Origin of the sequence: Isoptericola maris (genome assembly GCF_048065335.1) — a bacterium.
GTDB lineage: Bacteria > Actinomycetota > Actinomycetes > Actinomycetales > Cellulomonadaceae > Isoptericola > Isoptericola rhizosphaerae.
The window spans coordinates 1-111,023 of record NZ_JBLUNY010000008.1; the positions used below are offsets into that span (position 1 = coordinate 1).

The following is a 111,023-nucleotide window of genomic DNA, read 5'->3' on the forward strand; positions in this document are numbered from 1 at the left end:
GCGCATGGCGGCGAAGGCGCGTCGGGCCTGGGCGGCGACGTCGGCCGGGGTGATGCACTCGCGGCCGGAGACCTGCTCGGGTGCGGTGTAGGTGCCGTCGTCCTGGAGGCGTTCGACCCACAGCTCGGCGAGCTCGTACTCGTCGTCGTTGCAGGGGGCGCTCTCGATGTCTGCTTCTCGTGAGCCGTCGGGGCAGGTGTCCAGGGTGGTGATCAGCTCGATGCCGTCCGCGGTGGTGGCGATGTTGCAGGTCTGGGTGTCGGTGCGGAAGTACCGGTCGCGGGGGCCGTCGTCCTCGGAGGCAGCGGGATTCGCGCCCTCGCCGACCGCGTCAACCCCGGCTGTATTCCGTTCGTCGTCCATGGTGCCCTCAATCTCTGCGCCCATCGCAAGATTGGTGAACAAGATCGTGGCGGCGATCACAGAGGTGGCAGCGTTCACTGCTCCTCCGGGGACTCGGGCATGGCGAAAAGGTCGACGACCTTCCACTCGTCACCGCGGTGCACGACTTCGAGGCGCCGTTCGGCGACAACTTCATCGGACACGTAAGTCTCCTTGCCGGAGGGGTCGGTGACCCGAGTCGGCTCCACGGTGACCTCGATGTCGATAGGCCAGATCCCAGTCGGCCGATCCTGTTCGTAGGTGTGCAGTATTTGGACTGCATTCTCGCCGCCCGACCAGTTTTGACCTTCGTCTGCGATGGTGCGGGCCTGTTCGAGCCTTTCTGCGCAGAACGTGCACTTCTTGTGGGACATCGCCTCCCACTCGGCGGTGTCACCCGTCTTCATCATGTAGTCGTCCAGGCTGAGGAAGTACTTCGCGGCGGCTTCGGCACCCTGGTACCCCTCGTCGTCCATCGCGGCCGGCCGCTCGGGCGCGATCACGACCGGCGTCGGTGACGCGGCGGGGGAGGACTCGGTCGCGGAGGGTGCCGGGCTCGAGGGGGCCTGCGCCGTCGACCCGGGGTCCGTGGGAGTCGGGTCGGGTGTGGTGCATCCGGCGAGCAGCAGCGCGACCAGCGCGGCCGCGCCGAAGGTGGTGGCGGTACGGGGCATCAGGGATTCCTTCACCAGGGGCGTCGACGGCGACATCGGAGTCACGGTAGCGAAACCGCAGGTCCCCGGCACGACCCTGTGGACAACGTCTCGCGCAGTGGAACGCGCGGCGCTACGTCGCGCCGTCGGGCACGGCGTCAGCGAGCGGCCCGCCAGGGGTTGACGCCACCCCAGGTCCTGTGGTTCATTAGTTGAGTAACGAACCACAGGACCATAGGACCGGGAGGAGGGCCGCATGTTCGACGGGCCCGAGCCGATCTACCTCCAGATCGCGCAGATGATCCGGTCACAGGTCCTCGCCGGGGAACTCGTGGAAGAGGAGCAGGTCATGTCCACCACACAGTTCGCGACGACGTTCCGGATCAACCCCGCCACGGCGGCCAAGGCGTTCACCGGACTCGTCGAGGAGGGCGTGCTCTACAAGCGCCGCGGGCTGGGCATGTTCGTCGCGCCCGGCGCCCGCGAGCGCCTCCTCGAGCAGCACCGCCAGGCGTACTACGACGACGTCCTCGCCCCCGCGCTCGCCCAGGCGGCCGTGCTCGGCATCTCGGCCGAGGAGATCGTCGCGTACATCCACGGCACCGCCCACCAGACCCCTCAGGAGGAGTCATGACCCCCGAGCCCTTCGGCGCCCGGCTGGACGACGTCGTCGTCCGGTTCGGCAAGCAGCGGCGGATGACGATCGACGGCAGGACCTTCAAGGACGAGGCGACCGTCGCGCTCGACGGCGTGGACCTCACGATCCGACCCGGCGTGATCACCGGGGTCCTCGGGCGCAACGGCGCAGGCAAGTCCACGCTGCTCACCCTGCTCGCAGCCTTCAACCGGCCGACGTCGGGCACCGTGCGCCTCGGGCCCGACGGCGACGCCCCGTGGGAGGACCCGTGGGAGAACGCGTGGGTCACCTCCAACGTCCAGCTGGTGCGCGAGTCGGGGGACCTCCAGGACGACGAGAAGCTGTCCGAGTCCCTCAGGTACTACGCCGACCTGCGTCCGTTCTGGGACGCGGAGCTCGCGGGGCGGCTGCTCGACATGTTCGAGGTGAACCCCCGCAAGAAGCCCAACGCCCTGTCGCGCGGCAAGCGGTCCGCCGTGGGCGCCACCATCGGCCTGGCGTCCCGCGCGCCGCTGACGATCTTCGACGAGGTCTACCTCGGCATGGACGCCCCGACCCGGTACGCGTTCTACGACGAGATCCTCGCCGACTACGCCGAGCATCCCCGCACCATCCTGCTCTCCAGCCATCTGGTCGAGGAGGTCGAGCGGCTCTTCGAGGACGTGATCGTCCTCGACCGCGGCGGCGTGCTCCTCGCCGAGACCGCCGAGGAGATGGGCCGGCGCGGCTTCAGCCTCACCGGGCCGACGTCCGCGGTCGAGCGGCTCGCCGGCGACCGCCGCGTGCTGCACCGTCAGCAGCTCGGCGGCACGCTGCAGGTCACTCTCGAGGGCACGCCCGACGACGTCGAGGCCACCGCCGCGCGAGCCGCCGGCGTCGAGCTGGGCTCGCTGCCGCTGCAGGACCTCTTCGTGCGCCTCACCGAGCCGAGCCGGACAGGGGCGGGCCGATGAGCGTCACCACGACAGCACCTGCGTCGCGGGCGGAGCTGGTGGCCCGGGTGCAGCGGCGGGCGACCCGCCGTGCGGCCCGGTCGATGCTGGTCCCGTCGCTCGTCGTCGGGCTGAGCTTCTGGGCCTTCGTCACGGTGGCGGCGGCCGCCGTCCCCGTGGTCGTCGACCGGTTCGGGGGCCACATGGACGTCGGTGTGCTGGTCGCCGCCGAGTACAGCGCGCGGTGGTTCGCGTTCACGCTGGGAGTCATCACCTGCTCGATCATCCTGGCCACCCACCTGGCCGCCGGAGGTACTCGCCGTGCGCTGCGCGACGCCGCCCTGATCACCGCGGGTGTCACCGGCCCGGCCTACGGCGTGCTCCACGCGATCGCGCTGCTGGTCGAGCGAGGGACGTTCCGCGCCGTCGGCTGGACCTGGCCGCGTCCCGAGGGCGGCCTCGTCACCGGCGATGCCGGCATCTGGCCGACGGCCGGCGCCGAGGCCCTGGTCGTCGTGGTCTACGTGCTCGTCGGGTGCGCCGTCGCCGTCGGCTACCTGGTCGACGGCGTCGGTCGCGGGACCCTGCACCTCGTCCCCGCGCTGGCGCTGCTCGGTCTCGCGGAGCTGTCCACCCGCAGCGGGTGGGCCGTCGACCTGCTCGGCGGGTTCCTGCCCGCTGAGGGCCCGGGCACCATCGCCGTCGGGATGGCCGGAGCCGCCGTCGCCATCGTGCTCTCCGCGGCGTGGCTGCACCTGCGCCTGCGTACCCTGCGACTCCGGCCGACGAGGTGAGCACCATGACACACGACAGATCTCCCCACCGCCGGGCGGTCACCGCGGCACGGCGGCGGCTGGAGAGCTACCTGCTCAAGGCCGCGGTCTGGTTCTGGGTCGGCTGGGGCCTGCTCGTCATCGCCACCCCGCTGGTCGTGGACCGCTGGGGCGGCGTGGCCGACGGGCTGACGTACGACGCCGCGGGGAGCCCCGCTCGCTGGCCGGCGTTCGCCGTCGGCATCATCGTCGCCGCCGCCCTCCTGGGCACCCACGTGGCCGCCGGGGGGACCCGCCGGTCCCTCGTCGAGGGCGTCGCTCGCGGCGCCGTCGTCGGCGGGCTCGTGTTCGGCGTCCTGACGGTGGTGTTGGGCATCGCCGAGGAGCAGGTGTTCGAAGGGCTCGACCGGCCTTACCAGGGTGCCGGCGGGGCCTTCGCGCTCGACACCGTGACCGGCGTCGCTGCGACCGTCGTCGCCCAGACGTTCGTCATCGCCACCTACGTGCTCGTCGGTGTCGCCGTCCACGGCGGCTACCGGCGCTGGGGAGCCTGGCGCGGGACCCTCGCCGTCGTCCCGCTGCTGCTCCCCGCCGTGCTCGTCGACCTTGCGAGCCGCACCGGCATCTTCGCGATCCCCCTGCGCGACGAGCCCGTCGACTCGGTGCTCGGCGCGGCAGTGAGCCTCGTCGGCGCGCTCCTCGCCGCGCTCCTGGCCGCCGTCGTCGCGCACCACGTGCTCCGTGCCGTGCGACCACGCCTCACCTGACCCGCCAGTCCGTATCCCACCCGAGAAGGAGGCCAGAGATGGCCAAGCCCATCGTGGAGGTGTCGCACCTCCGCAAGACCTATGGCGACAAGGTCGCCGTCGACGACGTGTCGTTCGCCGTCCAGCCCGGGGAGATCTTCGGGATCCTCGGCCCCAACGGGGCCGGCAAGACCACGACCGTGGAGACTCTCGCCGGACTGCGCACCGCCGACGGAGGCACCGTCCGCGTGCGCGGCATCGACACCCAGCGCCACCCCGGCGCAGTCCGGGACATCCTGGGCGTGCAGCTCCAGGAGGCGGCGCTGCACGACAAGATCACCGTGCGGGAGGCGCTCAACCTGTTCGCCGGGTTCTACGCGAACCCTGCGGACCCGGAAGAGCTCCTGGCGATGCTCGACCTCACCCCGCACGCCGACCGCCGGTTCGCCAAGCTGTCCGGCGGGCAGAAGCAGCGCCTGTCGATCGCGCTCGCCCTGATCGGCAACCCCGAGATCGCCATCCTCGACGAGCTCACCACCGGGCTCGACCCGCAGGCCCGGCGCAACACCTGGGAGCTCGTGGAGCGCGTGCGGGCCACGGGCGTCACCATCCTCCTGGTCACGCACTTCATGGAGGAGGCCGAGCGGCTCTGCGACCGGCTCGTCATCATCGACGCCGGGAACGTCGTCGCCGAGGGCACGCCCCAGGGGCTCATCGACGCCCTCGACGACGACAGCACCGTGGTGCTGCGGTTCGCCCCCGACGACGCCGGCCGGGCACGCGACGTGCTCGAGCAGCTCGCCGACAACGACCCCGAGGTCGCGCGGGTCGACCTCGCCGAGACCTCGCCGGGCGAGGTCGTCGTCACCGGGACCCGCCGGGTCCTGTTCGCCCTCGTGCCGGCCCTCGCCGGTGCGGACCTCGTGCCCGACGACGTCCGCACCGTCGCCAGGTCGCTCGAGGACGTGTTCCTCGCCCACACCGGGCGCGCCTACAGCACGGGGACCGGCGACGCCGACGCGCCCACCGACACCACTCTCGTCCTCGAAGGAGGCCGGTCATGACCGCCACCGCTACCGCCACCCCCACGCGGGTGCGCCCGTCCGGCACCGGCTGGCGCGGGTTCGGCCGCCTGCTGCGCACCGAGACCGCCGTCTGGCTGCGCGACTCGTCGTCCGTGTTCTTCGGGGTGCTCTTCCCCACCGTGCTCCTCGTCGGCGTCGGGTTCGGTATCCCGGGGATGCGCGAGCCGATCACCGACGCCCCGCAGGACTCGCTCTGGTACGGCGTGACGCCCATCGCGACATACCTGCCCACCGTCCTCGCCATGGCGATCGGCACGCTCGCGATCCTGTCGCTGCCGGTCACGTTCGCGACCTTCCGTGACAAGGGCGTGCTACGGCGAATGTCGACGACGCCGATGCGGCCGCAGGCGATCATCGTGGCGCACCTGGCCATCAGCGTCGCCACCACGTTCATCGGGGTGGCGCTGGCCCTCGGCGTGGCGCAGGCGCTGTTCGGCATCGTCCAGCCCACCCAGCTCGGCGTCGTCCTCGGCGCGTTCGTGCTGGGGATGCTCTCGCTGTTCTCGCTGGGCATGCTCCTGTCCGCGGTGGTGAACAAGCCCTCGACGGCGAACGCCGTCGCCTCCCTCGTCTACTTCCCGCTGCTGTTCCTGGCGGGGCTGTGGACGCCAGGCCCGATCATGCCCGACATCGTGCGGCAGATCGGCCAGTTCACCCCGATGGGTGCGGCCGCGCAGGCCATGGACACCGGCTGGTTCGGCGAGGGGTTCCCGCTGCTGCAGTACGTCGTGATGCTGGCGTACACGGCGGTCCTGCTGCCGCTCGCGATCCGCCTGTTCCGCTGGACCTGACGCCGGTCGAGCCGGTCGAGCCTGTCGAGATCCCGACCGGGTCCCGGCAGGCTCGACCTGCATGCCGGTAGGGTGCGGCGGCATGCGCAAGGTGGCTGAGCTGGCAGGCCGGTGGTTCGCGGTGATCGTGGTGCTCGGAGGAGTGGCCGGGCTGCTGGCCCCGACGACGCTCGCCCCCATCGCCGGCCACATCCCCCTGCTCCTCGGGATCATCATGTTCGGCATGGGGCTGACGCTGCGCGGCGCGGACTTCGGGCTCGTGGCCCGGCGGCCGTGGTCGGTGCTGGTCGGCGTCGTCGCGCAGTTCACGGTCATGCCGCTGGTGGCCTGGGCGATCGGCACCGCGTTCGGCCTGCAGGACGCCGCGATGGTCGGCATGATCCTGGTCGGTGCGGCCCCGGGCGGCACGGCGTCCAACGTCATCGTGTACCTCGCCCGGGGCGACACCGCCCTGTCGGTGACGCTCACCGCGGTGTCGACCCTGCTGTCCCCGCTGCTCACGCCGGTGCTCGTGCTGTGGCTCGCGGGGTCCCAGCTCGACGTCACCTACGGCTCCCTCATGACCTCGATCGTGCAGATCGTGCTGTTCCCCGTCCTCGCGGGCCTGCTCGTCCGCACCTTCGCCGGCGGCCTGGTGGAGCGGTACCTGCTGCCCTACCTGCCGCTGGTGTCAGTGACCGGGATCGTCGTCGTGGTGGCCGGCATCGTCGCGGCGAACGCCGACGCCGTGCTGGCCACGGGAGCGCTGCTGGCGCTCGCCGTCGTCGTCCACAACGCCGTGGGGATCGCGCTGGGCTACGGCGCCGCGCGCGCCGCCCGGCTCGACGAGAGCGCCCGGCGTGCGGTGAGCATCGAGGTCGGGATGCAGAACTCGGGTCTCTCCGCGGCGCTGGCGACGGCGCACTTCTCGCCGGCGGCGGCCCTGCCTGCCGCGCTGTTCTCCGTGTGGCACAACGTCTCCGGGGCGGTCCTCGCGTCGTTCTGGGCCCGGCGCCCGGTCGACGGCGGCGAGCGGCCCCCGGAAGGCGCGCATAGCCTGCGGCCATGAAGCCGTTCCTGCTCCTGGGCACGCGTGCCGAGGACGCCGCCGCCGACAGCGAGTACGAGGCGTTCTGCCGGTACGGCGGCCTCCCCGCGGAGCAGGTCCACCGGGTCCGCCTGGAGGCCGGCCCGATGCCCGCGATCGACCTCGACGCGTACTCGGGCATCCTCGTGGGCGGCGGCCCGTTCAACTCCTCCGACCCGGACGCGCAGAAGTCCGCGGTGCAGCTCCGTGTCGAGCGGGAGTTCGTCACCCTGCTCGACGAGGTCGTGGAGCGGGACTTCCCGTTCCTCGGTGCCTGCTACGGCGTCGGCACCCTCGGCACGTACGCCGGGGGCGTCGTCGACCGGCGCTACGGCGAGGCCGTCGGCCTGACGACGGTCGAGCTGACCCAGGAGGGCCTCGCGGACCCGCTGCTGGCCGGGCTGCCGCCCGCGTTCACGGCGTTCGTCGGGCACAAGGAGGGCATGCGAGCCCTACCCCCCCGGCGCCGTGCGGCTCGCGTTCTCGCCCCGCGTGCCGGTCCAGATGTTCCGGCTGCGGTCCCACCTGTACGCGACGCAGTTCCACCCCGAGCTCGACCTCGCGGGCCTCACCCAGCGCGTGGAGGTCTACCGCGACTACGGGTACTTCGCGGCCTCCGAGGCCGACGACGTCGTCACCCGGGCCGCCGCACGCCCGGTGACCTGGCCGATGCGCATCCTGCGCAACTTCGTCGAGCTCTACGGACGCTGACGGCCGGGCCCCTCGGGGTGGGTCACCGCGCGAAGACGGTGCCCGCGCCGGGGTCGGCCCGGTACCGCTCGGCCGCCGCGAGCCGACGGCGCGACGAGGGGGCGACGTCGTCGGGCAGGGCGTCCGGGGCGAACCACGCCACCGCGACGGACTCGTCGTCGGCGACGTGCGCGGCGGCGGCGGACGCCGCCGAGACGGGGCGCGCGAGGAAGCACAGGTCGAGGTACGAGCTGCGGTCGCCGTTCGGGTAGACGACCTCGGGCGTCGTGGAGACCGCCGCCAGGGCCTGCACCTCCACCTCGACGCCGGTCTCCTCGAGGACCTCGCGCACGAGCCCGCGCGCGGGCTCCTCGCCGGGCTCCAGGATCCCGCTGACCAGCGCCCACAGCCCGTTGTCCGCGCGCTGTCCCAGCAGCAGGCGCCCGGCGTCGTCGTGCACGACGGCGGTCACCCCGGGGAGCCACAGCGGTGCGGTCCCGACCTGGGCGCGGACGGCGGCGACGAACTCGGGGATCGGCATGCGCCGACCGTACCGGTGACCGGATGGTGGACACCGCTGGACGGTCCGCGCGGCCGCGCGTACTGTCAGGGCCGTGAACATCCGTTGGTATTGGCGCTTTACGCCGGCTCCGCTGGGAGCTCGGCGGGCTCGCGCCTGACCGACACCTTCCACCGGAGCCAGCACAGGGCCTGGGACGCGACGCGCGTCCGGGCCCTTTGTCGTCGGGGCTTCCGGTCGGGATCGGACCGCCTCCGGCGACGCCGCCGGACCGCCGCACCCGCCGACCACCGCCACGACCAGGAGCCCCGATGAGTCCCACGACCGTGCCCGACGCGCACACCGCCACCCGCCCGCGCGATACTGACCTGATGGCCGAGACCTCTGACCTGCGCGTCCGTGCGCTCGATCCCCTGCCCGCCCCGCGGACGATGCGCGCGAACCTGCCGCTGGGGACCACTCGCAGCGACCTCGTGACGACGTCGCGCCGTGAGGTCCGTGACGTGCTGCGCGGCGAGGACGACCGTCTCGTCGTGATCGTCGGGCCCTGCTCGGTGCACGACCCGGCCGCCGCGCTCGACTACGCGCGCCGTCTCGCGCCGCTCGCCCGGGAGCTGTCGGACGACCTCGTCGTCGTCATGCGTGTCTACTTCGAGAAGCCGCGCACCACGGTCGGGTGGAAGGGCCTCATCAACGACCCGCACCTGGACGGCACGCACGACGTGCACCACGGCCTGCGCCTGGCCCGCGAGGTGCTGCTCGGCGTGCTGGATGCCGGGGTGCCGGCCGCGTGCGAGTTCCTCGAGCCGACGTCCCCGCAGTACATCGCCGACGCCGTGACGTGGGGCGCGATCGGGGCGCGCAACGCGGAGTCGCAGGTGCACCGCCAGCTCGCGTCGGGGCTGTCGATGCCGGTCGGGTTCAAGAACGCCACGGACGGCGACGTCCAGATCGCGGTGGACGGCTGCATCACCGCCGCGAACGAGCACACGTTCTTCGGGGCGGACGCCGAGGGCCGTGCGGCCGCCGTCGAGACCGCCGGCAACCCGGACTGCCACGTCATCCTGCGGGGCGGGCGCGGTGGCCCGAACTACGGGTCCGACGACGTCGCGGCGGCGCTGGGCGTGGCCCGCACCTCCGGTCTGGGCGGAGCGGTCGAGGCGGGCGTGATCGTGGACGCCTCGCACGGCAACTCCGGCAAGGACCACGTGCGCCAGGCCGAGGTGGTGCGGGAGCTCGCCGAGCGTCTCGCCGGCGGTGAGCAGGGGATCTCGGGACTCATGCTGGAGAGCTTCATCGAGGCGGGCGCGCAGAAGCCCGGACCGCTGGACTCGCTCGTGTACGGCAAGTCCGTCACGGACAAGTGCATGGACTGGGGCACGACGGCGGAGCTCCTGGAGGTCCTGGCGGCTGCGGTGCGCTCGCGGCGGGACGCCTGACCGGCCGCTGCGTGTCGCGAGCGTCTCTGTCCGGCCCGTATCGGGTGTGCCTCAGAGATCGAGGTACCGGTCGTACATGACGCTGAACCGCACGTCGGTGGGGCCCACCTCCGAGACCTCGAGCCAGCATCCGCCGGACCCGCAGGCCTTGTCGATCGCGGTCACCAGCGCGTCGTCCGGCAGGTCGGCGAGGGCCGAGACCGGCGGCTCCGGGGGGGGGCTGTCGAGCTCCAGCCAGACGACCGGGGCGGCCCGGGGTGCCCGGTCCGCTCAGACGAACGTCTCCAGCGTGTTCCGGTCGACGGGACCGTCAGCGCGGATCAGCCCCTCGACGTCGTCCATGCGGTCCCAGACGTTGATGCCCATCCCCGCCTGCACGCGGCCGCCGTCCACCCAGAACGCGACGCATTCCCGGTTCTCCGGAGACCCGCTGAGCACCACCTCACCATCGGTGACGCCCTTGACCTCCATGCCGAGGTCGAACTGGTCGGTGAAGAAGTACGGCAGCACGTCGTAGGCGTCGCCAGCACCGAGCATCGAGCGGGCGGCGTGCTTGCCCGTCTCGTCGGCGAACGCCCAGTGCTCGACGCGCAGCGGCCGGCCGTAGCGGGGAGACGGCACGGAGGCGATGTCGCCGGCCGCCCAGACGCCGGGCGCGGACGTCCGGAGGCTGCCGTCCACGGCGATCCCTCCGCCGTCGGCCGCTGCCCGGAGCTCGATGCCCGCGGCCCTGGCCAGGTCGCACTGCGGCGTGACGCCGACGCCGACGACGACGGTGCTCGCCTCGAGCGTGGAGCCGTCGTCGAGCTCCACGCCGGTCACCCGGCCGGAGCCGGTCAGGGCGGTCACGGAGGTCTCGCGGAGCAGCCGGACGCCGTTCTCCTGGTGGAGGGTCGCGAAGATCTCGCCCACCCGCGCGCCGAGGCCGTGCAACGGGTGCGGCGACCGGCCGACCACGGTCACGTCGCGGCCGAGCTGCCGGGCCGACGCCGCCACCTCCATCCCGATCCAGCCGTCGCCGACGACGACGACCGGGCCGTCACCGCTCAGCGCTTCCCGCAGGCGGTCGGCGTCGACGACGGTGCGCAGGTGGTGCACGCCGGTGAGGTCGGTGCCGGGGACCTCGAGGCGGCGCACCCGCGAGCCCGTGGCGAGCAGCAGGCGCGAGTACCGCAGCGACCCGCCGGGCGCCGTCTCGACGCTGCTGCTGCCCACGTCGAGCCCGACTGCGGACGTGGACGTCCGCAGGTCGACGCCGTGGTCGGCGTACCAGTCGGCGTCGAGGGGGAACAGGGCCTCCGAGCCGGCCTCGCCGCGCAGGTAGTCCTTGGACAGCGGCGGGCGCTCATACGGCGGGACGGCCTCGCCCGTGAGCACCACGAGGTCTCCGTCGTACCCCTCCTCGCGCAGCGTCTGGGTGGCGCGGGCGGCGGCGAACCCGCCCCCGACGACGACGATCGGCTCCATCGGTCCTCCTTGGTGGTCCTGGGTGAGCTGCCTCACAGACTGTCACGACTCGGGGTGCTGCGTGGTCGTCAGGGTGTCAGCAGCAGGACGGACCAGGAGGATGAACAGCATGAGGATCGCCGTCGCGGGTGGGACCGGAGTCGTCGGGCGTCACGTGGTGGACGCGCTGGAGCGCGGTGGGCACCAGGCCGTGGTGCTGGCGCGCAGCCGGGGCGTCGACGTGGCGACCGGGGACGGGCTGGACGCCGCGCTCGAGGGTGCGGACGCCGTCGTCGACACGCTCAACGTCACGAGCCTGAAGGAGAAGGTGGCCACGGACTTCTTCACCACCACCTCGCGCAACCTGCTGTCCGCCGGGGCGAGGGCCGGCGTCGGGCACCACGTGCTGCTCTCGATCGTGGGCGTCGATCGGGCCGCGGGGTACGGGTACTACCGCGCCAAGGCGGCGCAGGAGGAGGTGGTGCGCGGCGGGAGCGTGCCCTGGACGGTGGTGCGGGCGACTCAGTTCCACGAGTTCCCCGGGCAGGTGCTCGGGCAGGTCCCGGGTCCGGTCGGGATCATGCCGCGGATGCGGTGCCGGCCGGTCGCCGCGGCCGAGGTGGGTGCGTACCTGGCAGAGGTCGCCGCCGGCCCGGCCCAGGGGCGCGCGCCGGAGATCGCTGGGCCGCGGGAGGAGCAGATGGTGGACATGGCGCGGCGGCTGCTCCGTGCGCAGGGCCGACGGCGGTGGGTGCTGCCGGTCGACTTCCCCGGCACCGGTGCCGACTTCCGGGGCGGGGCGCTGCTGCCCGACGGCGAGGGGCCGCGCGGAACGGTGACGTTCGACGAGTGGCTGGGCGGCTCGCGGGACTGACTCCGGCGACCGGTCGACGGCGGCGCGGTGACCGTCGTCGACCGGTCAGACGGTCTCGGCGAACCTTTCGAGCTTGTCCGGATTCACCTGGGCGAACACCCGCCGGATGCCGTCCCGGCCCACGTCGAGCGCCACGAGCGCCGCGGACGACCCGTCCTGCAGGAGCAGCGCCGGCAACCCGTTCGCCTCGACGATGCGCACCTCGGCGCCAGACCAGTACTTGTGCCAGATCTTGTCGAAGAACGACGCCACCCGTGCCGGGCCGACCAGCTCGACGCGGGCGGCGTGCACGCGGTCGCCGCCGTCCGTGCGCGCAACCACACCTTCGGCGAGGAACTGCTCGAAGCGGCCCAGATCGCCGTCGCGCGCCGCCGCGACGAACTCGGCGAGCAGACGGCGGTGCTCGGCCGGGTCGACCGTGACCGCGTCGCGGGTGCCGAGGCGCTCGCGGGACCGGCGGGCGAGCTGGCGCGTGTTCGCCTCGCTCAGGTCCAAGATCTCCGCGACGCTGCGATAGGGATAGGCGAAGGCCTCGCGCAGCACGTAGACGGCGCGCTCCACCGGAGTGAGTCGCTCGAGCAGGACGAGCACCGCCGTCTCGAGCGCCTCGGCACGTTCGGCGCCGAGGGCCGGGTCGGCGGTCGTGTCGACGGGCTCCGGCAGCCACTGCCCCACATACGTCTCGCGCCGGGCGTACGCCGACGTCGTCGCATTGATCGCGAGGCGCGTCACGATGGTGGTGAGGAACGCGGCCGGGTTCTCGACGCGGGTCCGGTCGGTGCCCTGCCACCGGATCCACGCCTCCTGCAGCACGTCCTCCGCCTCGGCGACGCTGCCCAGCATGCGGTAGGCGATGCCGAAGAGCTGCGGGCGGGCGGTGACGAACGCGTCGACCGCCGGGGCGTCCGCGAGGTCGTCGGGACGGTCGGGGACCTCGGGCGCGGAGGGACGCGATGTCATGCGGTCACGCTACGCCAGGCGGCGCCGCGGCCTGGTCCGATCGAGCAGCAGGTCTAGAGACGTGGGTCGACCGGCTCGGACTCCAGCGCCAGCACGGCGAACGCCATCTGGTGCACGGACCACAAGGGCTCGTTCCTCACGAACCGGTCGAGGGCTTCGAGCCCCAGACCGTGCTCGCGCAGCGCGAGGACGCGCTTCTTGTCGAGGCGCCGATCGCGCAGCACCTCCAGGGAGTCGGTGTAGTCGGGGCCGTAGACGATGCGCAGGTACTCACGGCCGCGGACCTTGAGCCCGGGCTGGATCCTGCGTCCGGGCGCCACCGGCTTGACGATCATGCCTTCCCCACCGGCTGCGGTGAGGCCGAGCCACCATCGGGTGGCGTCGGCCCTGTCCTGCTCCGACGCCAGGTCGACGAACCGGTGCCGGGTGTGGGTGATGAGCGGGTCGGTGAGCTGGCCGATCTTCTCCAGGTGCCAGCGGTGGGACTCGGTGGTGGCGAGCTGGCGTCCTTCCGCGGCGAGGATCTGGAACGGCGCGAGCGTGACGCCGTCGAGCCCGGCTGTCGGGTGGACGTAGGCCGCGAAGGCCTCGCGGTAGGCCTCGGCGTTCGCGGTGCGTCGTGCGACGCGCTCGGCCAGCGGCCCGACGTCGAGCCCCCGCGCGGCAGCGACGTCCAGGACGGCGGTCGCTGCCGGCAAGGCCGCGTGGGCGGCCGCACCGACCGACGCGTACTGCTCCTTGATCAGCCCGAGTGCCTTGGCCGACCACGGCAGCAGCTCGCAGTCGAGGGCGAGCCAGTCGGTGTCGAGGTCGTCGAACAGCGGTCCGACGGCGGTACGCAGCCGGGCGACGAGGTCGCCGCCGAGCGGTTCGGGGAAGAACGCCCGGCCGGTGCGGGTGTAGACGACGCCGGTGGAGCCGTCGGCGATGCCGAACCGCTTGGCGGCCGCGTCGGCGTCCTTCGCGACGACGGCGATGGCGCGCGAGCCCATGTGCTTCTCCTCGCACACGACCTCGGTGACACCCTGCTTGGCGTACGCGGCGAACGCCTGATCGGGGTGCTCGAGGAACCCGTCGAGGCTCGACGTCGGTGCCGGCGACATGGTGGGCGGCAGGTAGACGAGCCAGCGCGGATCGACGGCGAACCGGCTCATGACCTCGAGCGCGGCCGCGGCGTTCTCCTCAGGGATCTTGACCTTGCCAGCGTGCTCGGTGAACAGCCAGCGGGTGCCGGTGACGTCGTCGATGCTCAGGGCGGTGGGCTCGCGGTCGGGGACCGGAGCGGCGAGCGGTCGCACCGGTTCGTAGTACTCGCGCAGCGCAGGAACCTGGATGATCTCCTTCTCCGGGTAGCGCAGCGCGGTGAGCCGGCCCCCGAACACGACGCCGGTGTCCAGGCAGATGGTGTGGTTGACCCACTCCGGCTCCAGGACCGGGGTGTGGCCGTAGACGACCATCGCCTTGCCCCGGTACTCCCGCGCCCAGGGGTAGCGCACGGGCAGGCCGTACTCGTCGGTCTCGCCGGTGGTGTCGCCGTACAGCGCGAACGAGCGGACGCGGCCGGACGTTCGACCGTGGAAGGCCTCCTTGAGTCCCGCGTGCGCGACGACCAGGCGGCCGCCGTCGAGCACGAAGTGGCTGATCAAGCCGTCCATGAACGCCAGAGCAGACGCGGTGAAGTCCTCGCCCTCGGCCTTGAGCTGGGCCAGGGACTCGCCGAGGCCGTGAGTGACCTGGACCTTGGCACCCTTGAGCGCACGCACGAGCTTGGCCTCGTGGTTGCCGGCCACGCTCAGCGCGGTCCCCGCGGCGACCATGCCCATGACCAGGCGCAGCACACCCGGGGTGTCGGGGCCGCGGTCGACCAGGTCGCCGACGAACACGGCGGTGCGGCCCTCGGGGTGCGACGCCCCGACGGCGCGACCGTCGGCGTCTGACGCAATCACGTAGCCGAGCTTGCCCAGCAGGGTGCGCAGCTCGTCGGCGCAGCCGTGCACGTCACCGATGATGTCGAACGGACCGTGCAGCTCGGTGCGGTCGTTCCACGGCTTCTCGCGGCCGATCTCGACGGTGTCGACCTCGGTCTCAGTCAGCACGTGGACACGGCGGAACCCCTCCTTGCGGATACCCCGCAGAGACCGCTTGAGGTCGCGGTGCTGGCGGGTGATGACGTGCGGGCCGAAGTCACGATCGGGTCGGGACGCGTTGCGCTCGACGGCGACGGACGCGGGCACGTCCAGCACGACGGCGTCGACGAGCACGTCGTGGTCCTTCGCGAGCCTGACCAGCGACGCGCGAGAGCCGCGCTGCACGTTGGTCGCGTCGACGACGGTGAGAAGTCCGCGGCGCAGGCGGGTGCCGACGATGTAGTGCAGGACGTCGAACGCGTCCGGGGTGGCGGCCTGGTCGTTCTCGTCGTCGGACACCAGAGCACGGCAGAAGTCCGAGGAGATCACCTGGCTGGGCTTGAAGTGCCGCGCGCCGAACGTCGACTTGCCGCTGCCGGACACGCCGACGAGCAGCACCAGGCCCGTCGAGGGCACGGAGATCTGGCGGGTGGTCGTCTCAGCCACGGAGGAACACCGCCATCTGGGTGCTGGTGCCGCGCTCGGGGTCGACGTCGCCGACGCCACGCAGCTCGACCGAGTAGTCGTACGCGGCGGCGACCCCCGCCGCCCAGTCCTGCAACTCGGCACGGGTCCACTCGAAGCGGTGGTCCGGGTGGCGCATGCCGGTCAGTCCCTCGTAGTTCGGGTTGTACTCGGAGTTCGGCGTCGTCACCAGGACGGCACCGGGGCGCGCTGCACCGAAGACGACACGTTCCAGCGCGGCGAGGCGTGGCGGGTCGACGTGCTCGACGACCTCCATCAGTACCGCAGCGTCGAACCCGGAGAACCGGGAGTCCTCGTAGGTCAGCGCGCCCTGGAACAGCTCGAGGCGCTCGGACTGCCGTTCGCTCATCCGGTCGACACGCAGGCGACGAGCCGCGATCTGCAGCGAACGAGCCGACACGTCCGCCCCGGCGATGCGCGTGAACGACGGCTCGCGCACAAGCTTGTCGAGGAACGCCCCAGGCCCGCAGCCCAGGTCGATCACCGTCCGCACCTGCAGCTCCGAGAGTGCCGCGAGCACGGCCTCGTGGCGCTGGGTGTTGAGCGAGGCGCGCTTCTCGGGCGGTTGCGTGACCTCCTCGTCCGCCGCGGGCTCGAGGTCCTCGACGACGTCGTCACCCAGCTCGGCCAGGCGCTCGAGCGCTCGGCCGGCCAGCGACGACCGGTGACCCAGGTAGCGGCGCGTGATGAGCTCGCGGTCCGGGTGCGTGGCAAGCCAGCCCTCCCCGGAGCGCAGCAGCTTGTCCACCTCGTCGTCGCTCTGCCAATAGTGCTTCGCCTCGTCCATCGCGGGCAGCAGCACGTGAAGCTGGTTCAAGGCGTCGGCGAGGCGGAGAGTGCCCGTCAACGTCAGGCGCACGTACCTCGACTCGCCCCACTCTGGGAACCGTCCGTCCAGCGGGATCGGTTCGGCATCGACGATCCAGCCGAGCGGTCCGAAGATCCGGCGAGCGATGTCAGGGCCGCCCCTGCAGGGCAGGACCGGGATGGTGATCTCCAGCGGGATCGCAGCGTCCGCGACGGCCTGCCGGGAGTCGCCGCGTCCGCTGCGTGCGGTGCTGAACACGTTCGCGACCGCCACACCGAGCATCGACGACGCCGCGTACGACCGGTCGTTCACGTACTGCGCGAGCGAGAAGTCCGGACTGCGCTTGCCTGCCGAACGCGCGAGCCGCACCGGGTCGATCTCGAGCAGCACCGCGACAGTGCAGCGCTCGTCGTTCGCCTCGGGGTAGAAGACGGTGGCCTTGCCGAACGACTGCTTGAACTCCTGGACACGATCGGGGTGCTTGAACAGCAGATACCCCAGGTCCGAGGCGGGTCGGTGAGTCGTCGACAACGTCAGAAGCACGACGCGATTCTGCCCTACGCAGGCAGGGGACCACCGCAGTCACCCCTTTGGTCAGGCGGCGGCGATCCGGCGACGTGGGCCAGGGGTGCGAGCCATCCCTCTGGCGGCGTGGGGATGGCGATCGTGGGACGGTCGGCCACGCACTCGCTCCAGAGCGGTGGTGAGCGCGTTCAGCCCGGCCGTGCGGCCACGGGGATCGAGAGAGCTGGCGAGGTCCAATGCGACGAGCGCCGTGCCTCCGACTGGTCGGGGTGACAGGATGTGAACCTGCGACCTCTCCGTCCCGAATCAACTCGGACGTGCTCGGACGCCGTCGGTACGGCGAGATTCTGCACGTGAGGGTCCGCTGGCATCCGCCGTCGGTCAGTGCGGTGAGCCCTCAGTTGCGCCCCCAGCGGGTCACCGGCCGGTCGACTCCTGGTCCTGGTCAGACCCGCAAGCAACGGGCCCTGCCACTCAGTCTGACGCGGGACATCCTCGGCGAGGTAGATCTGCACCCGCTTCGTTTGGCTGCGTAGAACTCCTCGTCGAAGGCGGACGTCGTCGTAGGCAACCGGCCGGGGGGGGGGGGGGTAGAACGCGACGTGTCCGGCGTGCTCGGTGGCCAGGGTGGCGCGCCCTCTCGTCCAGCACGACGCGCAGGAGGACGTTCACATCCAGGATGATGCTGCTGTCGATCTGCACTACCGCCTCGTCTCGCGGCGAGCGGCCTTGGGGTCTTCCATCAGGTCCTCAACGTCCAGACCGTGTTCGTCGATCAACGCCGCCAGCTTGGTCACCGCGCACTGGAGCGCGGCGACGTCAGCTGACAGGTCAGCTTTCGCCGGGATGAAGAGCCCCACCGTGCGCCCGTGCCGTTTCACGGCGACGGGGGGGGCGAAGTGAGGATGAGCCTCTGGCGGTCAAACCCGTACCGCCAGTGGTACGGTATTGGCAGTGGAGGTGGGCTGTGGGGTATCGGCATGACCTGTGGGAGATCGCCGCGAGCAATCACGGCGTCGTCACCGTCGCCGAGGCAGAAGACGCTGGCGTGCCCGCGGTGGAGGTGCGCAAGTTGGCAGTGCGAGGCGTGCTGCGCTCCTACGGTCAGGGCGTCTACACCCACCTGGACGTTCCGACGGCCCGCCGCACCGAGCCGGCAGTCGCTGTCGCCCTCGCCGGGCCGGGCGCGTTCCTACAGCGCGAGTCGGTCCTCGACTTGCTGGAGGTCGGTCAGTTCAACCCCCGGCAGGTGCGCGTGGGAACTCGGCGTCGCGTGCGCCGGACCCTTCCGGACTGGATGGTGCTGGAACGCCGCGCCGACATCACCGACGAAGACCTGACCGACGTCGACGGCGTGCCCACGACCACGATCCCCAGGGCGCTGGCGGACCTGCAGGCACGGATCGCCCCCGACCGCTGGGACGCGCTGGTCACCACCCTCGTGGGGCGCGAGCTCGTGCGCCCCGACGAGATCCCGGACCTGAAGGAGGGCTCCCGTGCCTGACGTGACGCCGCCGTTGAACCGCTGACATGAGCGTACGCCCAGGTCAGCGGCCCTTTTCGGCTGGTCGGGGTGACAGGATTTGAACCTGCGACCTCTTCGTCCCGAAGCGATTGTGACGTGCCGGAACAGGGTCTGAACGGCGGGTTCGCGCTCGTGGGCGTTCGTCGGTGTCCGCGGGGTGTCGCATCAGTAGTGCAGCAGTGGGTTCAGGCAGGCTTCGGGACTACGGGGTCCAGATGCGGTCGATCGCCATGACATGGAGGCGGTCGTCGTACGTGTAGCTCCGCGGACCCGTGTAGAGCACGACGCCAGCGACGAACGTCGCCCCGAGGGTGTCGCGGAGCTTGCGGAGGCCGGCGAAGTCGTCGCGGGAGGTGCGGGCCGCGGCCTTGATCTCGAAGCCGATGATGCCTCCGTCGTCGGACTCGAGAACGAGGTCGACTTCCTCGTCGTCGCGGGTGCGCCAATGCCCGTGGTCGACGATGTCGTCAGTCCAACTGGCTTCCTTGAGGATCTCCCCGACGGCGAAGGTCTCCAGCGCATGGCCGAACTCGGTGAGCGCGGCTGGCTCGCGACGGGCGAGCTTCTCTGGCGTCAGGCGCAGCAGACGAGAGGAGACGCCGGTGTCGAGCATGTGGACCTTGGGGCGGGCATTGGTTCGCTTGGTCAGGGTGCGATCCCACGCGGGCAGGATGCGCAGCAGGAAGACGGCCTCGAGCAGGCGGAGGTAATCCCGCGCGGTCTTGCCGTCGATGCCCGTCGCGTGGGCCATCCGGGCGGTGTTGAGAACCTGAGCGGTCTGGCCGGCTGCCCGTTCAAGGATGAGCGGAAGGGTGTGGGCTTGGCGAACCTTCGACAGCTCCTGAGCGTCACGCTCGAGGGTGAGGCGCACATAATCGTCGATCCAGCGCCCACGGGCGCGGTCGGTCGCGGCGGCACGAGCCATGGGGAAGCCGCCGCGCGCGACCATGGCTGCGTAGTCATCGCGTGTCGTGGTGGATGTGGGCCGTGCAGCGGCCGCGACGACGGCGTCTGGATCGGTCAGGAGTCGAGGCAGCAAGTCCGCGCGGACGTCACGGAGTTCGGACTGGGCGAGCGGCAGGACGGGAAGCCGCTGGAGGCGTCCGGTAAGGGCCTGCGCTGCCCGTGGCAGCGCCTCGTGGCGCGCCGAGCCGGTGAGGATGAACTGACCTGGGCGCCCGGTGGTGTTGAGTCTCGCCTTGATCGCGTCGAGGACGACCGCTGCGTGCTGGTACTCGTCGATAAGGACCACCTGGTCGCCGTCGATCATCGTGGCTGGGTCGCGCGCGACGGCCGTCCGGGTGTCGAGGTCGTCGAGATCCAGGATCCGGCCCCCGACGCGTTCGGCCAGCTGCCTCAGCAGGGTTGACTTCCCGACGGCGCGGGGGCCTTCCAGAAGGAGGACAGGGCTCTCGGCGTGGCGCTGGAGAGCCACGTCAAGAATCCGTCTGGGTACCAGGTGGCCGGTCGAGTCGCTCACCAGGCAAGACTAGCCGAGATCCAGAACCACCGGGCCATAAACTCCAGAACTGCCGGATGCTCAGTTCCAGAATCGCCGGACCGTGGACTCCAGAACCGTCACGCAGTCGAACGGTCAGGGTATAGCTGGTGAGACGGATGCGAGGGCGGGGCTGACGCACGTGGAGGTGCTGGATGCAGTCGATGCGCACCCTGGGCCTCACGAGAGACATGCTGTGACCGCGCACCGCCGAGCTCGACTCCGACACCAACGCGGACGACTACGCCCGAAGCGCCGACGTCTACGTGTCCTCGGACAGTGCCGACTGGACGAAGGTCGCCGCCATCGTGGGCGACGCCCAGCCGACCCGGGAGGCGTCGTTCCTCGCGCAGACCGCTCGCCACGTCAAGGCGGTCAACACCGGCAGCGCCGACGGCTGGTGGTCCATCACGGAGTTCACCGCCTACGCGAAGCGAGTCGCGCTGAGCTCCGAGCCCGGGTCGGCCTGTCTGACCCGGGCTCTGGCCTGAGAACCGGGCGCACCGGCCGACCACCCGGCCCCACCCCGAAACGACGAAAGGCCGGACCTACGAAATCGTAGGTCCGGCCTTTCGTCGATGTCCTGAGACATCACATGGTCGGGGTGACAGGATTTGAACCTGCGACCTCTTCGTCCCGAATCAAGTCTGACATGCTCTAACGTCGTCGGAACGGCGGGATTGCGCCCGTGGTCGTTCACGGGCGTCCGCTGGCAGAGGGCGGCTTCGTGAAGCAGTTAATGAAGCAGGGCCGACTCTTGTCGTTCATGACGTGGTGGTCTGCTCGATCTCGTCCAACCAGGCATTGATCGTGGCTACGGCATCCTCGAGGGGGACGTCGACGCCGGCTGATGTTGCGGCCGTGGCGTAGTCCGTGGCCCAGTGCGGGAATGCCGTCAGTGTGGCCGGCCAGGTGCGGGGCACAAGGTCGAGCTGTGCGGCGTCGGCGGCTCGCGCGGCGAAGACGTCATGGACAGCAGCCCGAACGTCAGCGAGCCTGGGGATACCGCTGGTTTCGGTGAGCGACTTGAGCAGGAGTAGGTCGGTGACGTCGCGGGCGCGGTCGTTAACTGCGACTGGCGGGTCGTGCGGGTCGGTAGCGGCGTGGATCTTCTGGGCGATCTGGTAGTTCAGTGCCAGGCTCGCCAGCAGTTCCGGGGATGGCAGGCCGAATCCCCTCAGCGTCGGGGCGGTGACGAACTCTGGGGTGGCGCCGGCGCTGCCTTCGTCGGGGCTGATCTCGACCTGGATGCGTCGCCATGTCGCGCCGCGGAGTTCGACGAACACGGTGAATCGGCGTGGCTTGATGACCCGGGTCGGCGTAGCGATGACCTCGATCTCGGATCGGCGCATCGTCAGTGGGCCCCACGGCAGGCGGAGGGCCTCGTCGAGTTGGGCCAGGAACGTGTCGATGTCTCCGCGGACCAGTCCGTCGAGGTCGCGCGTGGTGCGTGCGGCCAGCCCGAGACGATGCTGGAGCAGCGTCCCGCCCTTGAGCAGAAACCTGCTGTTGCCGTCTTCGTCAGCCGCGCGCTGCAGCGCCGCGGTCACGACGGTCGAAGCGACGAGCCAACCGAGCCGCCCACCCTCACTGGACGCGCCGATCTGCCGTTCCGCCTGGGCGATCCAGGTGTCCAGGACGCGGGCCGACGTCGGATCCTTCGCCTTCGGTCGCAGTTCATTCAGACCCGCAGTGAGGTCGACGGGGTCAGTGGACATGGCGGGCCTCCAGCCGGTCGGTCAGCGCGGCTCGTTCGGCATGCAGAAGGTCCCCGGTCGCGGAGGCCTGCTCGATGGCTTGCCGGATCAGGTAGGTCGGCACACCTGAGGTGATGCACTGGCTGATGGCCACGGCGATGGTGACGATCGGGATCTGGTGCCACCATGTCATCTGATCGGGTGTCAGGTCCTCGCGGTGCAGAACGTAGCCTTCCCCGCCAGCACGCTGGATCCTTCGACGTCGGGCGACTGTCACGTGGATAGCGGTCGGGTTGATGTCGCTGAGCTCACGGACTGCGAGTGCGGTCTCATGACTCAGGCAGGCTTCGGGAACTCCGGTCCACAACACGGCGAGCATGAACGGCTCGTCCTGAGTGACCGGGACCTGCGAGACGCGGTACACGCCGTGCGCGACCCGTTCGAGTCGATCCCGGCGGACCATCATGGCCAAGGACGCGTCCGACACTCCTGACTCCAGAGCCTGCGCCGTCGTGACGAACCCGTGCTGATCGAGCGCCACCTCACGCAGTCGCTCGAGGTCTGTACGCGGCTCGCTCACGCAGAGACCTTAACAAGAAGTGAGGATATTTGCATCGAAGGTCCGGTGGTGTCGCGCCGGAGACACTGTGGCGGCCTACCGGCCCGACGGAGTTGGCACTGGTCGAGGCCAGCGGCTGGCGGCGCTGGCGTCCGCGACTTCCGAGCCAGCCGATCCTCTACCCATCGGGTAGACGCGTCTTGGGCGGGGTTCGCAAGGAACGTCCTCGAAGGGGCGCGCGACGTCTGCTGGCTTCCGCCGCGGACACCGTGAAGGCGGGTACAGAAACGCTGCCCAGTCCCCGCGAGAGCTGGTGCTCAATGAAGCAGTTGATGAAGCACCCTCGTCCGTGAGCCGTCCTCGGGGGCGGCAAGATCCTCTGGCTCGGCCGTTTCCGTTGGTTGCGGGCTTGAGGGCAGGCAGGGTGACCGAGGTCAGGAACGTGCGACCTCTTCGTTGTATCCGTAGACCAGCGACGACGCAGGTCCATGCACGACGAAAGGCCCTCCGAACTCAGCGTTTCCGCTGGTCAGAGGGCCTTTCGGCTGGTCGGGGTGACAGGATTTGAACCTGCGACCTCTTCGTCCCGAACGAAGCGCGCTACCAAGCTGCGCCACACCCCGAAGGACTGCATCCGCTCTAGAGCCGACCCGGAGGAAGGCCCCCGTGTGCGGAAGCCTGCTCAGAATAGCCGACGATCGCCCGGGAACGAAAACCGGATCTGCTACCGCGCGGTGAACGTGATCAAGGTCGCCTCCGGCCGGCACGCGAACCGCACCGGCGCGTACGGCGAGGTGCCTGCTCCGGCGGAGACGTGCAGCCAGGTGGAGTCCTTGCCGTCGGGCGTGTCCGGGCGGGCGCCGGGCCAGCCGTGCAGCCCCTTGGCGCGCCGTCGGTCGATGTCGCAGTTGGTCACGAGCGCCCCGTAGAACGGTACGCAGAGCTGGCCGCCGTGCGTGTGCCCCGCGATGATCGCGTCCGCGCCGTCCGCGTGCATCTGGTCGAGTACGCGGGTGTACGGCGCGTGCGTGACGCCGAGCCGGAGCAGCGCGCCGTCGTCGGGCTCCGGCGTCGGGTCCGGGAAGTCGTCAAGGCCCAGGTGCGGGTCGTCGACCCCTGCGAACGCGATGCGTCGTCCGTCGACGACGACGGCGTCGCGCCGGTTCGTCAGGTCGGCCCACCCGGCGCCGGACAGGGCCGCGGCGAGCTCCGCGGCTGGCAGGTTCGGCGGGTTGAGGGTGCGGGGGCCGGAACGTGTCCACAGGTAGCGGGCAGGGTTCTTCGGCTGGGGTGCGTAGTAGTCGTTGGAACCCATGACGAAGGCACCGGGGACCCGCTCGAGCAGTGGTTCCAGGGCGTAGAGCAGCGGGCCCAGAGCCTCGCGGTGCGCCAGGTTGTCGCCGGTGTCGATCACCAGGTCCGGCTCCAGGGCTGCCAGGGACCGCACCCAGGCGATCTTGCGGTGCTGGGTCGGGGTCAGGTGCAGGTCGGAGACGTGCAGCACCCGCAGGTCGCGCTCACCGGGTGGCAGCACCGGGACGGTCACGTGGCGGACGGTGAAGAGCTTGGTCTCCAGGTGCGCGTACGCGAGCCCCGCTGCCGTGACCGCGGCGACGCCGCCGATCACCCCGCGGGCGCTCAGTCGTCGCCCCCGCCGTTGCCGCCGCCAGGTCCTCGGCCGTTGCCGGGGCCCCGGCCGGTGCCGGGGCCCCCGCCGTTCCCGGGTCCGTCGTCGTCGCCACCGTCATCGTCCCCACCGTCGTCGTCACCGTCGTCGCTCGACGGCGGGGGAGCCGTCACGGGCGGCGAGCCGATGAGGCTCTGGTCGGGGGCGCCGAAGTCCTTGACGGGCATGCCCTCGACGGCCACGTCCATGTATTCCTTCCACGCGGGCGCGGCGACACGGGAACCGTACATCGGCATGTGGGTGACGCCGTTGACGGTGATCGGCACGGTCGCGTGGTTCTCGTGCGGGTTGTCCACCGACCCGACCCAGACGGTCGAGGCGAGCTGTGGTGTGAACCCGCTGAACCAGGTCTGGGCGGCCAGCTGGGAGGTACCCGTCTTGCCGGCGACCGGACGGCCGTCGGCAAGACCGCCGAGAGCGCGTGCGGTACCGGTGCCGCTGAACACCTTCTCCATGGCGTAGACGACGGTGTTCGCAATGTTGCTGGGCAGGGCGTTCTTGTCGCACTGAGCCTTAGGGACCTCGTAGCCCTTGCCGTCAGGCCCGGTGACCTCCGTGATCGCGACCGGGGTGCAGTAGGTGCCGCCGGAGGCGAGCGTCGCGTACGTCGAGGCCATGTTCAGCGGCGAGGACTCCTGGGTGCCGAGCACCATGGGAGCAGCGATGTCGATGTCCGTCTTCTCGACCGTACCGGTGTTGAGAGGCCCGTGGTTGGTCTTGCTCGTGGGGCGGAAGCCCATCTTCCAGGCGGTGTCTCGCAGGTCGCAGAGGTTGAGTCGAGCACCCATCGAGGCGTAGGCCGTGTTGACCGACTCGTAGGTGGCCCGCAGCACCGAGATGTTTCCCGCCGTGTTGCCCTCGGCGTTCGCCGGGTCCCACGTGTCTCCGCCCAGGCTGCCGACGCACGGCGAGTTGAAGTTACCCACCACGTACGTGTTGTGGTTCGCACTGACCGTGTCGTTGAGGGTGTGACCGCTGCGCAACCACTCCGCCAGCACCACCGGCTTGAAGTTCGAGCCGGGCTGGAAGCCTCCGGACGCCCCGTGGATGTAGTCGGCGTTGTAGTTGACCGTCGTGTCCCGCGAGGCCTTCCCGGCGGCCTTCGTCCCGGAGTAAGGCACGTTCTGCGCCATCGCCTTGATCTCGCCGGTGCCGGGCTCGACGGAGACGACCGACGCCTCGAGGCCGCTCGCGTCGTCCGGCGGGATGTTGTTCTTGATCGTCTTGTGCGCCTGGCGCTGCATCTTCATGTCGAGCGTGGTGTGGATCTCGAGTCCCCCGCGGTAGAGGAGCTGGTTGCGGTCGGCGCGGGTCTCGCCGTACGTCGGGTCGAGGAGGATCTCCTTGATGACGTAGTCGCAGAAGAACGCCGAACCCTTTGCCGACTGGCAGCCGGCCGACACCGGCTTCACGTCCAGGGTGTCCTCGAGCGGCGTGTCCTGGGCTTCCTCGCGCTCGTCGGTGGTGATGTACCCGAGCTTCCACATGTTCTGCAGCACGAGGTTGCGGCGCTCCTCCGCCTGCTCCGGGTGCTGGGTCGGGTCGAACTGGCTCGGCGCCTTGGTCACACCGGCGATCGTGGCCGCCTCGACCGGCGTCAGGTCGCTGGCCGACTTGTCGAAGTAGAAGCGAGCGGCGGTCTCGACGCCGTAGATCTGGTTCTTGCCGTACTGCGCCACGTTGAGGTAGCCCTGGAGGATCTCCTCCTTGGGCATCTTCTTCTCGAGCGCGATGGCCATCTTCGCCTCGCGCAGCTTGCGGTTGAGCGAGTCCTCGTGGGCGTCGATCACCGCGAACGGGTCGTCAGCCTGCAGCGCCGCCTCGATCAGCATGTTCTTGACGTACTGCTGCGTGATCGTGGAAGCACCCTGGGTGGCCTGGCCGCTGAGGTTGTTCACCGCGGCCCGCGTGATGCCCTTCGGGTCCACGCCGTGGTGCTCGTAGAAGCGCTCGTCCTCGATGGCGATGGCCGCGTGCTGCATGTGCTCGGAGATCTCGTCGAGCGGCACCACGATGCGGTTCTGATAGTAGAACGTCGCGAGCAGCTTGCCGTTGCTCGCGTAGATGCGGGACTGCTGGGACAGCGGCTGCGGCTCGAGCTCGGCCGGCACGTCGTCGTACATCTCGATGGTGCTGTCGGCCGCGGCGTTGGCCCCGGCGACCGCCGGGATGACGAACCCGGCGGCGAGCACGCCACCGGCGCCGGCAGCCAGCAGGAAGGCGAGCAGGAGCGCGACCATCTGGGTCGCGGGGATCGTGCGCGTCACGCTGCGCGGCTCAGAGTTCGCCATGTTCAAAGCCTAGAGGGTCGCACCAACCGGGCCAGCCGATCCGGGCGGCGCGCGTGTGCAGGTCCTGTGGAGCGCTGGTCGAGGCGTTCGAGCATCGTGTCCGAGGCGTCGGATTCACCCGCTCGGGCTACCATCGCCGCATGGCTACCACGTGGGAATACGCGACCATCCCCCTCCTCATCCACAACACCAAGGCGATCCTGGACCAGTGGGGTGCGGACGGCTGGGAGCTCGTGCAGGTCGTGCCCGGCCCCGACGGCACCGGGCTGGTCGCCTACCTCAAGCGACCCTCCGGCGAATGAGCGCGGGCATGAGCGTCGAGACCCGCCTCACCGAGCTCGGCATCACCCTGCCCGACGTCGCGGCACCGGTCGCGGCATACCAGCCGGCGATCCGCTCGGGCAGCTACGTCTACACGGCCGGCCAGCTCCCGTTCGTGAACGGCGAGCTGCCCGCCACGGGCAAGGTCGGCGAGGGTGACGGCCTGGTCGACCCGGCCACGGCCACGGACCTGGCGCGCACCTGCGCGCTGAACGCTCTCGCCGCGGTGCGTTCCGTCGTCGGCTCCCTCGACGACGTCCGCATCGTCAAGGTCACCGGCTTCGTCGCCAGCGACCCGTCGTTCACCGGGCAGCCGGGCGTCCTCAACGGTGCCAGCGAGGTGCTGGGGGAGATCTTCGGCGACGCCGGCACGCACGCGCGCTCCGCCGTCGGCGTCGCGGTCCTCCCGCTCGACGCCCCCGTCGAGGTCGAGCTGATCGCCGAGCTCACCCGGTAGCACGGCTCGGTTCCGCGCTGGGGACGACGACCCTCCGCACAGTCGCGTTCACGGGCGCGGGGCGCCCTCCACTTCGGGATTGACGACCGTGCGGAGGGTCGCCGTCCCCAGCGCTCCGTCGTCCGCTCCAGCCGAGCACAGCGCGACAGAGGCGGTGTGAAGAGCAGGAGACGAGGCCCTCCCGGGTCCGGTCGTCTCTGCCCCGAAGTGGAGGGCGCGCAGCGCCCGTGAACGCGACCGGACCCGGGAGGGCCTCGCCTCCTGCGTGAGCAAGCCGGACGAGGCTCAGCGAGCCCTTCGCTCCAGGCGGTCCAGGTCGAGGAGGACGACGGCGCGGCCCTCGCGGCGGACCCAGCCGCGGGTCGCGAAGTCGGCCAGCGCCTTGTTGACCGTCTCGCGGGAGGCGCCCACGAGCTGGGCGAGCTCCTCCTGGGTGAGGTCGTGGGCCACGCGGACGCCCTCGTCGTTGGGCTCGCCGAACCGGTTGGACAGGTCGAGCAGCGCCTTGGCGACACGGCCGGGGACGTCGGAGAAGACGAGGTCCGCGAGGGTCTCGTTGGTGCGGCGCAGTCGGCGGGCCAGGGCGCCGAGCAGCGTCGTGGCGACGTTCGGGTGCGCGGCGATCCACTGGACGAGCGCCTGGTGGCGCAGCTCGTAGCACAGGGCGTCCGAGACCGACGAGGCCGTGGCGGTGCGGGGGCCCGGGTCGAAGAGGGACAGCTCACCGAACATCTCACCGGGGCCGAGGATCGAGAGCAGGTTCTCGCGGCCGTCGCTGGAGCGGCGCCCGAGCTTGATCTTGCCCTGCGCGATCACGTAAAGGCGATCGCCCGGCTCTCCCTCGCGGAACAGCACGTCCCCGCGGGTCAGCTCGACGGGGATCATGGACTCGAAGAGCGCCTTCGACTCTTCGCTGTCCATGTCCGCGAAGAGGGGGGCGGAGAGCACGACGGTGTCGTCCACAGGAATCCTCACGTTCTCAGATGCCGTCCGCACGGGACGGTGCTGTCTCGAAATGTGTTCCAGGTCTCAGTGTGCCTCACGCAGGGGCCTCCTGCCTGGAACGTCGGTCTCGGGTGGCTCCCGGCGAAACGAACGGGCGACCGCCGCGGTTCCTGACAGGAGCACGGACGTTGTCGGAGGTGGCCGATACGCTGCCGAGGTGACCGCCGAGAAGCCACAGCAGCCTACCCCGACGGGGGAGTCGCCCCTGGCACTGGTCCGCCGTGCGCGCCGCATCGACCGGGTGCTGGCCGCGACGTACCCGGACGCGCGTGCCGAGCTCGACTTCACCACGCCCCTTGAGCTGCTGATCGCCACGGTGCTCTCCGCGCAGACGACGGACGTGCGGGTCAACGCGACGACGCCGGTCCTGTTCGCCCGCTATCCCGACGCGGCCGCGCTCGCTGGTGCGGATCCCGCGGAGATGGAGGAGATCCTGCGCCCGCTGGGCTTCTACCGGGCGAAGACCCGCGCGGTGATGGGTCTCGGCCGCGCTCTGGTGGAGCGGTACGACGGCGAGGTCCCGCCTCGCCTGAAGGACCTCGTCACGCTGCCCGGCGTCGGGCGCAAGACGGCGAACGTGGTGCTGGGCAACGCGTTCGGCGTCCCGGGGATCACCGTCGACACGCACTTCGGGCGGCTGGCGCGGCGGCTGGGCTTCACGACGGAGGAGGACCCGGTCAAGGTGGAGCACGCCGTCGGAGCCATCTTCCCGAAGAGGGACTGGACGATGCTCAGCCACCACCTCGTGTGGCACGGGCGGCGGGTGTGCCACGCCCGTCGTCCGGCGTGCGGAGCGTGCCCGGTGGCGCGGTGGTGCCCGTCGTTCGGCGCGGGGGAGACCGACCCGGTGGCGGCGGCGAAGCTCGTCCGCACGGGCGGCCGGGCCTGAGCGCAACTACCTCGGCGGATGCCGTACTACCTCGCGGCGAAGGCGTGGGGGAGCCAGTCGGCCAGCAGGGCGTTGACCTCGTCGGGCGCCTCCTCGGCGAGGTAGTGCCCGGCTCCGTCGACCACCTCGAAGCGGAAGTCGCGGGCGAATGCCGCACCGTCGACGTCGGCCGTCCCGGTCCGGAGGAACCCGTCGGCGGTGCCGTGCACCTGTAGCACGGGCACGTCGATCGGTCGGCGCAGCGCGGCGAGGAACCGCCGCCCGCTGGGTCGCACGGCGTACCGCGTCAGCCAGCGCAGCGACTCGACCGAGCTGTGCGCGGCGAACGGGATGCGGATGACCTCGCGGTACCGGTCCACGACGTCGGCGGGCAGCGGCCGGGCGGCTCCCGCGGTGAGCACGCGGGCCACCTCGTCACCCCGGGTCAGCCGCCGCTCGGCGACGGACGGCACCTGGTAGAGCGCGAGCGTGCGGCGTGCGGCGGGCGTGAGCAGGCGCCGTCCGGGCACGTGCAGGCGCAGCGGGTGCGGTGCGGCCAGGGCCACCACGCCGGCGGTGACGGCGGGCTGGAGCGCCGCCATCGCCCACGCCAGGGCGCCGCCGGTGCCCGAGCCGACGACGACGGCACGGTCGTGCCCGAGGGAGCGCACCACCCCGGCGACGTCGCGGGTCCGGGTGGGGATGTCGTGACCGGAGGGCGGCTTGTCGGAGGCCCCGACCCCGCGCAGGTCGATCGCGGCGACGCGGACGCCGTCGTCGGACAACGAGGCGAGCTGGTGGCGCCAGGCCCACCACATCTCCGGGAACCCGTGCAGGAACAGCACGAGCGGGGCGCGGTCGCCGTTGCCGCGGGCGGGGCCGGCGGTGGCGACGTGGAACCGGGAGCCGTTGGCGGGGACGAACTCGTGCCGCCACGGGCCGTCCACGAGGGCAGAGGTGTAGTCGGTGTCGGGCATGGCGGTCACGCGCCGAACCTACCTGCTCAGCCGCCCGAGGACACTCGCGAGGAGCCCCTGGCGCCCGAGCCGGGGCCGTCGCCCTCGTCGTCGCGCGGCTCCTTCGGCGGGTCGAACCGGTAGCCGACGTTGCGCACGGTGCCGATGAGCTGCTCGTGCTCGGGACCGAGCTTGGCGCGCAGGCGCCGCACGTGGACGTCCACCGTGCGGGTGCCGCCGTAGTAGTCGTAGCCCCACACCTCCTGCAGGAGCTGGGCGCGGGTGAAGACCCGGCCGGGGTGCTGCACGAGGTACTTGAGGAGCTCGAACTCCTTGTAGGTGAGATCGATGGGGCGCCCGCGGAGCCGGGCGGTGTAGCCACCGGCGTCGATCGCCAGCTCGCCCGCGGAGATCTCCTGGGGCGAGTCGTCCGTCGGGCCGTGCGCGGACTTCTCGACGACGAGCCGCAGGCGGGCCTCGACCTCGGCGGGGGAGGCGTTCTCGAGCAGCAGGTCGTCCGCGCCCCACTCGTGGTTGACGACCGTCAGCCCGCCCTCGGTGAGGACGAGCACCAGCGGGACGGTGAGCCCGGTGGCGTGGAGCAGCCGGCAGGTGGTGCGTGCGGCGACCAGGTCGCGGCGGGCATCGAGGAGGACGACGTCCGAGTCCGGGGCGTCCACCAGCGCGGACGGCTCCATCGGCAGCACCCGGATCTTGTGCGAGAGAAGACCGAGTGCGGGCAGTACCTCGACCGACCCGCCTGTCGCGGGTGTCAGGATCAACAGCTCGGCCACGCGCACCTCCTCCCGCCACCGGTGGTGGTAAAGGTACCGTGCCCCGCGCCGGAGATCACAACGGGTCGGCATGCGAGACTCTTCGTCGTGACCGTGACCACCCGTGCCGTGACGACCGCCGCGCTCGCCGCGCTCGTCGCCGCGGCGGCGTATCTGGGGCCGCTGTGGACGACGGCCGCGGCGGCCGGTCTCGTCGCCCTCGTGGCGATCGGCTGGGCCGCGCTGCTGCGGCTCCCGGCGGACGGCGCGACCGTGCTCGTGGTGCTGCTGGCCGGGCTCGGTGGCGTGGCGATGGCCTGGGCGACCGAGGACGAGCCCGTGCTGCGCAACGTGCCCCTCGTCATCGCGATGGCGCTCGTGCTGGCCTTCGTGGCACAGATGCTCCGGCGCGGCGGCCGGCCCCGGCTCGTGGAGTCGGTGAGCGGCATGACGGCGGGGATCGTCGTCGCGGTCTCCGCCTCCGGATGGGTCGCCACGGGCCGGTCGGACGCCGGTGCGGCGCTCGTGCTGACCAGCGCCGTCGCGCTCGCCGTCGCCGCCGCCGTCTCGGCGCTGCCGATCGCCGGCGGGTGGACCGGTTCGCTGCTCTCGGTGGCGTTCGGTGCCGTGGCGGGCGCGGGCACCGCTTCGGTGGTCCCGGAGGTCGAGCCGATCGCCGGCATGATCACGGGGATCGTGGCGGGGCTGGTCGCCGCAGCCCTGCGGTTCCTCTTCGAGCGCCAGCCGGCGCTGGCGCGACGCCGGGCGGGCTTGACCGCCGCGGCGGTCCCGGTCGTGGTGACCGGGGTCCTCGTGTTCGTGGTGGGCCGCGTCGTCATCTGACGATGCGCCACCGCGCACCGCCGCGAGGGCTCATTCCTCGATGCGGACGGCCTCGCCCGCGAGCTCGATCCGGACGGTCTTGGCGACCAGCACGCCACCGGCCTCCAGCGCGACGTTCCACAGCAGCCCGAACTTCTCCCGCTCGAAGTCCGCGGTGGCGCTGAACCCGAAGATGTGGCGGCCGGTGGGGTCGGTGCCGACGCCACCGAACTCCGCGTCGAGCGCGATCGGGTGCGTGATCCCTCGGATCGTCAGGTGGCCGTGGAGCACGAACTTGGTGCGCGCGCCGGCCGTCGCCCGCTGGGTGTCGACGTCGCGGCCGGGCATGCGGCCCTTGAGCGCCGCCCACGAGAAGATCGGGTCGGGGGCGGGGCTCCACTCGACGCCGGTGGACCGGAACTCGATCGTCGGGAAGACCTCGACGCCTAGGAAGTCCGCGCTCCTCAGGTGCGCGTCACGGTCGGAGTTGGCCGTGTCGATCGACGCGGCGTCGATCGACGCCGCCACGGTCGAGGCGAGCGGGTCGTCGGCGACGTGGATGACGGCGGAGCCGGTGCCGAACTGACCCCGGACCGGGCTCACCATCATGTGCATCGCCAGGAAGCCGATGCGTTGGTGCGCGACGTCGAGCTCATACGTCCCGGCTGCGGGGACGACGAGGTCGTTCCAGGTCCGGGTGGGGGCGTCGGTCATCGCGGGTCCTCCTGGGTGCCCGCGGGAGATGCCGGGACACCCGTCTCGTAGGTCGGGCTGGCGGCGGTGCCGTGTGGTGGGGGCGCGTACGCTACGGCGCATCGCAGGCTCCACGGTAGCGCGGATCATCCATGCAAACGGATATGTTCTCGCCGGGGTGGAGCAGGAGGAGGTCCCGATGGCCGTGCAGTGGCCCGCGCTCGTCGCGCTCGTCGTGCTGACCGCCGTCGTCGGCCTCGGCTGGCGCGGACGCCAGGGTCGCCTCCGACGGCCCGACGGCGGCACGAGCCGGCGTGGTGCGGCTCCGGCGCGCTGGACCGCCGAGGTGGAAGCGCTCGGCGCCGCACCCGGTGCGCGGGCGACGTTCCTGCAGCTCTCCGCCCCGGTGTGCGCCCCGTGCCGGGCCACCGCACGGGTGCTCGGGGCGCTCGCGGCACAGGAGCCCGGCGTCGCGCACGTGGAGGTCGACGTCGAGACCCGTCTCGACCTCGCGGAACGGGCACGAGTGCTGCGCACCCCGACCGTGCTCGTGCTCGACGCCGCCGGGGCCGAGGTCGCTCGCGCCTCGGGCGCCATGACCCCCGCCCAGGCTCGTGCCGCGCTCGACGCCGTCACCCCGATCGACCAGCCTTCCGGGAGGAACGCATGACCCGCAGCCACCGCACCGACCTCGAGGCCCCGCACGGGACGACGGCGGAGCCCGCCGGGATCGATCCCCGCGGCCCGCGTGTCGGCGCGGGCATCACGGCGGCCATGCTCGCCGTCGTCGTGCTCCTGGGGCCCACCACCCCGGCACTGGTGCTGCTCGCGGTCGTCGCGCTCAGCTTCCTGCCCGGAGCGGTCTGGGGACCGCACGCGACGTGGCAGGGCTGGCTCTTCCGCGTGCTCGTGCGGCCGCGTCTCGGCAGCCCGGAGCACCTGGAGGACCCGCGCCCGCCGCGGTTCGCCCAGCTCGTGGGCCTCGTCGTCACCGGCGCGGGGGTCGTCCTCGGGCTGGTCGGGGTCATGGCGGCCGTGCCGTGGGCGGCCGGGGTCGCCTTCCTCGCGGCGGCGCTCAACGCCACCGTGGGGCTCTGCCTCGGCTGCGAGCTCTACGTGATCGGCCGGCGGCTGCGGCGCGCCCGCGCCTGACGCTGCCCGCCCGTGCCGGGCGCGCGGCTCAGTAGACGAGCGCCTGCGCGCCGGGCCGCAGCGTCTCCTCGACGAACACGGGTGCGCCCGCGATCCGCACGCCGTCCAGCACGTCGTCCGGCCCGATCTCGCGCCGGGCCGCGCACTGCGTGCACAGGGTGACGGTGCCGGCCGCCAGGACCGCCGCGAGCAGGTCGGCGGCCGGCGCCGCATGCTCCAGCTCGAGCTCGTCCGCCCGGCCGGGCAGCGCCAGCCACGCGGACTCGCCCGTCAGCCACAGGGAGACGTCCACACCCGCTGCCACGGCCGCGGCGGCGACGGTCAGGGCCTGGTTGGTGGCCTCCGCCCGCTCGGTGCCGGCCGTGGTCTTGACGACGAGGGAACGCTGCGATGTGGTCTCGGTCATAGCTCCGACCCTAGCCGCGCCGCCGCGGTTAGGATCGAGGCATGTCGGTCGAAGCACTCGAGATCTTTTTCACCAGCCTGCTGGTCGTCACCGTCGTCGCGGTCACCTGGTTCGCGGGCTACGTCGTCTACAAGCTGTTCCAGGGTCAGCGCTGATGCCTTTCGCCTTCCCCGAGGGTCTCGCGCCCGAGGTGTACCCGCTCGCCTGGCTGGTCGGCCGGTGGACGGGTGCAGGCGTCATCAAGTACGAGGGCATCGCCGAGACACCGTTCCGTCAGGAGCTGGTCTTCGACCACGACGGCGGGCCGTACCTGCGCTTCACCTCGACGCTGCGCGTCCGTTCGGCCGCGGCGGCCGACGGCGAGACGACCGGCGACGCCGACGGCACCGAGGGCGAGGACGCCTTCGACACGGTGTGGTCGACCGAGACCGGCTACTGGCGCATCTCGTCGGACCGTCCGGACGACCTGCCCGACGGCAAGCACGCGCTCGAGGTGCTGGTGACCGACGCGTCGGGCCGGCTCTCGCTGTTCCTGGGGCTCGTGGGTGACGGTCGGGTCGACCTCGCGACCGACTTCGTCGCACGGACCTCCACCGCGGCCGAGGTGACGGCCGCCAAGCGGCTCTACGGCAACGTCGAGGGCCGCCTGCTGTGGCTGGAGGAGCTCGCTGCGTTCGGCCACCCGATGGGTTCGTACGCCTCCGGCGAGCTCGACCGCGTCGACGGCCTCTCATGACCTACCGCAGCCCGATCCTGGACCGTCCCGGCGCCGTCTCGGCGACCGGGCCCGACGAGGGCATCGCCTGGCACTACGGCGAGCCCGTCGCCGAGCAGCGCGCGCTCGCCCGCGGCGGCGCCGTCGTCGACCAGTCCCACCTCGGCGTCGTGCGCCTGACGGGCCCCGACCGCCTGAGCTGGCTGCACTCCATCACCTCGCAGGACGTGGAGCACCTCGCGCCGCGCACCTCCACCGAGCTGTTCGTGCTCTCCCCGCAGGGCCGGATCGAGCACGCGCTCGGCGTCGTCGACGACGGCACGTCCACCTGGCTGATCACCGAGCGCGACCACGTGGAGCCGCTCGTCGCCTGGCTGACCCGCATGCGGTTCATGATGCAGGTCGAGATCGACGACGTGACGGACTCCTTCGCGGCGATCGGCGAGCCGGTCGCGGCGGAGGGCGTCGAGGGCGAGCCGGTGACGTGGTGGGACACCTGGCCGCGGGTCGCCGTCGGCGGCACCCGGTACGGCCCGCCGGAGGAGGAGCACCCCGGCGCCGACCGCGCGTGGCGGCTCGTGCTCGTGCCGCGCGAGACGCTCCCCGACGCCGTCGCCGAGCGGGAGGCCGCCGGATGGCGTCTCGCCGGCACCTGGGCGACCGAGGCCCTGCGGGTCGAGGCGTGGCGGCCGCGCCTGGCCCGTGAGGTGGACGACCGCTCCGTGCCCCACGAGCTCGACTGGCTGCGCACCGCCGTCCACCTGCACAAGGGCTGCTACCGCGGCCAGGAGACGGTCGCGCGGGTGCACAACCTGGGCCGGCCCCCGCGGCGCATCGTCATGCTCCACCTCGACGGGTCGCAGCACGTGGTGCCCGAGGGCGGCGCGGAGGTCCGGCGTGACAGCGCGGACGGCAAGGCGGTCGGCACGGTGACGTCGGTCGCGCGCCACCACGAGCTGGGCCCGGTCGCCCTCGCCGTGGTCAAGCGGAACCTGCCGGACGACGCACCGCTCGTCGTCGTGGGCACCGTCGGTACCGGTACGGACGCCCAGGAGCTGGTCGTCGACGCCACCCAGGAGACGATCGTGCCCGGCGAGGGCGTGTCCGCCGACCGGCCCGAGGGCCGCGGCGAGACGTTGCGCGGGCTGACCCCGCGCGGTGGCGACGGGGCCCAGAGCCTGCTGTGATCGTGCGGTGAGAGCGCCGGACCCGCGGGAGGCGGGCTCAGCCGCGGGTGCCGCGGTGCGCAAGCTCCTCCGGCGGATCCGTATCCGGCAGGGTCTCGCACGGGTGCGGTCGGGGTTCTGGCCGATCGTCCAGGCGTCGCTGGCGGCCGGTGCCGCCTACCTGCTGGCCCAGCTCGTCCTCGGCCACGACCAGCCGTTCTTCGCCGCCGTCGCGGCCTGGGTGTGCCTCGGCTTCTCGTTCGAGCGGGAGCTGCGCCGCGTCGCCGACGTCGCCGTGGGGGTCGCCGTCGGCGTCGGGATCGGCGAGGTCATCGTGGGCCTCATCGGTGCGGGCTGGTGGCAGCTCACCGTCGTGCTCCTCGTCTCGGCGGTGCTCGCCCGGTTCATCGACCGCGGGCCGATGCTGGTGACGCAAGCCGGGGTGCAGGCCATCGTCGTCGTCGGCCTGCCGGCCGCCGTCGCGGCGGAGGGTGCGTTCGGCCGATGGGCCGACGCGGCGGTCGGCGGCGTCGTGGCCCTGGCCGTCACGCTGCTGCTGCCGAGCGACCCCTTGCGGCGGCTGCGCTCCCTGGCCTACGAGGCGACGACAGAGCTGGCCGAGACGCTGGAGGCGGTCGGGCGGGGGCTGCGGCAGCACGACATGGACGAGCTGGGCGCGGCGCTGGTGCGCGGCCGGGCGTCGGAGTCGGTGCTGGCCGACTGGCGGGACACGGCTCGCAAGGCGGAGGACATCGCGCGGGTCGGCGTCAACCGGGCGCAACGGGGCGACATCCACGAGATCGTCGGGCAGGCGGTGCTGGTGGACCGGGCCATGCGCAGCGTCCGGCTGCTCGCCCGGCGCGCCCCGACCGTCGTCGGGCCGGACGGCACGTGGCCGGACGTCGGTCCGCTCGCGGACGAGGTGGAACGGTTCGCCGGCGGGACGCGGCTGCTGGCGTCCGCCGTCGGGGGCGGCGGCACGGTCGAGGACGCCCGGCGGCTGCTGGTGGACGTCGCGGCGGCGGTCGACCCGCACGTGGTCGGCCGTAGCGACCTGCGCGTCGCGTCGCTGGTCGTGCTGCTGCGTTCACCGGTGGTGGACGCCCTCGAGGCGAGCGGTCTGGACCCCCGGGCGGCACGCGAGCACCTGCCCGAGCTCTGACTCCCGCGATCCTGCCGCCCCGACGCGGCGTCAGAGGAACCCGTTGGCATCCAGTAGTTGATCAGATACAGTACCTGTCGTGATGCAGCCCGATCAGAGCCCTCCGGCGGAGGACGCCTTCTCCGCCGACCTGCTGCGCGGTCACACCGACACGATCGTGCTCGCGACGCTGCGCCGCGGGGACCGCTACGGCTTCGAGATCTACAAGGCGATCCGTGACGCCACCGGCGGAGCGCACGAGATCAAGGAGGCGACGCTCTACGCGACCTACCGCCGTCTGACCCGGGACGGCCTGGTCGAGGCCTACTGGGGCGACGAGTCCCAGGGCGGGCGTCGCAAGTACTACCGGATCACCGACGCCGGCCGCGCCGTCTTCCGTCGCAACGTCGCCGCGTGGCGCGCGACCCGCGACGTCGTCGACACCCTGCTGACAGACAAGGAACCTCGCTCATGACCACGGTCCACCGCCTCCTCGACGACGCATTCGCCGGCGTCGAGCCGACCGCAGAGGTCCAGGACCTCAAGGAGGAGATCCGGGCGAACCTCACCTCCCGGGCCGCCGAGCTCGAGGCCACGGGCGCCGCCCCCGCCGACGCGGCACGCCAGGCCGTCGACGAGCTCGGCGACGTGCGTGCTGTCATCGCCGAGGCGGCGGACCCGGCCCGGTCGCCCGCCGCGTCGTCCCCCACCTCGTCGTCCGCCGCGTACGCGTCGACGGCGCAGGCGATGCTCGCGAACAAGGTGCGGCCGCGGCCTGCCTTCGTCGTCAGCCTCGTGTTCGCGGGAGCCAGCACCGCGGCGCTCCTCGCCCTGACCCTCCTCGGCCTGAGCGGGAACCTCACCGCCCCCGTGGGCGCGCTCGTCGGATGGGTGCTGGGCGCCGCGCTCGGGGCGGGCTGGATCGTGGGCAGCTCCGTGGCGCAGGAGACCACCACCAACCACCCGGTCCCGGGCCGCCGGGCCGCGGGATACGGGCTGGCCGCCGGGCTCGTCGTCAGCGGGCTGGGGCTCGTCGGCATCGTCGTCACCGACGGGCCGCTGTGGCTGACCGCGCTCGCCGCGCCCCTGCTCGTGAGCGGGGCCGCGCTGTTCGCCGGGCTCGGTGCCACGCAGACCAACCGCAAGAAGGCATGGTTCCGCGAGGTCACGGCCGAGCACGGCACGGTCGGCGACCGGTTCGACCGCGACCCCGAGGCCGCGGCGCGGTTCGGCATCCTCACGGCGGTGATCTGGGTGACGGCGTTCGTCGTCTTCGTCGTCGTCGGCCTGGCCGGCGGCTGGGCGTGGTCCTGGCTGGCGTTCGTGGTCGGCTGGATCGCGTTCATGCTCCTGCTGGCCAAGATGCTCTTCGGCGGTCCCGCGCGGTGAGAGCCCTGTTCGGCTCCCGCTCGTGGGTGTACCGTCGCTGGTCATGGAGGTATCCGTCAGCGCGTTGCGCGCCGAGCTGAAGTCATGGATCGAGAGGGCTCGCGACGGCGAGGACGTGGTCGTCACCGACCGTGGGGTCCCGGTCGCCCGGCTCACTGGCGTGGGCAGCGCCGACCTGGTGAGCGAGCTCGTCCGTGACGGTCTGCTCACCCCGGCCCAGGCCGAGCGCCCCACCCACACCGTGCCGCCCACGGCGCAGGCCCTGGGCGCGGCCAACGGTGCCTCCCGCTCCGGTCTGTCCGGCCTCGTCCGGCGCATCCGCCGCTGAGTGAGCCGCTGAGAGGATCCGCCCCCGATGGCACTCGTCTACTTCGACGCCAGCGCGCTGGTGAAGCTGTGCGTCCCCGAGCACGGCTCCGACCTGGCGAGCGCGCTGTGGAACCGGGCCGACGTCGTCGTCACGTCCCGGCTGGCCGACACGGAGCTGCGGGCGACCCTCGCCGCGGGGGAGCGCGCCGGCGTGCTCGACCCGGGCTCCCGCCGTCGTGCGCTCGACCGCTGGACCGCGCTCTGGCCCGCCCTGCACCTCGTGGAGCTCACCGCGCGCGTCGCCGGCACCGCGGCCGAGCTCGCCGCGGGGCCGCACCCGCTGCGCGGCGGGGACGCCGTGCACGTGGCCAGCGCCCTCGCCGTCGCGCACGACGACACCCTCGTCGCGGCGTGGGACGAGCACGTCGCCACGGCGGCGCGGGACCGACGGCTCCGCGTCCTCCCGTAGCCTGGTCGCGTGATCGCGAACCTCCAGTTCTACGTGCTCGCCGCCCTGGCGGTCGTCGTCTTCGTCGTCCAGGTGTGGGCGCTCATCGATGCGTTGCGCCGGCCCGCGCACGGGTTCGTCGCCGAGGGCAAGCTCAAGAAGCCGATCTGGCTGCTCATCCTGGGCGTCGCCGTCGTGCTCGGGTTCCTGGGTCTCCCGTCGGGCGGCAGCGCGGGCAACGCGGTGGGCTTCCTCAACATCATCGCGGTGGTGGCCTCCATCGTGTACCTCGTCGACGTGCGCCCGAAGCTCCGGGCGTACGGCCCGGGCAAGGGCCGCTCGCAGGGTTCGAGCAGCTGGTGACCGCGGGGATCGACCGGGGCGCCGTCCCGCTCGCGGAGGTCGTGCGCGGCGACCTCGTCGAGTCGGTCCACCTGGGCCACCTCGTCGTCCTGGACCCGCACGGTGACGTGGTCCTCGCCGCCGGGGAGCCGACAGCGCAGATCTGGCCACGCTCGTCGCTCAAGCCGCTGCAGGCGGTCGCGATGGTCCGGGCAGGGCTCGACCTGCCGCCGGAGCTCCTGGCGCTCGCGGCCGCGAGCCACAGCGGGGAGCCGGTGCACCGGGACGGCGTGCAGGCGATCCTCGCGGGTGCCGGGCTCAGCGCCGACGCGCTGCGGAACACCCCGGGCCTGCCCATGTACCCGCCGGCGGCCGCGGACTGGCTGCGCGCGGGCCGGGACGCGGAGCAGATCACGCAGAACTGCTCCGGCAAGCACGCGGCCATGCTCGCCACGTGCGTCGCCGCCGGCTGGGACACCGGCGACTACCTCGCGGTCGACCATCCGCTGCAGCGGGCGGTGCGGGCCACCGTCACCGAGCTGACCGGCACCGAGCCCGAGCACGTGACGACGGACGGCTGCGGTGCGCCGCTGTTCGCGACGACGTTGAGAGGGCTGGCCCGCTCGTTCGGCACGCTCGCCGGCGCGGCCGGGCGGCACGGCCCGGCCGGGCAGGAGGCCGCCGCCGACGGCCCGCTGGAGCCGACGGCGCGGGTGGCGCAGGCCATGTCCACGCACCCCGAGATGGTGGCGGGCACCGGGCGGGAGGACACCCTGGCGATGCGGGCGGTGCCGGGCGTGGTGGCGAAGATCGGTGCCGACGGCGTGTGCGCGGCCGGCCTCCCGGACGGTTCCTCGCTGGCGTTCAAGGTGCTCGACGGTGCCGACCGGCCCCGGCCCGCGCTGCTCGCCGCGGCACTGCGCCTCGCGGGCGCCCTGGACGTGCGGGGCGCCGATCCTGCGGCCCTGGTGGCCGTCGGCCACGTCGCCGTGCTCGGCGGTGGCCGGCCCGTGGGCGAGGTCCGCACGGTGCTCGACGGGCCGCCCGGCGCGCGCTCCGCCGTCGGCCCGGGAGTGCGGTCGTGAGGGCGGTGCTCCAGCGGGCGACCCGCGCGAGCGTGACGGTCGACGGCGAGGTGGTGGGCGCGTTCGACCGGCCCGGGCTGGTGGCGCTGGTCGGTGTCACTCACGACGACGGACCGGCGGACGCCGCGACGATCGCGCGCAAGATCGCCGACCTGCGTCTCCTGCGGGGCGAGCGGTCGGTGGTCGACGAGGGCGCCCCGGTGCTGGTGGTCAGCCAGTTCACGCTGTACGGCGACGCGCGCAAGGGGCGCCGGCCGACCTGGCAGGCCGCGGCGCCGGGGCCGGTGGCGGAGCCGCTGGTCGATGCCGTGGTGGCCGACCTGCGCGCGCGGGGCCTCGAGGTCTCGACCGGGGTGTTCGGCGCCGACATGGCGGTAGAACTGGTGAACGACGGTCCGATCACTATGATGTTGGAGACCTAACAAACTTCTGACCTGCGCCGACCCGGCAAAGGTCGACCCCGGAGGTTGACGATGGCGTCGAACCCGCCGGTCGACGCGCTCGCACTGCTCGGCCACGAGACCCGGCGTGCTGTCGCGCCCCACGTCGCGGCGCGGCTGGTCCGGGGGACGGCCGGCGACGCCGCGGCGCTCGCCCAGCTCGCGGCCGTCCTGCGGCCCGAGCACCTGGCCGGCACGGCCCTCCTGCCCGACCCGCTCCCGGCCGTCCCGGCGGTCCGTGCGAGCCGGGGCCCTACGCAGGGCGGCGCGGCGGACCGTCGGGTGCTGCTGTGCGCGGCCGTGGCCGTCACCGACCGCGCCGACATCCTGCTGCGGGCCACCGGTGACGCGACGGAGGCGCTCGTGGCCGGACCGGTGGTCGAGGACGTCGAGCTCACGGACGGACGCTTCCGGATCACCGACCCCCGGATGCGGTGCGTGGTGCACGACGACGCCGACCTCGCGCAGCGCACCGCCGCCCACACCGCGTTGGCGCGCGCGGCCCGGGACTGCGGCGAGCCGGGCATCGCCCTCTGGCACACGGCACTCAGCACCCTCGCCGGCGACGAGCTGCTCGCCGACGGCCTCGTCGAGCTCGCGGAGCTGCTCGCGTCGCACGGGGACACCGAGGCCGCCCACGAGGTGGCGAGGGAGGCCGCGAGCCACGGCACGGGGGACCGGCGCGCCCGGGCCTTCCTGGTGGCCGGCCGCTCCGCGTTGTGGAGCGGGCACCTCGTCGACGCGCAGGACTGGCTGCGGCGGGCGGACAGCAGCGGCGTCCCCACGGTCGAGCGGGACGCCGCACGCTGTGCCGCGGCGGTGCGGGCGCTGCTCACCGGGGAGACCGCCGAGCGGTCCGATGCCGACGCCACGCCCGGCGCCCGGCTGGCCCGGACGGTCGAACCGCTGGTCGGCACGGCCGGCACCCGTGCCGACCGGGCTGCCGTGGCTGCCGTGGCCGCTTGCCTGGGCATGCTCGAGAACGATCCCGCCCAGGCAGAGGCGCTGCTCGTCCGTACCGTCGCCGGTGTCGTGCCGGCCCGGCGTCGGCCCGGGCCCTGGCCGTCGGCGTCCGGCGCGCTCGCCCCGCTGGCGGAGGCCGCCGTCCGGGCGGCTCAGGCGTTGCTGCTGCTGCGCGCCGGCCAGACGGGGGCCGCCGCCACCGTGCTCGACGAGGCCGTCGACCGGCTCCCGATGGCGCACGTCGGCGGCGGGCTCGCCGGCGAGGTGTCCCGGCGGCTCGACGCGGCGTGCCCCGGTCGCCCGACGGCGGTGACCGTAGCGCTCGAGCGGGTGGGGCCGCCGCGCACGGCACCCGCTGTCGCCGCGGCGGCCGGGCGGTGGACGCGGCCCGCGGACCGCGGTTGCTCGCTGCTCGCCGCCGTGGGCAGCCGAGGCTGCGCGGGCGGGTCCGACGACGAGCCCGACGGTGCGCTGCCGCTCGCCTGGTCGGTGGTGCTGACGGCGCGGGAGACGGAGGTCGCCCGGCTGGTCACGGCCGGGATGACGAACCGCGAGGTGGCCAACGCCCTGTGCGTCTCCGTGCGCACGGTCGAGGTGCACCTGGGCCGCGTCTTCCGCAAGCTCGACGTGCGGTCACGGTCGGAGCTCGTGGTCCTGGCGCTGCGGCCGGTCCGGTGACCGTCCGTGTGGGGCGCGGGCGTGCACGCCGATCAGGGAAATCACGTAGCGGGACCGGTGCGCGCCGGTCGGTCGTGTGGTTTTCCCGGATGACCTGATAGGAAGCCTTCCTTACTTTTGAGGCGCACGGTTCGTACGCCCGGCCCGACGACGATGTCGGGCTCCAGAGAGAGGAAGAACCATGTCGAGACCAGCAGGAGGGGCACGCCGGGTCGTGGCTGCCGTGGCCGGTGCCGCCGTCGCGCTCACCGGTGCCCTCGGCGCCGTGGCGGCCACGAGCGCGAGCGCCGGGGAGCCGTCCAGCGGGGACAGCGCGATCAACGGGTTCCGCAACGTCGGCTACTTCACGCAGTGGGGCGTCTACGGGCGGGACTTCCAGGTCGCCGACCTCGTGACCTCCGGTGCCGCCGAGAACCTCACCCACATCAACTACTCCTTCGGCAACATCCACCACGAGAGCCTCGAGTGCTTCGTGGCGAACAAGGCGCAGGGCACCGGACCGAACGGGTCGGACGGCGCGGGCGACGCGTGGGCGGACTTCGGGATGGGCTACACCGCGGCGAGCTCCGTCGCAGGCGTCGCCGACACCTGGGACCAGCCGCTGGCCGGGTCGTTCAACCAGCTCAAGCAGCTCAAGGAGCTCCACCCCGACCTCAAGGTCATGCTGTCCATCGGCGGCTGGACCTGGTCGAAGAACTTCTCGCGCGCCGCGGCCACCCCGGCGTCCCGGGAGAGCTTCGTGTCATCCTGCATCGACCTCTACATCAAGGGCGACCTGCCCGTGATCGACGGTCGCGGTGGTCCCGGGGCCGCCGCCGGCGTGTTCGACGGCATCGACATCGACTGGGAGTGGCCCGGCACGCACAGCGGTCTGGAGGGCAACCACGTCGACGAGGAGAACGACGCCGAGAACTTCCGCCTGCTGCTGGCCGAGTTCCGTGAGCAGCTGGACGCCTACGGCGCGCAGACCGGTGAGGACTACCTCCTCAGCGCGTTCCTCCCGGCCAACCCGGACGACATCGCCGCCGGCGGCTGGAACGACCCAAGGATCTTCGACTCGCTCGACTTCGGCAACGTCCAGGGGTACGACCTGCACGGCGCCTGGGATGCGGACCTGACCGGTCACCAGATCAACCTCTACGACGACCCGGCGGACACCCGCGAGCCGAGCCGACAGTTCTCGGTGGACACCGCCGTCCAGGAGTACGTCTCGGCCGGCGTGGACCCGGCCCAGCTCGGCCTTGGCATGGCCATGTACGGCCGTGGGTGGCAGGGCGCGACGTCGGCGGACGCCTGGGGACCGGCGACCGGCGCCGCTGCGGGCACGTGGGAGGCCGGCATCGAGGACTACGACGTGCTGCGCGACGTCGGCACGGAGCACTACGACGCCACCCTCGGCGCCGCCTGGCGCTACGACGGCAACCAGTGGTGGTCGCTGGACACGCCGGCCACCGTGGCACAGAAGTCCGCGTACGTCCGCGACCGGGGCCTCGGCGGCGCCATGTGGTGGGACCTCTCCGGCGACGAGGACGCCGAGCTGCTCGACGCCGTCGCCGCCGGACTGTTCAGCGGCCCGGCCGGGCCGGTCGACCCCGGCACGCCCGACCCGGACCCGACGCCCGACCCGGACCCGACGCCCGACCCGACGCCAGACCCCGACCCGGACTGCGGTGACGGGTGGAGCAGCGGCGCGGTGTACACCGCCGGCGACCTCGTCTCCTGGGACGGGCACACCTGGCGGGCCAAGTGGTGGACGACGGGCGAGGAGCCCGGAACCACCGGGCAGTGGGGAGTGTGGGAAGACTTCGGTACCTGCTGAGGCCCGCCCGGTCCGGGGAGGCGGCGTCACTCTCGCGGTCGGCTGCCGGTCACTCGGTCCCGACCGACCCGCGGCGTCGGCGGACCACCACGACGATCACGGCGCCGGCGGCAAGGAGCCCGGCAGCGACGGCCAGCAGTCCGAGGACCTCGCCGCCCGTCTGCGGCAGGAACGGGATCGTCGACGCGCCCGGTCCCGGCGGGCCCGCCACGGTGTCGCCCGGGGGCGGCACCTCCTCGTCGATGCAGCCGTCGGTGTCCTGCGGGAAGGTCACGGGGATCGTCACCTCGGGGTTGACGGTGAACGTGACGTCGACGGTGCCGACCGCCCAGCCGAAGTCCCGGGTGTTCTGCCACATGTTGTTGACGAGCTCCCAGCCGTCGTCTGCAGAGAGCTCGACGAACCGTTCCGGGTAGGCGCCCGGCCAGAGCACCCTGCCCTCGAGCGGCTGGTCGGCCTGGACGAAGTTCTCGCCGTCCGGGTTGTGCCACGTCAGCGTCACCGTCGTGCTCGGGTCGCCGGTGAGAGACACCCGGTAGTCGAGGTACGTCACGCCCTCCACGCACAGGGGGGTGAGAGTGTCGACCTCCATCGCCGGCTCCTCGACCCCGGGCGGGTTCGTGGCGCAGTCCGGGGACGACGGCGGGTAGCCGACCGTCCGCGTCGCGGACGGGTTGACCTCGAAGACGACCTCCACGGACGGGCGCACCCAGTCCCACTCGTCGCCCACGACCCACTCGCCGTCAACGAGGCTCCACCCCGGCCAGTCCACCGGGTTGCCCGCGCCGTCGACCTCGGCGCCCGGCCAGAGGACCCGGCCGGACATCGGCTGGTCGGCCAGGACGTAGTCGTCGCCGGTGGGGTTCACGAAGGTGATCGTCACCGCGTCGGGCGCGGGCTCCACACCCTCCGTCACGGCGTCGTACTGCAGGTAGGGCACGTCGCCGTCGCAGATCGGGTCGAGGATCTCGAGCTCGAGGTTCTCCTCGGGCTCCTCGGTGTATCCCGTGACGCTCGGTGACGGGCTCGGGCCGTCGTCCGTGTCGGCCACCGCGAGCGTCCCGCCGCCGAGCACGACGACGGTGCTGAGGCCCAGCGCCGTGAGAGCGCGTCGCCGCGCGCGTGGTGCCGATGTCATCGGTCCGTCCCCTTTGGTGTGCCGTGCGCTGGTGTCGCTGTGGCCTTTCACGCTAGCGACGGCGGGGCGGCGCGGGTATGTCTGGTACGGGTGAAAGCGGCTGGACCGCCGTTTTCACCCGCAGAACGGGACGTCGAGCTCGCGGAGCCCTGACGTGCTCACCGTGGGCGTGGACCACACCTCGAGGCGGCCCGGGACGCCGGCCCCCTCACCGCGGGCCGCTGCCGCGGAGGCAGGAACGGCGATCTCGATCGTCGTCGTCCTCCCCGGGCGCAGCGTCACCGCGATGGTGGTGTGCTGCCGGCCGTGCACGGCCAGGCTCGACCCGCCGATCGGGGCGCCGTCCTGGGTCAGTGCCGGTGCCCCGCCGCCGTGCACCCCGGCGGCCGTGAGGTTGACCACGATGTCCCCCCGGCGCGGGTCGTCCTCGGGGCCAGCCACGTAGAACGGCAGCTCACGGGCTCGCTCGCGGTCGAGCCGGTTGGTGAGCGTGACCGCCACGGTGTCCAGGCGGCCGTCACCGGTGCACACCGACGCCGCCAGCGCGAGCTCGACGTCCAGGTAGGCGGACATCTTCCCGGCCTTCGTGTCCTCGAGGAACACTCCGACGGAGTCCGCGGCGCGCTCCGCGCCGAAGGTCCCGGCGACCAACGTGCCCGTCAGCAGCTCCTGCTCGTCGGGCGACGCCGACCAGATGAGGAACCGGTGCTGCGCTGCCGCCTGCTCGAACGCCGGCAGGACGGCGGTGGTGTCCACCTCGTCGGTGGCCAGGGTGCTGAAGGTCGCGGCGGCGACCGCCGCGAAGAACTGGTCGGCGACGTCGGGCCGCAGCGAGTCGTAGACCCGGCGCAGCAGCAGGTCGACGACGTTGTCCGCGTGGACCTCGATGCTGTCGCTGCCCACGGCCGCGGCCACCTCCTCGGGGAGCGGCACCTGCACGGGTCCGGTCGCCTCGAGCAGGAAGGACAGCGCGACCGGGTCGGTGGCGATCACGCCGTCGACCTGCTCGCCCTGCGACCGTGCCCACATCTCCGCGGCGACGGCGCCCGTGGTCGGGAACTCCGGGGTGGCCGTGACGTCCTGCACGAACCGTCCGAGACGCGCGGAGTAGGCCGACTCCTCCTCCGGGTCGAGGGGGACGACGCTCTCCTCGAACGGCCCGACGTCGCTGCTGGCGGCCTGCTTCTCGATCGTCACCCGGCCGTCCTCGACGGCCATCAGGGTGAGGGCGCCCGGGATGCCGCCGGCGGCCCGCAGCTCGCCGTTGTTCATGCCCAGCAGCAGGTACTGCCGTGGCCCGTCAGCGCCCAGCATCGGTGGCAGGAGCGACGTGGCGCGCTCCGCGGTCCTCGTGATGCCGGCCAGCTCGTCGAGCCGGGCGTCGAGCGTCACGAGCGGTTCCACGAGCTCGGAGCGGATGCGGGTGGGATCCACCTGGTCCAGCTCGCCCCGCGCCTCGTCGAGGGTCACCCGCGCGGCAGCGACCTGCCCGGCCACCTCGGACAGCGGGACGAGGTCGACGCCGCCGTCGTCGGTGCGGTCGGTCGCCGTCGCCGCGTCACCGGCCGCGGCGAGGGCGGGCAGCACGTCCTCGGCGAGGTCGTGGAGCGCGGAGGCGACGCGCTGGACGGCGTCCACGGAGTCCCCGATCACGGGCAGGTACGCCGCGAGGTCCCACAGCACGCCGTCGGTCGCGTCGCGTGCCGTCGCGGTCTGCTCCTGCAGGGCGACGAGACCGGGGGCGTCCGTGAGCGACTGCCCGGACCCGTCGAACAGTCCCCCGCGCAAGGTCTGCTCGACGGCGGGGACCTGCGCGGCGGCGTCTTGGAGCGCGTCACGGGCCGTCAGCGCGTCGCGGATCATCAGGGCCGCGGCGACCAGAGTGGCGATCACGAGCACGACCATCGTCAGCAGCACCCAGCGCAGGACGCGGCGCCGCGGCCGCACCCTTCGCAGGTCCGCTGCACCGCCGGTCTCGACGGTCATACCGGCAGGGTACGTGGCCGACTGACCGCGAGGTCAGCGCGTCGCAGGGTGAAACCGGTCCTGACGTGGTGCAAGGCTGGGGGTCCTCGCGACACAGAGCAGGCAACCGGCAGGCAGACCGTCGCAGCGCCGCGACCACCGACCGCAGGAGGCACCGTGACCCCCGACGTGGCGATCGAGCACGACGACGCCTGGTTCGACGCGCTGTTCGCCGCGCACTCGCGAGCCGTCCACCGATACTTCCTGCGCCGCCTCCCGGCGGGGGACGGCTCACGGGACGACGCCGAGGACCTCGCCGCCGACGTGCTCGCCACGGCTTGGCGACGCCGCACCGACGTGCCGCGCGGGGCGGAGCTGCCCTGGCTCTACCGGACCGCCGGACACGTGCTCGCCAACCATCGGCGCAAGCATCGCGCGCTGCCGGTGGCCGCCGTGCCGGACGAGCCGGACGACGTCGACCCGGCGGTGCTCGCCGTCGCCGACGACCGTGTACGCCGCGCGTTGGCCGGGCTCTCACCCCGCGACCGGCGCATCCTGCTCCTCGTCGCGTGGGACGGCCTCGGCGGCGACGACCTCGCCGAGGTGCTCGGTGTGGGTCGCGGCGGCGCGGACGCCGCTCTCTCCCGCGCCCGCTCGCGCCTGCGCGACGCCTGGGCGCAGGCCGACGACGAGGCGGCCGACGGGACGCAAGGAACCAGCACGTGAGGACACAGGCAGGGTGTCAGAGCGAGCGCGTCCCGAGGAGGCCGTGATGAACACCGAGGACGAAGCCTTCGAGCGGCTCGCCGCGGCGGACCCGGCAGCCGGTACGGAGCCGCGGCCGGGCGCGCTCCGGGCCAAGGTCGACGCGCTGGCGGACGGCCCGACGCACGCTCCGCCGTCGGGCAGCGACGAGGTCGCCGCGCGGCGGGCTCGCCGCACGCCCTGGCTGGTGGCTGCCGGGGTGGCCGGTGCGGTGGCGCTGGGTGGCGGCGGGTACGCGCTCGGCGTGGCCGGGTCCGACGGCGCGGTGCCCGCGGCCAGCGGCGAGGTGGCCGGCGAGGCGCTGCCGCCGATCACGCTCGGTGGTGGCCGCGACGGGGCGGAGCCCGCCGAGAACGGCGCCGCGGCCGGGGCGGCGGACGAGCAGGCGACGGCCGGCGACTCGGCCGCGTCCTCCAGCCGCGACGTGTCCCTGCCCGGCTGGCACGACGGCCGGGCCGTGTTCAGCGCGAGCGGGCTCTCCGACGAGGCGGGCACCGCGACCGCCTACTCCTACGACGCCCGCGAGGTCGCCACCGAGGCCGGTGCCGCCCGCCTGGCCGAGACGCTCGACGTCTCGGGCGAGCCGCGCTGGGAGTGGGGTGCCTGGAACGTGGGGCCGCGCGACGGCGGAGGACCGGGCATCTGGCTCTCCGTGGACGGCACCGCCTACTTCAGCTACAACGACCCGGCCGCCGACCCGTGGCGGTGCGACGGTCCGGTCGAGACGCTGGAGCGCGAGGACACCGGGGACGAGGCGGACGTCATCGAGCCCGCCCCCTGCGAGCAGCCGGGCGACCCGGAGCTCTCGCCGCAGGACGCGATCGACGAGGTGCGCGACCTCATGGAGCAGGTCGGGGTCGACCCGTCCGGCTTCGAGTTCGAGGTGCCCGACGACGGCGGCGAGGGGGCGCGGTGGGTGAGCGCCCAGCAGGTGGTCGAGGGGCAGGAGACCGGGGCGTCCTGGAGCGCGACCGTCGGCGACCAGGGCATCGCGTGGCTCGACGGGTTCCTCGCCGCGACGGTGCCCCTCGGCGACTACCCGGTGGTGAGCCCGGCGGAGGCCGTGGAGCGGCTGGGCGACCCGCGCTTCGGTGGGTCCTCCTGGCCCGTGGTGTACGCGGCCGAGTCGCAGGAGCTGCTCGAGATGCGGGTCGAGGAGGAGACGGAGCCGACGCCGCCGCCCGCACCGCCGTCGTCGGGCAGCGACGTGCCGTGGCCCGTGTCCGAGGTGACCATCACCGAGGCTCGGCTGGGTCTCACCCAGCACCACGACGCCGGCGGGTCCGTCCTGCTGCTGCCCGCCTACGAGCTGAGCGACGCCGCGGGGAACACCTGGTCGGTGCTCGCGGTGGCCGACGAGGCGCTCGACACCACCTCTCCATGAGGGGCGTACCGGGGTACGGTCGGGGTGTCCCTGCAGCAGCTCCGAAGGAGATCGCCATGCCCACTCGTACCGCACGCACCGCCTGGAACGGCACCCTGCAGGAAGGGTCGGGCCAGCTGGAGCTCTCGAGCTCCGGCGCCGGGACGTTCTCGGTCTCGTTCCCGAAGCGTGCCGCCGACGACGCGGACGGCACCACCAGCCCCGAGGAGATGATCGCGGCCGCGCACTCCTCGTGCTTCTCGATGGCCCTCGCCGGCGAGCTCGGCAACGTCGGAGCCTCGCCCGAGCAGGTGGAGGTCACCGCCGACGTCACGCTGTCGCCGGACCCGGCGGGCGGCTTCCGCATCTCCGCGATCGCGCTGTCCGTGCGAGGCTACGCCGCCGGCACCGACGAGGCCGGCTTCCGCCAGGCCGCCGAGGCCGCGAAGACCGCTTGCCCGGTGTCCAAGGCGCTCGCGGGCGTCGATGAGATCACCCTCGACGTCACGTACGAGGGCTGAGCCGGAGCGAGCTTTCTCTGCTCCTACTTCGTGAGCGGCGGGGTGCTGGCGTGAGCGCCGTCCAGCACCCCGCCGAGCACCTCGAGCAGCACCTCTTGCTGCGTGCGGGTCGGCCGCCAGCGCAGCACGTCCCGGGCGCGCGAGGCGTCCATGACGATGTTCGCCGCCGCCATGTCGAGCCACCCCGCGTCGATCGGGACGACGCGCGCGCGGGACGCCAGGTCCAGGCCGCGCCGCAGGAGGCCGACCGGTAGCTCCACGAGCCGCCCGTCGGCGAGCAGGTCGGCGAGGTCCTGGCCGGTGAGGCCGCCGTCGGGAGCGAGGTTGAACGCCCCGGGATGGCGGCCGACGACGGCGGCGCGCACGGCGCTCGCGGTGTCGTCCGGGTGCAGCACCTGCAGGCGGACGCCGCGGGGGAACGGGACGAGCGGGAACAGCGGGGGGTCGACGGGCTCCGGGCGCTCGTCGGCGTGCCAGCCGCGGATCAGCCCGCCGAGAGCCTGGCCGACCGGCCCGGCCGCGACCTTGAGCCCGATCCGGCCCAGCGGACCCAGGAAGTAGCGCCCGATCTCGGCCCCGGCCTCGCGCTGCAGCATGATCGCCGGACGCATCCGTGTCACGGTGAGCCACGGTTCGGCAGCCTCGACGCCGTCCAGCATCGTCTCGACCTCGGCCTTGTCGAGCGCGTACGCCGAGCCGGGCACGCCGCGGGTCGGCCAGCTCTCGTCGATCGCGTGGCCGTCGGCCGGGCCGGGCGAGTACACCCCGGACGCCGACATGAAGATCAGGTGCGGCACCCGGTTGCGCACCACGGCGTCGACGACGGCGCGGGTCCCGTCCACGTTGACGTGGTGCAGCACGTCGGGCCTGCGTGCCGGCTGGATCGCCCACACCAGGTGGATGACGACGTCCGCCCCGGCGAGCGCCGTGTCCAGCGGTTCGGCGACCGTGGCGTCGTCGGCGAGGTCGACGCGCGCCCATTCGGCGGCGTCGTGCGGCGGGCCGACGGTGCTGCTGCCGTCCGCTCGGGGGACGCGGCGCGCGACCCCCACGACGGAGGTCACCACCGGTTCGGCGACCAGGGCGCGCAGGATCGCTGTCCCGACGTTTCCGGTGGCTCCCACGACGACGACTCGCATGGCTCGACGCTATCGGCGCAGAGCGGTGGGCGCGCGATGGCGGCAGGCGGCCGAGGTCCGGCAGCACGACGGCGAGGTGGCCCGCGCCGCGGACGATCCGGTCGCTCACGGGCAGCGGTGGCACAATCGCCATCGTGTCTGCCCAGTCGACGACCACAGCTTCCGGCCACCACCCAGCACCCGACGACGCGCCCTCCCAGGACGCGCAGGCAGCGGCGCTCGCCGCGCAGCGGGAGGCCGAGCGCGAGGCCCAGGCTGCAGCGGCCGAGGCGCGCGAGGCGGTCGCGACGGCGCTGCGCACGGTGATGGCCGGCACCGTCGACACCACGACCCGTCGCCGCGCCGAGTACTCCACGGACGCCTCGAACTACCGGGTGGTGCCTGACGTCGTCGCGTTCCCGGCCTCGACGGACGACGTCGTCGCGGCGCTCGAGGTGCTCCGCGAGCTGGGCGTCCCGGTCACCGCACGCGGGGCCGGCACGTCGGTGGCAGGCAACTCCGTGGGCCCCGGGGTGGTCCTCGACCTCTCGCAGCACCTGCACGCCATCAGCACGGTCGACCCGGAGGCGCGTACCGCCGTCGTCGAACCCGGTGTGGTGATGTCGTCGTTGCAGCGCGCCGCGGTGCCGCACGGGTTGCGGTTCGGGCCGGACCCGTCCACGCAGAACCGCGCCACGCTCGGCGGGATGATCGGCAACAACGCCTGCGGCCCGCACGCGGTGGCCTACGGCCGCACGGCGGACAACGTGGTGTCGCTCGACGTCGTGGACGGACGCGGACGGCGCTTCACCGCGGGGCAGGGCGACCCGACCTTCGCCGACGTGCCAGGGCTGGCGGAGCTCGTCCGGGAGAACCTGGCGCTCATCCGGACCGAGTTCGGTCGGTTCGGCCGGCAGGTGTCCGGCTACTCGCTGGAGCACCTGCTGCCGGAGAACGGCTCGAACCTGGCGCGGATGCTCGTCGGCACCGAGGGCACGCTGGTCACGGTGCTCGGCGCCACGCTCGACCTGGTCCCGACGCCGAGCGCCCCCACGCTGGTGGTGCTCGGCTATCCCGACATGCCCGCGGCCGCCGACGACGTCCCGGTCCTGCTGCGGCACCACCCGCTCGCCGTCGAAGGGCTCGACGCCCGCCTCGTCGACGTCGTGAAGCGCGCCAACGGGCCGGACTCGGTGCCCGACCTCCCGGACGGCGCCGGCTGGCTGATGATCGAGGTCGGCGGCGACTCACCGGCAGCGGCCCGCGCCGTCGCCGACCAGATCGTCGCGGCGTCGTCGGCCATCGGGTCGGCGGTCTACCCTGCCGGTCCGGACGCGACCAAGATGTGGCAGATCCGGGCCGACGGCGCGGGGCTCGCCGGGCGCACGCCCGCGGGGGAGCAGGCCTGGCCCGGCTGGGAGGACTCGGCGGTCCCGCCGGAGAAGCTGGGCGACTACCTGCGCGACCTGGACGCCCTCATGGCGCGCTACGGCGTCGACGGCCTGCCGTACGGGCACTTCGGCGACGGCTGCATGCACCTGCGCATCGACATCCCGCTCGAGACCTCGGGCTCCGTGCTGCGCACCTTCCTGACCGAGGCCGCGGAGCTCGTGGCGAAGTACGGCGGGTCGCTGTCGGGCGAGCACGGCGACGGCAGGGCACGCTCCGAGTTGTTGCCCCTCATGTACTCGCCCGAGGCGATCGCGCTGCTCGAGCAGGTCAAGGCGTTGTTCGACCCCGAGGACGTGCTGAACCCGGGCGTGGTCGTCCGGCCGGCCGCCGTGGACACGGACCTGCGCCGGCCCGCCGCCCAGATGGTGCCGTCGACGGCGCCGATCGGCGAGCGCGGGCTGCTGGGCTCCGGCACGCTGCGCGGGCCGGCGAAGAAGACGGGGTACGCCGGGTTCAGCTTCGCGCACGACCACCACGACCTGACGACGGCGGTGCACCGGTGCGTCGGTGTCGGCAAGTGCCGCGCGGACACCAGCGCCGCCGGTGGGTTCATGTGCCCGTCCTACCTGGCGACGAAGGACGAGAAGGACGTGACCCGGGGTCGCGCCCGCGTGCTCCAGGAGGCGGTCAACGGGTCGCTGGTGGGCGGCCTCACGGCACCGGAGGTGCACGAGTCGCTCGACCTGTGCCTGAGCTGCAAGGCGTGCTCCTCCGACTGCCCGGCCGGCGTCGACATGGCGCAGTACAAGTCCGAGGTGCTGCACCGCACGTACCGCGGCAAGCTCCGCCCGATGGACCACTACGCGCTCGGGTGGCTGCCGCGGTGGGCGCGGCTCGCGGGCATCGCCCCCCGAGCGATCAACAGGGTCATGTCGGTGGGGTGGATCCGCAAGGCCGTGCTGTGGGCCGGGGGCATGGACACCCGTCGCGAGGTGCCGCACTTCGCCGAGATGCCGTTCCGCACGTGGTGGCGGCGCGGGTACGCCACCCACGGCGTGCCCGGCCTGGCGCACCGCGAGCTGCCGGGCCGGCCCGTCGAGTCCCAGCGACCCCGGGTCGTGCTGTGGACCGACTCGTTCAGCGACTCGCTGTCGCCGTCGGTGCCCCAGGCCGCGGTGAAGGTGCTCGACGCGGCGGGCTACGACGTCGTCGTCCCCGACGAGCAGGCCTGCTGCGGGCTGACGTGGATCTCCACCGGCCAGCTCGACGGTGCCCGCCGCCGGCTGAGCGACCTGCTGAAGGTGCTCGGCCCTTACGCCGTCAACGGGATCCCGATCCTCGGTCTGGAGCCGTCCTGCACGGCGGTGCTGCGCTCCGACCTGCTGGACCTGTTCCCGGACGACCCGCGCGCCGCGGCCGTCGCCGGAGCGACCAAGACGCTCGCCGAGCTGCTCACCGACCCGGAGACGGCGCCTGCCGAGGACTCGGGCTGGGAGCTGCCGGACCTGAGCGACGTCACCGCCGTCGTGCAGCCGCACTGCCACCAGCACTCCGTGATGGGGTTCGGTGCCGACCGGTCGCTGCTGGCCGACGCGGGGGCGACCGTCACCGAGCTCGCCGGGTGCTGCGGGCTCGCCGGGAACTTCGGCATGCAGAAGGGCCACTACGACGTGTCGGTCGCCGTGGCCGAGAACGCCCTGCTCCCGGCGTTGCGGGAGCAGGGCGAGGGCGACGAGTTCATCGCCGACGGGTTCTCGTGCCGGACGCAGGCAGTCCAGCTCGAGGGTGTGGAGGGCAAGGCGCTGGTGGAGGTCCTCGCCGAGCGCCTCCCTCGCGGCTAGGCACGCCGCAGCACCGCTCGTGCCGGGAGGGTGACCGCCAGCAGGGCGAGGCCGACGGCGCCCGCCACGAACGCACCGTAGACCAGCGGTGGCACGGAGGGCGCCGAGCCGGTCATGCCCTGCATCATCGGGAAGAGCGTGGCGGCGGCGATCGCGGACCCGAGGACGACGCCGATGCCCGAGACGAGCAGCCCCTCCCAGCGGAGCATCCGCAGCACCTGGAGCCGGGTGGCGCCCACGAGGCGGAGCGAGCCCAGCTCGCGCCGGCGGTCGAGGACCATCATCACCAGGGTGTTGACGGCGGCGACGGCCGCGAACCCGCCGAGGACGGCGGCCATGGTGGCGTTCATCCAGGCGCCCAGCCCGGCCTCCGAGCTCTGCGCGGTGGCGTAGCCGGAGACGTCGGTGACGTCACCCAGACCGGAGAGCGCCGCCGCGGAGCCGCCGCTGACGAGCAGGGTGCTGTCGAACCCGGAGGTGACGTGCCCGGCGAGGTCGGCCCGGTCCATGGTGACGGTCCCGAGCCCGAGCCCCCGCTCGTACACGGCGACGATCTCGGGGCTCGCCTCGGTGCCGTCGGGCAGGTACATCGCCAGCTCGTCACCGACCCCGACCTCCGCCGACGCGGCGAGCGTCTGGTCGACGGCGATCCGGCCGGCGCCGAGCCGGCCGAGGTCGCCGTCCCGCACGCCCAGGTCCACCACCTGGGCGAGCGCGGCGCCGGAGCCGGTGACCCCCTGGGTGGCCGCGCCCTGCAGCGAGGAGAACTCGCCGGAGCCGACCGGCACGAGCACCTGCGTGCTCAGCACGCCGACGGCGGCGTCCACGCCCGGTGTCGCGGCCGCGCGGCCCACGGCGTCCGCCGGCAGGCCGGCGGGGTCGGTGATCACGTGCTCCGCGGTGATGCCCGCCTGGAGCTGCTCGTCGGCGGCGTGGTTCTCGCTGGAGTGCATGAACACGAGCGTGGAGGCGAACGCCATGGCGAGGACGATCGGGGTGGTGGCCGACGCGAGGCGCCGGGCGTTGGTGCGGGAGTTGGCGGCCGCGAGCGACGCCGAGGCGCCGGCGCCGCGCAGGGGGATGCCGAAGAGGCCGGCGCACACCCGGGCGACGATCGGGCCGAGCAGCCCGACGGCCAGCATGAAGAGCATGACGACGCCGAGCGCGGCACCGGCGGAGTCGTCGCCGGTGGCGCTGGCGGAGACCCCCGTCAGGGAGAAGCCGCCGACGAGCGCGGCCACACCCAGGACGGTGCGGATCTTGCCCGGGCGGAGTCGTTCGACCGCCGCCTCGGACAACGCCTGCCCCGGCTTGATCCTCGCGGGGCGGCGCCCAGCGATCCAGCCGGAACCGAGCGCGGTGAGGAGCCCGACGACGACCGCCGCCAGGAGCGGGTAGGCGGAGACCTGCAGCTGGACGCCCTCGGGGATCGCGCCGCGATCCTGCAGCTGGCTGAACCACCAGGACGCGAGGCCGATGCCGGGCAGGCAGCCGAGGACGCCGGCGAGCGGGGCCACGAGCGCGGCCTCGGCGGCGACGGCGCGGCGGATCTGGCGCGGGGTCGCTCCGACGGCGCGCAGCAGGGCGAACTCGCGGGCACGCTGGGACACGGACAGGGCCACGGTCCCGGCCGCGGTGAAGACCGCGACGATGGCGGCGATCCCGCCGAAGGACCCACCGATGCCGAAGAGGGTCTGCCGGGCGCTGGCGAGGCCGTGCTCCTCGACGGCGCCACGGTCGTCGCCGGTCAGCACCTGGGCCGCGGAGCCGGCCGGGTCGGCTGCCAGCGCGCCGGCCACGGCGGTGGCGAGCGCCTCCGTCCCGGTTCCGGGCTCGGCGAGGACGGCGACGGCGTCGACCGTGCCGGCGTGGCCCGCGAGCGCGGGTGCCTCGGTGTCGGCGAACCAGGCGAGGTCGCCGGTACCCGCGGCCTCCTCGGCCGCCCCTGCTGCCCCCTCCGCCGGGCCGGGCTCGGCCACGCCCGCGACGCGGAAGTCTCGCTGGCCGTCGGCCGTCTGCACGGCGACGGTGCCGCCGACGGCGGTCCCTGCGGAGCCTGCGGCGTCGGCGGAGAGCACGACCTCGCCCGGGCCGGGCGCATGCCCGGAGACGAGCTCCGTGCCGGTGAAGGCGTGCGAGCCCCAGCCGTGCGCGGTGAGCGGGGCGTCCTCGGCACGCACCGGGAAGGTGACGTCGGGGACCGCGGTGGCCACGCCCGGAGCCCGGGAGACCTGCGCCGCCAGGCCGGCGTCGATGCGGGCGGTGTCCGGCAGCGGGACCGCCTCTTCCTCGCGGTCCTCGCCGCTGCCGGTGACGACGTACTCGTTCTGGTCCGCTGCCGCGACGACGGGCGCGTGGGCGTACCGTTCGGGTGCCACGGACGCCGACATGCTCGTCATGAGGAGGGTCCCGCACGCCGCGACGATCAGGGCGGACATGAGGATCGCCACGAACGTGCCCACGAACGACGCGGGCTTGGCGCGGACGGCCGCGCGGGCCAGGCCGGTGGTGCGCATCAGGCCGCCGCCCCCGCTATCGTGCCCGTGGTGGGCCGCACCGTGCCGGCGCCGGCGGCGACGGCCGTGAGGGTCGTCATGCGCGTCGCGATCTGCTCGGCGGACGCGCCCTCCAGGTGGCCGGCGAACGTGCCGTCGGCGAGGAAGAGCACGCGGTCGGCCCAGGCCGCCGCGGCGGGGTCGTGCGTGACCATGACGACAGTGGCGCCCAGGGCGTCGACGGCGTGTCGCAGCAGGCCGAGGACGTCGGCCGCGGTGCGGGTGTCGAGCGCACCGGTCGGCTCGTCGGCGAAGATCACGTCGGGCTCGTTGACCAGGGCGCGGGCGACGGCGACGCGCTGCTGCTGGCCGCCGGAGAGCTCGCCGGGGCGGCGCCGGCCCTTGTCGGCGAGCCCGACCTGGGCGAGCACCTCGGCCGCCCGACGGCGGGCCCTCCCGTGGGTAGGCCGCCCGTCGAGGCGCTGGGGCAGCAGGACGTTCTGCTCCACCGTCAGCGACGTCAGCAGGTTGAACGACTGGAAGACGAAGCCCACGCGGCGGCGGCGTAGCTCGGTGAGCTCGTCCTCGCTCATGCCGGTGATCTCGGTGCCGGCCAGATGGACGGAACCTGACGTGGGCCGGTCGAGACCGGCGGCGCTCTGCAGGAACGTCGACTTGCCGGAACCGGACGGGCCCATGATCGCGGTGAAGGTCCCCTGCGCCAGGACGGCGTCGACACCCGCGAGGGCGTGCACGGCGTTGCCGCCGCACCCGTACTGACGCCGGACGCCGCGCAGCTCGACGGCGGCCCCTGGGGTGCCGGGGATGCCCTGTCCCGTGAGTCGCTGGTCCGGCGCCGGCGCGCCGCCGGTGCGCCGGGTGGTGCGTGATCGCATGGTCTCTCCCGTGCTGGATCGTGTGGCTGTGACGTGATCAAGCGTGCGGGGGAGAGACCTGGCCGGACATCACGCCCGGGAGCCAACCTCGGGGTGCTACCGCGGTACGGGGTGGGTGGCCTACCCGCCCGGGGACACCAGCCCGGACTCGTAGGCGAAGACGACCGCCTGCGCGCGGTCGCGCAGGTCCAGCTTGGTGAAGATGCGGCTCACGTGGGACTTCACCGTCTGCTCCGCCAGCCAGAGGGTCTCGGCGATCTCCGCGTTCGAGCTGCCGCGTGCCACCAGGGTGAGGACCTCCGTCTCACGCTCCGTGAGTGCGTTCAGGCGCAGCGCCGGCTTCCCGGGCCGAGCCGGTCCCTGGCGGGCGAACTGGGCGACGAGGCGGCGTGTCACCGACGGGGCGAGCAGTGCGTCGCCCGCCGCGACGACGCGGACGGCTGCGATGAGGTCGGCCGGCGGAGCGTCCTTGAGCAGGAACCCGCTGGCGCCGGCACGCAACGCCTCGTAGACGTAGTCGTCGACGTCGAACGTGGTAAGCATCAGCACGCGCGGGCGGTGCGTCACGCCCGGCGGGGGCGACAGGAGGCGTCGCGTCGCCTCGAGGCCGTCCATCTCGGGCATGCGCACGTCCATCAGGACGACGTCGGGGTGGGTGCGCCGGCTGAGCTCGACACCCTGCATGCCGTCCGGGGCCTCACCCACCACGTCGAGGTCGTCCTGGGCGGCGAGGAGCGCGGCGAAGCCCGCTCGGACCATCGACTGGTCGTCGACGATGATGACGCGGGTGCTCGTCTGTGCCGTCATGTGCTCACTCTCGTGCCAGGGGAAGCTGGGCGGCCACCCGGAACCCGCCGTCCGGCAGGGGACCGACGTCGAGGGTGCCGTCGGCGAGCCGCACGCGCTCGCGCATGCCGACGAGCCCGTGCCCGGTGCCGTGCTTCTCCAGGGGCGACGACGGCGGCTCGGGCGACGCCCCGTTGACGACGAGGACGACCAGCCGGGCACCGTCCCCGGAACCGTCCCGGGACACGGACACCTGGGTCGGCGCGCCCGGAGCGTGCCGGACCACGTTCGCGAGCGCCTCCTGGACGAGGCGGTACGCGGTGAGGCCGACCGCCTCGGGCACCTCGCCGTCGTCGCGCGTGAGCTCGACGGGCACGCCGGCACGGACGGTCGCCTCGACCAGCCGGTCGATCTGGGCCGGCCCCGGCTGGGGTGCCAGCTCGCCGTCCGACTCCTCGTTGCGCAGCACGCCGAGGAGTCGTCGCATCTCACCGAGCGACTCGCGCGCCGTCGAGGCGATGGACGTGAACTCCTCCTGCGTGGCCGGGGCGAGCGCGTCCAGGCGGTAGGCGGCGGTGTCCGCCTGCACGGTGATGACGGACATGTGGTGCGCGACGACGTCGTGCAGCTCGCGCGCGATGCGGGCGCGTTCCTCCAGCAGCGTCCGCCGGCTGCGCTCGGCCTCGCTGATCGTCTCCTGCTCCGCCAGCCGGCGTTGCACCTCGCGCCGTTCGCGCAGCGCACCGGCCAGCAGCAGCGCGACGCCGCTGAGCATCGTCAGGAGCATGCCCCCGGCGCCCGTGGGGTGGGGGGCGACGAAGACCAGCCCGACGTTGGCGACGGCCGTCGCCAGCCACACGGACAGCAGGGTCCTGCGGGGCTCGCTCAGACCGAGGGCGAGGCACAGGCCCACGTAGCCGACGATCGCCGTCGCGGGGAACGGCCACGGCAGGCGGCCGTCGAAGTCCACCGCCAGCAGCGCGAGCGCCCCGGCGACGTCGGCGGCGAAGATGACGTACCAGGCCCGCAGCGGGTGGACGACGGCGAGCAGCAGCGGCGCCGTCTGCGCCACGGCGAGGGCGCTCGCGAACCCCACGCCCATCTCGTAGCTGACGTCCAGCACCCGGATGGTGGTGGGCAGCAGCGCGGCGCACAGCACGAACGCGACGACCCACGGCGCGCGCCGCACCCACCGGTGGGAGGCGTCCGCGAGCAGGGCCCGCGGGTCGTCCGTCCCCACCGAGGTCATGCGCCACAGCCTAGGTGCGGCGACGGGCATGCTGCTCACCCGGTCCGGTGCGCGGTGACGAACGGGCAGGTGAAGGGGTCGCGGTCGCTCAGGCCGACCCGGTTGAGGTGGCGCACCACGATCCCGTAGGACTCCAGGAGGCCGGCCTCGGTGTACGGGACGTCGTGCTCGGCGCAGTACGCGCGCACCATCGGCCGGGCCCGGTGCAGGTTGCCGCTCGGCATGCTGGGGAACAGGTGGTGCTCGATCTGCAGGTTGAGCCCGCCCATCAGGTGGTCGACCCATCGGCCGCCGCGGATGTTGCGGGACGTCAGGACCTGCCGTGACAGGAAGTCGATGCGCGTGTCCCGGGGCACCAGCGGCATGCCCTTGTGGTTGGGCGCGAAGCTCGCACCCATGTAGACGCCGAACACCATGAGCTGGACCGCCAGGAACGCGGCACCGAGCGCGGGCCCCAGCGCCGCGACGAGGAGCAGCGGCCAGCCGATCAGCCGCACCGCGAGGAGTGCCGCCTCGGTGCCGCGGTGCTTGAGCGCGCGGTCCGTGACGACGGTACGGACGGCGCCCACGTGCAGGGCGAGGCCCTCGAGCGTCAGCAGCGGGAAGAACAGCCAGCCCTGGTGCCGGGTGAACCACCCGGCGATGCCGGTGCGCCGGGGCACGTCCTCGGTGGTGAAGAGGATGACGCCGGGCCGGATGTCCTCGTCGGCACCGACCTTGTTCGGGTTGGCGTGGTGGCGCGTGTGCTTGCGCACCCACCATCCGTGGCTCAGCCCCACCACGAGGTTGGCCACCACACGGGACGTCCACTCGTTCTTGCGGCCCGAGGCGAAGATCTGCCGGTGGGCGGCGTCGTGCCCGACGAACGCGACCTGCGTGAACAGCACGCCGGAGCCGGCCGCGACGAGCAGCTGCCACCACGAGTTCCCCAGCGTCAGGAGGGCGGTCAGCGCGACGCCGAACGCGCCCGCGAGGACGAGCGCCCGGACGAGGTACCGCCGTCCGGAGCGTTCGAGCAGTCCCTCGTCCTTGATGCGGCGCGCGAGGTCGGTGTAGGTGCTGACCTGGTGGCGAGCCTGCGGCGGGAGCGGTGTCGTGGTCACGGGCACGACGCTAGGCGGCGGGCTCCGCCGGCACATCGCACCCCGGAGCGAACCGGACCCCCTACCCGGGTAGGGGGTCCTACCCGCCCGGCGGTTCCGGGCGCCGGTGGCGTTGCCCCTGCGCCCGGCCGCCGGTGCGGGCACGATCGACACCATGACCGCGCCACGGCGACCACAGGACGGACGAGGGAGCACGGGATGAGGATCACGCTCGACGGGGTGCGGGTCGACGGGCGGCGCGACCCGTTGCTCACCGAGCTCGACCTGGTGTGGAGCACCCGCGAGGCGGTGCTCGTCGCCGCCGAACCCGGTCACGGCCACACGGCGCTCGCCCTCGTCGCCACCGGGCGGCTGGCACCCACGGCGGGGCGCGTGTGGCTCGACGGCGAGCAGGACGCCGCGGCGCTGCGCCGCTGCACCGCCGTCGTCGACGTCCCTGCCATCAACGAGCCGGACGACACGCAGCCGCTGGGCGACGTCGTCGGCGAGGGACTCGCTCTGGCGGGCCGCCGGTCCTGGCCCGGCGACGTGACCCGCTGGCTGTCCGAGCACGCGCTGGCCGGTGACCAGAGCCGGCGCACCGACCAGCTTCCCGGCCTCGTGCGGACCACCGTCCTGGCCGCGCTGGCCGCCGCGAACCCCGCGGTGCGCTTCCTCGTGCTCACGCTGCCCGACCGGCACGGTGGCGACGCCGCCGACTGGTGGGGGATAGCCCGCACCTTCGCCGCGGCCGGGCACGGGGTGCTGGTCCAGTGCACACGGGCGTCCGCGCGGGACCTCGGCGTCGACCTCCCGCCGGCCCGCGGCGTCGACCCGCACTCGCCCCCGCAGGTCGTGCTGCGGTCGACGTCCGGGCTGGCGGCGTCATGACCGTCGTCCACCTCGCCCTGTCCGAGCTGCGTCGCCTCGCCGCCGGCCGGCTGCCCAGGCTGGCGATCCTCGCGATGGCGATCATCCCCACCCTGTACGCCGGGCTGTACCTGTACGCCAACCTCGACCCGTACGGGAACCTCCAGGAGGTGCCCGCCGCCCTCGTCGTGCAGGACGAGGGCGCCACCACGACCGACCCCACCACCGGCGAGACCGAGGAACGGAACTTCGGGGACGACGTCGCCGAACAGCTCGTCGACGACGGCGGGTTCGGGTGGGTGGAGACCACCCAGCGCGACGCCGAGGACGGGGTGCGCTCGGGGCGGTACGACGCCGCGCTCATCATCGGCCCCACGTTCTCCGACGAGCTCGTCTCGGCCGGGCAGTTCGAGCCCGAGCAGGCCAGCCTCACGCTCATCACCAACGACGCGAACAACTACCTCGCCGGGACCATCGCCGACCAGATCGTCGGGCAGGTGCGCGACTCCATCGCCACCCAGGTCGGCACCGAGGCCGCCGACGAGTTCCTGCGTGGGTTCGCCTCCATCCACACCAACCTCGCCGACGCCGTCACCGGCGCCGGCCAGCTGCTCGACGGCGCCACGCAGCTCGAGGACGGCCTCGCCGACGCGGACACCGGAGCTGCCACCCTCGCCGACGGGGCCGGGCAGGCGGCCCGGGGCGCCGCCACGCTGAACGACTCCACCGGGGAGCTGAGCACCGCCGTCGGGCAGCTCGACGACGGTGCCGGCACGCTGGCCGCGGGGCTGGACCGGCTGGAGTCCGCGACGTCGTCCCTGCCGGCGCAGACCCAGGAGCTGGCCGACGGCGCCGGGCAGGTCGCCGACGGCGACGCCCGGGTCGCGGCGGCCGGGGACGAGGCGGCCGCCGCGGCCGGCGACGTGCTGCCGGCGCTGGACGGCGTGCGCGACGACGTGGACGCCGCGCTGGGCGACGAGCTCGACCGGCTGGTCTCCGACGGCGTGCTCACCCAGGACCAGGCCGACGACCTGGCCGCCGCGGTCCAGGCCCAGGTGTCCCCGGTGCTGGACGACCGGCGGGCCGCCGTGGCGGACGCCGTCGCGACGATCGAGGGCGCGGCGTCGCAGCTGGACACCCTGGCCGACGGCGCGCAGCAGGTCGCCGAGGGGGCGTCCGACCTCGCGGCGGCGACCCCCGGTCTGACCGGCGGGATCTCCGACGCCGCGGACGGCGCGGGGGCGCTCGCTGACGGGACGGGACAGCTCGCCGCGGCCACGCCCGCGCTGGTGGACGGCGTCGCCCGGCTCGCCGACGGGACGGCGCAGGTCTCGGACGGGGCGGCGTCGTTGGCCGACGGCGTGGGGCGGCTGCACTCCGGCGCCGCGGAGCTGGCCGACGGGACGGCCGAGCTCCACGACGGTCTCGCCGAAGGGCTCGGACAGGTTCCCGACGTCGACGCGCAGACGCGCGAGGACACCGCCGAGACGATCGGCGATCCGCTGCAGGTCATCGACGAGTCGTACTCCTCGGCCGGGACGTACGGGGGCGGGTTGGCGCCCTTCTTCCTCTCGTTGGCGACATGGATCGGCGCGTACGTGCTGTTCCTGCTGGTGCGGCCGTTGTCCGCGCGGGCGCTGGCGGCGAACCGGCCGGGGATCGCGGCGGCGCTCGGCGGGTGGGCGATGCCGGCCGTGATCGGCGTGGCGCAGGTCGCGCTGATGTTCACGGTCGCGAAGCTCGCCCTCGACATCGACCCGGCCTACGGCGTGCTCACGGCGCTGTTCCTGGTGCTGGTCTCGGGGACGTTCGTGGCGATCCTGCAGGCGCTGAACGTGTGGCTGGGGGCGGCCGGGCAGTTCCTCGGCCTGGTGCTCATGCTGGTCCAGCTCGTGACAGCCGGTGGGACGTTCCCGTGGCAGACCATCCCGGAACCGTTGCGGGCGCTGCACCAGTTCCTGCCGATGACCTATGCCGTCGAGGGGCTGCGGCAGCTGCTGTACGGCGGCAGCCTCGCGACGGCAGCCCGGGCGACCGCTGTGCTGCTCGGCGTGTTCGTGGTGGCGATGGTGTGCACGGTGCTGGCGGCCCGCCGGCAACGGGTGTGGACGGTGACCCGGCTGCAGCCCGAGCTGGTGCTCTGACCCCGCGCCCGGGCAGCCCGGGGACGTGGCAGGGTGGTTCGCATGGAGCTTCGTGACGTGGTCCGACGGCGGCGCATGGTCCGGCGCTTCAGCGACGAGCCGGTGCCGGCGGAGGTGGTGGACCGGCTGCTCGACCACGCCGTGCGTGCCCCGAGCGCCGGGTTCACCCAGGGCTGGTCGTTCCTGGTGCTGACCACGGACGCGGAGCGGGAGCGCTTCTGGACCGCGGCCACCCCCGCGGGATCGGCGCGCGACATGTCGACCTGGCTCGCCGGGATGCGCACCGCCCCGGTGCTGGTCGTCGTGCTGACGTCCCGGGACGCCTACGTCGGCCGGTACGCCGAGCCCGACAAGGGGTGGACCGACCGGGACGAGGCGCGCTGGCCGGTGCCGTACTGGCACGTCGACGCGGGCATGGCTTCGCTGCTCATGCTCCAGACGGCCGTGGACGAGGGTCTCGGGGCGTGCTTCTTCGGGATCGACGCCGGGCGCATCGATGCCTTCCGCGACGAGTTCGGCGTGCCGCAGGAGTGGTCACCCACCGGGGTGGTCGCCGTCGGGCACCCCGAGGCCGGGGGAGCGAAGGGCTCGCCGGCACGGCGGCGGCGCAAGCCGATGGCCGACGTCGTGCACCGCGGGCGCTGGTAGCGCTCAGACGCAGCTCGCCAGCCGGGCCACCGCCTCCTCGAGCCGGGCGTCGACCAGGTTGCCGTAGCCGAGCACGAGCGTCCGAGACCGTGCCGCCGGGCGCACCTGGTAGCGCCGCAGGTCCACGACACCGACGTCGCGGGCTGCCGCCGCGCGCACCACCTCGGCGGCGTCCGGGGCCTCGTCGCCACCCGGCAGCTCCAGCAGCGCGTGCAGCCCGGCGGCCATGCCGTGCAGCCGGGCGTCGGGAAGCCGGTGCCCGACGGCGCCCGCGAGCGCGTCGTGGCGCCGCCGGTACCGCGTGCGGGCGGCGCGCAGGTGCCGGTCGTAGCCGCCTCCCTCCAGGAACCGGGTGACGGTGAGCTGGTCCACCACGGACGGCGCGCCGGCCCGTGCCACGTCTCCCAAGGCCGCCCGCCACGCGGCCGGCAGCACCGCCCAGCCGATCCCGAACGCCGGCGACATCGTCTTGCTCACCGAGCCGAGCAGCACCACCCGCTCCGGGTCCAGCCGTTGCAGCGCCGCCACGGGCCGCCGGTCGTAGCGGAACTCCGCGTCGTAGTCGTCCTCGACCACGAGCCCGTCCACCTGCCGCACCCAGGCCAGCACGGCCTCGCGCCGCTCGCCGGCCAGCGCCACCCCGGTGGGGAACTGGTGCGCTGGCGTCAGCAGCACCGCCCGCGCGCCGGTCCGCGCGCCGGCCTCGGCGAGCCGCTCGACGTCGACCCCGCCCGCGTCCACCGGCACGGGCACGGGTCGCAGCCCGGCCTGCCGGGCGACGTCGCGCAGCACCGGCCACGACGGGTCCTCCACGAGCAGATGGGTGTGCCCGGCGGTCCGCAGCGCCGCCGCGACCCGCGCCATCGCGTCGGTGGCGCCCCGGGTCACGACGACGGCCGTGTCCGGGGCCTCGACCATCCGCGCCCGGCGCAGGTACGCGGCCACCGTCGACCGGGTCGCGGGGTGTCCGAGACCGGGCGCCGTGGACAGGTCCGTGCTCGACGCGCCGGCCAGCGCCTCGCGTGCCGCCCGCAGCCACGCCTCGCGCGGGACGTGCCGCAGGTCGGGCACGCCGGGACGCAGGTCGAACCGCGGGCGCGGCGGCAGGTGCGGCACCGTGCCCGACGGCGGCACCCCCGTGGCGGCCGACCCCTGCGGTCCCGCGGCGGGCGAGCGTCGCGGACGTGCCGTCGTCGCGCCCCGCTCCTGGACCTGCCGGGTCTGGACCTGCCGGGTCTGGACCGACCCGGCGGCCACGCGCGTGCCGGCGCCGACCCGCGCCTCGAGGACGCCCTCGGCGACGAGCTGGCCGTAGGCCTCGGTGACGACCCAGCGCGAGACGCCGAGCGACTCGGCCAGCCGGCGGCTGGCCGGCAGGGCGGCACCGGCCGGCAACCGTCCGGAGCCGACGGCGTCGCGCAGCGCGTGCTCGAGCCGTACGACCCGTGGGCCGGTCGAGGCGTCCAGGTCGAGCAGTGTCTCCCACGCCAGATTGGTCCGGTGGACGATCATGTCAATGGACGGTACACCCGGACCGATTTCTCCGTAGCGTCGAGGACGACCACCACCGCACGGAGGAACGATGCGCTACCGCACCATCAGCAACGGGACCACGTCGTTCGAGGTCAGCACGCTGTGCCTCGGCACCATGTGGTTCGGGACCCGCACCGACGAGGCCACCTCGCGAGCGATCCTGGACCGGTTCGTCGAGGCAGGCGGGACCTTCCTGGACACCGCGAACAACTACAACGGCTGGAGCGGCGGCCACGGCCGCGACAGCGAGGACGTGATCGGCCGCTGGCTGGCGGACCGCGGGGTCCGCGACCAGGTCCGCGTCGCCACGAAGGTTGGTGCCGCGAAGAAGGACCCGGACCTGCCGCAGACGCACGTGCCGCCCTCGAACTACCAGGGCCTCGGTGCTCGGACCGTCGTCCGCGAGGTCGCCACGAGCCTGCGCCACCTCGGCCTCGACCGCCTGGACGTCTGCTACGGGCACGTCGACGACTACGCCACGCCGCTGGCCGAGACCGTCGGCGCGTTCGGCAAGCTCCAGGCCGAGGGCCTCGTCGGGATCGCAGGCATCTCCAACGCCGCGTTGCACCGCGTGGTCGAGGCCCGCGAGGAGGCCCGCCGCCAGGGCATCGCCCCCTACGGGCTGGTGCAGCAGCAGCGCACCTACCCCTACCCGCGGCCCGACGTCGGCCGGCACAACTGGGCGTCGTACGAGCTGCTCGACTACGCCGCCCAGGCCACCGCCGGCGGGAGCGCCCCGCTCGCCGTCACCGCGTACTCGCCGCTCATGCAAGGCGCGCTCACCAGCCCGGACAAGCCGCTGTGGGACGGGTTCGACCACCCCACCACGCACGAACGGCTGCGGGTCCTGCGGGAGGTCGCCGCAGAGGTCGGAGCCACCCCGAACCAGGTGGTGCTCGCGTGGCTGCTCGGCGGCGAGGTCCCCGTGACTCCCATCGTCGGGCCCAGCTCGGTCGAACAGCTCGACGAGCTGCTCGGTGCCGCCGACCTCGACCTGGACCCTGAGCTGCGAGCCCGCCTCGACGCCGTCTGACCGGCTCCGTCCGACCACCACCGACCAGCACGAACCACCAAACGGAGGAACCATGCGCTACCGCACCATCGGCACCGGGGACCGCGCCATCGAGGTGTCCACCCTGTGCCTCGGCACCATGAACTACGGGACCCTCGTGGACCCGGCCACCTCGGAGGCGATCCTCGACCGGTTCGTCGAGGCGGGCGGGACCTTCCTGGACACCGCCAACAACTATGCCGTGTGGCACGGCGGGCACGGCCGGGACAGCGAGGACCTGATCGGGGGCTGGCTGGCCGCCCGGCGCCACCGTGACCACGTCCGGATCGCCACCAAGGTCGGCGCCGGCCCCCGCGACCGGGGCCTGCCCTTCACGCCGGACAACTTCGAGGGCCTCGGCGCCGGCGTGATCGAGGCCGAGGCGCACAAGAGCATGCGCCACCTGGGCACCGACCACCTGGACGTGCTCTACGGGCACGTGGACGACCGCGACACCCCGCTGGCCGAGACGGTCGGGGCGCTGGGCAAGCTCCAGGCCGAGGGCGCGGTGGGTCTGACCGGCATCTCGAACGTCACGCTGTGGCGACTCGTCGAGGCCCGCGCCGAGGCCGAGCGTCAGGGCGTGCCGCCCTACGCCGTCGTGCAGCAGCAGCACTCGTACGTGTACCCGCGGCCGACGTCGCGCCCCTGGGTGAGTCGCGACCTGCTCGACTACGCCGCGTCCACGGGGACTCCGGGCCGGCCGTCGCTGACGGTCGTGGGGTACGGGCCGCTGCAGGCCGGGGCCCTGATGCGGGACGACAAGGGCCTGTACCACGACGCCGACCACCCCGGGTCGGTCCACCGGGTCCGCGTCCTGCGCGAGGTCGCCCGCGAGATCGGTGCGACCCCCGCGCAGGTGGCGCTCGCCTGGATGATGGGCGGCGAGGTGCCGGTGATCCCGGTGACGGGACCGAGCTCCGTGGAGCAGCTCGACGAGCTCCTCGGTGCGGTGCACCTCGACCTGCCGCAGGAGGTGCGCACCCGCCTCGACGCGGCCTGAGCGGCGACCTGCCCGCCGCTACTGCGCCTGCCGGGCCGGCCGCTCGGTGAGCGGGTGCCCGACGGCGGCACCCACCCGGGCGCGGATCTCGGCGGGGAGCTCGGCCCAGTCGTCGAGCGTGTCGAGGTCCGCGGCGGTGCCGGGTCGCTGCACGACGGCGGAGGTCAGGCCGTGCGTCCCGGCCTCCGCCTCGTGGGCGGCCCGGGACCCGGCGCCGAACCGGAACCGGTAGCCCTTCGCTGCGAGGGGAGCGGTGAGCGGGACCATGAGCAGGTTGGTGCCGGTCGCATGGCGGTCGGTGGCGATCGTGACGTCGGCCCGGGTCGCCAGGAGGGCGTCGACGTCGGCGGTCGTGAGCCGGGGCAGGTCCGCGTGGACCACCAGCACCCGGTCCGCGGCCAGGTTCCGGACGTGGTCGCGGGCGTGGTCGAGGGCGCCGTTCAGGCCGGGCGTGCCGGGCGGCTCCGCGATCACCTGACCCGGGACTGCCGCGAGGACCTCCTTGACGAACGGCACGTCCGCCGTCACCACCACGACCCCCGCCAGCCGGCCGTCCGCCACGAGCGGGGCGAGCACCTCCACGACGTGCCGCGCCAGCGCGACGACCAGCCGCCGTCGGGCACCCGGATCCAGGGCGGCCGCGAGCCGCGACTTGCCCGAGACGCCGTCGCGGAGCGGGACCACGGCGACCGTGCGGGGACTCGTCACGGCCCGGCCACGGCGAGGAGCTCGCGGGCCAGGCGCTCGCGACCGGCCGGACCTCCCATGATGGTGTCGGTGACCACCACCTCGAACCCGAGGTCCTCGACCGGTGCGGCCAGCGCGGCGTCCGCCTCGTCGATCACCATGACGTCCACGACGCCGGTGTACAGCCGTGCCACGCCCACCGCCGAGACCTCGTGCCCGAGCGACTCGAGGATCTGCGCGGCCGGCCCCTTCACCGCCCGGCCGCCCACGATCGGGCTGACCGCCACCCGGCGTGCTCGCGAGGCCGCCACGGCGTCGCGCACACCGGGCACGCCGAGCACCGGTTCGACGGAGAGGAACGGGTTCGACGGCGCCACCACCAGCAGGTCGGCGTCCCGCACCGCCGGCAGCACCCCGGGCGCCGGGCGGGCGGACCCGATGCCGTCGAAGGTCAGGTCGAGCACCGCGTCGGCGTGCTGACGCCGCACGAAGTACTCCTGGAAGGCGAGGGTGCCCGACGGCGTGGTCACCTGCGTGCGCACCGGGTCGTCCGTGACCGGGAGCAGCCGGGCGCCCACGCCCAGCGAGGCCGTCAGGGTGGCGGTCACCCCGCTCAGCGGCACGCCCTCGCGCAGGCGCGCGGTCCGCACCACGTGGGTCGCCAGGTCCTTGTCGCCGAGCGTGAACCAGGTGTCCTCACCGAGCCGTTCGAGCTGCGCCAGCGTCGCGTACGACTCGCCCGTCAGCCCCCAGCCGCGTTCCTCGTCGTTGAGCCCGGCCAGCGTGTACATCACCGTGTCGAGGTCGGGCGAGACGTGCAGCCCGTGGCGGGTCGTGTCGTCGCCGACGTTGACCACGCAGGTCAGGCCACCGCCGTCCGCCGGGGTGCCGCCGTCGGGCAGCGCGAGCGCGAAGCCGTGCGCGAGGCGGGCGCCGCCGACGCCACCGGCCAGGACCGTCACCGAGGTACTCACCCCCCGAGCGTAGACGGGGGAGGCATGATGGAGGCATGGCTGTCTTCGCGTTCTCCGTCTCCCCGCTCGGCGCGGGGGAGTCCGTCGCGGGCCCCGTCGCCGAGGCCGTCCGCATCGTGCGGGAGTCCGGGCTGCCGCACCGGACCACGTCCATGTTCACCGAGATCGAGGGGGAGTGGGACGAGGTGATGCCGGTGATCCAGCGCGCCACCGAGGCCGTGGGCGCGGGCGGTCACCGGGTCTCGCTCGTGCTCAAGGCCGACATCCGCCCGGGGTACACCGGGCAGCTCGACGCCAAGATCCGGCGCGTCGAGGAAGCGCTTGCCGCGGACGAGGAGCAGGCCGGGCACGCGTGACCGTGGTCACCCACCTGCAGTGTTGCAGGTCACGGGACGTCTCGCCGTAGGCTATGCGGCACACGGCACCGGGCCGTGTGCGGGAACCGGGGAGAAGTCAGCGCGATGCCACTGTTCGAGGTCGACGCCAGCAGGCCGCTCCTCGTCCAGTCCGGGCGGTCCGCAGGTGCCGTGGAGCCCGGGCTCGGGACGACGGCGCACCGCGTCGTGGACTCGCACATCGACGGGCTGCTCGGGGAGCAGATCTTCCCCGTCGCCCAGGGCGCCGGACCTGACGAGCCGCACCTGCTCGCGCTGGACGCCACCGGCTCGCCGGTGGTGGTCGAGCTGGTCGCCGAGCTCGACCGCCCGGCGCTGACCCGGGCGCTGGACCACGCGGGCTGGGCCGGCCGGCTCACCCGCGGCGAGCTCGCCTCCCGGTACCACGGCGGGCCGAACGCGTTCCAGCGGGACGTCGCCTCGTTCTACGACTCCGTGCCGATCACCCGGTCCCAGCCGGGGCGCTCCAGCGCCCGGCTGATCATCATCTGCCAGGAGGCCGGCGAGGAGATCCTGAACGCCGTCGACTTCCTGCGTCAGCCCACGATGCCCGTCGAGGTGCTCAAGATGGGCGTGGTCCACAGCCAGGACGGGCGACGGTTCGTCGACGTCTCCCCGTTGGTGATCCACCCCGCCTCCGCCCCGACGGCGCCACGCCTGTCCGGTGTCGCACCGGAGGGGACGCACCGGGCCGCCGCATCCGCCGACACCGAGCCGGAGTCCTTCGCGGAGGGCGTCAAGGTGGGCATCGCCCTGACCGGCAAGCACCCGGCGGTCGCGCAGCCTGCCTCGCCGAACCCGCCCGCGGCGCCAGCACCGGCCCGGCGGGCCGCGTCCGAGCCGGCGCCCGCCCCCGCCCCCGCCCCCGCCCCGCACCGGACCCGGGCCGGACGGCGGGCCGCCGCCGGGGCGTCCAGCCTGTCGCTCCCGACGGTCCGCGCCGACGCGGCCGGCAGCCAGAGCAGCCAGAGCAGCCAGAGCAGGCAGGGCGGCCAGACCAGCGACGCCGGCACGCCGCCACGTCCGGCCCCGGCGGCCGCGCCGCCACCGCCGCCCGCTCCGCCGCAGCCGACACCTCCGCCACCGGCGCCACCGGCTCAGCAGCCGGCCGTCCGACGTCGGTCCCGCAGGGACCGCTTCACGTCGCAGCCGCAGCAGCCCTCGCCGGAGCTGGCGGCCTTCACCGCGGCGTCGGCGGGCTCGGCGGAGGACCTCGACCTCGCGGAGCTGGCCCGCCGCACGAGGTCGGCGTCGAGCGTCGACACCCCCGGACTCGGTGAGGACTTCGCGCGGTACACCGCCCCGGCGCTGGACCTGCCGCCGGCACCGCGGCCGGAGCCTGCCACCCGGCGTCGTGAGCCGGCGCCGTGGGATCCGCCGGAGGCACGCTGGGAGGACCCGCTCAACGACCCTCCGCCGTACCGGTCCTCCGGGTGGGAGCCGTCGACGCCGAGCAGCTGGACGAACGCTTCCGAGGACCTGCCGCGCCTCGAGGTCCCGCCGCTGGAGGCGCCGTCGTACACCCCGCCGCCCGACTACGGCCTGTACGAGACGGCCCAGCCCGCACCGATGGCGTTCGACGACGAGGTGGACGGCGACCTCATCGCGCTCGCCGCCACCCTGCACCGCCCCACGCTGCTCGTGTGGTCGCGGCCGCGCCGCCGGCAGCACTTCGAGGCCGTGCTGCACCCGGACGGCGCGATCGAGCTGGCCGACGGCTCCCGCTACCAGCACCCGGACCATGCGGCCTCGGCCGCGAGCGGGACCCCCACCGACGACGGTTGGAACGTGTGGCACCTCGGGCCGGACGGTCCGTCACTGCTGGACGCCTACCGCGCCCGCTTCGCCTGACCCGCCCGGCCGCCCTACTGAACGTTGTGGGCGCGATTTCTGGCCCGATTCGTCCCTCTTGGGATGATTTCCGACCCAGAAATCGCGCCCACAACGTTCGAAGGGGCAGTCGCAGGGTCAGGGGACGACGACGATCTTGCCCGTCTGGTCGCCCGCGGCCAGCCGGGCGAGGCCCGTGCCGACGTCCGCCAGCGACACCTCGGAGTCGATGACCGGCCGCACGCCGGTCCGCGCGCAGAACCGCAGCAGCGCAGCGAGGTCCTCGCGCGACCCCATCGTGACGCCCTGCACACGGATCTCGGAGAAGAACAGCCGGGTCAGCTCCGCCGGCGGCGCGTCACCGCTGGTCGCCCCGCACACCACGATGGTGCCGCCGGGCCGCACGGACCGCACCGAGTGCGCCCAGGTCGCCTCGCCGACGGACTCGACGACGGCGTCGACGCGCTCGGGCAGGCGGGTCCCGGGCTCGACGGCGCGGGCCGCCCCGAGCTCGAGCGCCCGCTCGCGCTTGCCTGCGTCGCGCGACGTGGCGGTCACCTCGAGGCCGGCTGCCGACCCCAGCACGACGGCCGCGGTGGCGACCCCGCCGCCCGCACCCTGCACGAGCACGCGGTCGCCCGGCCGCAGCGCCGCCGCGCCGAACAGCATCCGGTAGGCCGTCAGCCACGCCGTCGGCAGGCAGGCCGCCTCGGCGAACGTGAGCTCCGCGGGCTTGGGCACGAGGTTCGCCGTGGGCACGGAGACCTGCTCGGCGAGAGTGCCCGGGTACCGCTCGGACAGCAGGGAGCGCCGCTCGTGCGGGCCGACGCCGTGGCCGTCCGCACCGACGACGGCGTGCAGCACGACCTCGGTGCCGTGCGGCGTGACACCCGCGGCGTCCGTGCCGAGGATCATCGGGAGCTGCTCCTCGCGCAGGCCGACGCCGCGCAGGGACCACAGGTCGTGATGGTTGAGCGCGGCGGCGCGCACCTGGACCGTGGTCCAGTGCTCGCGCTCGATCGGCGCGGGGCGGTCGGTGACCTCCAGTCCGTGCAGCGGGGCGTCGGGGGAGAAGCGGTCGACGGTGGCAGCGAGCATGATCCCAACGTAGAGGACGTTCCGGTGCCACGGGCCACTATGTTGGAGGCCATGTCCGACCCCGTGGTGCACCGACCTGCTGAGCCCGACCCGACGGACCCGGAATCCGCGGCCCTCGAGGCGCGCGTCGAGCAGGCGCAGCAGGACGCCACGCTCCTGGCGGACTACCTGGCCCGCCGGGAACGCGCGGCCGCCGGGCTGCGGGCTGCGGACCGAGCGGTGGAGCGTGCTCTCGAGCAGCTCGCCGACGAGTCGGCCGACGTGGAGCGCCTGGAGTCGCTGAGCCTCGACCGACTCTGGGCGACCCTGCGCGGCGCTCGCGACGAACGCCTCGACACGGAGCGGGCCGAGCAGCGCACCGCCGAGTACGCCGTCGCCGCAGCGGAGGCCCGCCGCGCGGCAGCGCAGCGTGAGCTGCAGGTCGCCGAGGGTGCGGTCGCGCGTCTGGGCGACGTCGCCGGACGGCGGGAGCGCGCGCTCGCGGACAAGGAGGCCTGGCTGTGGACGGCGGGCAGGGGGCGTGGTGCCGAGCTCGTGGACGTCGCGGAACGGCGGGGCCGACGTCGGGCCGAGAAGCTGGAGATCGCCGAGGCGCAGGACGCGGCGGACGCCGCCGCGACCGCTCTCGAGGCGGCGGCCGGCGAGCTGGCGGGCGCGAACGGCTGGTCGATGTACGACACGTACCTGGGCGGCGACCTGCTCGCGAGCATCGCCAAGCACCGCCGTCTCGACCGGGCGGCCGAGCTGGCCCGGGAGGCCGACGCGGCCCTCGCCCACCTGATGGTCGAGCTCGGCGACGTGGGTGAGCGAGGGGTCGGCGTGCTGGGCGTCGAGGGCATGTCGCGGACGTTCGACATCTGGTTCGACAACGTCTTCAGCGACCTGTCGGTGGCGCGCCACGTCCGCGAGTCCCGCGAGCGGGTCGAAGCCGCCCGGGTGGCGGTGCAGCACGTCAGCGGGCGGCTGGCGGAGCGCCGGGTCGTGGTGGAGGAGGATCTCGTCTCGCTCGAGCGGCGCCGCGAGGTCGTGCTGCTCTCGTAGCGGTCCGCGGTCAGGCGTCGCCGACGTCGAACATCCAGGTGATGCCGTAACGGTCGGTGAGCTGGCCGTAGTGGTCGCCCCAGGGTGCGGGCTCGAACGGCACGACGTCGGTGGCGCCGTCGAGCAGCGTGCTGATCGCGCCGCGCACGTAGTCCATGTCGTCGGAGCTGCCGGTGAGCGCCACGGTCACGCCGCTCGTCGCGGCGACGTACGGCATGAACGACGGCGTGTCGGCCGCCATGAGCGTGAGCCCGCCCGGCGCGGTGAGCTGGCCGTGCATGACGAGCTGTTCGTCGGCGGGGTCGTGGGCCATGCCGGGCACGGAGCCGAACGTCGAGATCTCGAGGTCCCCACCGAGCGCGGACCGGTAGTGCTCGAGAGCTTCGCGGGCCTGGTCGCGGAAGCTGAGGTAGGGGTTGAGCTGTGCCATCGGATTCTCCTCGCGAGAGCGCTTCCGGGCGTCGTGGTCGACGTCCGGCACCACGCTAGGACCGCCGGGCACGGCTCGCGCGCGGGCCCGCTACGAGGTCGGTGGGACGGGCGCCGCCTCGGTGAGGAAGTCCCGGATCAGTGGTCCCGTCTGGTCGTGCTCGAGCAGGAACCCGTCGTGCCCGAAGTCGGAGGTGATGACGCGCAGGCCGCCGGCGCCGGGCACACCGGCGGCGATCCGGGCGCACTGCGCCGGTGGGAACAGCCGGTCGCTGTCCACCGCCACGACGAGCGCCCGCGCGGTGATCTGCGCCAGCGCGGACTCGACCCCGCCCCTGTCTCGGCCGAGGTCGTGCGTCATCATCGTCTCGGTGAGCCGCAGGTAGGAGTTGGCGTCGAACCGTCGCGCGAGCTTGTCCCCGTGGTGGTCGAGGTAGGACTGCACGGCGAACCGGCCGTCGTCGAACGGGTCCTCGCCGCCCTGGGGCAGCCGCCCGAACCGCTCGTCGAGCTCGCGCGCGGTGCGGTAGGTGGTGTGCGCGATCTGCCGTGCGATGGCCAGCCCGGCGTGCGGGCCCTCGCCGTCCGGAGCGTCGTAGTAGTCGCCGCCGTTCCAGCGGGGGTCGGCACGGATGGCGCCGAGCTGGGGGTGCGCCCAGGCGATCTGGTCGCCCGACGACTGCGCGGCGGTGGCGATGGCGGCGATCGAGCGCACCTCGATGCCCGCCTCGGGCCCGAGGATCGCCCACTCCAGGACGCGCATGCCGCCCATGGAGGCGCCGACGACGGTGGCCCACGAACGGATGCCGAGCAGCCGTGCCAGCTCGATCTCGACGGCGACCTGGTCGCGTGTGGTGATGCGCGGGAACCGGCCGCCCCAGGGCTGGCCGTCGGGTGCGGTGGACGCCGGGCCGGTGGTCCCCTGGCACCCGCCGAGGACGTTGGGCACGACGACGTGGTACCGGTCGGTGTCGATGGGCGCGCCGGGCCCGATCATGGGTTCCCACCACCCGGCGGTGAGCTGGCCGGGGCCGGCGGGACCGCGCACGTGGGCGTCGCCGGTGAGGGCGTGGAGGATGAGGACGGCGTTGGAGCCGTCCGGGGCGAGCTCGCCGTAGGTCTCGTAGGCGACGCGGACGTCCGGCAGGCGGGCCCCGGCCTCGAGGTCGAAGGTGCCGACGTCGGCGAACAGGCGGTCCGCGACCGGGTCGCCCTCGCGCCAGGCGCCGGACGCCGGGACGGGGGTGGCCGGGCCGCGGCGGGCGGCACGGGGCCGGGCCGCCGTCGGGGCGTCGTCGGGCCTCGTGATGCTGGTCGGCGTCGAGGTCATCGTCTCTCCTGGCTGCGGTCTCCGGCGGGTGCGGTCGGGCGGGCGCACGCGGCGTATGGCTGCCCGGTGCGTGGCCGCAGGCAGGCGAAGGTGCGCGGTGGTCAGCTGCGCATTCGACGAGTCATGGATCGACGGTAGCGCCCGCCCGGGGGCGCTGCCCAGGCGATCTCACGATGCGGGACCATATTCTGAGACGGCTTCTCGCTCGGCCCCCGGCACGAACCGCTCGCTCCAGCGACCGAGCAAGGACCCGATGGTCGCCAGCTCCCGGCCTGCCTCGGTCAGCTCGTAGGTGACGTGCGGTGGTACCTCCGGGTACACGGTGCGCACGACGACGCCGTCCGCCTCGAGAGCCCTGAGCTGCCGGGTGAGGGTCTTGGCCGAGACGGGGCCGACGGCACGCTGCAGCTCGCCGAAGCGGAGCGGCCCGTCGGCCAGCTTCCACACGGCCGTCAGCTTCCAGTCCCCGCCGGCGACGGCGATGCCCACCTCGATCGGGCACACCTCCAGGGCACGCCGCACCGCGTCCCGCATGGCATCCTCGCTTCCCCTGATGTCCCTTGGTGACAAGAAAGACCGTACTACCGCCGCCGTCTCCGGGTGCTTACGGTCGCACCATGCAGACACTCATCGTCTCCGCAGCCCCGTCGGCGGGCTCCCTGACCGCAGACCTCGCCGCCACCGCGGAGTCCACGCTCCGCGAGCAGGGCCACGACGCCGTCCTCCTCGATCTGCCGCGGCTCGGCTGGCACCCCGCCGTCCGCCCGTCCGACTACGGTGTCGAGACGCTGACCGGGCCGGTCGGCACCCACGCCTCCGCCGCGGCTGCCGCCGGCACCCTGCACCCGGAGGTCGTGCGGCACCAGGAGCTCCTGCGCCGGGCCGACCTCCTCGTCCTCGTGTTCCCGCTCTGGTGGGCGGGGATGCCGGCCGTCCTCAAGGGCTGGGTGGACCGGGTGTTCACCGAAGGCTTCGCCTACGGGCTGCGCGACGCCGCGGGGAACCCGCGCAAGTACGGGGACGGCGCGTTCGCGGGCAAGCGGGGGCTGGTGCTCACGACGGCGGGGGACCGGGCAGAGGCCTTCAGCCCTCGAGGCGTGAACGGACACATCGAGGACCTGCTGTTCCCCATCAACCACGGGATCCTCTGGTACACGGGCATCGAGCCGCTGGCGCCGCTCACGCTGCTCGGCGTCGACTCCCCGGTCTGGCCGGGGATCGACGACGCCAGAGCCCGGGTGCGCAAGCGGTTCGAGAACCTCGACACCGACGAGCCGCTGCCCTACCGGCGGCTGCTCGACGACTACGACGCGCGACGCCGTCTGCTCGACGAGCGCTCCCCGGGCCGCAGCGACCTGGCGATCCATCTGCGGCCCGCGGAGCACCCGGCCACTACCGGCGCGGCTCCCACCGGAACATCCTCGCCGCGATGACGATAGCCACCACGACCCATGCCAACGTCGGGGCGAGCAGTGCGAGCGAGCCGGTCAGCGCGGCGCCGCCGTCCCAGGCCGCGACGATCAGCTCCGTGGCCGCGCCCCCGGGCAGGAGCCGCTTGAGCAGGGCCATGCTCTCGGTGCCGGTGATCCCGACCCAGCTGGCGACGGCGATGACGCCGATGCTCAGGGGCAGGGCGGTCACCTGGGCGTGCTCGGGGGAGTTCGTCACGCCGGCGGTGGCGATCCCCAGGGCGAGCATCATGACGAACGCCGCGAGGGTCGCCGCGACGAGGAGCACGGCGTCGACGGGCCCACCGCCGCTGGCAGCGGCGAAGACGCCGAGGATCAGGGTGATCTGCACCAGCGCGATGGCACCGACCGGCAGGACGAGCCCGGTCAGGATGGTGGCGTCGCTCGCCGCCGTCGACCGGAGCTGCTTGAGGAAGAGGCCCTGGCGCCGGGCGGCCAGCGTGGTGACCGTCGTCGCGTAGAGGTTGAACGCGGCAATCGTGAACACGAGCACGGCGGCGACGTACCCGATGCTGCCGATCCTCGTGAGGACGTCGCGGTAGCTGATGAAGAAGACGGCGACCGCCACGGGCATGAGGAGGCTGGTGACGAGCACCGACCGGTTGCGGAAGAGCTGGACCAGCTCGGCCTGGGCGAGAGGAAGCACGATGATCTCCTGTTCGGGGTAGGTCAGGAAGCGGTGGAGTCGGCGCCGATGGCGCGGAAGACGTCGTCGAGGCGGGTCGGAGCCGCGGAGAGGCCCTCCAGCTCGACGTCGTGGTTGTCCGCCCAGTCGAGGAGCTGCTTGAGGTCCCGCTGGAGCTCGAAGGTCTCGATCGCGTAGGACGCGTCGGCCTGCGGGACGGAGCTCGTCGGCGGGGCGGGCGCGTGCCGCGGCAGCGAGAACTGGATCGAGGCCGGGAGCGACCGGGTCAGCTCGGCCACCGTCCCCTGGTGGCGGAACGTGCCGCGGTGCATCAGACCGATGCGGTCGGCACGCTGCTGCGCCTCCTCCAGGTAGTGGGTCGTCAGCACGACGGTCGTGCCCTCGTCGCGCAGTCGCTGCACGGTGGCCCACAGGGAGTCCCGGGACGCGATGTCCAGGCCGGTGGTGGGCTCGTCGAGGAACAGCAGCTCCGGGCTGCCGTACACCGCGGTCGCGAAGTCGAGCCGACGCCGCTCACCGCCCGAGAGCTGACCGGTGCGGGTGTCCGCCTTGTGCTCGAGGTCGACAAGGCCCAGGACGCGTTCCACGGAGTCCTCGCGTCCGGTCAGGCGGCCGATCAGCCGCGTGGACTCGGCGACGGTGAGGTCGGCCGAGAGGCCGCTCTCCTGCAGCATGATGCCGACCCGTGGACGCACCACCGAGCGGTCGGCCGGGTCCGACCCGAGCACGCGTACCGTGCCCGAGGTGGCCTTGCGGTGCCCCTCGACGACCTCGAGGGTCGACGTCTTGCCGGCACCGTTGGTCCCCAGGAGCGCGTAGAGCTCACCACGCTCGATGTGGAACGACAGGTTCTTGACGGCGTGGAAGTCGCCGTACGCGACGTCGAGTCCCTCGACGTCGATCACAGTGTTGGTTGACATGGCCCCATCAGACCGCCGACGGCGGCGCGATCCCAGTGTCCCGGCGTCACCCGGCGGCATGACGATCCGCAGCACCCCGGTGTGACACGGCGTCACTGGCAGGAGGCTCGCACGGGAGCGGATACTGAGGGACACGATCCCTCGAGCCTGTGAGCCGCCCACCATGGATGACCGCACCTCCGCCCCGCAACGCACGGCCGCGGGGCCCTGGAAGCCGTCGACGGCGTCACGGTCCTCACGTCGGCGGTTCCGTCGGGTCAACCTCACCGCGCTGCTCCCGCTGATCGGCGCCGTGGGCGTCCTGCTCGTGGCGAGGCAGGCGCAGACCTGGGTCCAGGCGCTGGTGCTGGCGTCGGGCCTGCTGGCCGCCCTGGTCGCGTTCGAGCGCTGGTCCGCCGGCGACCTCGCGCGGGTGGCGGCGCCCTGCCTGTTCGTCGCGGCGGCGGTGTGGCCGTTCGGCGCCCTGGTGATCGACGGCGACACGCAGACCGCCTACTACGCGCTGGCGGTCGTGGCGTGCCTGGTGGTCCCGGAGCTTCCGCGCCGCCGGGCCCTGGCCGCCGTCGGGGTCGGGCTGTTCGTCGCGCTGGTCGGCACCTGGGGGCTGGTCTCTGCCGGGCCCTTCTCGGCGGGTGCGCTGATCTCCTTCGTGATCCTGCCCACCGGCATCACCGTCGTCCTGATCTGCCTGCGGCTCCCCAACAAGGGGTTCTACGACGTGATGACAGAGCTGGAGGAGGCGCGGGAGCGGGAGGCGGAGCTCGCCGTCGTGCGTGAGCGGGTCCGGTTCGCGAGCGACCTGCACGACATCCAGGGCCACACGCTGCACGTGGTGAAGCTGAAGATCGCGCTGGCGCAGAAGCTCTTGCGTGCGGACACGGAACGCGCGGAGCAGGAGCTGCGCGAGACGTACGACCTGGTAGGCGACACGATCGCGCAGGCCAAGGAGCTCGCGTACGGGCGCCGTCGGCCGAACCTGTCGGCCGAGCTGGAGAACGCCAGGAATTTGCTCGAGGCTGCGGGCATCCACGTCCGCGTCGACCATCCGCCGAGCGTCCGGCCGCAGCCCGGCGACCTGCTGGCGCAGGTGCTGCGGGAGACGACCACCAACGTCCTGCGTCACTCGCGTGCCACGCTGGTGCACGTGGCGGTCACGGAGCGCGGCATCACGATCGTCAACGACGGGGTCGACGGGCACCCGCCGCCGACGCTGCGGGGGCTGTCGTTGCTCGCGAGCCGGGTGGCGGACAACGGCGGCACCCTGACCGCGGAGCTCGCGGACGACCGGTTCCGCACGGCGGCCACCTTCCCGGCCGGGGCGGCCGGGACCGCTGACTCCGCCGGGGCCGCCGGTGCCGACCTGCAGCCCGAGGAGGACGCACGATGACCACGGTGGTGCTGGCCGACGACGAGGCCCTGCTCCGCAGGGCGCTCGCCGCGCTCCTCCCGCTCGAGGGTGACGTCACCGTCCTGGCGGAAGCGGCCGACGGCGCGGAGGCGGTCGAGGCCACGGTCGCGCACCGGCCCGACGTGCTGGTCGTCGACCTCGAGATGCCGGGGGTCGACGGCCTGGAGGCCGTGGCCGAGATCCGCCAGGTCCTGCCCGAGCAGGTGGTCCTCATGCTGACCCGCCACGCCCGGCCGGGGGTGCTGCGCCAGGCCCTGCGGCTCGGGGTGCAGGGCTTCGTCAGCAAGTCGGCCGAGCCGTCCCACATCGCCAAGGTGGTCGCGGCGCTGCACGAGGGAGGGCGGTGGATCGACCAGGACGTCTCCGCCGCGGCCCTCATCGACGACGTCCCGCTGACCGACCGGGAGCTCGACGTGCTCCGGGTGACCCGCGACGGCTACTCGGTCGCCGAGATCGCCGCCCGGCTGTACCTGGCACCAGGAACGGTGCGCAACTATCTGTCCAGTGCGATGCAGAAGACGCAGACCCGCACGCGGCACGAGGCCGCACGCTACGCCCGCGAGCACGACTGGCTGTGACGCGCGCACCGACGAGAGGAACGACGATGCCCGAGCGTCCTGGTCCGGCGGCCGCCCCGACGTTGGCGGAGGACCTGCTGCTCCTGCTCTTCCAGCCGGGGTCGGGCACCATCGCGGGCGAGAACACGCTGTTCTACGTCCTGGCGGGCGGTGTGCTCGCGGACCTCGCCCTCGGCGGGCACGTGCGGACCACCCGCTCGCCGGGCGGCAACGTCCGGGTGGGCGCCGTCGAGGGCCGGGAGCCGTCGGACCCCGTCCTGCGGTCGGCCTGGGCCTCCGTCACCGGGAAGCCGCGGGGCGTGCAGACGGTGCTCGCGGCCATCGGCCCCCAGCTGCGGGGGCCGCTGCTCGAGAACGTCGTCGCGCGGGGTGACATCCGCCGGGAGACGCGCAAGATCCTCGGGTTCTTCGCGCGGACCGCGCTCGTGGACGGCGGGACGTCACGCCGGGCGGAGCTCGCCGCGGGCGTGCGTGCGGTGCTCGTCGACGGGGCGGAGCCGACGCCGCGGGTGGCGGCGCTCGTGGGTCTGCTGGCGGGCAGCGGCACGCTTCCCCAGCTCCACCCGGAGATCCCGTGGACGACGCCGGTCATCACCCGTGCGCACGACCTCGAGGTCGGCAGCTGGGGCGCTCAGGCCGCCGGGGAGGCGGTGGCGCGCACGGTCACGGCGACGATCGTCAACAGCACGACGTACGCCCTGACCCTGCTCCCGCGAGGCTGACCCCCGCGGGGCCTGACCCGTCAGGGCCGCAGCAGCACCTTGGTCGCGCGGCGCTCGTCCATCGCGGCGTACGCATCGGCGACGTCGGCCAGCGGCATCTCGACGTCGAACACCTTGCCGGGCAGGATCGCACCGGACAGCACGTCGTCGAGCAGCTCGGCCATGAGGGTCCGCGCCGGCGCCATGCCCCCGCCCACGGTGATGTTGCGGCGGAAGAGCTGCCCGACCGGCACCTGGGAGCCGCCGTGCGGCACCCCGACGAACCCGACGCGCCCGCCGCCGCGGACCGAGCCGAGCGCCTGGGCCATGGACTGCTCCGTGCCGACGCACTCGAGCGCGGCGTCGGCCAGGTCGCCGTCGAGCAGCTCGCGCAGCGCGGCGACGCCCTCGTCGCCGCGCTCGGCGACGACGTCGGTCGCGCCCAGCTCCCGCGCCAGCGCGGCCCGGTCCGGGTGCCGGGAGAACGCCACGACGCGCTCCGCCCCGAGGCGTCGCGCCGCGATCACCCCGCACAGCCCGACGGCGCCGTCGCCGACCACGGCCACCGTGTCTCCCGGGCCGACGCCGGCCGAGACGGCCGCGTGGTGCCCGGTGGACATCACGTCCGCCAGCGACAGCAGGTGCGGGACCAGACCCGCGGCCTCCAGCTCCTCGAGCGGGCGGCCCACCGGGAACAGCGAGTGCTGCGCGAGCGGGATGCGCACGCGCTCGCTCTGCGCGCCGTCGACCGGGTGCCCGTCGCGGTCGGTCGAGCCGAAGCCCGTCACCACGTCGCACGCCGACGGGAAGCCGGCCCGGCAGGACTGGCACCGCCCGCAGCTCAGGGTGAACGGCACCACGACGAAGTCGCCGGGTGCGGCCGAGGTCACCGCGGCCCCCACCTGCTCGACGACGCCCACGAGCTCGTGGCCGATCGGGTGCGGCTCCTTGGTGCGAGTCACCCCGCGGTACGGCCACAGGTCGGAACCGCACACGCACGCCGCGGTGACGCGCAGGACGGCGTCGTGCTCCGTCAGCAGGGCGGGTTCGGGGCGCTCCTCGGCGCGGACGTCCCGGGCAGCATGGATCATCGTGGCGAGCATGTGCCCACCGTAGGCCGACGGCGCCCCGCCGTGCCGCCGTCGGGCACGCCGAGACGCCGTCTCTGCCGCGCAAGTCAGCAGGGTTGTCGTCGGCTGAGCCTGCGGTTCCGCTGCGGGCGAGTGCCTCGTCCCTCGGCCCTCACCCTGCGCTGCACCTCCGGCTCAGCCGGGTTGTCGTCGGCTGAGCCTGCGGTTCCGCTGCGGGCGAGTGCCTCGTCCCTCGGCCCTCACCCTGCGCTGCACCTCCGGCTCAGCCGGGGAGGGCGTCCTTCGCGGCGGTGAACCCGAGCTCGAGGTCCGCCAGGATGTCCTCGACGTCCTCGATGCCCACCGCGAGGCGCACCAGGCCAGGCGTGACGCCGGACTTGGCCTGCTCCTCGGGCGTGAGCTGACTGTGCGTCGTGGAGGCGGGGTGGATCACCAGGGAGCGCACGTCGCCGATGTTCGCGACGTTCGAGTGGAGCTCCAGCGCAGAGACGAACGCCTGACCGGCCTCCGCCCCGCCGCCGAGCTCGAACGACACGACGGCGCCGGCACCGCGGGGTGCGTAGCGCTGCTGGGTGGCGTGCCACGGGCTCGACGCCAGGCCGGCGTAGTGCACGGTGCGGACGTCGTCGCGCGCCTCGAGCCACTCGGCCACCCGCTGGGCGTTGGCCACGTGACGCTCGATGCGCAGCGACAGCGTCTCGATCCCTTGGGACACGAGGAACGCGTTGAACGGCGAGACCGCCGCCCCGAGGTCGCGCAGGAGCTGTACGCGCGCCTTGAGGATGTACGCGAGGTTGGCGCCGAGAATCCCGTCGACGCCGAGGTCACGGGCGTAGACGACGCCGTTGTACGAGGGGTCGGGGGTGTTGAAGCCGGCGAACCGCTCGGGGTACCGGGCGTAATCGAAGTTCCCGGAGTCGACGATGACCCCGGCCACGGACGTGCCGTGCCCGCCGAGGTACTTCGTGGCCGAGTGCACCACGACGTCGGCCCCGTGCTCGATCGGTCGCACCAGGTAGGGCGTCGCGACCGTGTTGTCGACGATGAGCGGCACCTCGGCGGCGTGCGCGACGTCGGCCACGAGCGAGATGTCGAGGAAGTCCCCGCGCGGGTTGGGGATGGTCTCGGCGAAGAACGCCTTGGTGTTCGGCCGCACGGCGGCTCGCCACGCCTCGGCGTCGTGCGCGTCGTCGACGAACGTCGTCTCGATGCCGAGCCGCGGCAGGGTGTGCTGGAGCAGGTTGTGCGTGCCGCCGTAGAGGCTCGAGGAGGCCACGACGTGGTCGCCCGCCTCGGCGACGTTGAGGATCGCGAACGTCTCGGCGGCCTGGCCGGAGGCGAGCAGCAGCGCTCCGACGCCGCCCTCGAGGTCCGCGATGCGGTTCTCCACGACCTCCTGGGTCGGGTTGTTGATCCGCGTGTAGATGGGTCCCAGCTCCGCGAGCGCGAACCGCTTCGCGGCGGTCTCGGCGTCGGGGAACACGTAGGACGTGGTCTGGAAGATCGGCAGCGCCCGGGCGCCTGTCGTCGGGTCCGGGGTCTGGCCGGCGTGGATCTGGCGGGTGGCGAAGGACCAGCGGGGTGCGTCTGTCATGACGCGACCGTACGAGCCCTGTCTCGTTCAGTGGAAGGGGTGATCCACGAAGTGAGACAGCGACGGCCCTCTCCCGTGGTGCGGGAGAGGGCCGTCAGCGCGTCGCGATCAGTGGCTGTAGCCCGAGTCCTTCGCGCGCTGGAACGAGCGCTCGATCTCCGCCTCGGCGTCCTCGCGGCCCACCCAGTGCGCGCCCTCGACCGACTTGCCGGGCTCCAGGTCCTTGTAGACCTCGAAGAAGTGCTGGATCTCCAGGCGGTGGAAGTCCGAGACGTCGTCGATGTCCTGACGCCACGCGGCGCGCTGGTCCCCGAGCGGCACGCACAGCACCTTGTCGTCGCCGCCGGCCTCGTCGCGCATGCGGAACATGCCCAGGGCGCGGCACTTGATCAGGCAGCCGGGGAACGTGGGCTCCTCCAGCAGGACGAGCGCGTCCAGCGGGTCGCCGTCCTCGCCGAGGGTGCCCTCGATGAACCCGTAGTCGTCCGGGTAGCGGGTCGAGGTGAACAGCATCCGGTCGAGCCGGATGCGGCCCGACTCATGATCGACCTCGTACTTGTTCCGCTGACCCTTGGGGATCTCGATCGTGACGTCGAACTCCACTGTTCCTCCAGTCTCGGGGCGTGCGCGCTTCCCCAGTGTGCCACGCAGAACCGCCCGGAACGCCGTGCCGCGGTGCCGCTCAGCGGCAAGGACGTGCGAGAATGCGCAGGGACGGAGCCTGCTTGTGACCAGGTTCACGAGAACGGGGAGGACCGCATGGGGTGGCGGCTGAGCGTCGGCGCCACCGTCACGACGGTCGTGGCCCTCTTCGGCGGCTACCTCGTGGCCGACGCCTACGACGTCGTGCCGGGCATGGTCACCCTCGACGCGGCCCCGCAGCCCGCCGCTCCGTTCCCCGACCCGCCCGGTGCGACCACCGGTCCGATCCCGTCCGTCGCCCTCCCCGCGCTGCCCGAGGACGCACCCGTCCCGGACACCGCCGAGGTCGGCGACCTCGTGGACGACCTGTCCGGCGACAAGCGGCTCGGCAAGCGCGTCGGGGTGATGGTGGCCGACGGCGGCACGGGCGACACGCTGGGACACTCCGGCCAGGACCGCCTCATGGTCCCGGCGTCGACGCAGAAGATCCTGACCGGGGTGGCGGCCTACGCCGGTCCCGGCGGGGACACCCGGCTCGCCACCCGCGCGATGCTGCACAGCGACAACCGGCTGGTGCTGGTGGGCGGCGGCGACATGATGCTCGCGGCCGGCCAGGGCGATCCCGCGGCCGTCAACGGCCGCGCCGGGCTGGGCGAGCTCGCCGACCAGGTGGTCGCGAAGATCAGCCTGACCGGCACCGACGCGGTGACGCTCGCGGTCGACGACACCCTGTTCACCGGTCCGGCGATCGCGCCGACGGTGCGCGCGAGCGACGCCGAGGACGGATACGTCGCACCCGTCGCCGCGCTCGCCGTCGACGTCGGGCGGCTCACCGACGACAAGTACGCGCCCCGCGAGGAGGACCCCGCGCTCGCCGCCGCGAAGACGTTCGCCGACGCGCTGGCCGAGCGCGGCGTCGAGGTGTCCGGGCAGATCGTGCGCCAGGCCGCACCGTCGTCCGCGGTGGAGATCGCGCGGGTGGAGTCCGCGCCGCTCGGCGACCTCGTCAGCTACCTGCTCAAGGAGTCGGACAACACGCTCACCGAGGTCGTGGGCCGGATCGTGGCGATCGACGCCGGCCTGCCCGGCTCGGCCGACGCCGCCGTCAGCGAGGTGCTGGCCACCGTCGAAGGCCTCGGCGTCGACCTCTCCGACGCCGAGCTCACCGACCTGTCCGGGCTCGGCGAGGGCTCGCGCATGAGCGCCCGGCAGCTCGTCGACACGCTCGCCGTGGCTGCCGCGGACCCGGAGCTGCGCGCAGCGGTGACCGGGCTGCCCGTGGGCGGTCTGGAGGGGACGCTCGCCGACCGGTTCGACGGCGACAACCCCGGCCGGGGCTACGCGGAGGCGAAGACGGGGAGCCTGCCCGACGTGCGTGCCCTCGCGGGCACCGTCGTCACGGCCGACGACCGCCTGCTCGTCTTCGCGCTGATCGCCGACCGGATCCCCGAGGGCGGCTCGTACGGGGCCAACCTGATCTTCGACGACTTCGTCGGGGACCTCGCGGCCTGCGGCTGCTCGTAGCCGCCCCGGTTACCGTGGACCCGTGACCGCACCGAGCACCGCCCTCGTCGACTGGTCGACGGCCGCGCAGATCGCCCGTCGCGTCGCGCGGCCGGGACCGGTCGCCACGCGCGGCGAGCTCGACGACCTGGTCGGCGGGCTGCGCACGGCCGCCGCCGACGCCGTCCCGCACGTCCTGCGCGTCACCCGGATGCGGCCGGCGGCGCCCGTCGAGCGCGACCACCACCCGGACGGCAGCCTGCGCCGCGTCCGTGTACCGCGGCCCGACCTCGGCGACGTGCGCGTCGTCGACCGCGCCACCTGGGCCCTCGCCAACAGCCGCTCGATGGCCGCGATGACGGGACCGGCGCTCGCGGGGCTCGGCCGGGACGCGCCGTCGGCCGGGTCCGCCGCCGCCAGGCTGGCCGGCGCCGCCGAGGTCGGCGGGCTCCTCGCGCTCCTCTCGTCGAAGGTGCTCGGCCAGTTCGACCCCTACGGCGAGGGCCGGCCCGCCCTGCTGCTGGTGGCGCCCAACGTGCTCGCCGCGGAGCGGGCGCTCCGCCTCGACCGCCGCGACTTCCACCTGTGGGTGTGCCTGCACGAGCAGACCCACGCGCTCCAGTTCGCCGCCGCACCGTGGCTCGCCGAGCACCTCGCCGGGCGGCTCGGCGGGCTCCTGCAGGAGGTCACCTCCACCTCCCTGGGACTCGCCCACGCTCCCTGGCGGGACAAGGCCGCGCTGGTCGGCCGCACGGTGCTCGACGCCGTGCGGGGCGAGCTCACCACCCCGCTCGACCAGGTGCTCGGGGCCGAGCAGAAGCGCGAGCTCGCCGAGATCACCGCCGTGATGGCCCTCCTGGAGGGGCACGCCGACGTGATGATGGACGCCGTCGGCCGCCGGGTGGTGCCGAGCGTGCGCACGATCCGTGCCCGGTTCGAGAAGCGGCGGGACGGCGAGGGCGCACCCCGGTTCGACGCGGTGCTGCGGCGTGTGCTCGGCATGGACGCCAAGCTGGCCCAGTACCGCGACGGCGCCCGGTTCGTGCGCGCCGTGGAGACGCTGGCCGGACGTGACGCGCTGAACGCCGTGTGGGCCGCGCCCGAGCATCTGCCCTCCGCCCGGGAGATCTACGACGCGCGCGCCTGGGTCCGCCGGGTCCACCCCTGAGGACGGCGACGGTGGCCCGCGTCGACCCCGCTCTCGCCGCCGCCCGCGCGGCGGTGCGCGCCGACCTCGCCGACCTGCCGCGCGACGCCCTGGTGCTCGTCGCGTGCTCGGGCGGCCCGGACTCGCTGGCGCTCGCCGCCGCCGTCGCCACGGAGTCGCGCCGGGTGGGCCGGTCCGTGCGGTCGGCGGGGCACACCGTGCGGGCGGGCGCCGTCGTCGTCGACCACGCCCTGCAGCCCGGCTCCGACGGCGTGGCCCGCCGGGCCGCGCAGCAGTGCCGCGAGCTGGGGCTCGACCCGGTGCTGGTGCGCCGTGTCGCGGTGGACCCGGCGGCGGGCGGGCTGGAGGCTGCGGCCCGCGACGCCCGGTACGCGGCGTTCGACGACGTGGTGGCGGCGACGGGTGCTGCCGCGGTGCTGCTGGGGCACACCCTCGACGACCAGGCCGAACAGGTGCTGCTGGGGCTGGCCCGGGGGAGCGGGACCCGGTCGCTGGCGGGGATGCCGCGACGTCGTGGTCCCTACCGCCGACCGTTCCTCGGGCTGCGGCGTGCCGAGACGGAGCGGGTGTGCGCCGTCGTCGGCCTGGAGCCGTGGCAGGACCCGACGAACGACGCGTCCGCGGCCGGCGCACCGCTGCGCTCGCGGGTGCGCGGGCTGCTGCTGCCGGCGCTCGCCGACGTGCTCGGCCCTGGCGCCGTGGAGGCCCTCGGCCGCAGCGCGGACCAGCTCCGCGACGACGCGGAGCTGCTCGACGCGCTCGCGACCGACCTGCTCACTGCCGCCCGCCTCCCGCTCGAACCTTTTACCGATGTCGGTAGTTCGGGGGGGGGGGGGGGGGGGGCCCCGGCGGGCGCGGCCCCCCCCACCGCCCCCCCCCCCCCTCCCCCCTTCCCCCGTGGGGGGTTGTGGGGGCCGTGATCGGCAGTCCGCACTGCCGATCTCGACACGAACTACCGACATCGGTAAAACGCATGAGGCGCATGCGGCGGACGAGGCGGGCGCGGGCGCCGCCGTCGTGCTCGACGTCACACCGTTGGCCGAGGCGCCCGCCGCGCTGCGCCGTCGTGCACTGCGGGCCGCGGCCCTGGAGGCCGGATGTCCTGCGGGGTCGACGACGTCGCGGCACGTCACCGCGCTCGACGCCCTGGTCGTGCGGTGGCGCGGGCAGGGCGAGGTGCACCTGCCCGGTGGCGCACGAGTCACCCGCGCGTGTGGCAGGCTGGTCCTGCGCTCGGGCACGGTTCCCGGCGCGGAACCCACCCCGCACCATGAGGAGTAGCCCGTGGACCAGTCGGACGTCGCCGGCGACCTCGCCGACATCCTGCTCACCGAGGAACAGCTGGGCACCCGGCTGGACGACATGGCCGCCCAGATCGACGCGGACTACGCGGGCAAGGACCTGCTGCTCGTCGGTGTCCTCAAGGGTGCGGTCATGGTCATGGCCGACCTCTCGCGCCGCCTCCACCACCCCGTCTCGATGGACTGGATGGCGGTGTCGTCCTACGGCTCCGGGACCAAGTCGTCCGGCGTCGTGCGGATCCTCAAGGACCTCGACACCGACCTGTCGGGCCGCAACGTGCTGATCGCCGAGGACATCATCGACTCGGGCCTGACCCTGTCCTGGCTGGTGCAGAACCTGCGCTCCCGCGGCCCGCAGTCGGTCGAGATCGCGACGATGCTGCGCAAGCCGGACGCCGCGAAGGTGGACGTCGACGTGAAGTACGTCGGGTTCGACATCCCGAACGAGTTCGTGGTGGGCTACGGCCTCGACTATGCCGAGAAGTACCGCAACCTGCCGTTCATCGGGACGCTGGCACCGCACGTCTACTCCTGACGTGCGCTGAGCCCTGCGCGAACACACCGGGAACTTTCAGGACGGCCGTGTAGTTTCGCCTATCGAACCACCGCCCGGACGAAGGGAAGCGGGGCACCGCCCCGTCACGGATGAACCTCAAGAAGATCTTCAGCGGACCGATCATCTGGATCGTGCTCGGCCTGGTGCTCGTCGCGCTCGCGTTCTCGGCCTTCACCGGCGAGAACGTGAGCCGGGTCGAGACGTCCCAGGGCCTCGAGCTGCTCGAGGGTGACACGGTGGAGCACGCCCTCATCGTCGACGGCGAGCAACGGGTGGAGCTCGACCTCACCGAGCCTTACGTCGTCGACGCCGACACCGACGACGAGGTGGACCACGGCGAGAAGGTGGACTTCTTCTGGGTGGCGCCCCAGGGCGAGGACGTCGTCGCCGCGGTCGAGGGCGCCGACCTGGCCGAGGGGTACGACACCGACGTCCCGCAGGCGTCGTTCCTCGGGTCGATGCTGTCGTTCCTCGTGCCGTTCCTCATCATCCTGGCGATCTTCTGGTTCGTCATGTCCCGCATGCAGGGTGGCGGGAGCCGCGTCATGGGCTTCGGCAAGTCGAAGGCGAAGCTGATCAGCAAGGACATGCCCCAGGTGACGTTCGACGACGTCGCCGGCGTGGACGAGGCGGTCGAGGAGCTGCACGAGATCAAGGAGTTCCTCGCCGAGCCGGACAAGTTCCAGGCCGTCGGGGCGAAGATCCCGAAGGGCGTCCTGCTCTACGGTCCGCCCGGTACCGGCAAGACCCTGCTCGCACGCGCCGTCGCGGGCGAGGCGGGCGTGCCGTTCTACACGATCTCCGGCTCGGACTTCGTGGAGATGTTCGTCGGTGTCGGCGCCTCGCGCGTCCGTGACCTGTTCGAGCAGGCGAAGAACAACGCCCCCGCGATCATCTTCGTCGACGAGATCGACGCCGTCGGCCGCCACCGCGGCGCCGGCATGGGCGGCGGGCACGACGAGCGCGAGCAGACGCTCAACCAGATGCTCGTCGAGATGGACGGGTTCGACGTCAAGACGAACGTCATCCTCATCGCCGCCACGAACCGTCCGGACATCCTGGACCCGGCGCTGCTGCGGCCCGGCCGCTTCGACCGGCAGGTTGCCGTGGAAGCACCCGACCTCAAGGGCCGCGAGCGGATCCTGCAGGTGCACGCCCAGGGCAAGCCGATGGTCGACGAGATCGACCTGGCCGCCGTCGCGCGCCGCACCCCCGGGTTCACCGGCGCCGACCTGGCGAACGTGCTCAACGAGGCCGCGCTGCTCACCGCGCGCTCCGGTGCCCAGCTCATCGACGACCGCGCGCTGGACGAGGCGATCGACCGCGTCATCGCCGGGCCGCAGAAGCGCACCCGCGTCATGAAGATCAAGGAGCAGAAGATCACCGCGTACCACGAGGGCGGCCACGCCCTGGTGGCGGCGGCCATGCGGTACACGGACCCCGTCACCAAGGTGACGATCCTGCCGCGCGGCCGGGCCCTCGGGTACACGATGGTGATGCCCACGGAGGACAAGTACTCCACGACGCGCAACGAGCTGCTCGACCAGCTCGCGTACGCCATGGGCGGCCGCGTGGCCGAGGAGATCGTGTTCCACGACCCGACCACCGGTGCGAGCAACGACATCGAGAAGGCCAGCGCCATCGCCCGCAAGATGGTGATGGAGTACGGCATGAGCGACAAGGTCGGGGCGATCAAGCTCGGCTCGGCGTCCTCCGAGCCGTTCCTCGGCAAGGACATGGGCCACCAGCGGGACTACTCCGAGTCCGTGGCGGGCACCGTCGACCACGAGGTCCGCCGGCTCGTGGAGTCGGCGCACGACGAGGCCTGGGAGGTCCTGACCCAGTACCGCGACGTCCTGGACGACCTGGTGCTGCACCTCCTCGAGAAGGAGACGCTCAACCAGGCCGAGCTGGCCGAGATCTTCGGCCCCGTCACCAAGCGCGAGGCGCGCGACGTGTGGCTCTCGAGCGAGCAGCGCGCCGTGCACACGCGCGGACCGGTCATGACCGACGGCGAGAAGGCCGCGTACTCGACCAACGGTGCGCCGGGCGTCCCGCAGGACGAGGCCGCCGTCGTCGGCAACGTCGAGGCGGAGGCCGCGGCACGGTCCGACGTGAGCGGGCGCGTCTCGCGCGCTGCCGGCGGGGAGCGGGACGCCGGCGAGTCCCGGACCGGCGACGACGGTACCGAGGAGAGCCCGTGAACGCGGAGGGCTCGCCGGTGACGCCGGTGTCGATCGGGATGCGCCCGGCCGCCGAGGTGCCGGCCTACGACGCCGAGCGTGCCGAGGCCGCCGTGCGCGAGCTGCTGATCGCCGTCGGCGAGGATCCCGAGCGTGAGGGCCTGCGGGACACCCCGGCACGGGTCGCCCGTGCCTACCGGGAGATCTTCGCGGGGATCCGCCAGGACCCGGAGGACGTCCTGACCACCACGTTCGACCTCGGTCACGAGGAGATGGTGCTGGTCAAGGACATCGAGCTGTACTCCACCTGCGAGCACCACCTGGTTCCGTTCCACGGCGTCGCCCACGTGGGCTACATCCCGAGCACCGACGGCCGGATCACCGGGCTGTCCAAGATCGCCCGCCTGGTCGAGGTCTACGCCAAGCGGCCGCAGGTCCAGGAGCGGCTGACCACGCAGATCGCCGACGCCCTGGTGCGCATCCTGGACCCCCGCGGCGTCATCGTCGTCGTCGAGTGCGAGCACCTGTGCATGTCGATGCGCGGCGTGCGCAAGCCCGGCTCGCGGACCGTGACCTCCGCGGTGCGGGGCGGCATGCAGAACGCCGCGACCCGTGCCGAGGCGATGAGCCTCATCCTGGGGCGGTAGCGCGCATGGCTGGACGCGACGCCGTGGTCGCCGGGCTCCCCGAGCTGACGGGGGCCGGACGCTGCCTCGTCATGGGGGTCGTCAACATCACCCCCGACTCGTTCTCCGACGGCGGGGAGTGGTTCGAGCCGGACGCGGGCGTGCAGCACGGCCTCGACCTGCTCGCCGAGGGCGCGGACATCCTGGACGTGGGCGGAGAGTCGACCCGGCCCGGGTCCGCGCGCGTCAGCGAGGACGAGGAGCTGGCGCGGGTGATCCCCGTCATCGGACGTCTCGCCGCGACCGGAGCCGTCGTCTCCGTCGACACGACGCGCGCCGCGGTCGCCGAGCGCGCGGTGGCCGCGGGCGCCAGGATCGTCAACGACGTCTCCGGCGGGCTCGCCGATCCCGCGATGGCGGACGCCGTCGCGGCGACCGGGGCGGCCTACGTCGCGATGCACTGGCGCGGCCACGCCGACGTCATGGACGACCTCGAGGTGTACGACGACGTCGTCGCGGACGTGCGCTCCGAGCTCGGCGCGCGCCTCGCCGCCCTGCACGACGCCGGAGTGGCGCCCGAGCAGGTCGTCCTCGACCCGGGGCTCGGTTTCGCGAAGGCGGGCACCCTGAACTGGCCGCTGCTGGCACGCCTCGACGCGCTGCAGGCGCTCGGCCGGCCCGTGCTGGTCGGGGCGTCGCGCAAGCGGTTCCTCGGACACCTGCTCGCGACCGCCGCGGGCGACCCGGCGCCCCCGCTGGCCCGGGACGACGCGACCGCCGCGATCTCGGCGCTGGCCGCACACGCCGGGGCGTGGTGCGTGCGCGTGCATGCCGCGCGTGCGAGCGTGGACGCCGTGCGCGTGGCAGCCGCCTGGGATGCGGCGCGCACCCCCCAGGAGAAGACCTTCCCGGAGCGCGACGCCGTCGCGACACCGGGCCACGAGACGGAGGCCACCCCGTGACGTTTGCCGATGCCGTACCCGGCCCGGACGGGCAGCCCCTCGACCAGATCCGGCTGTCGGGCGTGACCGCGACCGGGCACCACGGCGTGCTCCCCGAGGAGCGTGCCGAGGGCCAGACGTTCCGCGCCGACGTCGTGCTGCACCTGGACACCCAGGCCGCGGCGAGCTCGGACGACCTGTCCGCGACGGTGAGCTATGCGGAGGTCGCCGAGGACGTGCACGACGTGCTCGCCGGATCGCCCGCCGACCTGGTCGAGACCGTCGCCGAGCGGATCGCCGCGGTGGTGCTCGAACGTGGCGCCGTCCGGGCCGTGGACGTCCGCGTGCACAAGCCGCAGGCGCCTATCAGTGTGCCGTTCGACGACGTCGAGGTCGTGGTGCGTCGCGACCGCGCGCGGATGCCCGCGGTCACCGCCTTCGCGACGCAGGAGCCGGCGGCCGTGGCCCACGAGCCCGCCCCGGTGCCGCCGGTCCCGGTGCCGTCGACACCGGAGCCGGCCGCGCCCGAGCCGGCCGCCGAGCACCCTACGGAGCACTCCACGGAGCACCCTGCCGACGTCCCGGACGTCGGCGAGACGATGATCTCCGCGGTGCCCACGCAGTTCGCGCCCGCCCCGGGGCAAGCCGCCCCGGCGTCGGTGGCCGAGCCCGAGGCCGCGCCGGAGCCCGAGCCGGCCGCGCCGTCCGATCCGTTGGACGCCGTGCCCACCGGTCCCGTCGAGGCGGTCCTCGCCCTCGGGTCCAACCTCGGCGACCCGCAGGGGACGCTGCGCGCCGCCGTCACCGACATCGACCGGATCCCGGGCCTGCAGGTCATGGAGGTCTCTCCGCTGGCCCGGACCGCCGCCGTCGGACCCGATCAGCCCGACTTCCTCAACGCGGTGCTGATCGTGCGGACCACGCTGCCGCCGCGCGACGTGCTGGGCGCGTGCCAGGAGGTCGAGCTGGTGCACGGCCGCGTCCGCGACGAGCGGTGGGGACCGCGCACCCTGGACATCGACCTGGTGCAGTACGACGACCTCGTCGCGAGCGCCGAGGACCTCGAGCTGCCGCACCCTCGGGCGCGCGAGCGGGCGTTCGTGCTGGTGCCGTGGGCCGAGGTCGACCCGGACGCCGTCCTCGGCGGGCTCGGTGGCGGCCCCGTGGCACAGCTCGCGGCGACCGCCCCGGACCGGCCCGGGATCCGCTGGCTGGCGCTGGACTGGCTGACCGAGCCCGCGACGACGGGCGCCGTCGCCGCTCAGCCGCAGGCGGCGGCCCAGGCCGAGCCAGAGCCTCAGCCCGAGCCGGAGCCGGCCGAGCAGCCTGACCCGCTGCCCGTCCGGGACGGTCGCTCGCCCCAGCCCGCGGGCGGGCCCTACACGCCGGCGCAGGGCGACCCGGCCGTGCCCCAGCCTGTCCAGCCCGCACCCGGTCAGATGCCTCCGTCCGTCCCGGTGCCGCGGCACGACGACCCGCCGACCGCAGGGCCGACGGGGCAACCGGGTCCTCAGGCACATGCTGAGCAGCCGGGGCAGACATCGGCCGAGCCGCTGCCGACGGACGCCGGCCCGGCAGGCTGGGCGTATGAGCCGCAGGAGGTGCCGGAGCGGCAGGAGCCACCCGCGTTCGTCCCGGCCGCGCAGGAGCCGGCCCCGTACGCACCGGAGTCTCAGCCGGTCTACGTCGATCCGCAGCCGGAGTACGCGCCGGAGCGGCCGTACGAGCAGCACTCGGACTACGCGGCGGAGCCGGGCTACGTGCCGCAGCCCGAGTACGCGGCCGAGCCCGGCTATGCGCCGCAGCCCGAGTACGCGCCGGAGCCGCCGTCCGTCCAGGGCACCCGGCCGCAGCCGGTCTACGCCGACCCGCACCGCTCGGCGGCCCCGCCGTCGGTCCCACCCGCCGGTGTGCACCCGCCCGCCCCGTCGTACCCCGCGCAGGACGAGCAGGCGTTCATCCCGGCGCCGCACCAGCACGCCCCGATCCCGCCCGCGCCGGACGGCGAACCCGGGCGCTCCTGACGTGCGTCGCACCCGCGTGCGCACCCTGGCCGCCGTCGCGGCGGTCGTCGCCGTCGTCGGCGCGCTGCTGCTGCGCCTGCTGGAGTCGCGGCGGGTCTACCTGCCGGGCGCCGCGTGGATCGAGATCTTCGCGATCCTCCTGCTGGCCGGGCTGATCTTCGGGGCCGGCTGGTCGGTGCGGGCCTACCTGCGCGGCGACCGGCCGGACCTTCCCGGTCTGCGTGCCGCGCGGACCTTCGCGATGGCCAAGGCCGCCTCCTACACCGGGGCGCTGCTCACGGGCCGCTACGTCGCGCACGTGCTGGTCGTGCTGCCGCAGCTGGAGGTCGAGGCCCGGCGCGACCAGGCGGTCGTCTCCGGCGTCGCGGCCCTCGCGGCCGTGGTGCTGAGCGTGGTGGGCCTGGTCGTGGAGAAGTTCTGCGAGGTCCCGCCGCCCGAGGACGACGACGGCGAGGCAGAGGCGATCACGTCCTGAGGGCGGCACGGCACCCTTGCCTGCAGGCCCACATCTGACTTGACCTCCGCAGTGACATATCACTACCTTTCGGGCATCGGAGCGCTCCACAACGATGGGAGCGCTCCACAACCATGGGGGAGCACACTATGCGCGCACTCATTCGCGCGACGGTGGCCGTCCTGGCCTCGTCTGGCATCGTCCGCGGAGTGCGGGCCAAGGCCGGAGCCGCAAACTCCGCTTGGTACACCTACTGATGCAACGGATTGCCACGAGGGCTGCCTCGGTCGTGACGTTGGCCGTGTTCGTTCTGGCGGGATGCGCAGCGCCTGAGGAGACAGCCGACGCGACTCCGGAGCTGTGGCGGGCTCAGATCGATCAGGTCTTGGTCGATGAAAGTGAGCATGTGACCGAAGATCACCGCCAGATTCTCGCGGACTACAACGTCAGCGAAGCCGAGTACGGTGAACTCCGCCAGCACTTGTCGGACTGTCTTTCCGGGCATGGAGTCGAGCACGATTTGGACCCGGATCAGGGTGGAAGACTCGAGACGGCGGATATCGCTGGGGACGACGACGGTTCCCGAACACTCGAGCTGGTGACCGAATGCATGGACAGCACAACAGGACCTGTCGAGGCGATCTATCTCGGTATGCGAGAGAATCCCGAAGGGCTCGCTCAGGGTGAGGCGATGCGCCGCTGCTTGGACGAGTCCGGGGCGACGGAGCTTGCCGGCGTGCCGGGGGACGAGCTGGACCGGCAGATCAAGGCCGCCGAGATGCAACCGACCACCCCGGAGGCGTTGGTCTGTCTCCACGATCCGTTCGGGACACATGGCCTCACGCCCGATGCCGCAAGCGAGATGTCGGCCGACAGTCAGGTTGAGGTCGGCGGCGAGTGAACGGGCGTGGGGGCGTACGGGTCGCACTCTCCGCGGTGCTGCTGGTGGTCGTGGCACTGGCCGCTGGCGGCGTGACAGCGGCACTGCTCCTGCTACCCGGTCCCGTCGAGGGAGCTTCGGCCGAGACGTTCGCAGACGAGGGCGCCGTAGCGGTGACGTCCGAGACCTACGACGGCGCCCGGCAGGTCTCGGTGCTGGCCACCGTGAGAGCACCGGAGTCGTTGACGGTCGCCGACACCGGCCGGGTGACGGCGTCGGCCTGCGAAGAGGGTGAGAGCGTCGAGTCCGGTGACGTCCCCCTCGTCATCGACGACCGGCCCGTCGTCGCCCTGGCCACCGACGTGCCGCTGTGGCGCGACCTGCAGTCGGGTTCCCGGGGGCCTGACGTTCTCGCACTGCAGGAGGAGCTTGCCCGGCTGGGGCACGACCTGGAGCCGGGAGGCTACTACGGGGCAGCGACGCAGGCCGCGGTGCGCGCAGTCCAGGACGATGCCGGGGACGGCCGACCTGGCGGTGTGCTGGTCGCGGCCTCTGTCCTGTGGCTGCCGGGCTCCGACGTGGTGGTCTCCGAGTGCCTCGTCCGGGTGGGCGACCGGGTCACCGAGGGCGAGGTCGCGACGGTCTCCGGGGGCTTGACCGAGCTGACGGTGGTCGAGCCGCCCGGGGAGGGTTGGGTGGTGCGGTTCGACGGCTCGGTCGCGGAGATCGACGGCGACGGCGTCGTGCGTGACACCCGGTTCCTGGCCGCGGTCGAGGGCAGTGAGCAGTTCCAGCAGAGCCAGGACGAGGGGACGGACCGGTTGACGATGGAGATCGCCCTCGCGCAGGAAGTCGACGTGGCGGTGGTGCCGCCGTCGGCGATCGTCTCGACCGGAGACGGGCAGGGCTGTGTCCAGACCGACGACGGCGAGGCGCTGCGCGTGGAGGTGGTGGCGTCGTCTCTGGGGCAGACGATGGTGCGTCTCGTCGACGCGGAACGACTGCGGTCGGTCCGGGTGCAGCCGGACGGGGTGGGCTGTTGATGCCCGCGCTGCGCGCGACCGGGCTCGCACACCGCTTTCCTCCGGACGGGCTGCTCTTCGAAGACGTCGACATGGAGCTGCGTGCGGGAGAGCTCGTGGCTCTCGTCGGGCCGTCCGGATCGGGAAAGTCGACGCTGATGGCGATCCTGGCAGGATGGCTCGTGCCCTCCCGCGGTCAGGTCGTCCGGGAGGGTCTCGTGCACACCGGCTGGGTCTTCCAGAACCCGCACGGATCGGCCCGGCGCAGCGCACTGGACCACGTCGTGCTGCCGCTGCTGGCCCGAGGTCGGTCCCGGCACACTGCTGAGCCGGAAGCACGGCGGATCCTCGCGAAGTTCGGTGTGTCGGACAGCGCTGAACGCCCGTTCCGGGCGCTCTCGGGCGGCGAGGCGCAGCGGCTCATGCTCGCTCGCGCCGTAGCCACGGCACCGGACCTGCTCCTCGTCGACGAGCCGACCGCACAGCTCGACCTGGCCACCTCGGCGACGGTCAACCGAGTGTTGGCACAGCTGGTGCAGGACGACACGGCCGTGCTCGTCGCGACACACGATCCGGCCACCCGCGATGCCTGTACCCGCGTGATCGACCTGGCAGAGTTCTCGCCCGCCGTCCGTGCGTCGGCATGAGCATGAAGGCTCGTTCAGTAGCCGGTGAGGCGGCGCGGAACCTGGTGACCGGGACCACGCGAGCACTCTGGTGGGCGCTGGCGTTCGTCGTCCTCGTCGGCGGCCTGGCTGTGGCCGATGCCCGGGTGCTCGTGCGGGTCTGGCAGGACGCCGACGCCTTCCGGTCCGCCGGAGCGGCCGTGCTGACCCTGGCGTCCGAGCGTGAACAGGTCGTGGACGGAACACGGTGCCAGGGACTGAGCGGCGTGTCGCGGCTGGCCGGAGCAGGTGCCCTGCGGCCGGGCACGCCCATCCGTGCGGCGAACATGCCGAGCTCGGACCTGACGGTGTGGGAGGTCACCCCGGGAGTTCTTGAGCTGCTGACGTCGACGGCGCGTCCGACCCAGGTGGTGACAGGCGCGACGGGAGGCATCTGGTTGGCGGACGACCTTGCCGCCGCCCTCGGCGCGTCAGCCGGGGACGATCTCGTCACCACCGACGGGCGCGTGCGCATCGCCGGCGTGTACAGCTGGCCGGACGACGGTCGCGACCGAGTGCTGGCCTACGCCGCCGTCGTCGCGGTCCCGGCATCGGGGACGTTCGAGCGGTGCTGGGCCGAAGCCTGGCCGGCGGACGAGGACGCCGCCGGACTGCTCTACTCCGCGATGTCTCCGGGCGCGGACGACCCTCGCCTCGGGCAGCTCAATTCCCAGCGAGGGAGCACCTACGACCTGACCGGGTCGGTCGACTCGCGTCCCACGGCGACCGCTCCCGCCGCGGCCGCCGTCGTGGGGCTCGTCCTGGGCTGTGTCGCGGTCCGCGCTCGGCGGCTAGAGCTTGCCTCGGCCTTGCACGCCAGGGTGCCGAAGCGTCTGCTGTCCTGGCAGCTTCTCCTGGAGGCCGGGTGCTGGCTTGCCGCAGCGCTCTCCGTGACGGCTGCGGCAACCGGCGTCGCGGCCCTGCTCGGCAGCCCAGGACCGTTTCTCGAGACGTGGGCGACAGCCGGGATGACCGCCGGTGCCGGCGCGGCGGCGACGTTGATCGGCACGCTGGTCGGGGTGCTGGCGACCCGGGAGAAGCACCTGTTCCGCTACTTCAAGGAGCGTTGATCAGTCCGAGCCGGAGCCGATGCTGTTCCTTCCCGCGGTCGGTGCCAGGATGGAGCCATGAGTAGTCCCCATTCCTCGCCGGTGCCGCCCGGGGCCTCCGCAGACGGCGCGACGTCCGTCTCGCCGTCTGCCACCACCGTGCCCGATGCCGCCGCGGGACCGTTCGATCCGGCCGGCGTCACCTGGGACCGTCTCTCGCCGCGACTGATCACGGCGCGGCTCGTCGTCCTCGCCCTCATGCTCGGCGTCCCGATCATCGCCTGCGCGATCGTGGCGGTGCTGGTGACCCCGTGGGTGTGGATCCCCGCCGGCGTCCTGGCCGCGCTGCTGCTGTGGGCGGTGCTGCTCGTTCCCCGGCAGGTCCGGGCGATGGGGTACGCCGAGCGTGACGACGACCTGCTGATCCGCAAGGGCATCCTCTTCCGCCAGCTTGTCGTCGTCCCCTACGGCCGCATGCAGTTCGTCGACGTCGAGGCGGGTCCCCTCGACCGCAAGCTCGGCATCGCCAAGGTGCAGCTGCACACCGCGGCCGCGAGCACGGACGCGGTGATCCCGGGCCTGGCTCCGGACGAGGCCGAGCGCCTTCGTGACCGCCTCACGGCCCGCGGCGAGGCGAGGCTGGCGGGCCTGTGAGCGACCAGGAGTGGCGCCGGGTCCACCCGGTCACACCGTTCGTCCGCGGCTGGGCGGTCATCGTCGCCCTGCTCTTCATCGTCGCCCAGCAGAGCTTCGACGGTGTCCCGTACGGCGAGATCCTCGACGACGTGGCGCGGTTGTGGTGGGTATTCGCCCTGGGTGTGCTGGGGCTGCTCGTCGTGATCTTCGGGTACGCGGCGCTGGCGTGGCGCATGACCAGCTACGCGGTCGACGACGACGCCGCGCACCTGCGCAAGGGCATCCTGTTCCGCCAGCAGCGCCACGCCCGCCTGGACCGTCTGCAGGCGGTGGACGTGCGCCAGCCGCTGCTGGCGCGCATCTTCGGCCTGGCCGAGCTGACGTTGGAGGTCGCGGGCGGCACCGACTCCGCGGTGGCGATCGGGTTCCTGCGCCTCGACGAGGCGACGGCGCTGCGTGCGGACCTGCTCGCACGGGCCGCCGGGGTGAAGGCGCGTCGCAGCGGGACGGCGCCGGCGACCGCTGCGGCAGCCGGTGCCGGGGGCACGGCGACCGCGACGGTCGGGACGGGCGACGGGACCGGATCGGCAGTCGCGGACGTCGGGGCTCCCGACGCTGACGCTCCCGACGGCGCGGCTCCCGACGCCGCCGCTCCTGAGGCTCCGGCGGGTCCCGACGCCCCGGCGGACCAGCCGCCCGACACCGACGACGCCCCGGCCGCGGTGCTCGCCGCGCCGGTCGAGGCCCCGGAGAACCAGGTCTACGAGGTGCCGCCGGGACGGCTGGTGGCCTCGCTGGTCCGGCTCCCGGCGGTCTGGCTCGCGCTCGTCGCGCTCGTCGCGGTGGGCGTCGTCGTGGCCGTGACGCGCAACGTCGGGATCTTGTTCTCGATGCTGCCCGCCCTGCTGGGTGTGGCCACGTTCCTGTTCAACCGGTTCGCGGGGGAGTTCGGCTTCCGTGCCGCGGTGTCCCCGGACGGCATCCGCCTGCGGCACGGTCTGCTCGAGACCCGTGCGCAGACGATCCCCCCGGGCCGGGTGCAGGCCATCGAGCTCACACAGGGCATCTGGTGGCGTGGCAAGGACTGGTGGCGCATCAAGGTCAACGTCGCGGGGTACGGCATCGAGGGCACGGACACCCAGAGCGTCCTGCTGCCCGTCGGGCCGCGGGAGGAGGCGCTCACCGCGCTGTGGCTCGTCCTGCCGGAGCTCGGCACCCCGGACCCGGCCGCGCTGGTGGACGAGGGCCTCACCGGAGACTCCCGCACGGACACGAGCTTCACCACGAGCCCTCGCCGCGCGCGGATCCTCGACCCTCTGACGTGGCGCCGCAACGGCTTCGTCGTCACCGACCGGGCGCTGCTGCTGCGCGGCGGGCGCCTGACGCGCCGGCTCGCGGTGGTGCCGCACGAGCGCACCCAGTCGCTCGGCCTCGGGCAGGGGCCGTGGCAGCGACGGCGGGGCGTGGCCTCGTTCACGGTGCACTCGACGCCCGGCCCGATCAGCCCGGCCGTGCACCACCTGGACGCCCCGGACGCGGCGCGGCTCATCGCGGAGCAGGCGGTGCGCGCCCGCACGGCACGCGCGCACCAGACCCCGGAGCGCTGGATGGAGACGATGGCCGCGGTCGCTGCCGCCAGCGGCGACGACCGGCCGGAGCAGGACGCCGGCACGCCGCCCGGGCCCGCCCCGGTGCGACCCGAGGGCGACGCGTGAGCGTCGTACCGCCGTCGGGCACCCCGTCGGGCACCCCGGCGGGGGCCGCCCGGCCGGGGCGCCTCGGCGTGGGCGTCATCGGTGCGGGGCGCGTGGGCGCGGTGCTGGGCAGCGCCCTGCGCTCGGTGGGGCACGCCGTGGTCGGGGCGAGCGGCGTCTCGGACGACTCGCGCGAACGCATCGAGACCCTCCTGCCAGGCGTGGAGAACCTCGAGATCCCGGAGGTCGTCGAGCGGGCGGAGCTCGTCCTGCTGGCGGTGCCCGACGACGCGCTGGCCGACCTGGTCGCGGGCCTCGCGGAGGTGGGCGCCTGGCAGGGCGGGCAGATCGTGGTGCACACCTCGGGCCGCTACGGCACCGGCGTGCTCGCCCCGGCGCAGCGTGCGGGCGCCATCCCGCTGGCGATCCACCCGGCGATGACGTTCACCGGGACGTCGCTCGACCTCGCCCGCCTGACCGGCTGCACGTTCGCCGTCACCGGACCGGGTGCCGTGCTGCCGATCGGTCAGGCGCTGGTCGTGGAGGTCGGCGGGGAGCCCGTCGTCGTCGGCGAGGCGGATCGCGGGCTCTACCACGCGGCCCTCGCGCACGGGTCGAACCACCTGGTGGTCCTGGTGGCGCAGGCGGCGCAGGCCCTGGAGGCCGCCGGGATCGAGCGGCCTGGCCGGGTGCTCGCCCCGCTGCTGGGCGCCGCGCTCGACGGCGCGACACGCTCCGCTGACGTGCGTGACGGCGTCGGCCCCGGCGCGGTCTCGGCGCTCACCGGACCGGTGTCCCGCGGAGATGCAGGCACGGTGTCGACCCATCTCGAAGCCCTCGGCGACCTCGCCGCGCGGACCGGGGCGACCGACGTCCCGGACAGCTACACCGAGCTCGCCCGGGGCGCCACGCGGCGCGCGCTGGCGAGCCACCGGATCGACGACGCCGCGGCCCGCGCGCTGCTCGACGTCCTCGACGAACCACGCAAGGAGCAGGAATGAGCACGCCGGCCCACGACGCGCACGGCGCCGACGACGAGACGTCGTCGCACGACGGGTCCGGCGGGCACCGGCTCCCCGTGGTCGTCGAGACCCGGTCCCGGCTGCAGGACGCCATGGCCACCTGGGCGCTCACCGCGCCCGAGGCCACCGACCGGCGCGCGGTCGTCATGACGATGGGTGCTCTGCACGAGGGTCACCTCGACCTGGTGCGCCGGGCCCGCTCCGAGGCGGGGCCGGGTGGCCAGGTGCTGGTGACGATCTTCGTCAACCCGCTGCAGTTCGGGGCCGGCGAGGACCTGGACAGCTATCCCCGCGACCTCGAGCGGGACGTCGCGCTGCTCGCCGGCGCGGGGGCCGACGTCGTCTACGCGCCGACGCCCGACGTCGTCTACCCCGACGGCGACCCGGTCGTGCGCGTCAGCGCGGGCCGGATCGGCGAGGTGCTGGAGGGCGCGTTCCGGCCGGGGCACCTCGACGGGGTGCTGACGGTGGTGCTCAAGCTGCTGCACGTCACCCGCCCGGACGTCGCGCTCTTCGGTCAGAAGGACGCCCAGCAGCTCCTGGCCGTGCGCCGCATGGTGCGCGACCTGGACCTGGACGTCGAGATCGTCGGCGTGGCCACGCGGCGCGACGAGGACGGTCTCGCGCTCTCCTCGCGCAACGCCTACCTGTCCGACGCCGAGCGCCGCTCCGCGCTGGCGCTGTCCCGCGCGCTGCGGGCAGGGGCGCAGCAGGCGGCCGCCGGCGGGGGCGCCGCGGCGGTCCGGGCGACGGCCTCGGGAATCCTCAACGAGGCCGCGAGCGTTGTGGTGGACTACCTCGCGCTCGTCGACCCGGATACCGTGGAGGAGGTTCCCGCCGAGCACACCGGACCCGCGCTCCTGCTCGTCGCGGCACGCGTGGGGACCACCCGACTGATCGACAACCAGGCCGTGGACGTCGTCGCGCCTTCCGACGGCAGCGAAACCCCAGGCCAGGAGGCATCTCGTGACTGACCAGACTGCTTCGTCCGTGGGCTCGCAGGCTCCCGCACCGGGCGCGCCCGCGCGCCGGCCGGCCTCGCTGCAACGCCCGATGATGATCGGCAAGATCCACCGCGCCACGGTCACCCAGGCGGACCTGCACTATGTGGGATCGATCACTGTCGACACCGACCTGCTCGAGGCGGCGGACCTGATCGCCGGCCAGCAGGTCGACGTCGTGGACGTGGACAACGGCGCGCGGCTGACCACCTACGTCATCCCCGGCGAGGCCGGCTCCGGGCAGATCAGCATCAACGGCGCCGCCGCGCACCTGGTGCACCCCGGCGACACCGTGATCATCATCGCCTACGGGATGCTCTCCGACGCCGACGCGCGGAGCTTCCTGCCGCACGTCGTGTTCGTCGACGGCGAGAACCGGATCGTCCAGGTCGACGACGACCCGGGCCAGGTGCCGGACGGCTTCGGGCTGGTCAGCTCCGGCATCCCCGTCGCGGCGCGGTGAGGCCCGCCCGGCTCGCCCGCTCCCTCGCCGCTCCCGCGCCGGGCTGGACGACGCGCGCCGACGCCGTCGTGGTCGGGTCGGGGATCGCGGGGCTCACCGCCGCGCTCGAGCTGCGCACGCGCGTGCCCCGGGTGCTGCTCGTCACCAAGGCGGAGCTGTCCTCGGGGTCGACGGTGTGGGCGCAGGGCGGGATCGCCGCCGTGCTGCACCCCGACGACACCGCTGCGGCACACCTGCACGACACCCTCGTGGCAGGCGGTGGGCTGAGCGATCCAGCGGCCGTGGAGGTGCTCGTCACGGAGGGCCCGGACCGCGTCCGTGAGCTGGTGGGACGCGGTGCGACGTTCGACCTGGCGGCCGACGGCGGCATCGCGCTCACCCGTGAGGGCGGTCACCGGGCGGACCGGATCGCGCACGCCGGAGGTGACGCCACGGGGGCGGAGATCTCCCGCGCGCTGGTGGCGCAGATCGAGGCCGTCCAGCACGACCCCGGCATCGAGGTGATCGAGAACGCCCTGGTGCTGGACGTCCTGACCGGGGCGCCGTCGTCGGACGGTCCGGGGCCGGTGGCCGGCGTGACCCTGCACGTGCGGGGCGCGGGGTCGCGCGACGGCGTCGGGGCGGTCCTCGCGCCGACGGTCGTGCTCGCGACCGGGGGAGTGGGGCAGGTGTTCCGGTCCTCGACGAACCCGCCCGGCGCGACGGCGGACGGCATCGCGGCGGCGCTACGGGCCGGCGCCGAGCTCGGCGACCTGGAGTTCGTGCAGTTCCATCCCACGGTGCTGTGGCTCGGCGCCGGGGCGCGCGGGCAGCTGCCGCTCATCAGCGAGGCCGTCCGCGGCGAGGGGGCGCTGCTGCTCGACGTCGCGGGGCAGCGGTTCATGCCCGACGCGCACCCGATGGCGGAGCTGGCTCCCCGCGACGTGGTCGCGCACGCGATCGTGCGGCAGATGGCGGCGACCTGCGCCGACCACGTGCTGCTGGACGCCCGCGCGCTGGGGGCAGACTTCTTGCGCCGCCGGTTCCCCGGCATCACGGCTCGTCTGCTCGAGGCCGGCATCGACTGGACCGAGGAGCCCGTGCCCGTGGCTCCCGCCCAGCACTACCACTCCGGCGGTGTCGTCACGGACCTGCGGGGCCGGACGTCGGTCCCGGGCCTCTACGCGGTCGGCGAGGTGGCGTGCACCGGCGTGCACGGGGCCAACCGGCTGGCGTCCAACTCGCTGCTGGAGGGGCTCGTGTTCGCGCAACGGGCCGCTGCGGACGTCGTGCAGCGGTACGAGGCGGGTGAGCTGCGTGACGCGCCGGAGGCCGCCGAGCGTCCGGGCGACGCGGCCCTCGTCGCCGCCGCGGCCCGCTCGCGGGTGCAGCGGGCGGCGTCCGACGGCGCCGGGCCGGTCCGTTCGGCCGCGTCGCTGGAACGTGCGGACGCCGCGCTGGCCGGGGTGACGACGTCGGCCCACCGGGAGGCGGACGTCGTCGCGGCGCCGCAGGCCGCGGAGTGGGAGACCACCAACGTCCACCAGGTCGCGCGGGCGCTGGTGCGCGCGGCGTGGGTGCGCACGGAGAGCCGTGGCGGGCACTTCCGCACGGACTTCCCGGACCGTGACCCGGCGTGGGAGCGGCGGGTCACCGTCTCGCTCGACACCGACGGCACCCTCCTCGCGAGGTAGTACCGCCCCGAGGTAGTACCTACCCCCGCAGGTCCAGCCCGAGGTCGAGGATGGGCGCGGAGTGCGTCAGCGCCCCGACCGAGAGATAGTCCACCCCGGTCGACGCCACCTCGCGTGCCCGGTCGAGCGTGAGGTTGCCTGTCGCCTCCAGCTCGACGCGCTGCGCCACGCCGTCGTGCCCCTCGCGCTCGCGGACCGCGGCGACGGTCGCGGCGAGCACCGCGGTGGGCATGTTGTCCAGGAGCAGGAAGTCGGCGCCCGCGTCGAGGGCCTCCATGGCCTGCGCGGTCGTGTCGGCCTCCACCTGGACGAGCACGTCGGGGAAGGTGTCGCGCACCGCTCGGATCGCGGCGGCCACGCCGCCGGCGGCGATCACGTGGTTGTCCTTCACCATCGCGACGTCGTAGAGCCCCATGCGCTTGTTCGTCCCGCCGCCCGCCCGCACGGCGTACTTGTCCAGCGCCCGCAGGCCGGGCGTGGTCTTGCGCGTGTCGAGCACCTGGGCCCCGGTCCCGGCGAGCTCGCGGGCGAAGGCGGCCGCCGCGCTCGCCACCCCCGACGCCCGCGAGGCGAGGTTGAGCAGGGTCCGTTCCGCGACGAGCAGCACCTGCGTGCGCCCGGTCAGCGTGGCCAGCACCTGGCCGGGGACAACGGCGGTGCCGTCGTGGACGTGGAACGTCACCTCGGGCACGGGGAGGCCGAGACGCCCGGCGGTCTGCCGGAGGGTCTCGGCGACCACCACCAGACCGGCGACGGTGCCCTCCTCGCGGGCGACCAGCTCGGCGGTGCCGGTGGCCGACGTCGGCACGGTGGCCTGGGTGGTGACGTCCCGGCCGGGTGCGGGGCCCAGGTCCTCGTCGAGGGCGGTCTCGACCGTGCGCGCGACCCAGTCGGCGTCGAGGCCGGGGACGACGGCAGCGGGGGAGTGGTCGGGGAGGCTCTCGGGCGTGCTCACGGCGCCACGGTACCGGCCGCCGGACCTGGCGATCAGCCGAGCCCGGGCTGCGCGGACCAGGGGCACCGGTTGCGCACGAGGCGGCACATGATCGCGGCCGCTGCGGCCAGGACGGCGACCGTCACGACGACCAGGGCGGCCGCACCGGGAAGCTCCTGGCCCAGCACCACGACCCCCATGGCGAGGACGAAGTAGCCGAATCCTCGGCGCAACGCCGCCTCGGGCACCCGGGAGGTGAGTCGGGCGCCGATCAGCGAGCCCACGACCGCTGCCGCCGTCACGCCCGCGACGAGGCCGAGGTCGAGGGACACCGTGGTGAGGTAGCCTGCCAGCCCCGCGAACGACTTCATCGCGATGACCAGCAGGGACGTCCCCGCCGCGACGGCCATCGGCAGCCCGGCGAGCAGGGCGAGCGCCGGGACCACGAGGAACCCGCCGCCCGCGCCGACCAGGCCGGTGACCAGGCCGACGACCAGGCCGTCCACGACGATACGCAGCCACGGCCGGCCCCCGGCGTCGCGCGACGGAGCGGGCCTCGTGCGGCGCCCGCGCAGCATGGCGGCCGCCGTCGCGATCATCATGACGGCGAAGGCGATCATGAGGATCGTGCCCGGCACCTGCCCGCCGACGAGTCCGCCGACGAAGGCGCCGGCCATCCCGGCCGCGCCGAAGATCAGGCCGGTCCGCCACCGGACGTTGCCACGCCGCGCGTGGGCGAGCATGCTCGCGACGGAGGTGACGCCCACCACCAGGAGCGACGCGGCGATCGCCTCCTTGGGCGGGAACCTGGCCACGTACGTGAGCAGCGGGACGGTGAGGATGGAGCCTCCCCCGCCGAGCAGGCCGAGGGAGAGGCCCACCACCACCGCCAGCAGGAGGACGAGCACCGTCGAGATGTCCATGGTCGTCGCTCAGGTGGCTCGCGGGACGACGGGTCCGGCGCCGGTCACGCCGGCGCGGTGACGGGCCGGGACTGCTGCCGGTCGGCCCAGCCCGCGTAGCTGCCCTCGAGTTCGACGGCGTCGTAGCCGGCGCGACGCAGCGCGCTGGCGATCACGGCGTTGCGCACACCGGACTGGCAGTACGTCACGATCGTGCCGCCGTCGGGCAGCTCGTCCAGGTGCCAGAGCACGCGGCCGCCGCTGAGGTGCTCCGAGCCGGGGATGTGGCCGTCGTCGTGCTCGGTCCTGTTGCGCACGTCGAGCAGCATCGCGGCGTCGACGGCGTCGAGCCCGGACGGCGGGACGACGGCGGGCGTGGTCAGGGGGAGCCCGTCGAGGTCGGGCGTGAAGCCGACCACCGTGTCGATGCCGACGCGGATCAGGTGGTCACGCATCGCCTCGGCGAACTCCTGGTCCGGGGCGAGCAGCACCAGCGGACGGGTCTCCCTCTCGGGGTCGTAGACCCAGGCGCCGTAGCTGGCCGCCTTGGCGAGCCCGGGGACGTGGAGGCTCCGGTCGACCGTGCCGGCGTGCACGGCGTGCTGGTCGCGGGTGTCGACGAGGATCACCTCGTCCGCCTCGAGCCGGCGCGCGAGGTCGGCCTGGTCCGCCCGGTCGACCGGCGACAGCGGGCTGAGCAGCCGCGGTCCGTCCCTGTTCTCGCGCTTCATCCGCGCGAAGTAGGCGTGGGCGTCGGGCTGCCCGTCGAGCAGCTCGTCGATGAAGCCCTGCTCGTCGTCGTCGCGCAGGTAGGGAGTCCACCAGGCGTTGAGGCGCTCGTAGCCGACCGTGGTGGACGGCAGGGCGCCGAGCGCCTTGCCGCAAGCGCTCCCGGCGCCGTGGGCGGGGAAGACCTGGATGTGGTCGGCGAGGGTGAGGAACTCGTCCCGCAGGCTCGCGAAGAGCCGGCGCGCGCCCTCGAAGCGTGTGTCGACGCCGCCCGCGGCCTCGTCGAGCAGGTCGGGGCGTCCGAGGTCGCCGGCGAACACGAAGTCGCCGGTGAGGGCGTAGCCGGGCGAGTCGCTGAAGGCGCCGTCGGTCACCAGCATGGCCAGGTGCTCGGGCGTGTGCCCGGGCGTGTGGCGAGCCTCGATGGTGATGTTGCCGATCGAGATCGTGTCGCCGTGGTGCAGGCGGTTCGCCTCGAACCCGTACTGCCAGTCCCGCCCACCCTCGCCGGAGACGTAGATGTCGGCGCCGGTGGTCGCGGCGAGCTCGCGCGTCCCGGAGAGGTAGTCGGCGTGGATGTGGGTCTCGGTGACGGCCACGATGCGCATGCCGTGCCGCTGGGCGAGGTCGAGGTACTCGGCGACGTCACGCCGGGCGTCGACGACCACGGCCTCGCCCTCGGCCTGGCAGCCGATGAAGTAGCTCGCCTGGGCGAGGTCCTCGTCGTAGATCCGTTCGAGCAGCATGGGGAGTCACTCCTTGAGGTTCGTGCTGGGGGTATCCAATGACACAAGGGCTGCCGGGCCAGGCCGGGAGCATGACCCGGTCCGGTGCGGCGAGACGTCCGGACAGACCTGGTGCAGCAGGATTTCGACGGCGCACCCGCCGAGTCCCACACCCCGCAGGATCCCGGGCAACGTGATCGGCCGGGCTCCGTCGGCGTGGCTACGCCAGGCTGAGGAACAGCTTCTCGAGCCGGTCGACGTCCGCCGCGCCGTTCTCCTCGTCGGCGAGGCACTGCTTCAGGCCTGAGGCGATGATCGCGAACCCTGCGCGGTCCAACGCCTTGGAGACGGCCGAGAGCTGTGTCACCACATCGGCGCAGTCGCTGCCCTCGTCGACCATGCGCACCACAGCGGAGAGCTGCCCCTGCGCGCGCTTGAGCCGGTTCGAGACCTTCTTCATCTCGTCCTTGTCGAGCTCCATGCCTCTTCCTCTCCTCGGGCCGCGGCGTGCGCGCCGCGGGCGGTCACCGCCTGAACAGGCGCGCGAGGACGGAGCGCGGAGCAGGCTCCTGCGCGTGGCCCTCGCACCGGTCGGCCCGCGGGACAGCCCGCATGACCTCGTCGACGTGCTGCCCGCAACCGGCCCACGTCGTCTTGCCGCAGTTCTTGCAGGTCACTGCTCTACACATGGTCTGCCCTTCTCGTCGGTACGACCGAGCATACCTCAATACCCCCCAGGGTATGATGATCCGGCCGTGCTATTGTGCTAATGACTTAATACAGTAGGACAGGAGGGCCGCATGGAGTTCGACACCAGCTCGCCCATCTGGGAGCAGCTCGTCGCCGAGTTCTCGCGGCGCATCGTCACGCGGGCCTGGCCGGCGGGCGGCCGGATCTCCGGCGTCCGCGAGCTGGCGTCGGAGCTCGGCGTCAACCCGAACACCGTCCAGCGGGCGCTGGCCGAGATGGAACGCCGCGGGCTGTGCCGCTCCGAGCGCACCGCGGGCCGGTTCGTCACGTCCGACGAGCAGGTCATCGACGAGGTCCGGGCTCGGCTCGCGGTCGGTGCCGCGGACGACTACGTCCACCGGGCGCGAGGGCTGGGCATGTCCCGGACCCGGGCCCGGCAGCTGATCGAGGAGAGATGGAACCATGACGACCACATCCGCACTGTCGCCCGGGGAGAGCACGGTGACGCCTGAGCGGGGGCTGGTCAGCGTCCGCGACCTGACCGTCCGATACGGGTCCCGCACCGCCCTGGACGGCCTGGACCTGGACCTCCCCGCCGGGCAGATCGTCGGTCTCCTGGGAGAGAACGGCTGCGGCAAGTCGACGCTGCTGAAGACCCTCGCCGGTGTGTACGCCGACTACACCGGCGACGTCCGGGTCGGCGGGCACGCTCCCGGCCCCGAGTCGAAGGCGATCGTGTCCTACCTGCCGGACACGAGCTCCCTGCCCGATCAGGTCCGGGTGCGCTACTGCCTGGACCTGTTCGGCGACTTCTTCGGAGACTTCGACGAGGGCAGGGCACGCGACCTGATCTCCACCTTCGGGCTGGACGAGTCGATGCGGCTCAAGGAGATGTCCAAGGGCATGCGCGAGAAGGTGCAGATCTCCCTCGCGATGGCACGCCGGGCGCGCGTGTTCCTGCTCGACGAGCCGATCTCCGGCGTCGACCCGGCCGCACGCGACGGGATCCTCGACGGCATCCTCCGCAACCTCGAACCCGGGTCGTTGCTGCTCGTCGCCACCCACCTGGTGCACGACCTCGAGACCGCGCTGGACTCGGTGGTGATGATGCGCCACGGCCGCGTGGTCCTCACCGGCGGCGTCGACGACCTGCGCGCCGAGCACGGCGCGAGCCTCGACCAGATCTTCCGAAAGGTGTACCGCTCATGATCACGCTCCTGAGGCACGAACTGGTCCTGACCCGCGCGATGCTCGGGGTCGTGGGCGGTGCCGCGGTCCTCGTGGCCGCCGTCGGTGCCCTGTTCGCCGCGACCGGCTGGCCGGTGCTCGCCCCGGTCGGCACGATG

Annotated in this window: 112 protein-coding genes, 1 tRNA gene and 1 pseudogene (1 of these 114 running past the window's edge); 70 read left to right on the plus strand and 44 right to left on the minus strand. The window is 73.4% G+C overall.

Annotation, left to right across the window (positions count from 1 at the left end; translation table 11 throughout):
* Both ACH5HR_RS12190 and ACH5HR_RS12195 read right to left on the minus strand, forming a co-directional pair.
* Window positions 1–441, minus strand: a 441-nt coding sequence (locus ACH5HR_RS12190) for a hypothetical protein (RefSeq protein WP_416478081.1), incomplete at its 3' end; no start/stop codon positions are given.
* The gene (locus ACH5HR_RS12195; protein WP_402373950.1) at window positions 438–1,091 is read right to left on the minus strand and encodes a DUF6318 family protein; all 654 of its coding nucleotides are present in this window, start codon (window positions 1,089–1,091) and stop codon (window positions 438–440) included. The genes ACH5HR_RS12195 and ACH5HR_RS12190, both read right to left, overlap by 4 nt.
* Before the next feature lie 199 nt (window positions 1,092–1,290).
* Here ACH5HR_RS12195 and ACH5HR_RS12200 point away from each other — a divergent pair, with 199 nt between their 5' ends.
* From ACH5HR_RS12200 to ACH5HR_RS12240, 9 genes and pseudogenes are all read left to right on the plus strand, one after another.
* Complete coding sequence (locus ACH5HR_RS12200; RefSeq protein ID WP_402373952.1) at window positions 1,291–1,668, plus strand: GntR family transcriptional regulator; 378 nt, start codon at window positions 1,291–1,293, stop codon at window positions 1,666–1,668.
* Entirely contained in the window at window positions 1,665–2,624 is a 960-nt protein-coding gene (locus tag ACH5HR_RS12205) for an ATP-binding cassette domain-containing protein (protein WP_402373954.1), read from the plus strand. Before ACH5HR_RS12200 ends, ACH5HR_RS12205 begins: the two co-directional genes overlap by 4 nt.
* On the plus strand, window positions 2,621–3,397 hold the full coding sequence (locus tag ACH5HR_RS12210) for a hypothetical protein (protein ID WP_416478083.1): 777 nt from the start codon (window positions 2,621–2,623) through the stop codon (window positions 3,395–3,397). Before ACH5HR_RS12205 ends, ACH5HR_RS12210 begins: the two co-directional genes overlap by 4 nt.
* 5 nt (window positions 3,398–3,402) lie before the next feature.
* The gene (locus ACH5HR_RS12215; RefSeq protein WP_416478084.1) at window positions 3,403–4,143 is read left to right on the plus strand and encodes a hypothetical protein; all 741 of its coding nucleotides are present in this window, start codon (window positions 3,403–3,405) and stop codon (window positions 4,141–4,143) included.
* Between the two features lie 38 nt (window positions 4,144–4,181).
* A complete protein-coding gene (locus tag ACH5HR_RS12220) occupies window positions 4,182–5,186 on the plus strand; it encodes an ABC transporter ATP-binding protein (RefSeq protein WP_416478085.1) in 1,005 nt (334 codons plus the stop codon).
* A complete protein-coding gene (locus tag ACH5HR_RS12225; protein WP_416478087.1) occupies window positions 5,183–5,998 on the plus strand; it encodes an ABC transporter permease in 816 nt (271 codons plus the stop codon). Before ACH5HR_RS12220 ends, ACH5HR_RS12225 begins: the two co-directional genes overlap by 4 nt.
* 82 nt (window positions 5,999–6,080) lie before the next feature.
* On the plus strand, window positions 6,081–7,046 hold the full coding sequence (locus ACH5HR_RS12230; protein WP_416478088.1) for a bile acid:sodium symporter family protein: 966 nt from the start codon (window positions 6,081–6,083) through the stop codon (window positions 7,044–7,046).
* Between the two features lie 125 nt (window positions 7,047–7,171).
* Window positions 7,172–7,453: pseudogene (locus tag ACH5HR_RS12235) on the plus strand (glutamine amidotransferase-related protein); the annotation flags it as partial.
* A gap of 79 nt (window positions 7,454–7,532) precedes the next feature.
* A complete protein-coding gene (locus ACH5HR_RS12240) occupies window positions 7,533–7,775 on the plus strand; it encodes a type 1 glutamine amidotransferase family protein (protein ID WP_416478238.1) in 243 nt (80 codons plus the stop codon).
* A gap of 22 nt (window positions 7,776–7,797) precedes the next feature.
* Here the strand turns inward: ACH5HR_RS12240 and ACH5HR_RS12245 are convergent, their stop codons facing one another.
* Window positions 7,798–8,295 carry an NUDIX hydrolase gene (locus ACH5HR_RS12245; RefSeq protein ID WP_416478090.1) on the minus strand — a complete coding sequence of 166 codons (498 nt, stop codon included), beginning with the start codon at window positions 8,293–8,295 and terminating at the stop codon, window positions 7,798–7,800.
* Between the two features lie 350 nt (window positions 8,296–8,645).
* Here ACH5HR_RS12245 and ACH5HR_RS12250 point away from each other — a divergent pair, with 350 nt between their 5' ends.
* Window positions 8,646–9,713, plus strand: a complete 1,068-nt coding sequence (locus tag ACH5HR_RS12250) for a 3-deoxy-7-phosphoheptulonate synthase (protein ID WP_402374517.1) — start codon at window positions 8,646–8,648, stop codon at window positions 9,711–9,713.
* Between the two features lie 270 nt (window positions 9,714–9,983).
* Here the strand turns inward: ACH5HR_RS12250 and ACH5HR_RS12255 are convergent, their stop codons facing one another.
* Window positions 9,984–11,180 carry an NAD(P)/FAD-dependent oxidoreductase gene (locus ACH5HR_RS12255; RefSeq protein WP_416478092.1) on the minus strand — a complete coding sequence of 399 codons (1,197 nt, stop codon included), beginning with the start codon at window positions 11,178–11,180 and terminating at the stop codon, window positions 9,984–9,986.
* A 109-nt stretch (window positions 11,181–11,289) separates the two neighbouring features.
* Between ACH5HR_RS12255 and ACH5HR_RS12260 the strand changes: the two genes are divergently transcribed.
* A complete protein-coding gene (locus ACH5HR_RS12260; protein ID WP_402373974.1) occupies window positions 11,290–12,033 on the plus strand; it encodes an SDR family oxidoreductase in 744 nt (247 codons plus the stop codon).
* Window positions 12,034–12,078: 45 nt separating this feature from the next.
* Here ACH5HR_RS12260 and ACH5HR_RS12265 read toward each other — a convergent pair whose 3' ends face one another.
* The 4 genes from ACH5HR_RS12265 to ACH5HR_RS12280 form a co-directional block, all read right to left on the minus strand.
* Window positions 12,079–12,993 (minus strand): sigma-70 family RNA polymerase sigma factor, encoded by a 915-nt coding sequence (locus tag ACH5HR_RS12265; RefSeq protein ID WP_402373976.1) that lies wholly within the window; start codon window positions 12,991–12,993, stop codon window positions 12,079–12,081.
* 53 nt (window positions 12,994–13,046) lie between these two features.
* On the minus strand, window positions 13,047–15,566 hold the full coding sequence (locus ACH5HR_RS12270) for a polynucleotide kinase-phosphatase (RefSeq protein ID WP_416478094.1): 2,520 nt from the start codon (window positions 15,564–15,566) through the stop codon (window positions 13,047–13,049).
* On the minus strand, window positions 15,559–16,956 hold the full coding sequence (locus ACH5HR_RS12275; protein ID WP_402373980.1) for a 3' terminal RNA ribose 2'-O-methyltransferase Hen1: 1,398 nt from the start codon (window positions 16,954–16,956) through the stop codon (window positions 15,559–15,561). The genes ACH5HR_RS12270 and ACH5HR_RS12275 overlap by 8 nt, the downstream gene beginning before the upstream one ends.
* Window positions 16,957–17,639: 683 nt before the next feature.
* On the minus strand, window positions 17,640–17,798 hold the full coding sequence (locus tag ACH5HR_RS12280; RefSeq protein WP_416478095.1) for a hypothetical protein: 159 nt from the start codon (window positions 17,796–17,798) through the stop codon (window positions 17,640–17,642).
* A gap of 107 nt (window positions 17,799–17,905) precedes the next feature.
* Here ACH5HR_RS12280 and ACH5HR_RS12285 point away from each other — a divergent pair, with 107 nt between their 5' ends.
* Window positions 17,906–18,442, plus strand: a complete 537-nt coding sequence (locus ACH5HR_RS12285) for a type IV toxin-antitoxin system AbiEi family antitoxin domain-containing protein (protein WP_416478096.1) — start codon at window positions 17,906–17,908, stop codon at window positions 18,440–18,442.
* A 223-nt stretch (window positions 18,443–18,665) separates the two neighbouring features.
* On the opposite strand, the gene ACH5HR_RS12290 is transcribed toward ACH5HR_RS12285, so the two are convergent.
* Window positions 18,666–19,943 (minus strand): ATP-binding protein, encoded by a 1,278-nt coding sequence (locus ACH5HR_RS12290; protein ID WP_416478098.1) that lies wholly within the window; start codon window positions 19,941–19,943, stop codon window positions 18,666–18,668.
* Between the two features lie 284 nt (window positions 19,944–20,227).
* Here ACH5HR_RS12290 and ACH5HR_RS12295 point away from each other — a divergent pair, with 284 nt between their 5' ends.
* A complete protein-coding gene (locus ACH5HR_RS12295) occupies window positions 20,228–20,452 on the plus strand; it encodes a hypothetical protein (protein ID WP_416478099.1) in 225 nt (74 codons plus the stop codon).
* Between the two features lie 273 nt (window positions 20,453–20,725).
* On the opposite strand, the gene ACH5HR_RS12300 is transcribed toward ACH5HR_RS12295, so the two are convergent.
* From ACH5HR_RS12300 to ACH5HR_RS12320, 5 genes are all read right to left on the minus strand, one after another.
* Window positions 20,726–21,679 (minus strand): nucleotidyl transferase AbiEii/AbiGii toxin family protein, encoded by a 954-nt coding sequence (locus tag ACH5HR_RS12300; RefSeq protein ID WP_416478100.1) that lies wholly within the window; start codon window positions 21,677–21,679, stop codon window positions 20,726–20,728.
* On the minus strand, window positions 21,669–22,238 hold the full coding sequence (locus ACH5HR_RS12305) for a type IV toxin-antitoxin system AbiEi family antitoxin domain-containing protein (protein ID WP_416478102.1): 570 nt from the start codon (window positions 22,236–22,238) through the stop codon (window positions 21,669–21,671). The genes ACH5HR_RS12300 and ACH5HR_RS12305 overlap by 11 nt, the downstream gene beginning before the upstream one ends.
* Before the next feature lie 525 nt (window positions 22,239–22,763).
* Window positions 22,764–22,840 (minus strand) — tRNA-Pro (locus tag ACH5HR_RS12310).
* 101 nt (window positions 22,841–22,941) lie between these two features.
* Window positions 22,942–23,844, minus strand: a complete 903-nt coding sequence (locus ACH5HR_RS12315; RefSeq protein ID WP_416478104.1) for a metallophosphoesterase — start codon at window positions 23,842–23,844, stop codon at window positions 22,942–22,944.
* 11 nt (window positions 23,845–23,855) lie between these two features.
* On the minus strand, window positions 23,856–26,195 hold the full coding sequence (locus tag ACH5HR_RS12320) for a transglycosylase domain-containing protein (protein WP_416478106.1): 2,340 nt from the start codon (window positions 26,193–26,195) through the stop codon (window positions 23,856–23,858).
* A 140-nt stretch (window positions 26,196–26,335) separates the two neighbouring features.
* Here ACH5HR_RS12320 and sp36 point away from each other — a divergent pair, with 140 nt between their 5' ends.
* Together sp36 and ACH5HR_RS12330 are read left to right on the plus strand one after the other, a co-directional pair.
* A complete protein-coding gene (gene sp36 / locus ACH5HR_RS12325; RefSeq protein WP_171783411.1) occupies window positions 26,336–26,497 on the plus strand; it encodes a Sp36 family protein in 162 nt (53 codons plus the stop codon).
* An 8-nt stretch (window positions 26,498–26,505) separates the two neighbouring features.
* Window positions 26,506–26,973, plus strand: a complete 468-nt coding sequence (locus tag ACH5HR_RS12330) for a RidA family protein (RefSeq protein WP_416478107.1) — start codon at window positions 26,506–26,508, stop codon at window positions 26,971–26,973.
* Between the two features lie 285 nt (window positions 26,974–27,258).
* On the opposite strand, the gene ACH5HR_RS12335 is transcribed toward ACH5HR_RS12330, so the two are convergent.
* A complete protein-coding gene (locus ACH5HR_RS12335) occupies window positions 27,259–27,936 on the minus strand; it encodes a Crp/Fnr family transcriptional regulator (RefSeq protein ID WP_106266234.1) in 678 nt (225 codons plus the stop codon).
* 199 nt (window positions 27,937–28,135) lie between these two features.
* Between ACH5HR_RS12335 and nth the strand changes: the two genes are divergently transcribed.
* Window positions 28,136–28,867 carry an endonuclease III gene (nth, locus tag ACH5HR_RS12340; protein WP_402374016.1) on the plus strand — a complete coding sequence of 244 codons (732 nt, stop codon included), beginning with the start codon at window positions 28,136–28,138 and terminating at the stop codon, window positions 28,865–28,867.
* A gap of 26 nt (window positions 28,868–28,893) precedes the next feature.
* On the opposite strand, the gene ACH5HR_RS12345 is transcribed toward nth, so the two are convergent.
* A complete protein-coding gene (locus ACH5HR_RS12345; RefSeq protein WP_416478233.1) occupies window positions 28,894–29,823 on the minus strand; it encodes an alpha/beta fold hydrolase in 930 nt (309 codons plus the stop codon).
* A gap of 26 nt (window positions 29,824–29,849) precedes the next feature.
* Window positions 29,850–30,596, minus strand: a complete 747-nt coding sequence (locus tag ACH5HR_RS12350; RefSeq protein WP_402374018.1) for an MtrA family response regulator transcription factor — start codon at window positions 30,594–30,596, stop codon at window positions 29,850–29,852.
* A gap of 87 nt (window positions 30,597–30,683) precedes the next feature.
* On the opposite strand from ACH5HR_RS12350, the gene ACH5HR_RS12355 reads away from it, so the two are divergent.
* Window positions 30,684–31,418, plus strand: coding sequence for a hypothetical protein (locus ACH5HR_RS12355; protein WP_416478109.1), 735 nt, complete (start codon window positions 30,684–30,686; stop codon window positions 31,416–31,418).
* A 30-nt stretch (window positions 31,419–31,448) separates the two neighbouring features.
* On the opposite strand, the gene ACH5HR_RS12360 is transcribed toward ACH5HR_RS12355, so the two are convergent.
* Entirely contained in the window at window positions 31,449–32,111 is a 663-nt protein-coding gene (locus ACH5HR_RS12360; protein ID WP_416478111.1) for a YceI family protein, read from the minus strand.
* Between the two features lie 157 nt (window positions 32,112–32,268).
* On the opposite strand from ACH5HR_RS12360, the gene ACH5HR_RS12365 reads away from it, so the two are divergent.
* Window positions 32,269–32,760 carry a thioredoxin family protein gene (locus ACH5HR_RS12365; protein ID WP_416478113.1) on the plus strand — a complete coding sequence of 164 codons (492 nt, stop codon included), beginning with the start codon at window positions 32,269–32,271 and terminating at the stop codon, window positions 32,758–32,760.
* Window positions 32,757–33,242: a DUF4395 domain-containing protein gene (locus ACH5HR_RS12370; protein WP_416478114.1), complete on the plus strand. Its 486-nt coding sequence runs from the start codon at window positions 32,757–32,759 to the stop codon at window positions 33,240–33,242. The genes ACH5HR_RS12365 and ACH5HR_RS12370 overlap by 4 nt, the downstream gene beginning before the upstream one ends.
* Window positions 33,243–33,270: 28 nt before the next feature.
* Here ACH5HR_RS12370 and ACH5HR_RS12375 read toward each other — a convergent pair whose 3' ends face one another.
* Complete coding sequence (locus tag ACH5HR_RS12375; protein ID WP_416478115.1) at window positions 33,271–33,648, minus strand: DsrE family protein; 378 nt, start codon at window positions 33,646–33,648, stop codon at window positions 33,271–33,273.
* 154 nt (window positions 33,649–33,802) lie between these two features.
* Between ACH5HR_RS12375 and ACH5HR_RS12380 the strand changes: the two genes are divergently transcribed.
* From ACH5HR_RS12380 to ACH5HR_RS12435, 12 genes are all read left to right on the plus strand, one after another.
* Complete coding sequence (locus ACH5HR_RS12380; RefSeq protein WP_416478117.1) at window positions 33,803–34,384, plus strand: heme-binding beta-barrel domain-containing protein; 582 nt, start codon at window positions 33,803–33,805, stop codon at window positions 34,382–34,384.
* A complete protein-coding gene (ygfZ, locus tag ACH5HR_RS12385) occupies window positions 34,381–35,550 on the plus strand; it encodes a CAF17-like 4Fe-4S cluster assembly/insertion protein YgfZ (protein WP_416478119.1) in 1,170 nt (389 codons plus the stop codon). The genes ACH5HR_RS12380 and ygfZ overlap by 4 nt, the downstream gene beginning before the upstream one ends.
* A gap of 55 nt (window positions 35,551–35,605) precedes the next feature.
* Window positions 35,606–36,691: an FUSC family protein gene (locus ACH5HR_RS12390; RefSeq protein WP_402374033.1), complete on the plus strand. Its 1,086-nt coding sequence runs from the start codon at window positions 35,606–35,608 to the stop codon at window positions 36,689–36,691.
* An 82-nt stretch (window positions 36,692–36,773) separates the two neighbouring features.
* Window positions 36,774–37,145 carry a PadR family transcriptional regulator gene (locus ACH5HR_RS12395; RefSeq protein WP_402374521.1) on the plus strand — a complete coding sequence of 124 codons (372 nt, stop codon included), beginning with the start codon at window positions 36,774–36,776 and terminating at the stop codon, window positions 37,143–37,145.
* The gene (locus ACH5HR_RS12400; RefSeq protein ID WP_416478121.1) at window positions 37,142–38,059 is read left to right on the plus strand and encodes a permease prefix domain 1-containing protein; all 918 of its coding nucleotides are present in this window, start codon (window positions 37,142–37,144) and stop codon (window positions 38,057–38,059) included. The genes ACH5HR_RS12395 and ACH5HR_RS12400 overlap by 4 nt, the downstream gene beginning before the upstream one ends.
* A gap of 43 nt (window positions 38,060–38,102) precedes the next feature.
* The gene (locus tag ACH5HR_RS12405) at window positions 38,103–38,387 is read left to right on the plus strand and encodes a type II toxin-antitoxin system Phd/YefM family antitoxin (RefSeq protein WP_402374037.1); all 285 of its coding nucleotides are present in this window, start codon (window positions 38,103–38,105) and stop codon (window positions 38,385–38,387) included.
* Between the two features lie 27 nt (window positions 38,388–38,414).
* Window positions 38,415–38,837, plus strand: a complete 423-nt coding sequence (locus ACH5HR_RS12410) for a type II toxin-antitoxin system VapC family toxin (protein WP_402374039.1) — start codon at window positions 38,415–38,417, stop codon at window positions 38,835–38,837.
* Window positions 38,838–38,846: 9 nt separating this feature from the next.
* Window positions 38,847–39,179 (plus strand): DUF2516 family protein, encoded by a 333-nt coding sequence (locus tag ACH5HR_RS12415; protein ID WP_416478123.1) that lies wholly within the window; start codon window positions 38,847–38,849, stop codon window positions 39,177–39,179.
* Entirely contained in the window at window positions 39,173–40,243 is a 1,071-nt protein-coding gene (locus tag ACH5HR_RS12420) for an asparaginase (RefSeq protein WP_416478234.1), read from the plus strand. The genes ACH5HR_RS12415 and ACH5HR_RS12420 overlap by 7 nt, the downstream gene beginning before the upstream one ends.
* On the plus strand, window positions 40,240–40,665 hold the full coding sequence (gene dtd / locus ACH5HR_RS12425) for a D-aminoacyl-tRNA deacylase (RefSeq protein ID WP_402374043.1): 426 nt from the start codon (window positions 40,240–40,242) through the stop codon (window positions 40,663–40,665). Before ACH5HR_RS12420 ends, dtd begins: the two co-directional genes overlap by 4 nt.
* Window positions 40,666–40,716: 51 nt before the next feature.
* Window positions 40,717–42,324: a helix-turn-helix domain-containing protein gene (locus ACH5HR_RS12430; protein WP_416478125.1), complete on the plus strand. Its 1,608-nt coding sequence runs from the start codon at window positions 40,717–40,719 to the stop codon at window positions 42,322–42,324.
* 181 nt (window positions 42,325–42,505) lie between these two features.
* Window positions 42,506–44,143, plus strand: coding sequence for a glycosyl hydrolase family 18 protein (locus tag ACH5HR_RS12435; RefSeq protein WP_416478127.1), 1,638 nt, complete (start codon window positions 42,506–42,508; stop codon window positions 44,141–44,143).
* A gap of 49 nt (window positions 44,144–44,192) precedes the next feature.
* Here ACH5HR_RS12435 and ACH5HR_RS12440 read toward each other — a convergent pair whose 3' ends face one another.
* Window positions 44,193–45,281 carry an LPXTG cell wall anchor domain-containing protein gene (locus ACH5HR_RS12440; protein WP_416478128.1) on the minus strand — a complete coding sequence of 363 codons (1,089 nt, stop codon included), beginning with the start codon at window positions 45,279–45,281 and terminating at the stop codon, window positions 44,193–44,195.
* 114 nt (window positions 45,282–45,395) lie between these two features.
* Window positions 45,396–47,267, minus strand: a complete 1,872-nt coding sequence (locus ACH5HR_RS12445; RefSeq protein ID WP_416478130.1) for a DUF4012 domain-containing protein — start codon at window positions 47,265–47,267, stop codon at window positions 45,396–45,398.
* A 156-nt stretch (window positions 47,268–47,423) separates the two neighbouring features.
* Between ACH5HR_RS12445 and ACH5HR_RS12450 the strand changes: the two genes are divergently transcribed.
* Genes ACH5HR_RS12450 through ACH5HR_RS12460 form a run of 3 tightly spaced genes read left to right on the plus strand, consistent with a single transcriptional unit; the run spans window position 47,424 to window position 49,895 of the window.
* Entirely contained in the window at window positions 47,424–47,972 is a 549-nt protein-coding gene (locus ACH5HR_RS12450; protein WP_402374053.1) for an RNA polymerase sigma factor, read from the plus strand.
* A 46-nt stretch (window positions 47,973–48,018) separates the two neighbouring features.
* Complete coding sequence (locus tag ACH5HR_RS12455; RefSeq protein ID WP_416478131.1) at window positions 48,019–49,395, plus strand: hypothetical protein; 1,377 nt, start codon at window positions 48,019–48,021, stop codon at window positions 49,393–49,395.
* Between the two features lie 56 nt (window positions 49,396–49,451).
* The gene (locus ACH5HR_RS12460; protein ID WP_416478132.1) at window positions 49,452–49,895 is read left to right on the plus strand and encodes an OsmC family peroxiredoxin; all 444 of its coding nucleotides are present in this window, start codon (window positions 49,452–49,454) and stop codon (window positions 49,893–49,895) included.
* A 23-nt stretch (window positions 49,896–49,918) separates the two neighbouring features.
* On the opposite strand, the gene ACH5HR_RS12465 is transcribed toward ACH5HR_RS12460, so the two are convergent.
* Window positions 49,919–51,034, minus strand: coding sequence for an NAD-dependent epimerase/dehydratase family protein (locus ACH5HR_RS12465; protein ID WP_416478134.1), 1,116 nt, complete (start codon window positions 51,032–51,034; stop codon window positions 49,919–49,921).
* Between the two features lie 305 nt (window positions 51,035–51,339).
* On the opposite strand from ACH5HR_RS12465, the gene ACH5HR_RS12470 reads away from it, so the two are divergent.
* Window positions 51,340–54,246, plus strand: coding sequence for an FAD-binding and (Fe-S)-binding domain-containing protein (locus tag ACH5HR_RS12470; RefSeq protein WP_416478235.1), 2,907 nt, complete (start codon window positions 51,340–51,342; stop codon window positions 54,244–54,246).
* On the opposite strand, the gene ACH5HR_RS12475 is transcribed toward ACH5HR_RS12470, so the two are convergent.
* The 5 genes from ACH5HR_RS12475 to ACH5HR_RS12495 all read right to left on the minus strand — a co-directional run bounded on the left by ACH5HR_RS12475 (window position 54,243) and on the right by ACH5HR_RS12495 (window position 60,775).
* Window positions 54,243–56,762, minus strand: coding sequence for an ABC transporter permease (locus ACH5HR_RS12475; protein ID WP_402374060.1), 2,520 nt, complete (start codon window positions 56,760–56,762; stop codon window positions 54,243–54,245). The two genes, ACH5HR_RS12470 and ACH5HR_RS12475, sit on opposite strands and share 4 nt — an antisense overlap.
* Window positions 56,762–57,637, minus strand: coding sequence for an ABC transporter ATP-binding protein (locus ACH5HR_RS12480; protein ID WP_416478136.1), 876 nt, complete (start codon window positions 57,635–57,637; stop codon window positions 56,762–56,764). The genes ACH5HR_RS12475 and ACH5HR_RS12480 overlap by 1 nt, the downstream gene beginning before the upstream one ends.
* Window positions 57,638–57,757: 120 nt before the next feature.
* Window positions 57,758–58,444: a response regulator gene (locus ACH5HR_RS12485; RefSeq protein WP_402374063.1), complete on the minus strand. Its 687-nt coding sequence runs from the start codon at window positions 58,442–58,444 to the stop codon at window positions 57,758–57,760.
* 4 nt (window positions 58,445–58,448) lie between these two features.
* Entirely contained in the window at window positions 58,449–59,672 is a 1,224-nt protein-coding gene (locus ACH5HR_RS12490; RefSeq protein ID WP_402374065.1) for a sensor histidine kinase, read from the minus strand.
* A 35-nt stretch (window positions 59,673–59,707) separates the two neighbouring features.
* Window positions 59,708–60,775, minus strand: a complete 1,068-nt coding sequence (locus ACH5HR_RS12495) for a fatty acid desaturase family protein (protein WP_402374067.1) — start codon at window positions 60,773–60,775, stop codon at window positions 59,708–59,710.
* Window positions 60,776–60,973: 198 nt separating this feature from the next.
* Here ACH5HR_RS12495 and ACH5HR_RS12500 point away from each other — a divergent pair, with 198 nt between their 5' ends.
* From ACH5HR_RS12500 to ACH5HR_RS12510, 3 genes are read left to right on the plus strand one after another with little or no spacing between them, the layout of a single operon-like run.
* Window positions 60,974–61,645: a hypothetical protein gene (locus ACH5HR_RS12500; protein WP_402374069.1), complete on the plus strand. Its 672-nt coding sequence runs from the start codon at window positions 60,974–60,976 to the stop codon at window positions 61,643–61,645.
* Window positions 61,642–63,768, plus strand: coding sequence for a YhgE/Pip domain-containing protein (locus ACH5HR_RS12505; RefSeq protein WP_402374071.1), 2,127 nt, complete (start codon window positions 61,642–61,644; stop codon window positions 63,766–63,768). Before ACH5HR_RS12500 ends, ACH5HR_RS12505 begins: the two co-directional genes overlap by 4 nt.
* Window positions 63,769–63,810: 42 nt before the next feature.
* On the plus strand, window positions 63,811–64,416 hold the full coding sequence (locus ACH5HR_RS12510; RefSeq protein WP_402374073.1) for a nitroreductase family protein: 606 nt from the start codon (window positions 63,811–63,813) through the stop codon (window positions 64,414–64,416).
* A gap of 3 nt (window positions 64,417–64,419) precedes the next feature.
* On the opposite strand, the gene pdxR is transcribed toward ACH5HR_RS12510, so the two are convergent.
* Window positions 64,420–65,928, minus strand: a complete 1,509-nt coding sequence (pdxR, locus tag ACH5HR_RS12515) for a MocR-like pyridoxine biosynthesis transcription factor PdxR (RefSeq protein WP_402374075.1) — start codon at window positions 65,926–65,928, stop codon at window positions 64,420–64,422.
* Between the two features lie 70 nt (window positions 65,929–65,998).
* Here pdxR and ACH5HR_RS12520 point away from each other — a divergent pair, with 70 nt between their 5' ends.
* A complete protein-coding gene (locus ACH5HR_RS12520; protein WP_402374077.1) occupies window positions 65,999–66,982 on the plus strand; it encodes an aldo/keto reductase in 984 nt (327 codons plus the stop codon).
* 52 nt (window positions 66,983–67,034) lie between these two features.
* Window positions 67,035–68,003 (plus strand): aldo/keto reductase, encoded by a 969-nt coding sequence (locus tag ACH5HR_RS12525; RefSeq protein ID WP_402374079.1) that lies wholly within the window; start codon window positions 67,035–67,037, stop codon window positions 68,001–68,003.
* A gap of 18 nt (window positions 68,004–68,021) precedes the next feature.
* On the opposite strand, the gene cofC is transcribed toward ACH5HR_RS12525, so the two are convergent.
* Both cofC and cofD read right to left on the minus strand, forming a co-directional pair.
* Window positions 68,022–68,711, minus strand: coding sequence for a 2-phospho-L-lactate guanylyltransferase (gene cofC, locus ACH5HR_RS12530; RefSeq protein WP_416478139.1), 690 nt, complete (start codon window positions 68,709–68,711; stop codon window positions 68,022–68,024).
* Complete coding sequence (gene cofD / locus ACH5HR_RS12535) at window positions 68,708–69,664, minus strand: 2-phospho-L-lactate transferase (RefSeq protein WP_402374083.1); 957 nt, start codon at window positions 69,662–69,664, stop codon at window positions 68,708–68,710. The genes cofC and cofD overlap by 4 nt, the downstream gene beginning before the upstream one ends.
* A gap of 35 nt (window positions 69,665–69,699) precedes the next feature.
* On the opposite strand from cofD, the gene ACH5HR_RS12540 reads away from it, so the two are divergent.
* Both ACH5HR_RS12540 and ACH5HR_RS12545 read left to right on the plus strand, forming a co-directional pair.
* Window positions 69,700–70,020: an MTH1187 family thiamine-binding protein gene (locus ACH5HR_RS12540; RefSeq protein WP_402374085.1), complete on the plus strand. Its 321-nt coding sequence runs from the start codon at window positions 69,700–69,702 to the stop codon at window positions 70,018–70,020.
* A 105-nt stretch (window positions 70,021–70,125) separates the two neighbouring features.
* The gene (locus ACH5HR_RS12545) at window positions 70,126–71,910 is read left to right on the plus strand and encodes a restriction system modified-DNA reader domain-containing protein (protein ID WP_416478141.1); all 1,785 of its coding nucleotides are present in this window, start codon (window positions 70,126–70,128) and stop codon (window positions 71,908–71,910) included.
* A gap of 117 nt (window positions 71,911–72,027) precedes the next feature.
* Here the strand turns inward: ACH5HR_RS12545 and ACH5HR_RS12550 are convergent, their stop codons facing one another.
* Window positions 72,028–72,987, minus strand: a complete 960-nt coding sequence (locus ACH5HR_RS12550; protein ID WP_416478142.1) for a zinc-binding dehydrogenase — start codon at window positions 72,985–72,987, stop codon at window positions 72,028–72,030.
* Between the two features lie 51 nt (window positions 72,988–73,038).
* Between ACH5HR_RS12550 and ACH5HR_RS12555 the strand changes: the two genes are divergently transcribed.
* Complete coding sequence (locus ACH5HR_RS12555) at window positions 73,039–74,028, plus strand: coiled-coil domain-containing protein (RefSeq protein ID WP_416478143.1); 990 nt, start codon at window positions 73,039–73,041, stop codon at window positions 74,026–74,028.
* A gap of 10 nt (window positions 74,029–74,038) precedes the next feature.
* On the opposite strand, the gene ACH5HR_RS12560 is transcribed toward ACH5HR_RS12555, so the two are convergent.
* From ACH5HR_RS12560 to ACH5HR_RS12570, 3 genes are all read right to left on the minus strand, one after another.
* Window positions 74,039–74,458: a VOC family protein gene (locus tag ACH5HR_RS12560; RefSeq protein WP_416478145.1), complete on the minus strand. Its 420-nt coding sequence runs from the start codon at window positions 74,456–74,458 to the stop codon at window positions 74,039–74,041.
* Between the two features lie 90 nt (window positions 74,459–74,548).
* Entirely contained in the window at window positions 74,549–75,787 is a 1,239-nt protein-coding gene (gene metX, locus ACH5HR_RS12565) for a homoserine O-acetyltransferase MetX (protein WP_402374095.1), read from the minus strand.
* Between the two features lie 168 nt (window positions 75,788–75,955).
* Window positions 75,956–76,321, minus strand: a complete 366-nt coding sequence (locus ACH5HR_RS12570; RefSeq protein ID WP_402374097.1) for a winged helix-turn-helix transcriptional regulator — start codon at window positions 76,319–76,321, stop codon at window positions 75,956–75,958.
* Window positions 76,322–76,404: 83 nt separating this feature from the next.
* Here ACH5HR_RS12570 and ACH5HR_RS12575 point away from each other — a divergent pair, with 83 nt between their 5' ends.
* Window positions 76,405–77,220 (plus strand): NAD(P)H-dependent oxidoreductase, encoded by an 816-nt coding sequence (locus ACH5HR_RS12575; RefSeq protein WP_416478147.1) that lies wholly within the window; start codon window positions 76,405–76,407, stop codon window positions 77,218–77,220.
* Here the strand turns inward: ACH5HR_RS12575 and ACH5HR_RS12580 are convergent.
* Together ACH5HR_RS12580 and ACH5HR_RS12585 are read right to left on the minus strand one after the other, a co-directional pair.
* Entirely contained in the window at window positions 77,180–77,902 is a 723-nt protein-coding gene (locus ACH5HR_RS12580) for an ABC transporter permease (protein WP_402374101.1), read from the minus strand. The genes ACH5HR_RS12575 and ACH5HR_RS12580 overlap by 41 nt on opposite strands.
* A 23-nt stretch (window positions 77,903–77,925) precedes the next feature.
* Complete coding sequence (locus ACH5HR_RS12585; RefSeq protein ID WP_402374103.1) at window positions 77,926–78,822, minus strand: ABC transporter ATP-binding protein; 897 nt, start codon at window positions 78,820–78,822, stop codon at window positions 77,926–77,928.
* Window positions 78,823–78,985: 163 nt separating this feature from the next.
* Here ACH5HR_RS12585 and ACH5HR_RS12590 point away from each other — a divergent pair, with 163 nt between their 5' ends.
* Genes ACH5HR_RS12590 through ACH5HR_RS12600 form a run of 3 tightly spaced genes read left to right on the plus strand, consistent with a single transcriptional unit; the run spans window position 78,986 to window position 81,530 of the window.
* A complete protein-coding gene (locus ACH5HR_RS12590) occupies window positions 78,986–80,209 on the plus strand; it encodes a sensor histidine kinase (protein ID WP_416478148.1) in 1,224 nt (407 codons plus the stop codon).
* A complete protein-coding gene (locus ACH5HR_RS12595; protein WP_402374107.1) occupies window positions 80,206–80,808 on the plus strand; it encodes a response regulator transcription factor in 603 nt (200 codons plus the stop codon). Before ACH5HR_RS12590 ends, ACH5HR_RS12595 begins: the two co-directional genes overlap by 4 nt.
* 26 nt (window positions 80,809–80,834) lie before the next feature.
* Window positions 80,835–81,530 carry a GOLPH3/VPS74 family protein gene (locus ACH5HR_RS12600; protein WP_416478150.1) on the plus strand — a complete coding sequence of 232 codons (696 nt, stop codon included), beginning with the start codon at window positions 80,835–80,837 and terminating at the stop codon, window positions 81,528–81,530.
* Between the two features lie 20 nt (window positions 81,531–81,550).
* Here ACH5HR_RS12600 and ACH5HR_RS12605 read toward each other — a convergent pair whose 3' ends face one another.
* From ACH5HR_RS12605 to ACH5HR_RS12615, 3 genes are all read right to left on the minus strand, one after another.
* A complete protein-coding gene (locus tag ACH5HR_RS12605; protein ID WP_416478152.1) occupies window positions 81,551–82,612 on the minus strand; it encodes a zinc-dependent alcohol dehydrogenase family protein in 1,062 nt (353 codons plus the stop codon).
* 250 nt (window positions 82,613–82,862) lie between these two features.
* A complete protein-coding gene (locus ACH5HR_RS12610) occupies window positions 82,863–84,194 on the minus strand; it encodes a bifunctional o-acetylhomoserine/o-acetylserine sulfhydrylase (protein ID WP_416478153.1) in 1,332 nt (443 codons plus the stop codon).
* Between the two features lie 108 nt (window positions 84,195–84,302).
* Window positions 84,303–84,797, minus strand: a complete 495-nt coding sequence (locus ACH5HR_RS12615; RefSeq protein WP_402374115.1) for an inorganic diphosphatase — start codon at window positions 84,795–84,797, stop codon at window positions 84,303–84,305.
* 156 nt (window positions 84,798–84,953) lie between these two features.
* On the opposite strand from ACH5HR_RS12615, the gene dacB reads away from it, so the two are divergent.
* The 20 genes from dacB (at window position 84,954) to ACH5HR_RS12715 (ending at window position 105,697) form a co-directional block, all read left to right on the plus strand.
* Window positions 84,954–86,360 carry a D-alanyl-D-alanine carboxypeptidase/D-alanyl-D-alanine endopeptidase gene (gene dacB, locus ACH5HR_RS12620; protein ID WP_416478155.1) on the plus strand — a complete coding sequence of 469 codons (1,407 nt, stop codon included), beginning with the start codon at window positions 84,954–84,956 and terminating at the stop codon, window positions 86,358–86,360.
* Between the two features lie 22 nt (window positions 86,361–86,382).
* The gene (locus ACH5HR_RS12625; RefSeq protein ID WP_416478156.1) at window positions 86,383–87,507 is read left to right on the plus strand and encodes an Rv3626c family coenzyme F420 biosynthesis-associated protein; all 1,125 of its coding nucleotides are present in this window, start codon (window positions 86,383–86,385) and stop codon (window positions 87,505–87,507) included.
* An 11-nt stretch (window positions 87,508–87,518) separates the two neighbouring features.
* Window positions 87,519–88,427 carry a tRNA lysidine(34) synthetase TilS gene (gene tilS / locus ACH5HR_RS12630; protein ID WP_416478158.1) on the plus strand — a complete coding sequence of 303 codons (909 nt, stop codon included), beginning with the start codon at window positions 87,519–87,521 and terminating at the stop codon, window positions 88,425–88,427.
* 97 nt (window positions 88,428–88,524) lie between these two features.
* Window positions 88,525–88,788 (plus strand): TilS substrate-binding domain-containing protein, encoded by a 264-nt coding sequence (locus tag ACH5HR_RS12635; protein ID WP_416478159.1) that lies wholly within the window; start codon window positions 88,525–88,527, stop codon window positions 88,786–88,788.
* A gap of 3 nt (window positions 88,789–88,791) precedes the next feature.
* Complete coding sequence (hpt, locus tag ACH5HR_RS12640; RefSeq protein ID WP_402374123.1) at window positions 88,792–89,343, plus strand: hypoxanthine phosphoribosyltransferase; 552 nt, start codon at window positions 88,792–88,794, stop codon at window positions 89,341–89,343.
* Between the two features lie 110 nt (window positions 89,344–89,453).
* On the plus strand, window positions 89,454–91,568 hold the full coding sequence (gene ftsH / locus ACH5HR_RS12645; RefSeq protein WP_416478161.1) for an ATP-dependent zinc metalloprotease FtsH: 2,115 nt from the start codon (window positions 89,454–89,456) through the stop codon (window positions 91,566–91,568).
* 38 nt (window positions 91,569–91,606) lie between these two features.
* Entirely contained in the window at window positions 91,607–92,194 is a 588-nt protein-coding gene (gene folE, locus ACH5HR_RS12650) for a GTP cyclohydrolase I FolE (RefSeq protein WP_402374527.1), read from the plus strand.
* Between the two features lie 5 nt (window positions 92,195–92,199).
* A complete protein-coding gene (gene folP / locus ACH5HR_RS12655; RefSeq protein WP_402374127.1) occupies window positions 92,200–93,135 on the plus strand; it encodes a dihydropteroate synthase in 936 nt (311 codons plus the stop codon).
* On the plus strand, window positions 93,132–95,138 hold the full coding sequence (gene folK, locus ACH5HR_RS12660) for a 2-amino-4-hydroxy-6-hydroxymethyldihydropteridine diphosphokinase (RefSeq protein ID WP_416478163.1): 2,007 nt from the start codon (window positions 93,132–93,134) through the stop codon (window positions 95,136–95,138). Before folP ends, folK begins: the two co-directional genes overlap by 4 nt.
* Before the next feature lies 1 nt (window position 95,139).
* Complete coding sequence (locus tag ACH5HR_RS12665) at window positions 95,140–95,613, plus strand: DUF3180 domain-containing protein (protein ID WP_416478165.1); 474 nt, start codon at window positions 95,140–95,142, stop codon at window positions 95,611–95,613.
* Window positions 95,614–95,881: 268 nt separating this feature from the next.
* Window positions 95,882–96,493 carry a hypothetical protein gene (locus ACH5HR_RS12670; protein WP_402374133.1) on the plus strand — a complete coding sequence of 204 codons (612 nt, stop codon included), beginning with the start codon at window positions 95,882–95,884 and terminating at the stop codon, window positions 96,491–96,493.
* Complete coding sequence (locus tag ACH5HR_RS12675) at window positions 96,490–97,515, plus strand: peptidoglycan-binding domain-containing protein (RefSeq protein WP_402374135.1); 1,026 nt, start codon at window positions 96,490–96,492, stop codon at window positions 97,513–97,515. The genes ACH5HR_RS12670 and ACH5HR_RS12675 overlap by 4 nt, the downstream gene beginning before the upstream one ends.
* Complete coding sequence (locus ACH5HR_RS12680) at window positions 97,515–98,141, plus strand: ABC transporter ATP-binding protein (RefSeq protein ID WP_402374137.1); 627 nt, start codon at window positions 97,515–97,517, stop codon at window positions 98,139–98,141. Before ACH5HR_RS12675 ends, ACH5HR_RS12680 begins: the two co-directional genes overlap by 1 nt.
* Window positions 98,138–99,229, plus strand: coding sequence for a hypothetical protein (locus ACH5HR_RS12685; RefSeq protein WP_416478167.1), 1,092 nt, complete (start codon window positions 98,138–98,140; stop codon window positions 99,227–99,229). Before ACH5HR_RS12680 ends, ACH5HR_RS12685 begins: the two co-directional genes overlap by 4 nt.
* Window positions 99,230–99,286: 57 nt before the next feature.
* Entirely contained in the window at window positions 99,287–99,862 is a 576-nt protein-coding gene (locus tag ACH5HR_RS12690; protein WP_402374141.1) for a PH domain-containing protein, read from the plus strand.
* Complete coding sequence (locus tag ACH5HR_RS12695) at window positions 99,859–101,559, plus strand: PH domain-containing protein (RefSeq protein ID WP_416478169.1); 1,701 nt, start codon at window positions 99,859–99,861, stop codon at window positions 101,557–101,559. The genes ACH5HR_RS12690 and ACH5HR_RS12695 overlap by 4 nt, the downstream gene beginning before the upstream one ends.
* Window positions 101,556–102,539 (plus strand): Rossmann-like and DUF2520 domain-containing protein, encoded by a 984-nt coding sequence (locus ACH5HR_RS12700; protein WP_416478171.1) that lies wholly within the window; start codon window positions 101,556–101,558, stop codon window positions 102,537–102,539. Before ACH5HR_RS12695 ends, ACH5HR_RS12700 begins: the two co-directional genes overlap by 4 nt.
* Window positions 102,536–103,534, plus strand: coding sequence for a pantoate--beta-alanine ligase (panC, locus tag ACH5HR_RS12705; RefSeq protein ID WP_402374147.1), 999 nt, complete (start codon window positions 102,536–102,538; stop codon window positions 103,532–103,534). The genes ACH5HR_RS12700 and panC overlap by 4 nt, the downstream gene beginning before the upstream one ends.
* Window positions 103,535–103,613: 79 nt before the next feature.
* On the plus strand, window positions 103,614–104,024 hold the full coding sequence (gene panD / locus ACH5HR_RS12710; RefSeq protein WP_402374529.1) for an aspartate 1-decarboxylase: 411 nt from the start codon (window positions 103,614–103,616) through the stop codon (window positions 104,022–104,024).
* On the plus strand, window positions 104,021–105,697 hold the full coding sequence (locus ACH5HR_RS12715) for an L-aspartate oxidase (RefSeq protein ID WP_402374149.1): 1,677 nt from the start codon (window positions 104,021–104,023) through the stop codon (window positions 105,695–105,697). Before panD ends, ACH5HR_RS12715 begins: the two co-directional genes overlap by 4 nt.
* Before the next feature lie 19 nt (window positions 105,698–105,716).
* Here the strand turns inward: ACH5HR_RS12715 and nadC are convergent, their stop codons facing one another.
* The 5 genes from nadC to ACH5HR_RS16940 all read right to left on the minus strand — a co-directional run bounded on the left by nadC (window position 105,717) and on the right by ACH5HR_RS16940 (window position 109,676).
* Complete coding sequence (nadC, locus tag ACH5HR_RS12720; RefSeq protein WP_416478173.1) at window positions 105,717–106,652, minus strand: carboxylating nicotinate-nucleotide diphosphorylase; 936 nt, start codon at window positions 106,650–106,652, stop codon at window positions 105,717–105,719.
* 32 nt (window positions 106,653–106,684) lie between these two features.
* A complete protein-coding gene (locus ACH5HR_RS12725; protein WP_416478174.1) occupies window positions 106,685–107,554 on the minus strand; it encodes a sulfite exporter TauE/SafE family protein in 870 nt (289 codons plus the stop codon).
* A gap of 44 nt (window positions 107,555–107,598) precedes the next feature.
* Window positions 107,599–109,008 (minus strand): rhodanese-like domain-containing protein, encoded by a 1,410-nt coding sequence (locus ACH5HR_RS12730; RefSeq protein WP_416478176.1) that lies wholly within the window; start codon window positions 109,006–109,008, stop codon window positions 107,599–107,601.
* Window positions 109,009–109,207: 199 nt separating this feature from the next.
* Complete coding sequence (locus ACH5HR_RS12735; RefSeq protein ID WP_402374157.1) at window positions 109,208–109,468, minus strand: metal-sensitive transcriptional regulator; 261 nt, start codon at window positions 109,466–109,468, stop codon at window positions 109,208–109,210.
* Window positions 109,469–109,511: 43 nt separating this feature from the next.
* Complete coding sequence (locus tag ACH5HR_RS16940) at window positions 109,512–109,676, minus strand: DUF8730 family Cys-rich protein (protein ID WP_518486617.1); 165 nt, start codon at window positions 109,674–109,676, stop codon at window positions 109,512–109,514.
* A gap of 111 nt (window positions 109,677–109,787) precedes the next feature.
* On the opposite strand from ACH5HR_RS16940, the gene ACH5HR_RS12740 reads away from it, so the two are divergent.
* The 3 genes in view from ACH5HR_RS12740 to ACH5HR_RS12750 are tightly spaced (each overlapping or abutting the next) and all read left to right on the plus strand, a layout consistent with a single transcriptional unit that may run on beyond the window.
* On the plus strand, window positions 109,788–110,189 hold the full coding sequence (locus ACH5HR_RS12740) for a GntR family transcriptional regulator (protein ID WP_416478177.1): 402 nt from the start codon (window positions 109,788–109,790) through the stop codon (window positions 110,187–110,189).
* Window positions 110,140–110,886 carry an ABC transporter ATP-binding protein gene (locus ACH5HR_RS12745; RefSeq protein ID WP_416478179.1) on the plus strand — a complete coding sequence of 249 codons (747 nt, stop codon included), beginning with the start codon at window positions 110,140–110,142 and terminating at the stop codon, window positions 110,884–110,886. Before ACH5HR_RS12740 ends, ACH5HR_RS12745 begins: the two co-directional genes overlap by 50 nt.
* Window positions 110,883–111,023: the 5' end (the start) of a hypothetical protein gene (locus ACH5HR_RS12750; RefSeq protein WP_402374163.1), read on the plus strand. 678 nt of this gene lie beyond the right edge of the window; only the first 141 of its 819 coding nucleotides appear in the window; it begins with the start codon at window positions 110,883–110,885; the stop codon falls past the right edge of the window. Before ACH5HR_RS12745 ends, ACH5HR_RS12750 begins: the two co-directional genes overlap by 4 nt.

Bases quoted from the DNA above. Each gene is read 5' to 3' on its own strand.
- panC (WP_402374147.1), top strand. From the start codon at position 102,536: ATGAGCACGCCGGCCCACGACGCGCACGGCGCCGACGACGAGACGTCG.
- ACH5HR_RS12195 (WP_402373950.1), bottom strand. From the start codon at position 1,091: ATGTCGCCGTCGACGCCCCTGGTGAAGGAATCCCTGATGCCCCGTACC.
- ACH5HR_RS12460 (WP_416478132.1), top strand. From the start codon at position 49,452: ATGCCCACTCGTACCGCACGCACCGCCTGGAACGGCACCCTGCAGGAA.
- metX (WP_402374095.1), bottom strand. From the start codon at position 75,787: ATGACCTCGACGCCGACCAGCATCACGAGGCCCGACGACGCCCCGACG.
- ACH5HR_RS12740 (WP_416478177.1), top strand. From the start codon at position 109,788: ATGGAGTTCGACACCAGCTCGCCCATCTGGGAGCAGCTCGTCGCCGAG.
- ACH5HR_RS12475 (WP_402374060.1), bottom strand. From the start codon at position 56,762: ATGCGCACCACCGGCCTGGCCCGCGCGGCCGTCCGCGCCAAGCCCGCG.
- ACH5HR_RS12345 (WP_416478233.1), bottom strand. From the start codon at position 29,823: ATGCCCGACACCGACTACACCTCTGCCCTCGTGGACGGCCCGTGGCGG.
- ACH5HR_RS12570 (WP_402374097.1), bottom strand. From the start codon at position 76,321: ATGCGGGACGCGGTGCGGCGTGCCCTGGAGGTGTGCCCGATCGAGGTG.
- ACH5HR_RS12480 (WP_416478136.1), bottom strand. From the start codon at position 57,637: ATGCGATCACGCACCACCCGGCGCACCGGCGGCGCGCCGGCGCCGGAC.
- ACH5HR_RS12560 (WP_416478145.1), bottom strand. From the start codon at position 74,458: ATGGCACAGCTCAACCCCTACCTCAGCTTCCGCGACCAGGCCCGCGAA.
- dacB (WP_416478155.1), top strand. From the start codon at position 84,954: ATGGGGTGGCGGCTGAGCGTCGGCGCCACCGTCACGACGGTCGTGGCC.
- folP (WP_402374127.1), top strand. From the start codon at position 92,200: ATGGCTGGACGCGACGCCGTGGTCGCCGGGCTCCCCGAGCTGACGGGG.
- ftsH (WP_416478161.1), top strand. From the start codon at position 89,454: ATGAACCTCAAGAAGATCTTCAGCGGACCGATCATCTGGATCGTGCTC.
- pdxR (WP_402374075.1), bottom strand. From the start codon at position 65,928: ATGATCGTCCACCGGACCAATCTGGCGTGGGAGACACTGCTCGACCTG.
- ACH5HR_RS12585 (WP_402374103.1), bottom strand. From the start codon at position 78,822: ATGTCAACCAACACTGTGATCGACGTCGAGGGACTCGACGTCGCGTAC.
- ACH5HR_RS12230 (WP_416478088.1), top strand. From the start codon at position 6,081: ATGCGCAAGGTGGCTGAGCTGGCAGGCCGGTGGTTCGCGGTGATCGTG.
- ACH5HR_RS12610 (WP_416478153.1), bottom strand. From the start codon at position 84,194: ATGACAGACGCACCCCGCTGGTCCTTCGCCACCCGCCAGATCCACGCC.
- ACH5HR_RS12485 (WP_402374063.1), bottom strand. From the start codon at position 58,444: ATGACGGCACAGACGAGCACCCGCGTCATCATCGTCGACGACCAGTCG.
- ACH5HR_RS12205 (WP_402373954.1), top strand. From the start codon at position 1,665: ATGACCCCCGAGCCCTTCGGCGCCCGGCTGGACGACGTCGTCGTCCGG.
- ACH5HR_RS12360 (WP_416478111.1), bottom strand. From the start codon at position 32,111: ATGACCGACGCCCCCACCCGGACCTGGAACGACCTCGTCGTCCCCGCA.
- ACH5HR_RS12680 (WP_402374137.1), top strand. From the start codon at position 97,515: ATGCCCGCGCTGCGCGCGACCGGGCTCGCACACCGCTTTCCTCCGGAC.
- ACH5HR_RS12725 (WP_416478174.1), bottom strand. From the start codon at position 107,554: ATGGACATCTCGACGGTGCTCGTCCTCCTGCTGGCGGTGGTGGTGGGC.
- ACH5HR_RS12410 (WP_402374039.1), top strand. From the start codon at position 38,415: ATGGCACTCGTCTACTTCGACGCCAGCGCGCTGGTGAAGCTGTGCGTC.
- ACH5HR_RS12215 (WP_416478084.1), top strand. From the start codon at position 3,403: ATGACACACGACAGATCTCCCCACCGCCGGGCGGTCACCGCGGCACGG.
- ACH5HR_RS12465 (WP_416478134.1), bottom strand. From the start codon at position 51,034: ATGCGAGTCGTCGTCGTGGGAGCCACCGGAAACGTCGGGACAGCGATC.
- ACH5HR_RS12685 (WP_416478167.1), top strand. From the start codon at position 98,138: ATGAGCATGAAGGCTCGTTCAGTAGCCGGTGAGGCGGCGCGGAACCTG.
- folE (WP_402374527.1), top strand. From the start codon at position 91,607: ATGCGCCCGGCCGCCGAGGTGCCGGCCTACGACGCCGAGCGTGCCGAG.
- ACH5HR_RS12550 (WP_416478142.1), bottom strand. From the start codon at position 72,987: ATGCTCGCTGCCACCGTCGACCGCTTCTCCCCCGACGCCCCGCTGCAC.
- ACH5HR_RS12470 (WP_416478235.1), top strand. From the start codon at position 51,340: ATGGCCGGCACCGTCGACACCACGACCCGTCGCCGCGCCGAGTACTCC.
- ACH5HR_RS12690 (WP_402374141.1), top strand. From the start codon at position 99,287: ATGAGTAGTCCCCATTCCTCGCCGGTGCCGCCCGGGGCCTCCGCAGAC.
- ACH5HR_RS12375 (WP_416478115.1), bottom strand. From the start codon at position 33,648: ATGACCGAGACCACATCGCAGCGTTCCCTCGTCGTCAAGACCACGGCC.
- ACH5HR_RS12600 (WP_416478150.1), top strand. From the start codon at position 80,835: ATGCCCGAGCGTCCTGGTCCGGCGGCCGCCCCGACGTTGGCGGAGGAC.
- ACH5HR_RS12520 (WP_402374077.1), top strand. From the start codon at position 65,999: ATGCGCTACCGCACCATCAGCAACGGGACCACGTCGTTCGAGGTCAGC.
- ACH5HR_RS12380 (WP_416478117.1), top strand. From the start codon at position 33,803: ATGCCTTTCGCCTTCCCCGAGGGTCTCGCGCCCGAGGTGTACCCGCTC.
- ACH5HR_RS12395 (WP_402374521.1), top strand. From the start codon at position 36,774: ATGCAGCCCGATCAGAGCCCTCCGGCGGAGGACGCCTTCTCCGCCGAC.
- ACH5HR_RS12250 (WP_402374517.1), top strand. From the start codon at position 8,646: ATGGCCGAGACCTCTGACCTGCGCGTCCGTGCGCTCGATCCCCTGCCC.
- ygfZ (WP_416478119.1), top strand. From the start codon at position 34,381: ATGACCTACCGCAGCCCGATCCTGGACCGTCCCGGCGCCGTCTCGGCG.
- ACH5HR_RS12490 (WP_402374065.1), bottom strand. From the start codon at position 59,672: ATGACCTCGGTGGGGACGGACGACCCGCGGGCCCTGCTCGCGGACGCC.
- ACH5HR_RS12505 (WP_402374071.1), top strand. From the start codon at position 61,642: ATGACCGTCGTCCACCTCGCCCTGTCCGAGCTGCGTCGCCTCGCCGCC.
- ACH5HR_RS12730 (WP_416478176.1), bottom strand. From the start codon at position 109,008: ATGCTGCTCGAACGGATCTACGACGAGGACCTCGCCCAGGCGAGCTAC.
- ACH5HR_RS12320 (WP_416478106.1), bottom strand. From the start codon at position 26,195: ATGGCGAACTCTGAGCCGCGCAGCGTGACGCGCACGATCCCCGCGACC.
- sp36 (WP_171783411.1), top strand. From the start codon at position 26,336: ATGGCTACCACGTGGGAATACGCGACCATCCCCCTCCTCATCCACAAC.
- ACH5HR_RS12300 (WP_416478100.1), bottom strand. From the start codon at position 21,679: ATGTCCACTGACCCCGTCGACCTCACTGCGGGTCTGAATGAACTGCGA.
- ACH5HR_RS12430 (WP_416478125.1), top strand. From the start codon at position 40,717: ATGGCGTCGAACCCGCCGGTCGACGCGCTCGCACTGCTCGGCCACGAG.
- ACH5HR_RS12745 (WP_416478179.1), top strand. From the start codon at position 110,140: ATGACGACCACATCCGCACTGTCGCCCGGGGAGAGCACGGTGACGCCT.
- ACH5HR_RS12500 (WP_402374069.1), top strand. From the start codon at position 60,974: ATGAGGATCACGCTCGACGGGGTGCGGGTCGACGGGCGGCGCGACCCG.
- ACH5HR_RS12435 (WP_416478127.1), top strand. From the start codon at position 42,506: ATGTCGAGACCAGCAGGAGGGGCACGCCGGGTCGTGGCTGCCGTGGCC.
- ACH5HR_RS12540 (WP_402374085.1), top strand. From the start codon at position 69,700: ATGGCTGTCTTCGCGTTCTCCGTCTCCCCGCTCGGCGCGGGGGAGTCC.
- ACH5HR_RS12225 (WP_416478087.1), top strand. From the start codon at position 5,183: ATGACCGCCACCGCTACCGCCACCCCCACGCGGGTGCGCCCGTCCGGC.
- panD (WP_402374529.1), top strand. From the start codon at position 103,614: ATGATGATCGGCAAGATCCACCGCGCCACGGTCACCCAGGCGGACCTG.
- ACH5HR_RS12200 (WP_402373952.1), top strand. From the start codon at position 1,291: ATGTTCGACGGGCCCGAGCCGATCTACCTCCAGATCGCGCAGATGATC.
- ACH5HR_RS12245 (WP_416478090.1), bottom strand. From the start codon at position 8,295: ATGCCGATCCCCGAGTTCGTCGCCGCCGTCCGCGCCCAGGTCGGGACC.
- ACH5HR_RS12545 (WP_416478141.1), top strand. From the start codon at position 70,126: ATGCCACTGTTCGAGGTCGACGCCAGCAGGCCGCTCCTCGTCCAGTCC.
- ACH5HR_RS12260 (WP_402373974.1), top strand. From the start codon at position 11,290: ATGAGGATCGCCGTCGCGGGTGGGACCGGAGTCGTCGGGCGTCACGTG.
- ACH5HR_RS12455 (WP_416478131.1), top strand. From the start codon at position 48,019: ATGAACACCGAGGACGAAGCCTTCGAGCGGCTCGCCGCGGCGGACCCG.
- ACH5HR_RS12595 (WP_402374107.1), top strand. From the start codon at position 80,206: ATGACCACGGTGGTGCTGGCCGACGACGAGGCCCTGCTCCGCAGGGCG.
- ACH5HR_RS16940 (WP_518486617.1), bottom strand. From the start codon at position 109,676: ATGTGTAGAGCAGTGACCTGCAAGAACTGCGGCAAGACGACGTGGGCC.
- ACH5HR_RS12405 (WP_402374037.1), top strand. From the start codon at position 38,103: ATGGAGGTATCCGTCAGCGCGTTGCGCGCCGAGCTGAAGTCATGGATC.
- ACH5HR_RS12735 (WP_402374157.1), bottom strand. From the start codon at position 109,468: ATGGAGCTCGACAAGGACGAGATGAAGAAGGTCTCGAACCGGCTCAAG.
- ACH5HR_RS12210 (WP_416478083.1), top strand. From the start codon at position 2,621: ATGAGCGTCACCACGACAGCACCTGCGTCGCGGGCGGAGCTGGTGGCC.
- ACH5HR_RS12265 (WP_402373976.1), bottom strand. From the start codon at position 12,993: ATGACATCGCGTCCCTCCGCGCCCGAGGTCCCCGACCGTCCCGACGAC.
- ACH5HR_RS12525 (WP_402374079.1), top strand. From the start codon at position 67,035: ATGCGCTACCGCACCATCGGCACCGGGGACCGCGCCATCGAGGTGTCC.
- ACH5HR_RS12555 (WP_416478143.1), top strand. From the start codon at position 73,039: ATGTCCGACCCCGTGGTGCACCGACCTGCTGAGCCCGACCCGACGGAC.
- ACH5HR_RS12255 (WP_416478092.1), bottom strand. From the start codon at position 11,180: ATGGAGCCGATCGTCGTCGTCGGGGGCGGGTTCGCCGCCGCCCGCGCC.
- ACH5HR_RS12370 (WP_416478114.1), top strand. From the start codon at position 32,757: ATGACCCGCAGCCACCGCACCGACCTCGAGGCCCCGCACGGGACGACG.
- ACH5HR_RS12400 (WP_416478121.1), top strand. From the start codon at position 37,142: ATGACCACGGTCCACCGCCTCCTCGACGACGCATTCGCCGGCGTCGAG.
- ACH5HR_RS12575 (WP_416478147.1), top strand. From the start codon at position 76,405: ATGCAGACACTCATCGTCTCCGCAGCCCCGTCGGCGGGCTCCCTGACC.
- ACH5HR_RS12605 (WP_416478152.1), bottom strand. From the start codon at position 82,612: ATGCTCGCCACGATGATCCATGCTGCCCGGGACGTCCGCGCCGAGGAG.
- ACH5HR_RS12445 (WP_416478130.1), bottom strand. From the start codon at position 47,267: ATGACCGTCGAGACCGGCGGTGCAGCGGACCTGCGAAGGGTGCGGCCG.
- ACH5HR_RS12220 (WP_416478085.1), top strand. From the start codon at position 4,182: ATGGCCAAGCCCATCGTGGAGGTGTCGCACCTCCGCAAGACCTATGGC.
- ACH5HR_RS12510 (WP_402374073.1), top strand. From the start codon at position 63,811: ATGGAGCTTCGTGACGTGGTCCGACGGCGGCGCATGGTCCGGCGCTTC.
- ACH5HR_RS12590 (WP_416478148.1), top strand. From the start codon at position 78,986: ATGGATGACCGCACCTCCGCCCCGCAACGCACGGCCGCGGGGCCCTGG.
- ACH5HR_RS12330 (WP_416478107.1), top strand. From the start codon at position 26,506: ATGAGCGTCGAGACCCGCCTCACCGAGCTCGGCATCACCCTGCCCGAC.
- ACH5HR_RS12440 (WP_416478128.1), bottom strand. From the start codon at position 45,281: ATGACATCGGCACCACGCGCGCGGCGACGCGCTCTCACGGCGCTGGGC.